General features: G+C 73.6%; 82 protein-coding genes (1 of these 82 cut by a window edge). 32 read left to right on the plus strand and 50 right to left on the minus strand.

All coding sequences use genetic code 11. From position 1 onward, the window contains the following. The 5 genes from QSK22_RS00285 to QSK22_RS00305 form a co-directional block, all read left to right on the plus strand. Nucleotides 1-570, plus strand: partial view of an ATP-grasp domain-containing protein gene (locus QSK22_RS00285; RefSeq protein ID WP_285491822.1) — the 3' portion only. 597 nt of this gene lie to the left of the window's left edge; 570 of the gene's 1,167 nt are visible here — the last part of the coding sequence; its start codon lies beyond the left edge, outside the window; its stop codon occupies nucleotides 568-570. Next, the gene (locus tag QSK22_RS00290) at nucleotides 567-2,144 is read left to right on the plus strand and encodes an IucA/IucC family protein (protein ID WP_285491823.1); all 1,578 of its coding nucleotides are present in this window, start codon (nucleotides 567-569) and stop codon (nucleotides 2,142-2,144) included. Before QSK22_RS00285 ends, QSK22_RS00290 begins: the two co-directional genes overlap by 4 nt. Next, nucleotides 2,135-3,796, plus strand: coding sequence for an IucA/IucC family protein (locus tag QSK22_RS00295; protein WP_285491824.1), 1,662 nt, complete (start codon nucleotides 2,135-2,137; stop codon nucleotides 3,794-3,796). The genes QSK22_RS00290 and QSK22_RS00295 overlap by 10 nt, the downstream gene beginning before the upstream one ends. Nucleotides 3,797-3,984: 188 nt before the next feature. Continuing rightward, nucleotides 3,985-5,130 carry a type III PLP-dependent enzyme gene (locus tag QSK22_RS00300; RefSeq protein WP_285491825.1) on the plus strand — a complete coding sequence of 382 codons (1,146 nt, stop codon included), beginning with the start codon at nucleotides 3,985-3,987 and terminating at the stop codon, nucleotides 5,128-5,130. 200 nt (nucleotides 5,131-5,330) lie between these two features. Next, nucleotides 5,331-6,980 (plus strand): AMP-binding protein, encoded by a 1,650-nt coding sequence (locus QSK22_RS00305; protein WP_285491826.1) that lies wholly within the window; start codon nucleotides 5,331-5,333, stop codon nucleotides 6,978-6,980. Between the two features lie 11 nt (nucleotides 6,981-6,991). Here QSK22_RS00305 and QSK22_RS00310 read toward each other — a convergent pair whose 3' ends face one another. The 9 genes from QSK22_RS00310 to QSK22_RS00350 form a co-directional block, all read right to left on the minus strand. Further along, a complete protein-coding gene (locus QSK22_RS00310; RefSeq protein ID WP_285491827.1) occupies nucleotides 6,992-7,360 on the minus strand; it encodes a hypothetical protein in 369 nt (122 codons plus the stop codon). A gap of 109 nt (nucleotides 7,361-7,469) precedes the next feature. Further along, nucleotides 7,470-8,249 (minus strand): class I SAM-dependent methyltransferase, encoded by a 780-nt coding sequence (locus tag QSK22_RS00315; RefSeq protein ID WP_285491828.1) that lies wholly within the window; start codon nucleotides 8,247-8,249, stop codon nucleotides 7,470-7,472. A 224-nt stretch (nucleotides 8,250-8,473) separates the two neighbouring features. Next, on the minus strand, nucleotides 8,474-11,890 hold the full coding sequence (locus QSK22_RS00320) for an ATP-dependent helicase (protein WP_285491829.1): 3,417 nt from the start codon (nucleotides 11,888-11,890) through the stop codon (nucleotides 8,474-8,476). Nucleotides 11,891-11,924: 34 nt separating this feature from the next. Further along, a complete protein-coding gene (locus QSK22_RS00325) occupies nucleotides 11,925-15,050 on the minus strand; it encodes an ATP-dependent helicase (RefSeq protein ID WP_285491830.1) in 3,126 nt (1,041 codons plus the stop codon). A 168-nt stretch (nucleotides 15,051-15,218) separates the two neighbouring features. Continuing rightward, on the minus strand, nucleotides 15,219-15,911 hold the full coding sequence (locus QSK22_RS00330) for a PucR family transcriptional regulator ligand-binding domain-containing protein (protein ID WP_352231393.1): 693 nt from the start codon (nucleotides 15,909-15,911) through the stop codon (nucleotides 15,219-15,221). Nucleotides 15,912-15,970: 59 nt separating this feature from the next. Beyond that, nucleotides 15,971-16,312 (minus strand): MGMT family protein, encoded by a 342-nt coding sequence (locus QSK22_RS00335; RefSeq protein WP_285491831.1) that lies wholly within the window; start codon nucleotides 16,310-16,312, stop codon nucleotides 15,971-15,973. A gap of 52 nt (nucleotides 16,313-16,364) precedes the next feature. Then, nucleotides 16,365-17,606: a S8 family serine peptidase gene (locus QSK22_RS00340; protein WP_285491832.1), complete on the minus strand. Its 1,242-nt coding sequence runs from the start codon at nucleotides 17,604-17,606 to the stop codon at nucleotides 16,365-16,367. A gap of 27 nt (nucleotides 17,607-17,633) precedes the next feature. Continuing rightward, nucleotides 17,634-18,464: a hypothetical protein gene (locus QSK22_RS00345; RefSeq protein WP_285491833.1), complete on the minus strand. Its 831-nt coding sequence runs from the start codon at nucleotides 18,462-18,464 to the stop codon at nucleotides 17,634-17,636. Nucleotides 18,465-18,721: 257 nt separating this feature from the next. Continuing rightward, nucleotides 18,722-18,916: a CsbD family protein gene (locus QSK22_RS00350; protein WP_285491834.1), complete on the minus strand. Its 195-nt coding sequence runs from the start codon at nucleotides 18,914-18,916 to the stop codon at nucleotides 18,722-18,724. Between the two features lie 372 nt (nucleotides 18,917-19,288). Here QSK22_RS00350 and moeZ point away from each other — a divergent pair, with 372 nt between their 5' ends. Next, the gene (gene moeZ / locus QSK22_RS00355; protein WP_285491835.1) at nucleotides 19,289-20,470 is read left to right on the plus strand and encodes an adenylyltransferase/sulfurtransferase MoeZ; all 1,182 of its coding nucleotides are present in this window, start codon (nucleotides 19,289-19,291) and stop codon (nucleotides 20,468-20,470) included. 105 nt (nucleotides 20,471-20,575) lie between these two features. On the opposite strand, the gene QSK22_RS00360 is transcribed toward moeZ, so the two are convergent. Continuing rightward, on the minus strand, nucleotides 20,576-21,295 hold the full coding sequence (locus QSK22_RS00360; RefSeq protein ID WP_285491836.1) for a TetR/AcrR family transcriptional regulator: 720 nt from the start codon (nucleotides 21,293-21,295) through the stop codon (nucleotides 20,576-20,578). Nucleotides 21,296-21,433: 138 nt separating this feature from the next. Between QSK22_RS00360 and QSK22_RS00365 the strand changes: the two genes are divergently transcribed. Both QSK22_RS00365 and QSK22_RS00370 read left to right on the plus strand, forming a co-directional pair. Beyond that, a complete protein-coding gene (locus QSK22_RS00365) occupies nucleotides 21,434-23,602 on the plus strand; it encodes an MMPL family transporter (protein ID WP_285491837.1) in 2,169 nt (722 codons plus the stop codon). Between the two features lie 196 nt (nucleotides 23,603-23,798). Next, nucleotides 23,799-24,320 (plus strand): superoxide dismutase family protein, encoded by a 522-nt coding sequence (locus QSK22_RS00370; protein ID WP_285491838.1) that lies wholly within the window; start codon nucleotides 23,799-23,801, stop codon nucleotides 24,318-24,320. Between the two features lie 49 nt (nucleotides 24,321-24,369). On the opposite strand, the gene ku is transcribed toward QSK22_RS00370, so the two are convergent. Continuing rightward, nucleotides 24,370-25,338, minus strand: a complete 969-nt coding sequence (gene ku / locus QSK22_RS00375) for a non-homologous end joining protein Ku (RefSeq protein ID WP_285491839.1) — start codon at nucleotides 25,336-25,338, stop codon at nucleotides 24,370-24,372. Between the two features lie 150 nt (nucleotides 25,339-25,488). Between ku and ligD (QSK22_RS00380) the strand changes: the two genes are divergently transcribed. The 7 genes from ligD (QSK22_RS00380) to QSK22_RS00410 all read left to right on the plus strand — a co-directional run bounded on the left by ligD (QSK22_RS00380) (nucleotide 25,489) and on the right by QSK22_RS00410 (nucleotide 32,246). Next, nucleotides 25,489-26,463, plus strand: coding sequence for a non-homologous end-joining DNA ligase (gene ligD / locus QSK22_RS00380; protein WP_285491840.1), 975 nt, complete (start codon nucleotides 25,489-25,491; stop codon nucleotides 26,461-26,463). Then, entirely contained in the window at nucleotides 26,453-27,352 is a 900-nt protein-coding gene (ligD, locus tag QSK22_RS00385; RefSeq protein ID WP_285491841.1) for a non-homologous end-joining DNA ligase, read from the plus strand. Before ligD (QSK22_RS00380) ends, ligD (QSK22_RS00385) begins: the two co-directional genes overlap by 11 nt. 135 nt (nucleotides 27,353-27,487) lie before the next feature. Beyond that, nucleotides 27,488-28,852 carry a dihydrolipoyl dehydrogenase family protein gene (locus QSK22_RS00390; protein ID WP_285491842.1) on the plus strand — a complete coding sequence of 455 codons (1,365 nt, stop codon included), beginning with the start codon at nucleotides 27,488-27,490 and terminating at the stop codon, nucleotides 28,850-28,852. A 75-nt stretch (nucleotides 28,853-28,927) separates the two neighbouring features. After that, a complete protein-coding gene (locus tag QSK22_RS00395) occupies nucleotides 28,928-29,122 on the plus strand; it encodes an Rv3202a family protein (RefSeq protein ID WP_285491843.1) in 195 nt (64 codons plus the stop codon). A 136-nt stretch (nucleotides 29,123-29,258) separates the two neighbouring features. After that, on the plus strand, nucleotides 29,259-29,879 hold the full coding sequence (locus QSK22_RS00400) for a TetR/AcrR family transcriptional regulator (RefSeq protein ID WP_285491844.1): 621 nt from the start codon (nucleotides 29,259-29,261) through the stop codon (nucleotides 29,877-29,879). A 32-nt stretch (nucleotides 29,880-29,911) separates the two neighbouring features. After that, nucleotides 29,912-30,157, plus strand: a complete 246-nt coding sequence (locus QSK22_RS00405; RefSeq protein ID WP_285491845.1) for a DUF3107 domain-containing protein — start codon at nucleotides 29,912-29,914, stop codon at nucleotides 30,155-30,157. A gap of 550 nt (nucleotides 30,158-30,707) precedes the next feature. Next, the gene (locus QSK22_RS00410; RefSeq protein WP_285492370.1) at nucleotides 30,708-32,246 is read left to right on the plus strand and encodes a DEAD/DEAH box helicase; all 1,539 of its coding nucleotides are present in this window, start codon (nucleotides 30,708-30,710) and stop codon (nucleotides 32,244-32,246) included. A gap of 44 nt (nucleotides 32,247-32,290) precedes the next feature. Here the strand turns inward: QSK22_RS00410 and QSK22_RS00415 are convergent, their stop codons facing one another. Beyond that, nucleotides 32,291-32,980, minus strand: a complete 690-nt coding sequence (locus QSK22_RS00415; RefSeq protein ID WP_285491846.1) for a glycerophosphodiester phosphodiesterase — start codon at nucleotides 32,978-32,980, stop codon at nucleotides 32,291-32,293. Nucleotides 32,981-33,049: 69 nt separating this feature from the next. Here QSK22_RS00415 and QSK22_RS00420 point away from each other — a divergent pair, with 69 nt between their 5' ends. Continuing rightward, the gene (locus QSK22_RS00420; protein ID WP_285491847.1) at nucleotides 33,050-33,949 is read left to right on the plus strand and encodes an alpha/beta fold hydrolase; all 900 of its coding nucleotides are present in this window, start codon (nucleotides 33,050-33,052) and stop codon (nucleotides 33,947-33,949) included. Nucleotides 33,950-34,156: 207 nt separating this feature from the next. Further along, the gene (locus QSK22_RS00425) at nucleotides 34,157-35,071 is read left to right on the plus strand and encodes an oxygenase MpaB family protein (RefSeq protein ID WP_285491848.1); all 915 of its coding nucleotides are present in this window, start codon (nucleotides 34,157-34,159) and stop codon (nucleotides 35,069-35,071) included. Between the two features lie 47 nt (nucleotides 35,072-35,118). Here the strand turns inward: QSK22_RS00425 and QSK22_RS00430 are convergent, their stop codons facing one another. From QSK22_RS00430 to QSK22_RS00445, 4 genes are all read right to left on the minus strand, one after another. Next, nucleotides 35,119-36,018: a RecB family exonuclease gene (locus QSK22_RS00430; protein WP_352231394.1), complete on the minus strand. Its 900-nt coding sequence runs from the start codon at nucleotides 36,016-36,018 to the stop codon at nucleotides 35,119-35,121. A gap of 14 nt (nucleotides 36,019-36,032) precedes the next feature. After that, the gene (locus QSK22_RS00435) at nucleotides 36,033-36,743 is read right to left on the minus strand and encodes an MBL fold metallo-hydrolase (RefSeq protein ID WP_285491849.1); all 711 of its coding nucleotides are present in this window, start codon (nucleotides 36,741-36,743) and stop codon (nucleotides 36,033-36,035) included. A gap of 64 nt (nucleotides 36,744-36,807) precedes the next feature. Beyond that, complete coding sequence (locus QSK22_RS00440) at nucleotides 36,808-37,650, minus strand: PHP domain-containing protein (RefSeq protein WP_285491850.1); 843 nt, start codon at nucleotides 37,648-37,650, stop codon at nucleotides 36,808-36,810. 15 nt (nucleotides 37,651-37,665) lie between these two features. Then, a complete protein-coding gene (locus tag QSK22_RS00445) occupies nucleotides 37,666-38,313 on the minus strand; it encodes a DUF6758 family protein (RefSeq protein WP_285491851.1) in 648 nt (215 codons plus the stop codon). Nucleotides 38,314-38,418: 105 nt separating this feature from the next. On the opposite strand from QSK22_RS00445, the gene QSK22_RS00450 reads away from it, so the two are divergent. After that, complete coding sequence (locus tag QSK22_RS00450; protein WP_285491852.1) at nucleotides 38,419-38,880, plus strand: NUDIX hydrolase; 462 nt, start codon at nucleotides 38,419-38,421, stop codon at nucleotides 38,878-38,880. Between the two features lie 23 nt (nucleotides 38,881-38,903). Here the strand turns inward: QSK22_RS00450 and QSK22_RS00455 are convergent, their stop codons facing one another. Both QSK22_RS00455 and QSK22_RS00460 read right to left on the minus strand, forming a co-directional pair. Next, complete coding sequence (locus tag QSK22_RS00455; protein ID WP_285491853.1) at nucleotides 38,904-40,370, minus strand: CPBP family intramembrane glutamic endopeptidase; 1,467 nt, start codon at nucleotides 40,368-40,370, stop codon at nucleotides 38,904-38,906. A gap of 107 nt (nucleotides 40,371-40,477) precedes the next feature. After that, nucleotides 40,478-41,416 (minus strand): HpcH/HpaI aldolase/citrate lyase family protein, encoded by a 939-nt coding sequence (locus QSK22_RS00460; RefSeq protein ID WP_285491854.1) that lies wholly within the window; start codon nucleotides 41,414-41,416, stop codon nucleotides 40,478-40,480. Nucleotides 41,417-41,454: 38 nt separating this feature from the next. On the opposite strand from QSK22_RS00460, the gene QSK22_RS00465 reads away from it, so the two are divergent. Continuing rightward, on the plus strand, nucleotides 41,455-41,967 hold the full coding sequence (locus tag QSK22_RS00465; RefSeq protein WP_285491855.1) for a hypothetical protein: 513 nt from the start codon (nucleotides 41,455-41,457) through the stop codon (nucleotides 41,965-41,967). 18 nt (nucleotides 41,968-41,985) lie between these two features. Here QSK22_RS00465 and QSK22_RS00470 read toward each other — a convergent pair whose 3' ends face one another. Together QSK22_RS00470 and QSK22_RS00475 are read right to left on the minus strand one after the other, a co-directional pair. Next, a complete protein-coding gene (locus QSK22_RS00470) occupies nucleotides 41,986-42,927 on the minus strand; it encodes an RNA polymerase sigma-70 factor (protein ID WP_285491856.1) in 942 nt (313 codons plus the stop codon). Continuing rightward, the gene (locus tag QSK22_RS00475; RefSeq protein ID WP_285491857.1) at nucleotides 42,924-43,499 is read right to left on the minus strand and encodes a carboxymuconolactone decarboxylase family protein; all 576 of its coding nucleotides are present in this window, start codon (nucleotides 43,497-43,499) and stop codon (nucleotides 42,924-42,926) included. Before QSK22_RS00475 ends, QSK22_RS00470 begins: the two co-directional genes overlap by 4 nt. Nucleotides 43,500-43,641: 142 nt before the next feature. On the opposite strand from QSK22_RS00475, the gene QSK22_RS00480 reads away from it, so the two are divergent. Together QSK22_RS00480 and QSK22_RS00485 are read left to right on the plus strand one after the other, a co-directional pair. Next, nucleotides 43,642-44,961, plus strand: a complete 1,320-nt coding sequence (locus QSK22_RS00480) for a magnesium transporter MgtE N-terminal domain-containing protein (protein ID WP_285491858.1) — start codon at nucleotides 43,642-43,644, stop codon at nucleotides 44,959-44,961. A gap of 156 nt (nucleotides 44,962-45,117) precedes the next feature. Next, nucleotides 45,118-45,687 (plus strand): DUF1003 domain-containing protein, encoded by a 570-nt coding sequence (locus QSK22_RS00485; RefSeq protein ID WP_285491859.1) that lies wholly within the window; start codon nucleotides 45,118-45,120, stop codon nucleotides 45,685-45,687. 70 nt (nucleotides 45,688-45,757) lie between these two features. Here QSK22_RS00485 and QSK22_RS00490 read toward each other — a convergent pair whose 3' ends face one another. Further along, complete coding sequence (locus tag QSK22_RS00490; protein WP_285491860.1) at nucleotides 45,758-46,264, minus strand: MarR family winged helix-turn-helix transcriptional regulator; 507 nt, start codon at nucleotides 46,262-46,264, stop codon at nucleotides 45,758-45,760. 71 nt (nucleotides 46,265-46,335) lie between these two features. Between QSK22_RS00490 and QSK22_RS00495 the strand changes: the two genes are divergently transcribed. Continuing rightward, entirely contained in the window at nucleotides 46,336-47,475 is a 1,140-nt protein-coding gene (locus QSK22_RS00495; protein WP_285491861.1) for an Mrp/NBP35 family ATP-binding protein, read from the plus strand. Between the two features lie 121 nt (nucleotides 47,476-47,596). Here QSK22_RS00495 and QSK22_RS00500 read toward each other — a convergent pair whose 3' ends face one another. The 5 genes from QSK22_RS00500 to sigE form a co-directional block, all read right to left on the minus strand. Beyond that, entirely contained in the window at nucleotides 47,597-47,959 is a 363-nt protein-coding gene (locus QSK22_RS00500; protein ID WP_285491862.1) for a sec-independent translocase, read from the minus strand. Between the two features lie 215 nt (nucleotides 47,960-48,174). Next, on the minus strand, nucleotides 48,175-49,824 hold the full coding sequence (locus tag QSK22_RS00505; protein WP_285491863.1) for a S1C family serine protease: 1,650 nt from the start codon (nucleotides 49,822-49,824) through the stop codon (nucleotides 48,175-48,177). Nucleotides 49,825-49,915: 91 nt separating this feature from the next. Continuing rightward, nucleotides 49,916-51,019, minus strand: a complete 1,104-nt coding sequence (locus QSK22_RS00510; RefSeq protein WP_285491864.1) for a sigma-E factor regulatory protein RseB domain-containing protein — start codon at nucleotides 51,017-51,019, stop codon at nucleotides 49,916-49,918. Next, on the minus strand, nucleotides 51,016-51,675 hold the full coding sequence (locus tag QSK22_RS00515; protein ID WP_285491865.1) for an anti-sigma factor family protein: 660 nt from the start codon (nucleotides 51,673-51,675) through the stop codon (nucleotides 51,016-51,018). Before QSK22_RS00515 ends, QSK22_RS00510 begins: the two co-directional genes overlap by 4 nt. Nucleotides 51,676-51,727: 52 nt before the next feature. After that, nucleotides 51,728-52,483 carry an RNA polymerase sigma factor SigE gene (gene sigE / locus QSK22_RS00520; protein ID WP_502872252.1) on the minus strand — a complete coding sequence of 252 codons (756 nt, stop codon included), beginning with the start codon at nucleotides 52,481-52,483 and terminating at the stop codon, nucleotides 51,728-51,730. A gap of 147 nt (nucleotides 52,484-52,630) precedes the next feature. Between sigE and QSK22_RS00525 the strand changes: the two genes are divergently transcribed. Continuing rightward, on the plus strand, nucleotides 52,631-53,296 hold the full coding sequence (locus QSK22_RS00525; RefSeq protein ID WP_285491867.1) for an O-methyltransferase: 666 nt from the start codon (nucleotides 52,631-52,633) through the stop codon (nucleotides 53,294-53,296). Continuing rightward, a complete protein-coding gene (locus QSK22_RS00530) occupies nucleotides 53,293-53,922 on the plus strand; it encodes a hypothetical protein (RefSeq protein WP_285491868.1) in 630 nt (209 codons plus the stop codon). The genes QSK22_RS00525 and QSK22_RS00530 overlap by 4 nt, the downstream gene beginning before the upstream one ends. 52 nt (nucleotides 53,923-53,974) lie before the next feature. On the opposite strand, the gene QSK22_RS00535 is transcribed toward QSK22_RS00530, so the two are convergent. Continuing rightward, complete coding sequence (locus QSK22_RS00535) at nucleotides 53,975-55,453, minus strand: leucyl aminopeptidase (protein WP_285491869.1); 1,479 nt, start codon at nucleotides 55,451-55,453, stop codon at nucleotides 53,975-53,977. 315 nt (nucleotides 55,454-55,768) lie between these two features. Then, on the minus strand, nucleotides 55,769-55,936 hold the full coding sequence (locus QSK22_RS00540; RefSeq protein WP_285491870.1) for a DUF3117 domain-containing protein: 168 nt from the start codon (nucleotides 55,934-55,936) through the stop codon (nucleotides 55,769-55,771). 248 nt (nucleotides 55,937-56,184) lie between these two features. Here QSK22_RS00540 and QSK22_RS00545 point away from each other — a divergent pair, with 248 nt between their 5' ends. Further along, entirely contained in the window at nucleotides 56,185-56,973 is a 789-nt protein-coding gene (locus tag QSK22_RS00545; RefSeq protein ID WP_285491871.1) for an enoyl-CoA hydratase-related protein, read from the plus strand. Here the strand turns inward: QSK22_RS00545 and QSK22_RS00550 are convergent. The 9 genes from QSK22_RS00550 to QSK22_RS00590 all read right to left on the minus strand — a co-directional run bounded on the left by QSK22_RS00550 (nucleotide 56,970) and on the right by QSK22_RS00590 (nucleotide 65,472). Beyond that, nucleotides 56,970-57,701 carry a response regulator transcription factor gene (locus tag QSK22_RS00550; protein WP_285491872.1) on the minus strand — a complete coding sequence of 244 codons (732 nt, stop codon included), beginning with the start codon at nucleotides 57,699-57,701 and terminating at the stop codon, nucleotides 56,970-56,972. The two genes, QSK22_RS00545 and QSK22_RS00550, sit on opposite strands and share 4 nt — an antisense overlap. Beyond that, on the minus strand, nucleotides 57,686-58,186 hold the full coding sequence (locus tag QSK22_RS00555) for a hypothetical protein (protein ID WP_285491874.1): 501 nt from the start codon (nucleotides 58,184-58,186) through the stop codon (nucleotides 57,686-57,688). Before QSK22_RS00555 ends, QSK22_RS00550 begins: the two co-directional genes overlap by 16 nt. 947 nt (nucleotides 58,187-59,133) lie before the next feature. Next, nucleotides 59,134-59,709, minus strand: a complete 576-nt coding sequence (locus tag QSK22_RS00560; protein ID WP_285491875.1) for a DNA-3-methyladenine glycosylase I — start codon at nucleotides 59,707-59,709, stop codon at nucleotides 59,134-59,136. Between the two features lie 106 nt (nucleotides 59,710-59,815). After that, nucleotides 59,816-60,313, minus strand: a complete 498-nt coding sequence (locus QSK22_RS00565; protein ID WP_285491876.1) for a hypothetical protein — start codon at nucleotides 60,311-60,313, stop codon at nucleotides 59,816-59,818. A 223-nt stretch (nucleotides 60,314-60,536) separates the two neighbouring features. Beyond that, nucleotides 60,537-61,850 (minus strand): alkaline phosphatase PhoX, encoded by a 1,314-nt coding sequence (locus QSK22_RS00570; protein WP_285491877.1) that lies wholly within the window; start codon nucleotides 61,848-61,850, stop codon nucleotides 60,537-60,539. A gap of 187 nt (nucleotides 61,851-62,037) precedes the next feature. Next, entirely contained in the window at nucleotides 62,038-62,652 is a 615-nt protein-coding gene (locus tag QSK22_RS00575; RefSeq protein ID WP_285491878.1) for an LOG family protein, read from the minus strand. Then, a complete protein-coding gene (locus tag QSK22_RS00580; protein ID WP_285491879.1) occupies nucleotides 62,652-63,458 on the minus strand; it encodes an LOG family protein in 807 nt (268 codons plus the stop codon). The genes QSK22_RS00575 and QSK22_RS00580 overlap by 1 nt, the downstream gene beginning before the upstream one ends. Before the next feature lie 108 nt (nucleotides 63,459-63,566). After that, entirely contained in the window at nucleotides 63,567-64,625 is a 1,059-nt protein-coding gene (gene dapE, locus QSK22_RS00585) for a succinyl-diaminopimelate desuccinylase (RefSeq protein ID WP_285491880.1), read from the minus strand. Nucleotides 64,626-64,635: 10 nt separating this feature from the next. Continuing rightward, complete coding sequence (locus QSK22_RS00590; protein WP_285491881.1) at nucleotides 64,636-65,472, minus strand: 2,3,4,5-tetrahydropyridine-2,6-dicarboxylate N-succinyltransferase; 837 nt, start codon at nucleotides 65,470-65,472, stop codon at nucleotides 64,636-64,638. A 44-nt stretch (nucleotides 65,473-65,516) separates the two neighbouring features. On the opposite strand from QSK22_RS00590, the gene QSK22_RS00595 reads away from it, so the two are divergent. Both QSK22_RS00595 and QSK22_RS00600 read left to right on the plus strand, forming a co-directional pair. Beyond that, nucleotides 65,517-66,416 (plus strand): hypothetical protein, encoded by a 900-nt coding sequence (locus tag QSK22_RS00595; RefSeq protein WP_285491882.1) that lies wholly within the window; start codon nucleotides 65,517-65,519, stop codon nucleotides 66,414-66,416. Nucleotides 66,417-66,490: 74 nt separating this feature from the next. Beyond that, on the plus strand, nucleotides 66,491-68,404 hold the full coding sequence (locus QSK22_RS00600; protein ID WP_285491883.1) for a serine/threonine-protein kinase: 1,914 nt from the start codon (nucleotides 66,491-66,493) through the stop codon (nucleotides 68,402-68,404). A gap of 609 nt (nucleotides 68,405-69,013) precedes the next feature. On the opposite strand, the gene QSK22_RS00605 is transcribed toward QSK22_RS00600, so the two are convergent. Beyond that, nucleotides 69,014-69,409, minus strand: a complete 396-nt coding sequence (locus QSK22_RS00605) for a hypothetical protein (RefSeq protein WP_285491884.1) — start codon at nucleotides 69,407-69,409, stop codon at nucleotides 69,014-69,016. Between the two features lie 1,305 nt (nucleotides 69,410-70,714). Between QSK22_RS00605 and QSK22_RS00610 the strand changes: the two genes are divergently transcribed. After that, the gene (locus QSK22_RS00610) at nucleotides 70,715-71,539 is read left to right on the plus strand and encodes an SAM-dependent methyltransferase (protein WP_285491885.1); all 825 of its coding nucleotides are present in this window, start codon (nucleotides 70,715-70,717) and stop codon (nucleotides 71,537-71,539) included. On the opposite strand, the gene QSK22_RS00615 is transcribed toward QSK22_RS00610, so the two are convergent. Beyond that, entirely contained in the window at nucleotides 71,540-72,679 is a 1,140-nt protein-coding gene (locus QSK22_RS00615; protein WP_285491886.1) for an acyl-CoA dehydrogenase family protein, read from the minus strand. A gap of 88 nt (nucleotides 72,680-72,767) precedes the next feature. Between QSK22_RS00615 and QSK22_RS00620 the strand changes: the two genes are divergently transcribed. After that, a complete protein-coding gene (locus tag QSK22_RS00620) occupies nucleotides 72,768-73,484 on the plus strand; it encodes a MerR family transcriptional regulator (RefSeq protein WP_285491887.1) in 717 nt (238 codons plus the stop codon). A gap of 40 nt (nucleotides 73,485-73,524) precedes the next feature. Here QSK22_RS00620 and QSK22_RS00625 read toward each other — a convergent pair whose 3' ends face one another. From QSK22_RS00625 to fdxA, 7 genes are all read right to left on the minus strand, one after another. Continuing rightward, nucleotides 73,525-75,069, minus strand: coding sequence for a polyamine aminopropyltransferase (locus QSK22_RS00625; RefSeq protein ID WP_502872259.1), 1,545 nt, complete (start codon nucleotides 75,067-75,069; stop codon nucleotides 73,525-73,527). A 47-nt stretch (nucleotides 75,070-75,116) separates the two neighbouring features. Then, nucleotides 75,117-75,542 (minus strand): DUF350 domain-containing protein, encoded by a 426-nt coding sequence (locus QSK22_RS00630; RefSeq protein ID WP_285491889.1) that lies wholly within the window; start codon nucleotides 75,540-75,542, stop codon nucleotides 75,117-75,119. 10 nt (nucleotides 75,543-75,552) lie between these two features. Then, nucleotides 75,553-75,996 carry a DUF4247 domain-containing protein gene (locus QSK22_RS00635; protein WP_285491890.1) on the minus strand — a complete coding sequence of 148 codons (444 nt, stop codon included), beginning with the start codon at nucleotides 75,994-75,996 and terminating at the stop codon, nucleotides 75,553-75,555. Further along, nucleotides 75,993-76,499: a DUF2617 family protein gene (locus tag QSK22_RS00640; protein WP_285491891.1), complete on the minus strand. Its 507-nt coding sequence runs from the start codon at nucleotides 76,497-76,499 to the stop codon at nucleotides 75,993-75,995. Before QSK22_RS00640 ends, QSK22_RS00635 begins: the two co-directional genes overlap by 4 nt. A 3-nt stretch (nucleotides 76,500-76,502) precedes the next feature. Beyond that, nucleotides 76,503-77,129 (minus strand): DUF4178 domain-containing protein, encoded by a 627-nt coding sequence (locus tag QSK22_RS00645; RefSeq protein ID WP_285491892.1) that lies wholly within the window; start codon nucleotides 77,127-77,129, stop codon nucleotides 76,503-76,505. A gap of 296 nt (nucleotides 77,130-77,425) precedes the next feature. After that, on the minus strand, nucleotides 77,426-78,517 hold the full coding sequence (gene dapC / locus QSK22_RS00650; RefSeq protein WP_285492372.1) for a succinyldiaminopimelate transaminase: 1,092 nt from the start codon (nucleotides 78,515-78,517) through the stop codon (nucleotides 77,426-77,428). Between the two features lie 343 nt (nucleotides 78,518-78,860). After that, on the minus strand, nucleotides 78,861-79,184 hold the full coding sequence (fdxA, locus tag QSK22_RS00655; protein ID WP_285491893.1) for a ferredoxin: 324 nt from the start codon (nucleotides 79,182-79,184) through the stop codon (nucleotides 78,861-78,863). Between the two features lie 113 nt (nucleotides 79,185-79,297). On the opposite strand from fdxA, the gene QSK22_RS00660 reads away from it, so the two are divergent. Beyond that, a complete protein-coding gene (locus QSK22_RS00660; protein ID WP_285491894.1) occupies nucleotides 79,298-79,546 on the plus strand; it encodes a putative acetyltransferase in 249 nt (82 codons plus the stop codon). A 79-nt stretch (nucleotides 79,547-79,625) separates the two neighbouring features. Here QSK22_RS00660 and QSK22_RS00665 read toward each other — a convergent pair whose 3' ends face one another. From QSK22_RS00665 to QSK22_RS00675, 3 genes are all read right to left on the minus strand, one after another. Then, entirely contained in the window at nucleotides 79,626-80,495 is an 870-nt protein-coding gene (locus QSK22_RS00665; RefSeq protein WP_285491895.1) for a polysaccharide deacetylase family protein, read from the minus strand. A 70-nt stretch (nucleotides 80,496-80,565) separates the two neighbouring features. Further along, complete coding sequence (locus QSK22_RS00670) at nucleotides 80,566-81,441, minus strand: crotonase/enoyl-CoA hydratase family protein (protein ID WP_285491896.1); 876 nt, start codon at nucleotides 81,439-81,441, stop codon at nucleotides 80,566-80,568. A gap of 121 nt (nucleotides 81,442-81,562) precedes the next feature. After that, a complete protein-coding gene (locus QSK22_RS00675; protein ID WP_285491897.1) occupies nucleotides 81,563-81,919 on the minus strand; it encodes a hypothetical protein in 357 nt (118 codons plus the stop codon). 150 nt (nucleotides 81,920-82,069) lie between these two features. Here QSK22_RS00675 and QSK22_RS00680 point away from each other — a divergent pair, with 150 nt between their 5' ends. Both QSK22_RS00680 and QSK22_RS00685 read left to right on the plus strand, forming a co-directional pair. Next, nucleotides 82,070-82,825 (plus strand): class I SAM-dependent methyltransferase, encoded by a 756-nt coding sequence (locus tag QSK22_RS00680; RefSeq protein WP_285491898.1) that lies wholly within the window; start codon nucleotides 82,070-82,072, stop codon nucleotides 82,823-82,825. A gap of 49 nt (nucleotides 82,826-82,874) precedes the next feature. Beyond that, nucleotides 82,875-83,528: a hypothetical protein gene (locus QSK22_RS00685; protein WP_285491899.1), complete on the plus strand. Its 654-nt coding sequence runs from the start codon at nucleotides 82,875-82,877 to the stop codon at nucleotides 83,526-83,528. Between the two features lie 8 nt (nucleotides 83,529-83,536). Here QSK22_RS00685 and QSK22_RS00690 read toward each other — a convergent pair whose 3' ends face one another. Then, a complete protein-coding gene (locus QSK22_RS00690; protein WP_285491900.1) occupies nucleotides 83,537-83,896 on the minus strand; it encodes a TNT domain-containing protein in 360 nt (119 codons plus the stop codon). Between the last annotated feature and the right edge of the window lie 482 nt (nucleotides 83,897-84,378).

Here is an 84,378-nt window from a genome sequence, read left to right on the forward strand (position 1 = left end):
CTGCGGGTGCTGGGCTCGTTCCGCACACGGCTGTCCCCTCCCCCGCACTTCATCGAGGAACGGCTGGAATGGGCGCCGCCGCCCCCTGAGACCGACCAGGTGCTCGCGCTGTTGGAGGCCCTGGGCGTCGGCTTCGGGGTCTGCCATACCGAGTTCGTCGTGCACGAGGGCCGGGCGCGCCTGATCGAGGTGAACTACCGGCTCATCGGCGACCACTGCGACTTCCTGCTGGCGGACCTGCTGGGCGTCCCCCTGCACGAGCTGATCCTGCGGGTGCATCTGGGCGAACCGCTGCCGGCCACCCCGGCGGCCGCGGACGGGCACGCCGTGGCGGACGTCGTCATCGCCGACCGCGGCGGCACGCTCACGGCCGCCCCCGACGCCGTCGAACTGACCGACGGCGCGGTGCGCCTGTCGTACCTGCCCCAGCGCGCCGTGGGCGAGACGTTCGAGCTGACCCGCACCAACCGCGACTACCTGGGCACCATCCGGGCCATCGGACCGGCCCGGGAGGATGTCGAAGCCGCCGTAGCCCGCTTCCGCGCCGCCCACAAGTGGACGATCACGTGACCGAGCACGCACTCGCCGCGCGCGTCCTGGACACCCTGCTGCGCGAGGACTACGGCAACCTGCGCCGTTTCATCGACACCGGGCGGCGGTTCCTGGCGGTCCCGGGCGCACCGGCCATCAGGCTGCACCGCGACCGCTTCCTCTACGACCTGGCGGTGGAACCGGGGCAGTCCCTGACGCTGGACGACGTCCTGCGCATCGCCCGCCACGTCGCGGACCCGCGCGACGACATCCCCGCTTTCGAGCGCGAGTGCCGCGAGGCACTCGCCACCCTGCGCCTGCACAAGCGCGCACGCCCCGAAGTGATGGCCCGGCTGACACGTGTACCCGACGGGCGGCGCCTGGGGCCCGGCACGTACTACGACACGCTCGCGGCCTACAACGACCACCCCGTCTACCCGACCGGCCTGGCCCGGACGGGCCTGACCGAGGCCGACCAGCGCCGGTATGCACCGGAGTTCGCCCCGTCCTTCTGCCTGCGCTGGGCCGCGGTCCCCCGGGAGCTCGCCACGACCACCGGCCCCCTGCCCCCGTGGTGGCCGACCCCCGAGGAGGTGGGTGTCCACGCGGACACCGCTCTGTTCCCGGTGCACCCCCTCTCGGTGGAACACCTGTCCGACCACAAGGACGTCACCATCGCGCCCCACCCGCGGATAGAGGCCGCCCCCACGCTGTCGATGCGCACGGTCGCCGTCGATCCGCTCACCCACGTGAAGGTGCCGCTGCCGACGAGCACGCTCGGCCTGCGCAACCGGCGCACCATCGTCCCCCGCACGCTGCCGGACGGGGCACTGGCCGAACGCCTGCTGCGCCGGGTGCTCGACCGCGAACCCGACCTGCCGGTGCTGCTGGCCGACGAGCAGACGTTCGGCCACGCCGGCTCCCCCATGCTCGCCTACCTGGTCCGCCGCTTCCCCGAGGCCACGGCGGACGCGCACGTGGTGCCCGTGGCGGCCCTGCCGGCCAGGACACCCGACGGCGGACACGTCATCGAACGCTGGGACGTGCCAACCCTGTTCGGCGCCTACCTGGACGTGCTGCTGCGCTGGAACGTCACCCTCTTCCGCTACGGCATCGCCCTTGAGGCGCACCAACAGAACGTGTCCTTGGTCATCGACGGCGACGGGCGACCGTCGCTGCTGATCAAGGACAACGACGGGGCCCTGTTCGACCCCGACCGGCTGGCGGACACCCTCGGCCCCGCCGCCGCCGACGCGGCCACCGGTTTCAAGGACCCGCGCATGACCACGCGCGACCCCGAAGCCCTCGCCCGCGTCTTCGTCACGATCACCCTGCACCTGTGCGCCGCCGCCCCCGCCTTCGCACTGGCCGAACGGGGGCTGCTGCCGCTGCGGACGGGCCTGGCGATGATCCGGGACCGGCTGGACGCCGCCCTGGGCCCGGACGACGCGTTCCTGCGCTCGCGCACGCTCGACGCCGAGCGGCTGCCCACCAAGGCGATGGTCACCGCAGGAACGCTCGTGGACAAGGCCCGTACAGGTGCCGCCGACATCAACAAGCACTACGGCCCGCCCGGGCCCAACTACCTCCGGGACGACGAACCGTGCTCCTGACACGAACCACGAAGCTCACCGCCGACGACGCCACAGCCACCGCACTGCTCAACTGCCTGGTGCGGGAGGTCTGCGCGCCCGAGCAACAGACATGGACGGACGGCGAGCACCTCATCGTCCGCCTGCCGCGGGTCGGGGTCGTGCTGCGCGCGGGGCTGGCACGCCCTCCGGTCGGCCCCTCATACCGGCTCGTCCCCCCGTACGAGGAGCGGCGCGGCGACGATTGGATCGCGGCGCCCTGGGACCGGCTCAGCAACCTCGTCGCCGGCGAACTGGAACTCGCCACCGGCCAGGCCAACCCCGAGTTCACCGACCAGGTCGCCAACAGCCACACCGCCCTGACCGCCATCCTCAAGGCCCGGGGCGGCTCCTCGCCCGCCGAACTGCCGTCCGAGGCGGTCCGCCGGTACGTGGAGTCGGAGCAGTCCCTCGTCGCCGGACACCGCTTCCACCCCTCCCCCAAGGCACGCCAGGGCGCCCCGGAGCAGTGGCTGCCCTACGCCCCCGAGACCCGCGCCCGCTTCCAGCCCCACTGGCTGGCGGTCCGGGAGGAATGCCTGGCGGAAGAAGGAGAACCGAACGCCTTCGGCGCCCTGGAGGCCCTGGGCCCCGCCGTTCCCCCCGGCTACCGGGCGCTCCCCGCCCACCCCTGGCAGCTGGCCCTGCTCGCCGACCGCCCAGCGCTCCCGCGGGCCCTGCGCGAGGACCTCGTCCGCGACCTCGGCCCCTCCGGCCCGCAGGTGCTGCCGACGTCCTCCGTCCGCACCGTGTACGTCCCGGCCGCCGACCTGTTCTGCAAGTTCAGCCTGGACGTGCGCATCACCAACTGCGTCCGCAAGAACGCCTGGTACGAGCTGACCGGCGCGACCGCCCTCGACCGAGTGCTGCGCCCCGTCTTCGCCGCGCTGGGCGCCCGCTTCGACTCCTGCGTCCTGCTCGCCGAACCCGCCTACCGCACCGTGACGCTCGCCGACCGCCGCCTTTACGAGGGCCTGGGCGTCATCCTCCGGCAGGGCATCGGCGACCTGCCCGGCACCCCGCTCCTGGCGGCCGCCCTGGCCGACCCCTACGGGACGCTTCTGGCCGGGCTCCCCGCGATGGCCTCCCCGGACGACGCCCTCACCTGGTGGCGGGCGTACGTGAAGCTGGTCGCGCTCCCCGTCCTGCACGCCTACCTGGACCACGGCGTCGTCCTGGAACCGCACCTGCAGAACGTCCTCATCACCGTCGACGGAGAGGGCATGCCCGTCCGCGCGGTGTTCCGCGACCTGGAGGGCACCAAGCTCGTCCCGGGCCACGGCCTGCTCGAAGAACTGGCGGACCTGCCCGACCGCATCCGCCGATCCGTCACCTACGACGGCGAACGCGGCTGGAACCGCGTCGTCTACTGCCTGTTCGTCAACCACCTCGCCGAGATCGCCGCGGCCGTCGCCGACCTGCACCCCGAACTCGACCCGCAACTGTGGACGGCCGCGCGCGGCCTGCTGGCCGCCGACGAAGGCGCGCGCCGCCCCGAGCTGAAGGCGCTGCTCGCCGGCGTACCGCTCCCGGCGAAGGCGAATCTGCGGGCACGCTGGGCCCGCACCGCCGACCGCGGCGCCGGATACGTGACGGCCCCCAACCCTCTTGCCGCTCAGGCACCCTGTACGTGAGCCGGACCCGCCCCATCCTGAGAGCACTTCGCTTGACTTCCTCCCCCGCCTGAAGGCGGGGCACGGTACCGCAAGATCAGTTGAGTTTCGATACGGCGGTTCACTTGGTGGTGGGTCGCCTACCCCTGTCCTGCTCCGCAGGGGTTCGCCTCCCCCGCTCGAAGGCGGGGGTCTCTCGGAGGTTTCCGATGAACATGCCATCGCACGTGCTGTCGTACATTCGCGGACTCGAACGGTTCCCCGCCTACGTGTACGACCTGCCCGGTCTGCGCTCGCACGCCGAAGCCCTCCGCGGCGCCCTGATATCGCCGCAGGCGGCCTGCGGCCCGGAGGTCTACTACGCGGCCAAGGCCAACCCCGATGCGCCTGTCCTGCGCGCCCTGGCGCCGTTCGTGGACGGCGTCGAGGTCTCCTCGGGGGGTGAGCTCGTCCACGTGCGGGAGGTCCTGCCGGACGCGCGGCTGGCCTTCGGCGGCCCCGGCAAGACCGACGAGGAACTGCGTCTGGCTCTCGACCTGGGCGTCCACCGCCTGCACGTCGAAAGCCCCCGCGAACTGCGCCGCCTGGCGTCCCTGGACCGCCCGACCGAGATTCTGCTGCGCGCCAACCTGCCGGTCTCGACGTCCGGCGCCGCCCTGTCGATGAGCGGCCCCTTCGGCATGGACGAGGACGCCCTGGAAACGTGCGCCAAGCTCCTCGCCGAACATCCCCAGCTGCACCTGCGCGGTATCCACGCGCACCTGGCCTCCGGCCTGGACGCCCCCGCCATGCTCGACCTGGCCTCCCGCATTCTGGGCTGGGCCGTCCCCTGGCTGCGCGACGTCTGCGGCATCACCGACGCCGAGGTGAACCTCGGCGGCGGCATGGGCGTGGACTACACCGCCCCCGACCGGCTCTTCGACTGGAAGGCCTACGCCGCGGGGCTCGCCCCCCTTGCTCCCCCCGGCGTCCGCCTGCGCATCGAACCGGGCCGCGCCGTCACCGCCTACCACGGCTGGTACGTCACCGACGTGCTGGACGTGAAGACGACACACGGCCATACCTACGTCGTGCTGCGCGGCGGCACGCACCATCTGCGCACGCCCGTCACCAAGGGCCACGACCAGCCGTTCGTCCCCCTGCCGTCCGCCGGCGCCCAGAAGCCGACGCAGCGGGCGACGCTCGTGGGCCAGCTGTGCACGCCCAAGGACGTGTTCGCACGTGACGTCCCCGTCCCCCCGCTGCGGCCGGGGGACGTGGTGGCGTTCGCCATGGCGGGCGCCTACGCCTGGAACATCTCGCACCACGACTTCCTCATGCACCCCAAACCGGAGTTCCACTACCTCGACCGTTGACGCGCTCCCCGGCTTGTCCACCGGGGTCCGCCCGGCGGCGTCGCCGCCCCGGTCCTGCGGGTACCGCACGCCGTGCCCGTCGGTGACCGGACGCGCTGGGCCGCCGAGCACACCGCAGGCAGAACACGTCCGCGAGGTGAGCTCGGACCGGGATGGGTATGTCATTGACCTGTTGGCGGGGCGGCCAGGAGGGAACGGCTGTGGTGCTCGACCGGGTGCGGACGGCGGCGGGTGTGGCGGCGCGGGCCGCGCGTGCGGTGCGGGACGCGGACGTGCTGCATCCGGTCCGGCCGGACCGGGCGGTGCGGCTGGTGTTCGCGGGTGCGCGGTTCGGTCCGACGCCCGCGACCGTGGGGGCGATGGCGGCGCTGCGGTTCCCCGCTCGGACGGCACTGCACGACGAACACGGCACCCTGACGTACGCGGAGCTGGAACGGCAGGCGGCCGCAGTGGCCACCGCCCTGCACCGGCGCCTGTTCAACGCCACCGCTGCTCCCGGCCGGCCGGGCGATGCGGCCGCAGAGAAGGCCCGCATAGGGGTGCTGTGCCGCAACCATCGCGGGTTCGTCATCTCGCTGCTGGCGGCGTCGCGGCTGGGCAACGACGTGGTCCTGCTCAACACCGACTTCTCCGCGGCGCAGCTCGGGGAGGTGGCCGAGCGCGAAGGCGTCCGGCTGCTGCTGCACGACCAGGAGTTCGACGACGTGGTCGAGCAGTCCTCCTTCGACGGCGAGCGCGTCCATGCGTGGACGGACCAGCCGGGCGGCCCTTCCCTCCCCGCGTTGGAGGAGCTGGCGGAGACGGAGGCCGTCGCGTTCAAGCCGTTCCGGCACAGCCGCGTGGTCATCCTGACGTCCGGCACCACCGGCACCCCCAAGGGAGCCCGCCACGACGTCTCGCTCGCGGCCGTGGTCCCGGCGGCGTTGAGCCACCTGATGCGGGTCCCGGTGCGTTCGGGGGCGCCGATCCTGGTCGCGCCTCCGCTGTTCCACGTCCTCGGCATGGCGTACATGCTGGTCGCCCTGGGCATGGGCATGCCGCTGGTGCTGCTGCGCCGCTTCGATGCGGGCAAGGTGCTGGACGCCGTCGACGCCTACCGGGTGGAGGCGCTCATCGCGGTCCCGGTCATGCTGCAGCGGATCCTGGACGCCTCACGCGGACGGCCGCTGCCGGACTCGCTGCGGGTGGTGGTGTCCGGCGGGTCGGCGCTGCACCCGCACCTGTCGGAGGCGTTCATGGACGTCTTCGGGGACGTCCTGCACAACGTGTACGGGGCCACCGAGACCGGGTGGGCGACCATCGCGACCCCGCGGGATCTGCGCGAGGCACCGGGCACGGTGGGCAGGCCGACCTTCCGCCTCACCGTCAAGATCCTGGACGAGGACGGGCGGGAGCTGCCTCCCGGGGAGATCGGGGAGATCTACACCGGGGGCGGGCTGCGGTTCGCCGGATACACCGGGGGCGGCGGCAAACGCGTCCATCGGAACCTGGCGGGCAGCGGCGACCTGGGCCACTTCGACCCGGCGGGACGGCTGTTCGTCGACGGACGCGCCGACGACATGATCGTCTCGGGGGGCGAGAACGTCTTCCCCGGGGAGGTGGAGGACCTGCTCGGCCGCCACCCCGACGTGGCCGAGGCCGCGGTCGTCGGGGTGGAGGACGCCGACTTCGGGCAGCGGCTGGCCGCGTACGTGGTCCGCGAGCCGGGCGCGTCGATCGACGAAGAGGACGTCAAGCGGTACGTCAAGGAGAACCTGGCGCGTTACAAGGTCCCGCGTGAGGTGTACTTCGTGGACGAGCTGCCGCGCACCAGCAGCGGAAAGGTGCGGGCCCGCGCCCTCCCGGACTGACCGGCGCCCGGTCAGGCGGTCGCTGCGCGGGACTTGGCCGCCATGCAGATGCGGGCCAGGTCGTTGAGGGCGTCGGCGCGGCGTTCGTCCAGGGTGCGGCCGTCGCCGGCGTGGGTCTCGGCCAGGGTGTCGATGACCAGGGAGAAGACCGGCCATTCGGCGGGGCCGATGGCGCCTTCGAAGTCGACGTCGCCGTCGGCGAGTTCGTCCAGGTCGATATGGCGCGCGAACGTCGCCAGGGCGGCCTCGGCGGCGGCCAGGCCGATGCGCATGGCCAGCGCGGCGGGCTCGCGCTCGGGCCGCCGCTGCGGGCGCCGCTGCTGTGAGTGCTGCTCCGGACGCCGCACGGGGGAAGAGGCCAGAGCACCGCTAGAACTCATGTTCGACAACATAGAGCACACGCGTCACACAAGTCGAACGTTTGCTCGAAGTCATCACAGCACCGCCCCGTAGCCGGGCACCCCGCCCGGCAACGGGCGGGGTGCCCGGTCACCGCGCGCAGGCGTGGACGAGCAGGTTGGTGTGGGTGAAGCACAGCTCCCCGTCGACCAGGGAGGGCCGCATGCCGGTGGCGGGGCCGCCGGACAGCTCGGCCTCCAGCTCCTTGCGGATGCGTGCGGCGTCGTCGTCCGGGGTGCGGGCCTGCTCCAGCCAGGGCGCGAGCGGCCGGACGTGGTCGAAGGTCTCGGTGCGCTTGACCTCGGCGCCCGCCGCCTCGATGAGCTCGGTGACGCGCGCCCGGGTGAGCAGGGTGCCATGGGAGGGGTCGCGCAGCCGTTCGATGCGGTCCGGGTCGGCGGCGACGCCCTCCGGGCGGATGATGTCCTGGATGAACAGCGCCCCGCCCGGGCGGCTGACCCGGGCCATCTCGCGCAGCACGGCCTCGGGGTCGGCGACCTGGTGCAGGGCGAAGCGGCAGACCACGAGGGTGAACGAGCGGGACAGATAGGGCAGGTCCGCGGCGTCGCCGCGGGTGAAGGTCACGTTGGTGACGCCGTCGCGGTCGGCCTCGCGCTTGCCCTGTTCGAGCATCGCGGGGGTGAGGTCCAGGGCCGTCGCATGGCGGACCCGGTGGGCGAGCGCACGCGACACCAGGCCGGTGCCTGCGGCGACCTCCAGCACCACGTCCTCCCGGTCCAGTTCGGGCTCCATGTACTCGACCAGCCGCGCCAGGTGGCGCGTGTACGCCGTGTTGAGCCGCGGGTCGCCGAAGGTCTCCGCCTGCTTGGAGAACTCCCGTACCACCGTCTCGTCGTGCCGCTCCGCCAAGCCCCTGCCTCCGCTCGTCGCCAATCCGTACTCAACCGTCACCGGGCCGCCGCGCAGCCGCCGCCCGGCGACCGCCCGGCCCCGCGGCATGCCGCGCCGGGGCCGCGGCCACGGTGAGTGCATACCTACATACCCGTCGGGCACGTCATACCCGTCCTGGACGTCGTTGCCCGGATCATCCCTGAAATGACGCACCGTGACCAGAGGCGGATCACAGGGGTTTCTCACAGGGGCCTGGCGGCGACGGGGATCTTCTCCAGCAGGGCGGCCAGTCCGGCGGCGTCGAGCAGGTCGGCCGGGCGGACGGTCAGGTTCTCGGTGACGTAGTGGAAGGCGGCGCTGACCTTCTCGACGGGGACGCCCGCCAGCTCGGCCCAGGCCAGGCGGTAGGCGGCCAGCTGCACGGCGGCGGCGTCGGCGTCCGCGCCCGTCGGCGGTCGGCCGGTCTTCCAGTCGACGATCTCGTAGCCGCCGTCGTCGGTGCGGAACACCGCGTCCATGCGGCCCCGCACCAGCCGGTCGGCGATCACGGTCTCGAACGGGACCTCGATGTCCACGGGCCGGCGGGCGGCCCACGGCGACTGCTCGAACCGCTCCCGCAGCCGGTCGAGGAAGGCGTCGTCGGCCGCGCCCTCGTCGGCGGCGCCGGGCAGCTCGTCGGGGTCGATGAGGCGCTGCTGGCCCCACCGGCTCTCCAGCCAGGCGTGGAAGGCGGTGCCGCGGCGCGCGTAGGGGGCGGGCGGGCGCGGCATGGGGCGGCGGATCTGCCGGGCCAGGGCCTCGGGGTCGCGGGCCAGGGACACCAGCGCCGACACCGACAGGTGCGCGGGCAGCTCGACCTGCAGGCCGTCGCCGCCGCGGCCGCGGTCGCGTTCGGCCAGCAGCAGCTCCACGTCGCGCGCCCAGGCGGTCATGCGGGCCCGGTCGGCCGGGGTGAGCCCCTCGTCGCCGGCCCAGTGCAGGTTGCGGCCGGTCATGGCGTCCTCGACCATGCGGGCGCCCGCGACGATCGCGTCGTAGCGTTCCCGCGCCGAGGCGTCGCCCCGGGCGGCCCGCTCGGCGGGCGACAGCGGCCAGGGCGCCTCCTCGCCGCGTTCCAGCAGCGGGTTGGCCGCGTCCTCGGGCGGCGGCGGGGCCCAGACGGCGACCGTGCCGGCGCCGGCCATGCACACCTCGCGGATCTCCTCCAGGAACGGGGACGGGCCGAGGGGCCGGCCGGACGCCCCCCACCAGTAGCCGGTGGCGATCAGCAGGTGGGACGCGCGGGTGACCGCGACGTAGGCGAGCCGCCGCTCCTCGCGCAGGTCGCGTTCGGCGCACGCGCGGTCGAAGTCGGCCAGGTCGTCCTTCTCCAGGCCGCGCAGGTCGGGCAGGTCGGCGCGGTCGCCGCGCAGCATGAACGGCAGGACGCGGGGGTTGGCGGTCCAGCGGGTGGAGTTCTGCGGCGGGGACGGGAAGACCGACCCCTTGGCGGGGCCGCCGTCCTTGCGCGGCGTGTAGGACAGGCCGGGCACGATCACCACCGGCCATTCCAGGCCCTTGGAGGCGTGCACGGTGAGCAGCTTGACGCTGTCGCTCTCGCCGACCCGGCCCGCCTCCAGGCCGAACTCCTCGGACTCGGCGGCCTGCAGGTAGGCCAGGAACGCGCCGAGCGTGGGGTCCTCGGCGTCGCCGGCGAAGTCGGCGGCGGCGTCGATGAACGCGTCCAGGTCGGCGCGGGCGGTGACCGGGTCGAGGCCGGCGCGGGCGGCGACCTCGATGTCGAGCCCGAGGACGCGTTCGACCTCGGTGACCAGGTCGGGCAGCGGCAGGCCGACCTGGCGGCGCAGGGCCCGCAGCTCGTCGCGCAGGCGCCGCAGCCGGGCGTACCCCTCCGGCGAGTACCGCTCGGGCGGCCCCAGGTCGTCCAGGGCGTCGACGAGGCCGCCGGTCTCCTGGTTCAGTTCGCTGACCAGCTGCCGCAGCGGGTCGTCCGGCGGCTCCGGCGCGGCGGCCTCGGCCCCGGCGCCGGCCTCGGCCCCGGCGCCGGCTTCGGCATCGGGGGCGGTTTGCGCGGCGGGCGGGGTGACGTCGCGGGCGGCTTCCTGCGCCAGCTCCCGGGCCCGGCGTCCGAGCGCGACCAGGTCGCGCGGGCCGAGCCGCCAGCGCGGCCCGGTCAGCAGCCGCGCCAGGGACGCCCCGGCGGTCGGGTCGTGCATGACCCGCAGCGTCGCCACCACGTCCTGCACCTCGGGGACGGTCAGCAGGCCCCCCAGCCCCACGACCTCGACCGGGATGCCCCGGTTCTCCAGCGCTTTGCGGATCAGCGGGAACTGGGAGCGTTTGCGGGCCAGCACCGCGATGTCGGAGTACGTCAGGGGCTCGGCGCCGTCCCAGGCCCCGCCGTCGGGCGCGACGGCCGGGTCGCCGGCCAGCAGCCGGGCCACGCGCGCGGCGATCCGCTCGGCCTCCTCCTCCACGGTCTCGAACAGCGCGCACTCGACGCGGCCGCGTTTCTCCCGCCCCGCCCCGGGCACCAGGCGCGGCACCGCCGAGGTGTCGGCGCGCAGCTCGTCCTGGACCCGCGCCGCCGCCTCGAGGATGCGTTCGCCGTTGCGGAAGCTGCGGCTGAGCTGCACGACCGGCGCGGGCACCGCCCGCTCGCCTTCCCGCTGCGCGGGCCGCAGCGGGAAGTCGTGGGCGAAGCGCAGCAGGTTGCCGGCGGACGCGCCCCGCCACCCGTAGATCGACTGGCAGGGGTCGCCCACGGACGTGACGGGGTGGCCGCCGCCGAACAGCGAACGCAGCAGCACCAGCTGGGCGTGGCTGGTGTCCTGGTACTCGTCCAGCAGCACGACCGAAAAGCGCGACCGTTCGATCATCCCGACCTCGGGATGCCGGTGGGCGATGCGGGCGGCCAGCGCCATCTGGTCGCCGTGGTCGATGACCTCGCGGTCGGCCTTGGCCCGCGCGTACGCCTCCACCAGCGGCATGAGCTGCTCGCGGACGGCCTGCTTGGCGAGGATGTCGCGCTGGGCCTTCAGCGGTTTGCGCACCGCGGCGAACCGCTCCTCGAGCCAGGCGCCGACCTTGCGGACGTCGCCTGGGCCGCGCAGGTGCTCGGCCAGGTCGCCGGACAGCTCCATGACGGCCCGGGTGACGGTGTCCGGCGACCATTCGATCTTGTCCATGGGGCCGTCGTAGGCGTCGACGACGCGCGAGCAGATCTGCCAGGCGACCGCGGGCGAGATCAGCCGCATGGTGGGCTCCAGCGCCTCGCGCAGCGCGTGGTCGCCGAACAGGCGGGCGGCGTAGGCGTGGTAGGTGGACACCATCGGCTCGCCGTCGAACACCGACTCGCCGCCGAGGCGGTCCAGCTCGTCGGCGGGCAGCGCCTCGCGCAGCCGGTCGAGCCGCTTGCGGACGCGGGCGCCCAGCTCGGCGGCGGCCTTGCGGGTGAACGTCAGCCCGAGCACCCGTTCGGGGCGGACGAACCCGTTGGCGACCAGCCACACCACCCGGGCCGCCATCGTCTCGCTCTTGCCCGACCCGGCCCCGGCGATCACCGCCATCGGCGCCAGCGGCGCCTCGATCACCCGGGCCTGCTCGTCGGTCGGCTCCGGGATCCCCAGCAGCCGGGCGAGCTCCCCCGGTGTGATCAAGAAGTCCTCCCCTCGCCGGGCGTGCGACCGGTGCTCATGGGCCCACCTGCCCGCCCTCCTCGTGCACCGGGCAGCAGGACCGTACCGGGCAGGTCCGACACTTGTCGTTGGCGCGGGCCCGGAACACGTCGCTGGCCATCCCGGCGGCGACCAGGTCGACGAGCTTCTTCGGCCAGTCGGGCTCGGGGTCCTCGGTGGGCGGCGGTTGCGTCTGCTCGCGGGCGCGGGCGGCGAAGGCGGCCTTGCCGACCTGGACGAGCTTGGCGCCGCCCGGTTCCACCAGGCCGTGCCGCTCGAACGCGCCGAGCATCACCGCGTACTGGTAGACGCCCAGCTGCGGGTGGCGGGCCAGCTCGTCCTTGGGGACGGCGGTGGAGGAGGTCTTGATGTCGATGATCACGGCGCGGCCCTCGGCGTCGCGTTCGGCCCGGTCGATCCGCCCCTTGATCACCACCCGGCCGAGGTCCACCTTGAACGACTCCTCCAGCGCGACGACCTCGTTGGGGTTGTCGCGGTGCCAGGCCAGGAACCGGTCCACCATCGCGGCGGCCTGCTCGCGCTGCTTGTCGGAGTACCACGCGCTGCGGAAGTCCAGCTCGTTCCAGATCTCGTCGAGCCGCTTGGCCACGTCGACCTCGGTGACGCCGTCGTCGGCCCCGGCCATCTCGGCGACCGCGTGGATGACCTTGCCCATGGTGCTGAACTCGCCGGGGCCGCCCTCCTGGGCGCCCACCGCCGAGGCCAGCAGCCAGCGCAGGCCGCAGGTGGTGAACGTCTCCACCTGCGACGGCGAGACGGTGATCTGCTCCTCGTCGCCGAACGCGGGCCCGGGGTCGGACAGCGCGGTGATGGCGTACCACTGGTCGGGGCGGGCGCCGCGCACCCCGGCGCGGGCCAGGCGGGCCAGATGCGCGGCCGCGGCGCGGCGCAGCGGCCCGGGGCGGGCCGGGTCGGCCACGACCGAGCGCAGGTCGGCGACCAGCGCGGGCAGCGACAGCCAGCGGGTCTTCTCGTCGAGCTGGGCCTGCTCGGCGGCGCCCGGCAGCAGCTCGCCCAGGAACCGGGACGGGCGCTCCTCGGTGTCGTCACCGCCGACCGCCGTGACGACCAGCCGCCGCCGCGCCCGGGTGACGGCGACGTAGAACAGGCGGCGCTCCTCGTCCAGCATCTTGGCGGCCATGGACGCGCCGGCGGCCAGTTCGCCGGGCAGGTCGCCGCCCGCCGCATGCTCGACCAGCTCCTCGACGCCCAGCAGGGAGCCGCGCAGCCGCACGTCCGGCCACAGGCCCTCCTGCACCCCGGCGACGACGACCACGTCCCACTCCAGGCCCTTGGAGCGGTGCGCGGTCAGCACCCGCACCGCCTCGCCGTGCGGGGCCTGCTCGGCGAGCGTGTCGCCGGCGATCTCCTGGGCGGCGACGGAGTCGACGAACAGCTCGGGTCCGCCCTGCGGCATGCGGTCGACGAACCGGGCGGCGTGGTCGAACAGCGCGACGACGGCGTCCAGGTCGCGGTCGGCGGACGCGCCCCGGGTGCCGCCCTTGGCGCTCTGCTCCAGCAGCTCGTCGGCCAGGCCGCTCTCCCGCCACACGGCCCACAGCACGTCCTCGGCGGTGCCTCCCTTGCGGGCGCTGTCGCGGGCCACCTCGATCAGGTGCGCGACGCGTTCGGCGGGGGCGCGCACCTTCTCGTGGACGGGGATCAGCTCGTGCGGGTCGTTCACGGCGGCGACCAGCAGCTCGCTCAGCGGACGCTGCCCGCCCGACAGGTCCTCAAGGTCGCGCAGCGCGCGCTTGAGGCGGCGCATGGCCAGGGCGTCGGCGCGCCCCAGAGGGCCGGTGAGCAGCTCCTCGACGACCAGTTCGTCCAGGAACCCGCGTTTGAGGGCGGCGCGCAGCAGCAGCAGGATCGGCCGGACGGCGGGTTCGGCGATCAGCGGCACCTCGTCGCCGGCGACGACGACCGGGACCCCGGACTGCGCGAGGGCGCGGCGCAGCACCGGCACCTGGCGGGTGGCGCTGCGCACCAGCACCGCCATCCGCGACCACGGCACCCCGTCCAGCAGGTGGGCGCGGCGCAGCTCGTCGGCGACCAGCGCGGACTCCTGGCTCTGGCTGTCGGCGATGACCACGCGCACCTCGTCGGCCGGGCCGTCGTCGCCGTCGGCGGCGCGCACGGGACGCAGGTCGCGGTGCTCGGCGGCCAGCGGGCCGGCGGGCAGCCGGTGCGCGATGCGGCGGGACGCGGCCAGCACCTGCGGGCCCATGCGGCGGCAGTCGCGCAGCGCCACGACCGGGGCCGGCTCGCCGGTGAGCGTGGGGAACCGGGTGGGGAAGTGCAGGATGTTGCGGACGTCGGCGCCGCGGAACCCGTAGATCGACTGGTCGGGGTCGCCGACGACGACCAGGTCGCGGCCGTCCCCCGCCAGCTGCCGGAGCAGGTGCTCCTGGGCGGGGTCGGTGTCCTGGTACTCGTCGACGAACACCACGTCGTAGCAGCCGCGTTCGCGCAGGCGCACGTCCTCGTCCGCCAGCAGCCCCGCCGCGGCCCAGATCAGCTCGGCGTAGTCGTAGGTGGGCACGGGGTCGACGGCGAACCGGTCGGCGTAGCGCTCCATGAACCGGCCGATGGCCGTCCAGTCGTCGCGGCCCCGCGTGCGGCCCAGCGCGACCAGCTCCTCGGGGCCGTAGCCGCGTTCGACGGCGCGCAGGCAGAAATCGCGCAGCTCCTCGGCGAATCCGCGGGTGGCCAGGGCCGGGCGCAGCCGCTCCGGCCAGTCGCGCGCGCCGTCCTGCAGCTCGCCCTGCAGCAGCCTGCGCACCTCCAGCAGCTGCTCGGGCCCCGACAGCAGGCGCGGCGGGGGCTCCTCGTTCAGCACGGCCTCGCGGCGCAGCAGCGCGTAGGCGTAGCTGTGGAAGGTCAGCGCCAGCGGTGTGCGCGTGGTGCGGTGCAGCCGTCCGGTGATGCGTTCGCGCAGCTCTTCGGCGGCCTTGCGGCTGAAGGTGAGCACCAGCACCCGCTCGGGGTCGGTGCCGCGGTTCTCGATGCGGTCGACGACCGCCTCCACGATGGTGGTCGTCTTGCCGGTGCCCGGACCGGCCAGCACCAGCAGCGGCCCGCCGGCGTGCTCGACGACCCGCCGCTGCCGTTCGTCGAGCACGGGTGGGACGGCGCGCGCGGGACCGGCGCGCCGTACGAGGCGGTAGGACGCTGACGGCACAACAGACGATTTCAGCAGATCATCGGGACAGTTCTGACCAGAACCGCCGGGTGGCGCGCGTGTGCCGGGTGGGAAACAAGTGTGAAGCGGAGGCCTGCCGCCCGCCGGCTACTCGGCGCGCAGGGCCAACAGCAGATCGACCCGGTCGTCCAGGGACGACAGGTCGCGGCCGGTGAGCTCCTCGATGCGGCCGATGCGGTAGCGCAGCGTGTTGACGTGCAGGTTGAGGCGGCGGGCGCACACCGTCCAGGAGCCCGAGCAGGCCAGGAACTCGGCGAGCGTGGCGAGCAGGTCGCCGCGGTGGCGGCGGTCGTAGCTGATCAGCTCGCCGAGGACGCGGCGGCGGAACTCGCGGCGGGCGTCGGCCGGCAGCCGCTCCAGCAGCGCCGCATGGGTGGCCGGGACGTCGCCGAGGGAGCCGGCCTCGGCGTCCAGGCGGCGCACCACGATCGCCATGAGGCGCGACAGCGGCGTCTCGCGCGGCACCGCGACCAGCGGCAGGCCGTAGCGGTCGCAGGCGGCCACCAGGTCGTCCGGCACGGGCAGCACGGCCTCGCCGGCGCCGAGGGCGGCGACCTGCTTGGCGGCCAGCGCGGCGACGAAGGGCGCCGAGTCGTAGGGGCCGCGCCGCCACATCAGCCCGGTCAGGACGAGTTCGCCGCCGTCCAGGTAGCCGCTGGGGTCGGGCAGGTCGGTGACGAACACCTGCCGCACGGGGCGGTTGAGCCGGTCCTGGCAGGCCAGCGGGCGCAGCCGCAGTTCCGGATCTTCGAGCAGCTCGGCGACCCTCACCCCGCTCATGCTACGAACGGGATGTTCAAGGAAAACGCCTCGACTGTTACGGCCGTGCTACAGCTCCGTCAGCTGCGGCCGTCCCAGCGGGCGCGGCGCATGTCGACGCGGCGGCCGTCCGGGCGCAGGGGCGTGCCCTCGGCGCGGTACTCCTCGAGCGCCCGCACCTCGTGGCCGGGCGGCGGGCTGCCGTCGGCGCGCAGCACCCGCCACCAGGGCACGGCGCCGCCGTACCGGGCCAGGACGCGGCCGACCTGGCGCGGCCCGCCCGCGCCGAGCAGTTCGGCGACGTCCCCGTAGGCCAGGACGCGGCCGGGCGGGATGCGCTCCACCACGCCCAGCACCGCGTCGGCGTAGTCGTCGAGCGTGCCGGGGTCGTCCGGCGTGTCGGGCGGCTGCTCAGAGGCCAAGGGTGACTCCGTCGGGTCGGGGGGCCGGGTGCACCCCAGAAGTCTGCCCAGGCTAGGCCTCGGAGGGCGCCGTCTGCGCTTCGGGAGACGGCCGGCTCCGGGGGTGGCGGCGGGCCAGGGTGACGGCGATCACGACCGCCGCCACCGCTCCCGCGATGCCCAGCACCGTGACGGACACGATGAGCGGGCGCACCCAGGCGGGCCGCTCGATCACCTCGACCGGGCCGGGGTCGCCGGCCCCGAACGGCTGCCACGGCGCCTGGCCCACCGTCTGCCGCGGCGCCACCAGCGCGTCCGCCGCCCGGACGGCGCGGGCCGCGCTGACCTCGCCGAACCCCACGTTGGGGTCGTAGGTGGCGGACGGGCCGTGCCGGGTGCTGTTCAGCAGCGCCTGGGTGACCAGCGCCGAGGGGAGCTTGGGGTGGCGGCTGCGGATCAGCGCGGCGATGCCCGCCACCAGCGCGCTGGAGTCGCTGGTGCCGTCGGTGATGTAGTAGTCGCCGCCCGGCGCCGCGACCGGGACCGCGGTGCCCGGCGCGGACAGCAGCACCGAGTAGTTGCGGTTGGAGTACGCGGCGTGCCCGTGGTCGGGGTCGGTCGCGGCGACCGCGATGACGCCCGGGTAGGCGGCGGGATAGGAGTAGGGGGCGAACCCGTCGCGGTCCAGGCGCTTCTTGGCCTCCCCGTCGTTGCCGACGGCCGACACCACCACCACGCCCTTGTCGATGGCGTAGGCGATGGCCTCCCGTTCGGCCGGGTTCTCCTCGTCCTTGCCGAGCGACAGGTTGATCACGTCGGCGCCGTGGTCGGCGGCGTAGCGGATGCCGCGCGCCACCGCGTCCTCGGCCTCGTCCGACTCGGTGTAGCGGGCGTAGCCGGGGTCCTCCTCCTCGCCGATGGCGCGGATGCCCAGGATGCGGGCCTCGGGCGCGACGCCGATCACGCCGTCCCGTCCGCCCGGGCCGTGCCCGCGCCCGGCGATCAGCGAGGCCATGCCGGTGCCGTGCATGCGGGCGGGCCGGGTGCCGCGGTCCACCTCGGCCAGCATGTTGGGGCCGGTGGTGACCGCCCCGGCGAGGTCCTGCTGGTCGGGGTCCACGCCGGAGTCGACGACCGCGACCGTCGCGCCGCGGCCGCGCGTCACCTTCCAGGCCTCCTCCAGCTCCAGCGTCTGGATCACCGGCCGCTGCCGGTCGCGGACGGTGTCGGCGTGCGCGGTCGGGGGGGCGAGGGCCGGGGCGGCCCCCAGGGCCAGGGCGAGCAGGGTCGCGGCGGTTCGCCGGGCAAGCGTCATCAGCACAGCACTCCGGGTGGGGTCGCCTCAGCAGCGCCACTCGCGGGACGAGCAGTCGGGCAGCGCCTGGGTGGACAGGGTCTTGGCGATGCGGCGGCCGAGTTGGGGGGCCAGGGCGAACGGGTTGCCGGGACGGTTCTTGGTGATCGCGGCGGCGGGCCGTCCGTCGGCCTGGCCGGAGGTGGTGAGCACGACGTAGGGGCCGCCCCGGTCGCTGCTGCGGTCCTGGCGGGCGGCGTCGGTGAAGCGGGCGGCGGCCGTGCCGGGGAAGGCGGCGGCGCGCAGCGCGGGCCGGACGCCGCGGGAACGGTCCGGCAGCGTGGCGGCGGGCAGCTCGCGCAGGGCCCGGTCTGCCTGGAACGGGTCGGCGAAGGCGACCACGCCGACCGTGACCACCACGCCCTGGAGCTGGTCGGCGTAGGTGGCGCGCAGCACGGCGCGGCAGCCGTGCCGGCGCAGCACCGCGGAGATCTCCGCGTCCGCCGCCGTCGTGTCGCAGGCGGTCGCCGAGGAGATGCCCTGCAGGGACGCGTACTCGCTGTGTCCGCCGCCGGTGGTGTAGGGCAGCCGCTCAGGGAAGATCCGCTGCGCGGGCCAGGTCTGCCAGCGGCGGGCGACCTCGGCGGCGGCCGCGCGCTTCATCTCGGCGGCGGTCGGCTCGCGGTGCAGGGTGGTCCAGGCGCCGGCGAGCGCGGCGAAGGTCATCGCCAGGTAGCAGCAGCCCACGACCACGGCGACGACCATCCACTGGCGGCCGTGCAGGCCCAGCACCGTCGGCCGCCGGGGTGATTCGCTGTGCGGGGCCGCCGGCGGGTCGGGCTGGGCGGGCGGCCGGTTGACTGAAGGCAGGAACGCCACAAACGGACAGATTAACTGCGGTTTGCCAAGTTCTGCCCTGTCTTGACGGGGACCACTACCGCACGCAAGTCGTGAGCAGGGAAAAGGGCCCCTCGGACGAGAGGCCCTTTCTCCCCACCCTGCAGGCTTTTCGGCGCAACCCGCTCCCCTTCCGCGCGGTCACTCGCCGCGCGGGGAACGGCGCGCATTTTTTACCTGGCCGAATCAATCCTCACCGAGGACGGATGCGGCCGGTGGTGACGGTGTTGCCGCTGTGGTCAGCGGTCCATGGTGCGGCGCACTTCTCCTGCGGCGTCCTTGACCTGCTCTCCGGCCTGCTTGACGCCACCGGAGACGCGGTCCTTCGTGCCCTCGGACTCAAGGTAGGGATCACGGGTCCGGTGGCCCGCCTCTTCCTTGGCGCGGCCCTTGGCCCGCTGCGTCTTGTTCTTCAGCTTGGCGAGGAAACCCACGGTTCCTCCTTCGATACGAGGCGATACGTGCCTCGTTTGCCCGCGTTATGGCGATCTATGCACGCTCCGGCGCGGCAGTGCGACGGCGGGTGCGGGCCCGCGACGATCATTTCGCGGACGCGGGGCCGCGCGAATACGCACGGCACCCCTCGGGAACGCGGGTCTTCTTCGCGACGGCGGCGCCCCCGTCCGCCGGACGCCCATGCGGGCGACGGCTGTGACATGCGGCGCAGTGCGGGAATTCGGACGGACATGGCAAGGTTGTGCGGTGGGAGGACGTTCCCGGCGCGGTGCGCGGCCGGGTCGCGGCAGGCTCCGCCGACGGGACGTCCGCCCCTGGTACAGCCGAGCGTCAGCACAGGAGCACCCACCGTGTCGTTGCCACCTCTGGTCGAGCCCGCAGCGGAGCTCACCCGCGACGAGGTCAACCGTTACTCGCGACACCTGATCATCCCCGACGTCGGGATGGCCGGGCAGAAGCGCCTGAAGAACGCCAAGGTCCTGTGCGTGGGCGCGGGCGGGCTCGGTTCCCCGGCCCTGATGTACCTGGCCGCCGCCGGCGTGGGCACCCTGGGCATCATCGACTTCGACGTCGTCGACGAGTCCAACCTGCAGCGGCAGGTGATCCACCGGCAGTCCAGCCTCGGGCAGCCCAAGGCCGAGTCGGCCGCCGCCACCGTGCGCGAGATCAACCCGCTGATCGACGTCGTGGTCCACAACACCGCGCTGGACCGCGACAACATCATGGAGATCTTCGCCCAGTACGACCTGATCCTCGACGGGACGGACAACTTCGCCACCCGCTACATGGTCAACGACGCGGCGGTGCTGCTCGGCAAGCCGTACGTGTGGGGGTCGATCTACCGGTTCGACGGCCAGGCCGCGGTGTTCTGGGCCGAGCACGGCCCCTGCTACCGCTGCCTGTACCCGGAGCCGCCGCCGCCCGGCATGGTGCCGTCCTGCGCCGAGGGCGGGGTGCTCGGCGTGCTGTGCGCCTCGATCGGCTCCATCCAGGTGAACGAGGCCATCAAACTGATCACCGGCATCGGCGAGCCGCTGGTCGGCCGGCTGATGATCTACGACGCGCTGGAGATGGCCTACCGGTCGGTCAAGGTCCGCAAGGACCCCGAGTGCCCGCTGTGCGGCAAGAACCCGACCCAGACCGCGCTGCTGGACGACTACGAGGCGTTCTGCGGCGCGGTGTCCGACGAGGCCGCCGAGGCCGCCAAGGACTCCACCATCTCGGTGCACGAGCTGAAGGCCATGCAGGACCGCGGGGACGACATCTTCCTGGTGGACGTCCGCGAGCCCAACGAGTACGAGATCGCCTCGATCCCCGGCGCAACGCTTATCCCCAAGGGCGAGTTCCTCAACGGCAACGCCCTGGAGAGGCTGCCGCAGGACAAGAAGATCGTCCTGCACTGCAAGTCGGGCGTGCGCAGCGCCGAGGCGCTGGCCGTGGTCAAGAAGGCCGGCTTCGCCGACGCGGTGCACGTCGGCGGCGGCATCGTGGCCTGGATCAACCAGATCGACCCGAGCCTGCCGTCGTACTGACGCCCGGCCCGTGAACCCCTGAGCCCGCCGGGACGTGCGAGGGCCCCGGACCCGCCCGGTCCGGGGCCCTCGCATGTTCGGGCGCGGACGCGGCCGAACGCCGCGTCACCCGCCGGACGGCGGGCTGTACTTCAGGCCGAGGGCGGGCGCCAGCTCCTCCAGCATCAGCTCGAACATCGGCTCGGGGTCGTCCAGGGCGAAGTCGAGGTGGCCGAAGACCTCCAGGCTGACGCTGCCCTGCAGGCGGACCCAGCACTGCAGGAACATCTGGATGACGCCGACCGGCAGATCGACCCCGCCCAGCGCCTCCCGCCGGTAGCGGTACAGCTGCTCGCGCAGGTCGGGGCGGACCTCCTCGTCGGCCGGGCAGGGGAACGGCCGCTTGCGCCACAGCTCCAGGAACAACTGGACGAACGTCCAGCCGAACGCGCGGGCGCACTCCTCGGCGAAGTCGACCTCCTCGCTGTGCCGCACGCCGGGCAGGGGGGCGCCGAACAGCAGCTCGTACTCGCGCCGGTGGTCCAGCGCCCAGCGGCGGAACCCGCGGGCCGCGGCCAGGAACTTGCCGTCCAGGTCGCCGGCGGCGCCGATGGAGTGGTGCAGCGCGTCGGTCAGGTCCGTGAACATGTCGCCCACGACGTGCCGGACGAGCTCGTCGCGGCTGCCGAAGTAGCGGTAGAGCGCCGGCGCGGTCATGCCCATCTCGCGGGCGATGGCGCGCAGCGACAGCGCCCGCGGCCCCTCCTCGACGAGGATGTGCCGCGCGATCTGCGTGATCTCCGCCACAGTCGCCGCGCGCAGCCGGTCGCGCCGGGTCTCACCCACTGTCCTGGCCTCCCTCCACTGCCCTTTGATGATGTCGCATGAACAGCCTTGACGATAGTTAACGCTGTATGCGAAATTAACGCCATTCACTAGTTAACGCCGTTCATTCCAGTGATTCGCTGTCACGGAGGAGGCACCATGTTGGAACGATGGGGCAGGGTGGCGTACCGGCGCCGACGGCCCGTGCTCGTGCTGGGCGCCCTCGCCCTGGTGGCCGCGGCGGTCTGGGGCATCGGCGTGTTCGGCTCCCTCACCAGCGCGGGGGGTTTCGAGACCCCCGACAGCGAGAGCGTCCGCGCCACGCAGATCGCCGAACGCGACCTCGGCCGCGCCGAGGCCGACGTCGTCGTCCTGTACAAGGCGCCGCAGGGCCGCACGGTCGACGATCCGGCCTTCCGGAGCGCGGTGACCGGCTCCCTGTCCGCCCTGCCCCGGGACAAGGTCGCGGGCGTCGTCACGCATTGGTCCACCGGCTCGCCCGACCTGGTCAGCCGCGACCGCACCGCCACCTACGCCGTGCTGCGGCTGGCCGGCGCCGACCCCGAGCAGCGCACCGAGAACCTCGCTGACATCGAGGACGCGCTGCGCCACCCGGCGGGCGCGGCGGGCACCGCGCAGCTCGGCGGCACGGTCGCCACCGAGGTCGCCATCAACGACCGGGTGCGCGAGGACATCGCCCGCGCCGAGATGCTGTCCATGCCGGTGCTGCTGGTCCTGCTCCTGGTGATCTTCGGCGGGGCGGTGGCGGCGAGCCTGCCGCTGGTCGTCGGCGGGATCGCGATCCTGGGCTCGTTCGCCGCACTGCGGCTGCTCACCCTGGGCACGGACGTGTCGATCTTCGCCATCAACATCACCACGTTCCTCGGCCTCGGCCTGGCGATCGACTACGGGCTGTTCGTCGTCGGCCGGTTCCGCGAGGAGCTCGCCGCGGGCCGCGGCACCGAGGACGCGCTGGCGCGGACGATGGCCACCGCCGGACGCACCGTCGCCGTCTCGGGTGTCACCGTCGCGGTGTCACTGGCCGGGCTGACACTGTTCCCGCAGGTCTTCCTGCGCTCGATGGGCTTCGGCGGCATCGCCACCGTCGTGGTCTGCATGGCCGCCGCGCTGACCGTGCTGCCCGCGCTGCTGGCCGTCCTCGGCCCCCGGGTCAACGCGCTGTCGATCCGGCGCCGCCGCCGGACCCCGGCACCGGCCTCCGGCGGAAGCGCCGGCTGGTACCGGCTCGCCCGGAGCGTGATGCGGCGCCCTGTGCTGTACCTGGCCGGGGCCATGGTCGTGCTGCTGTCGCTGGCCGCCCCGTTCCTCGGCATCAGCTGGGGCGGCATCGACGGCAAGGTCCTGCCGGCGGGCACGGAGGCGCGCGTCGTCGCCGAGACGCTCGAACGCGACTTCCCGCGCAACGCCACCGCCCCCATCGAGGTGGTCGTGACCGGACGCACCGACCCGGCCGCGTACGCGCAGCGGCTCGCCCGGGTGCCCGGCGTGACCCAGGCCGCCGTCACCGGCGCCGCCGGCACCACCGCGAAGATCTCGCTGCGCTACGACGCCGACCCGATGTCCACACAGGCCCGCGACCTGGTCGAGCGGGTGCGCGACGTGCCCGCCCCGCCCGGGACGCAGGTGTACGTGGGCGGGCAGACCGCCGACCTGATCGACCAGCTGTCCGGTCTGGGCGCACGGATGCCGCTGCTGGCGGCGACGGTCGGCGGCGCCACGTTCGTGCTGCTGTTCCTGGCGTTCGGCTCGGTGGTGCTGCCGCTCAAGGCGATGGCCACCAACGTGCTGTCGCTGTCGGCCACCTTCGGCGTCATCGTGTGGATCTTCCAGGAGGGGAACCTGTCAGGGGCGCTCGGCTTCACCGCCACCGGCGCGCTCTCCCCGGCGATGCCGATCCTCATGCTGGCCATGCTGTTCGGGCTGACCATGGACTACGAGGTGTTCCTGCTGTCGCGGATCCGCGAGCGCTACGACGCCACCGGGGACAACACCGCGGCCGTCGCCACCGGCCTGCAGCGCAGCGCCGGGGTGATCACCGGCGCGGCCCTGCTGTTCATCGTGGTCATGGGCGCGTTCTCCACCTCGGGCATCTCGTTCATCAAGATGACCGGCGTGGGCATGGTCACCGCGGTGCTCATCGACGCCACGATCGTGCGGGGGCTGCTCGTCCCGGCCGCCATGCGGCTGCTCGGCCGCGCCAACTGGTGGGCGCCCGGACCGCTCGCCCGCGTCTACCGCCGCTACGGCATCCGCGAGGAGGACGCCCCGGACTCCCCCGCCCGCCCACTGGAGCCCGCCGGCGCCTGACCGCCCCTCGGGCCCTGCCCGGGCACGCCGGACGCCGCACCGCAGACAGGACGTTTCGCCAGTTCAGCCCGGTGGACGACACGGTCCGCCACCCCTCGGAAGCATGCATTGATCTTGTCGAACGGGGGCATGATCAGGCCTGCCACGTGACGTCTTCGTGACGTCGCGACAACACAGGGTGAACAGGGAGACGACCATGACACTGGTGCGGCGCACGGCCGTCGCGCTCGGCGCGGCGGGGCTCGCGCTGGGCGCGCCGACGGCCCCGGCCCTCGCCGACGCGAAGGTGCGCGACATCCGGGTCCAGGGCCCGACGTACGTCTACAAGGATCCCCGCTACGCCAGGGTGAAGAACTGGGTGCAGGTGTCCTACGGCAGGCGCTCGACCACGGTGCGGTTCCTGGCGACCGGGCTGCCGAGGAAGGCCGTCGGCAAGACGCTCGGCGTCCACGTCCACAAGAACAAGTGCGGCCGCAAGCCCTCCGCGGCGGGTCCGCACTACCAGCGTGCGGGGGCCAGGCGCGGCACCCCGCTGCGCAACAAGGAGATCTGGCTGGACATCAAGGTGCGGCGCGATCGCACGGCGCGCTCCGTCGCCAAGGTGCCGTGGCGCGTCGGCAAGGGCCAGGCCGGATCGGTCGTGATCCACGCCAAGGCGACCGACCAGAAGACCGGCGACGCGGGCGACCGGCTCGCCTGCACCACCGTCCCGTTCTGACCGGATCTTTGATCGGATCCGCCGCGGACGGCGGCCGGGCCCGTCGCGGCTAGGCGCTCTTGCGGCTGCGCGACGACGGCTTGGCCGCCGTCTTCTTGTCCGCCGCCTTGCCCTGCGCGCCCTTGCCCGACGCGCCCTTGGCGGACGCGCTCTCGCCGGACGCGGCCTTGGCCGTCCGGCCGCCGGACGTGCCCTTGCCGGACGCCGCCTTCTTCTCCGCCCCGGCGGCCGCCTTCTTCTCCCCCCGGCTCTTCTTGGCCGCCTCGACGCTGGCGCGCAGCGCGCTGAGCAGGTCGGCGGCGGGCTCCTCCGCGGCGGCCTCCTCCGGCCGCGCCACCTCCCGGCCCTCCACCTTGGCCTCGATGACCGCCTCCAGCGCCTCACGGTAGGCGTCCTTGTACTCGGCCGGGTCGAAGGCGCCCTCCATGGTCTCGATGAGGGACGCGGCCATCGCCATCTCCTGCTTGCGGACCTCGATGTCCTCGTCCAGGAACGGGAAGTCGGGGGTGCGGATCTCGTCCGGCCACAGCATGGTCTCCATGACGAACACCCCGTCGCGCACGCGCAGCGTCGCCAGCGACTCGCGCTGGCGCAGCGCCACCTTCACCAGCGCCACCCGGCCCGACTGCTCCAGCGCGTCGCGCAGCAGCACGTACGGCTTGGTGCCCTGGGCGTCCGGCTCCAGGTAGTACGACTTGGCGAAGTAGATGGGGTCCACCTCCTCCTCCGCCACGAACTGGAGCACGTCGATGCGGCGGCTGGTGGACAGCGGCAGGTCGGCGAAGTCCTCGTCGGTCAGCACGACCATCTCGCCGCTGGGCAGCTCGTACCCCTTGGCGATGTCGGCGTAGGGGACCTCTTCGCCGTCGACGGTGCACACGCGGCGGTACCGGATGCGCCCGCCGTCGGTGCGGTGCACCTGGTGGAAGGAGACGTCCCGCTGCTCGGTCGCCGAGTACACCTTGACCGGGATCGTCACCAGACCGAACGAGATGGCGCCCTTCCAGATACTGCGCATGACCGGTCCTTACCCCGAGGTCTGCCCACTAGCGCCGCAAGGCCCCCGGATTGCGCCGCAGTCCCGCCGCGCCCGCACCCCGGCCGGCGCCCGCCCCGTCCCGGCGCGCTGATCCTTTTCCGGCCGGTCGGCCCCGGGTAAGACGCGGGTATGACGATGCCGTGGCCGGTCCAGCCGATGATGGCCGAGACCGGGAACCTGCCCGACGACACCGGGCGGTGGGCTCTGGAGATCAAATGGGACGGCGTCCGCGTCATCGCCTACGTGTCCGCCGGCGGCGTGCGGGCCACCGGACGGCGCGCCACCGAGCTCATCCGCCGCTACCCCGAGCTGACCGGGCTGGCCGACCTGCTGCCGCACCACGACGTGGTGCTGGACGGCGAGGTGGTCGCGTTCGACCGCGGCCGTCCCAGCTTCGCACGGCTGCAGCGGCGCATGCACGTCAGCCGCCCCGACCCCCGGCTGATCCGCGAGGTGCCGGTCCGGTATGTCATCTTCGACCTGCTGTACGTGGACGGGCAGGTGCTGTTCGACCGGCCCTACGCCGAGCGGCGCGCGCTGCTGGCCGAGCTGGACCTGACCACCGCCGGGCCCGTCGAGACGCCGCCCTACCTGCACGGCGGCGACACCGCGCAGGTCGCCGAGCTGCTGGAGTTCACCCGCGAGCAGCGGCTCGAGGGGCTGATGGCCAAGCGGCTCGACTCCACCTACCGGCCGGGCCGCCGGGTCGACTTCTGGCGCAAGGTCAAGCACTTCCAGACCCGCGAGGTCGTCGTCTGCGGGTGGAAGCCGGGCCGGGGGCGCCGCGAGGGCGGCCTGGGGTCGCTGCTGCTCGGCGAGTACGACGCCAAGGGCCGGCTGTGCTTCGTCGGGCACGTCGGCACCGGCTTCACCGACCGGGCCCTGGACGAGCTGTACGAGACGCTGTGGCCGCTGCGCCGCCCCACCAGCCCGCTCGACGAGCCGATCCCCCGCGAGATCGCACGCGACGCCCAGTGGGTTGAACCGCGGCTGGTCGGGGAGGTGGCCTACAGCCTGCGCACGCGCGACGGGAGGCTGCGCTTCCCGTCCTGGCGCGGGCTGCGCTACGACAAGGACCCGCAAGAGGTGATCCGTGCCACCTAACAAGCTCGGCGTGCACGTGGAGGGCCGCGACCTGCGGCTGTCCAACCTGGACAAGAACCTGTACCCCGATTTCACCAAGGGCGAGGTCCTCGACTACTACGCGCGCGTCGCGCCGGTGCTGCTGCCGCATCTGAAGGACCGCCCCCTCACGCGCATCCGGTACCCCGACGGCGTGGACGGCGAGTCGTTCTACGAGAAGAGCGCCCCGTCCTACACGCCCGACTGGATCCGCACCGCCACGATCTCCTCGCCGGGCAGCACCCGCGGCCGCGACACCATCGACTACGTGGTGGTCGACGACCTGCCCACGCTGGTGTGGTGCGCCAACCTGGCCGCACTCGAACTGCACGTGCCGCAGTGGAGGGTCGGGCCGCGCGGCAGGCGGCGCAGCCCCGACCTGATGGTCTTCGACCTGGACCCCGGCCCGCCCGCCACCGTCGTCGACGCCTGCCGGGTGGCGTGCCTGCTGCGCGACCTGCTGGCCGCCGACGAACTGGAGTCCTACCCCAAGACCAGCGGCAAGAAGGGACTGCACCTCTACGTGCCGATCAAGGAGGACGACCGCACGTCCGAGTACGCCAAGCGCGCCGCGCAGACCCTGGCCGCCGACCACCCCGACCTGGTGGTGAGCAAGATGGACAAGCGGCTGCGCAAGGGCAAGGTGTTCGTCGACTGGAGCCAGAACAACCCGGCCAAGACCACCGTCGCCCCGTACTCGCTGCGCGCCGCGCACACGCCGTCGGTGTCGGCCCCGGTCACCTGGGACGAGCTGGAAGACGCCCGCAGCCCCGGCGACCTGACGTTCACGCCCGAGGAGGTCCTCGAACGCGTCGACAAGCACGGCGACCTGCTCGAACCCCTCCTGGAGCGCCGCCAGCCCCTCCCCTGAGCGCCGCACGCCCCTCCCCGGGCGCCGGTAACCCCGCCGGTAAGCCGTATGTGTTCGAACCGGCACGCAGGGATACCGGCTTCCGCCACCATGGATGCGATGGGGGACACCGTGACCGGCGTGGAGGGATGACACGTGGAGCGCAACCATCACTACGACGTCGTGGTGCTGGGCGGGGGCACCGCGGGCGGGCTCGTGGCCACCGAACTCGCCCAGAGCGGACGCGACGTCGCGCTGGTGGAGAACCACCTGGTCGGCGGCGCGTCTCCGTACTTCGCCTGCGTGCCGTCCAAGTCGCTGCTGCTGTCGGCCCGCCGGGGCGAGACCTGGGAGCTGGCCGTCGCGCGGCGCGACGAGGTCACCGGCCGCCTCGACGACGACCGCGTCGTGGCGCGCATGGCCGAGGACGGCGTGACCGTCCTGCGCGGCTGGGGCCGAGTGACGCGTCCGGGCACGATCGAGGTGGACGGTGCCGAGCACGACTACACCGACCTGGTGGTCAGCACCGGCAGCGAACCGGTCGTCCCGCCCGTGCCGGGCCTGGCCGACGCGCCCGTCTGGACCAGCGACGAGGCGCTGACCGTGCCGGACCTGCCGCGCCGCCTGGTGGTGCTCGGCGGCGGACCCGTCGGCTGCGAGATGGCGCAGGTGTACGCGGCGTTCGGCTCCCAGGTCACGCTGATCGAACCGGCCGGGCGGCTGCTGACCGCCGAGGCGGCGTTCACCGGCGAGATCCTGGCCGACGCGCTGCGCCGGATCGGCGTGGACCTGCGGCTGGGGGCCGAGGTCGTCCGGGTCGCGCGCGGCGACGGCGGCGCCGGGGCGCGGCTGTGGCTGGCCGACGGCGCCGTGCTCGCGGCCGACCGCATCCTGCTGGCGTCCGGGCGGCGGCCCCGGGTCGAGGGGCTCGGCCTGGAGAATCTGGGCGTCGCCGTCGCGCCCGGCCGGCCCCTGGCGGTGGACGAGACCTGCGCGGTCGTCCGCGGCGACGGCGACCGGGAGGCGGACGCGCCCGACCTGCCCGGCGGGCTGTGGGCCGCGGGCGACGTGACGGGCGTGGCGCGCACCACCCACGCCGCCCGCTACCAGGCCCGCGTGGTGGTGTCCAACGTGCTCGGCAAGCGCCGCGAGGCCGACTACCGGGCGGTGCCCCGCGTCGTCCACACGACCCCGGCCGTCTACGCGGTCGGCCTGTCGCCCGCCCAGGCCGAGGAGCGCGGCATGGAACTGCTCACCGCCGGGTACGACCTCGCGGCCACCGCCCGCGCGGCGGTCGAGGCCGACGACCGCGGCCGGGTCGAGCTGTACGCCGACCGGTCGCGCGGTTCGCTGATCGGCGCGGCCGCCGTCGGGCTCTACGCTGAGGAGTGGATGAGCGAGATCGCCCTGGCCATCCGGGCGCAGACGCCCCTGGGACTGCTCACCGACGTCGTGCACGCCTTCCCGACGTTCGGCGAGGCGCTGGAGGCGCCGCTGCGCGAGCTGGCGGGGCTGCTGTGACGCCCATGGGGGCGCTCATGGGCGCGCCCTGGGGGGACGCCGAACGGGATGGGGATCGATGGGAAGGAGTCGGCCATGACCGAGACCAACGGCCCCGAGCCGGTGCTGCGCGACGAGGAGCCGGAGGCCGACGCCGCCGAGCAGCGCGCCGCGCTGAACGAGGACGAGGAGCGGCCGCAGTGGCCGCCGCAGGTGCCGCTGGACGCCGACGAGGCCGATGCCGCCGAGCAGAGCCTGGAGGTCCGGTACGACGAGGACGAGTACCGCTGAGCTTGCGCGTACGATCGTGCATCGCGTCGACCGTGACCCCGAGGTTACCGGCGCGTACGATGATGGGATCAGCCTTCAGCGACGACCGAGGGGCCGACCGCCCCGCCGTCGCATCGATCGGTGATCGGAGAGTGTGGTGACCGCGACCCCGGACGCCCGCCCACGCGGCACGCGGCTGCCGCGGCTGGCGCGCCGCAGACAGCTGCTCGGCGCGGCCCAGGAGGTGTTCGTCGCCCAGGGCTACCACGCCGCGGCGATGGACGAGATCGCCGAGCGCGCCGGCGTCAGCAAGCCCGTGCTCTACCAGCACTTCCCCGGCAAGCTGGAGCTGTATCTGGCGCTGCTGGACGAGCACGCCGAGGCCCTGGTGCGCACGGTGCGCGACGCGCTGGAGTCCACCACGGACAACAAGCAGCGGGTGCAGGCGGTCATCGCCGCCTTCTACGACTTCGTGGCCGGGGAGGGCGAGGCGTACCGGCTGGTGTTCGAGTCGGACCTGCGCAACGTGGCGCCGGTGCGGGCGCGCGTGGAGCGCACCAACCAGCAGTGCGCGGAGATGATCGCCCAGGTGATCGCCGAGGACACCGACGCGCCGCCGGACGAGGCGCATCTGCTCGGCATGAGCCTGGTCGGCATGGCCGAGGTCAGCGCGCGGTACTGGCTGTCGCAGCACCGGGCCATCCCCAAGGACACCGCCGAGAAGATCATCGCCCGCCTGGCCTGGCGGGGCATCTCCGGCTTCCCCCGCACCAGCTGACCCACACCCACCTCGTCGAGGGAGCGAAACGCGTGCAGGTACGCATCGGTGTCCAGTCCGTCCCGAAGGAGCTCGTGGTCGAGACCGCGCAGTCGGCCGACGAGGTGCAGCAGGCGCTGGCCGACGCGCTGGCCGCCGCCCGGGCCGACGGAGCCGGGGTGTTCGTGCTGACCGACCAGCGCGGCGGCCGGGTGGTCGTCCCCGCCGACCGGGTCGGCTACCTGGAGATCGGCGAGGAGGAGAACCGCACCGTCGGGTTCGGCTCGCAGTACACCTGAGAGCGCACCGGGCGCGCCGTCGACGCGACGGATGCAGGCCCCCGGTCGCGAGCGTCCGTCTCGCGGCCGGGGGCCTTCGGCGTCCCGGCGGAGCCTGCGCACCTGACCTGCAGGGGCTTCGTCCTTTCCGCCCGGCTCCCGAAAACTGTCCGCTCCCGGCCAATCCGCAGAGGTTTACCCCGGGGCCGCGGCACGTCCGATCTCGGACGATGCCGACGACCCGGGAATATCACCGAGCGTGCGCGGTGTTGTCTCTGCAGATCGGCTATTGGTGTAGGGAAACCATGGTCGGTACACTGCGTCGCGGAGTGTGACCGCACGCAGCCACAGCGAGTGACTGTGCTACCCCTGCAGCGGTCACCGGGGAAATTTTGACTGACGGCTGGTCCCTCCCGCGCGAGCGCGCGGCCACGCGACCCGACCGGCGGGGCGCCGCCCGGCCGGTGCGTTTGGTGGCTTCTGCAGCTGCGCCGCGCGAGCGAGCGTCGACCCCGCACTTTGGAGGCTGGAAGCCCTGACTACGTTCCACGAACTCGGGGTCGTACCCGAGATAGCCGATGCCCTCGCAGCCGAGGGCATCGTCGACGCGTTTCCCATCCAGGAGCTCGCCCTGCCGATCGCGCTGGGCGGGCACGACATCATCGGGCAGGCCCGCACCGGCACCGGCAAGACGCTGGCGTTCGGCGTGGCGCTGCTGCAGCGCATCGAGCACGGCGGCACCCGCCCGCGCGGGCTGGTGCTGACCCCGACCCGCGAGCTGGCCATGCAGGTCACCGACGACCTGCTGGTCGCCGGGGGCAAGCTGGGCTCGCGGGTGCTGCCGGTGTACGGCGGCCGGGCCTACGAGCCGCAGATCGCCGCGCTGCGCGAGGGCGTCGATGTCGTCGTCGGCACCCCGGGGCGGCTGCTCGACCTGGTCAAGCAGAGGCACCTGGACCTGTCGCGGATCGACGTGCTGGTGCTGGACGAGGCCGACCGCATGCTCGACCTGGGCTTTCTGCCCGACATCGAGCGCATCGTCGACCTGCTGCCCCGGGAGCGGCAGACCATGCTGTTCTCGGCCACCATGCCGGGCGAGATCGTCGCCCTGTCGCGCCGCTACCTGCGCCGCCCCACCAACGTGCGGGCCGAGGCGCACACCGAGCCGGACGCCGCGCCGCAGGTGGTGCAGCACGTGTGGCAGACCCACCAGCTCGACCGCCCCGAGGTGCTGGCCCGCGTGCTGCAGGCCGAGGGCCGCGGGCTGACCATGGTGTTCTGCCAGACCAAGCGGACCTGCGACCGGGTCGCCGGCGACCTGTCGCACCGCGGGTTCGCCGCGGCCGCCGTGCACGGCGACCTCGGCCAGGGCCAGCGGGAGCGGGCGCTGCGCGCGTTCCGCAACGGCAAGATCGACGTGCTGGTGGCCACTGACGTGGCGGCCCGCGGGCTCGACGTCGACGACGTCACCCACGTGGTCAACTACGAGTGCCCCGACAGCGCCGACACCTACGTGCACCGCATCGGCCGCACCGGCCGCGCGGGCCGCACCGGCACGGCCGTCACCCTGGTCGACTGGGCCGACCTGCCGCGCTGGAAGCTGATCAACAGCACGCTCGGCCTGCCGTTCGCCGCTCCGGAGGAGACCTACTCCACCTCCGACCACCTCTACGAGGCCCTCGGCATCCCCAAGACCGCCACCGGCACGCTGCCCAAGGAGCAGCGCGGCGAGCGCGCCGGGCTGGCCGCCGAGGAGCTGGAGGACATCGGCGAGACCGGCCGCGCCCGTTCGGCGGTGCGCGACCGGGAGCGGCCGCGCACGCGGCGCCGCAAGCGCAACCGCGTCCGCACCCGCGCCGGTAAGCCGGTCGGCACGTCGGGCGGGCATGACGGCGCCGCGGCGTCCGGCGAGCGGTCCGCGGCCGAGCAGGCCCAGTCACAGCAGGCCCGGTCCGAGCAGGCGTCCGAGACCGCCGCCGAGGACGCGGCGCCGGCCGTGACCGCCGAGCAGGGCGCTGAGCGGGGCACAGAGCGGGCCGGGGGGCGCCGCCGCACCCGCCGCCGTCGCCGCACCCGTGGCGGCAAGCCTGTCACCGCCGACGAGAGCTGACCGCCTGCCCGCTGCGCCATCTGGCACATTCAGCCGAGAGCCGGTCAGGTGGTGCGGCGCCGGTGGGCGTCGCGCAGCCGCAGCGCCGTGTGCGGTTGGTCGGTGACGAGCACGGCCACCCGGGGATCGGCGAGGAAGCGGCGCATCAGCGCGCGGGCGTTGACCGTCCAGACCATGGCGGGCACCCCGGCGCGGGCGCACTGGCGCAGCACGCCGACGCGAGCCAGCCGGTGGTTGAGGGCGACCATGTCGGCACCCGAGTCCAGCAGCGGACGCACCGGTGCGAAGTCGCCGACGGCGCCGCGCTCCCACAGGCCGCGGCCCACCGACAGGGCCGTGGTCACGGCGGGGAACGTGGTTTTGATCGCGGCGACGGAGGCGGGCTCGCGGGTGGTGACCACGAAGCGGCCCGGGCCCAGCACGTCCAGGGCCAGCGCGACCGCCTCGTGCTCGCAGCCGCGCTCTTTCAGGTCGAGGTGGCCGAGGGAGCGGCCCGCCATCATGCGCAGGGCGTCGGCGAACCGGGGTACGGGCCGCGGCGCCAGCGCGCGGACCCGCTCGTAGGTGCAGCGGCTCAGCGGCAGCCCGGCCACGGTGCGGTCGTGGTGGACGATCAGCTCGCCGTCGGCGGTGCGGCGCACATCGAGTTCGACGTACTCTGCACCCGAGGCGATCGCCGTCCGCAGACCGGTCAGGCCCGCCGCGTCGCGGCGATGGGCGGAGATGGCCGTCACGTCGGCGACGCTACCACCGAATGCCTTTCGCCGGTGTTCCAGAATGCCTATTTAGTATGGTGGCACCCTGTGAGTACGCCCCGGTTCCTGACCCTGCCCCCGAACGTGCGTCGGACGTACGTGGAGACCTCCCGTGGCAGGTTCGCCGCCCTTGAGGGCATGCCGGGCTCGGGGGTGGCCGAGCACTGCCCCGCCCTCCTCGTCCCGGGCTACACCGGCAGCAAGGAGGACTTCCTCGCCGTCCTGCAGACCCTGGCCAACGCCGGGCGGCGCCGGGTGGTGGCCGTCGACATGCGCGGCCAGTACGAGTCCCCCGGCTGCGACGACCCGTCCCTCTACAGCCGCGCCGCGCTCGGCGAGGACATCGCGGCGCTGGCCGAGGCCCTCGGCCCCGACCCGGTGCACCTGGTGGGCCACTCGTTCGGCGGCCTGGTCACCCGGGAGACGGTGCTGGCCGGCCGGGTGCCGCTGACCTCCTACACGCTGATGAGCTCCGGCCCCGCGGGCCTGCACGACGGGCCGTCGGCGGCCAAGGCGCGGGCGCTGATGGAGGCGATCCCGCAGCTGGGCATGGAGCGCATCTGGTCGCTCACCCTGGAGCCGGACGCCCGGTCCCGCGGCCTGGCCTCCGAGATCGTCGACTTCCTGAAGGCGCGCACGCTGGGCAACTGCGAGCTGGGCCTGCGCACCATGGCCGCCGAGCTGCTGAGCGCGCCCGACCGGGTGGACGAGCTGGCCAAGCAGGCCGAGGAGGACGGGTTGCCGATCCTGGTGCTGTACGGCGAGGACGACGACGTGTGGGACCCGCGCGAGCAGGCCGCCATGGCCGAGCGGCTCGACGCGGCCAGGGTCGTCATCCCCGGCGCCGCGCACTCGCCCGCCGTGGAGGCGCCGGAGACCACCGCGGGCGCCCTCACCGACTTCTGGAACGCCGCCGAGCGGCGCCGGCGCTGCGGTTCGTCCTTCTGACACCGTCTCGCCGACACCGTCCTCGCCGACACCGTCTCGGCCCACCCCTGCCCCGGCCTGCCCCGGCCTGCCCCCGCCTCGGCGGCGCACCGGCGCCGGGGCCGCTGGCCCATCGTGAGGCTCGTCACAGGGGATGCCGCCCCGCGGACGTAATGACACACTTACTGATGTTTGTCTCATTCGCGGCGACTCTTGGCGAGGTGTCGAATGCCGGCGACCGTCCAACCCCCCGAAAGCGTGACCTGGCGGGTGCACATCGACCGGTCCATGTGGGTCGGCGGGGTGCGCAGCCTCATGCTCCAGGCCCTGCACCCGGTGGCGATGTGGGGGGTGTGGCAGAACTCCAACTTCCAGGAGGACCCGTTCGGGCGGCTGCGGCGCACCGCCGACTTCGTGGGCACCGCCACCTTCGGCAGCCCCGAGGAGATCGACGAGCTGGCGGCCCGGGTCCGCGCCATCCACCGCAGCCTGCGCATCCTCAACCACGACACCGGTAAGAGGGAACCGCTCGACCAGCCCGAGCTGCTGCTGTGGGTGCACTGCGCCGAGGTGTACTCCTACCTGGAGGTGGCACGCCGCGCCGGGCTGCCGCTGACGGACGCCATGGCCGACCGGTACCTGGACGAGCAGCGGCAGAGCGCGGTCTACGTGGGCCTGCACGCCGACGAGGTGCCCGGCAGCGTGGCCGAGATGGAGGCGTACCTGGCCGAGATGCGGCCCGTGCTGCGCGTCACCGAGGAGGCGCGGGCCACGGTGCGGTTCCTGATGTGGCCGAACCTGCCGGAGAACCTGCGGTTCCTGAACGCCGGCAAGCCCGGCTACTTCCCGTTCGGCGCGCTGTGCTACTACTGCCTGCCGGACTGGGCCCGCGCCATGTACGGGCTCCTGCCGGAGGTGCCGCAGGCCGCCGTGACCGCGGCGCTGCGCTCGTTCCGCCTGGCGATGAACTCGGTGCCCGAGCGGGTGCACGACTTCGCCTTCGCCAAGCCCACCCGGGACATGCTGCAGCGCGCCCGGCGGCGGCTGGCCGCCGAGGGCTACGACGTCAGCCGCGGCCTGTACGGGCTGCGCGACCCGCGCCGCTGGCCCGCGCGCCGCAAGGCCCCCGCCGCCGCGGCCTGACCCCGGACGACCCCGGCCCGGTTGACCCCGGCCCGCGCCCTGCCGGTTCAGGCGTCCGGGAGGGCCGCCCAGGGCTCCTTGGGGGACGCGGCCTGCTGCCCTTCCGGGCAGTGCTTCAAAAAGTCGCACCACGAGCACAGGCTCCCGGGACGCGGCGGGAAGTGCTCGTCGAAGGGCTCGTGGCGGACGGCGGCGGCACCGCCCTCACCGGGACGCGGCCGGGGCACCGCGTCCTTCACCCGGGTGCGGTACGCCTCGTCCGCGGCGGCCGCCTCGGCGGCGATCTGCTCGGCGCGGCGCAGGTGGCGCCCCAGCGACTCGTCGGTGTGCTCCCACACCGCGACCTCGCCGCTGGGCAGGTGGTGCAGCTCGACGCGGCGGCAGGGGCGGCGCAGCACGCGGGACGCGGCCAGCGCGTACAGCGCCAGCGCCAGGGAGCCGCGCGCGTCGTCGGCGGTGAGGACGTGGCGGCCCGTCTTGTAGTCGACGACCACCAGCTCGCAGCCGCGGTCGTCCAGCCGGTCGATGCGGCCCGACACCGCGATGCGGTCGGTGCGGGTCGCCACGGTGCGCTCCACCCCCACCGGCTCGTCATCGGGGTCGAGCCGGGCGGTGTAGCGCTCCACCATCTCGCGGGCGCGCTCGCGGTAGCGGGCGGACTGCTCGGCGTCCCGGAACCCCTCGGTGAGCCAGCCGCGCACCAGCAGCGTGCCCGCCATCTCGGGGGTGCGCTCGGCACGCGGCAGCCGCCACCACGCGGCCAGCGCGTTGTGCACGCTGGCGCCCAGGCTGTTGTGCGCCCACGGCGGCCCCTTGGGCGGGGACGGACGGTCCAGGTAGGTCATCCGGTAGCGGCGGGGGCAGTCCAGCCAGGAGTTCAGCCGCGACGGCGTACACGCGTAGAGCCGCTGCGGCATGCCCGCCAGCGGCAGCTGCTCGGCGCCCACGACGCGACCCGCGGTCAGACGCCTTCGCCGTCGCGGGCCAGCTCGCCCCAGGTCTCCCAGCGGGCGTCCTCGTCACCGACCGTGGTCTCGTCGCCCTGGCCGGGCAGCACCCGCAGGTCCTTGGGCAGCGGTGTCAGCAGCGCCCCGATGGAGTTGAGCTGCTTGCGCAGGTCCTCGTAGACCCCGCCGATCGAGCCGGGGCGGCCGCGGTGCAGGGTGTCGCCGGAGAACAGCACGCCGAGCTGCTCGCTGATCACGCACACGCTGCCGGGGGTGTGCCCGGGGGTGTGCACGACCTCCAGCTGGGTCCCGGCGATCTCGAAGACGCCGCCGTCCTCCAGCCAGATGTCGGGCTCCAGGGAGCGCAGCGCCTTGGCGTCCTCCTCGTCCTCCTCGTCGCGGGCCAGCCGCCCGAAGTAGTCGCGCCACAGCAGCCGGTCGGCGCGGTGCAGCGCGATCGGCGCCCAGTTCTCCTCGTCCTCCTCGCCGGCCGCGGCGACCTCCAGCACCGTCGACAGCTTGTGCTCGTTGCCGTCGGTGCAGATCACCGCCATGACCTCGCGCTCGCCGACCGCCTTCAGCACGGCGTCGGCGTCGTTGGCGGGGTCGATCACGATCACCTCGTCGTCGTCTCCGACGATGTAGGTGTTGCTCTCGACTTCGTACTCTTCGTCGTCCAGGGTGACCTTCCCCGTGGTCACCACCTGATCGATGCGCGCGTCCACGCTCCGCACCCTACCGCGCGCGTCCGCGCGGCAGGCACGACCGCGCGGGGAGCAGCGCGCCTTTTCATCCCGTGCGGACTTGGCCGGAGGCGGCGCCCAGCAGCGCCTCGTAGGCGGCCGCCGAGGTGGTCTCGCAGCCGATCCGGTCGCCGGTCGAGGCGCCGTGGTCGTCGCTGGAGCCGGTGACGAACAGGCCCAGCGCGGACGCCAGGTCCCGCAGCCGGGCCCGCTCGGACGCGTCGTGGTCGGGGTGGTCGGCCTCGATCCCGGCGAGCCCGGCCTCGGCCAGCCGCTCCACCACGGCGTCGCCGAACACGTGCCCGCGGCGGCCCGCCCGCGGATGCGCCAGCACCGCCGCGCCGCCCGCCGCGCGGATCAGCCGGACCGCCCGCGCCGGGTCGAGCGCGTACCGGTCGGCGTACGCGCGGCCGCCCGCCCCGATCCAGTCGGGGGTGAACGCCTCGTCCAGGGTGCGCACCGCCCCGGCCTCGACCATCGCGCGGGCCACATGCGGCCGCCCCACGGCCTCGCCGCGGGCCAGTTCCCGCACCCGCTCCCAGGTGACGTCCACGCCGAGACCGCGCAGCCGCTCGACCATCGTCCGCGCCCTGATCACCCGGTCGGCGCGGATGCGGGCCAGCTCGGCGGCCAGGGCGGGCTGGGACGGGTCGAACAGGTAGCCGAGCAGGTGCATGCTCGCGCCGTCCTGCCGGCAGGACAGCTCGACGCCGGGCACCAGGGTCATCCCCGGCGGCAGGGCGGCCGCCGCCTCGTCCCAGCCCGCCACCGTGTCGTGGTCGGTGAGGGCGAGGACGTCCACCCCGGCCGCGCGGGCGCGCCGGACCACCTCGGCGGGCGGGCGGGTGCCGTCGGAGGCGTCGCTGTGGCAGTGCAGGTCGATGCGCATACGGCAGGAGGCTACTCAAGCGTCCAAGCGGGGGCAGAAGGCGCCGTAGGGGAGGTCGAGTTCCATGCCGGGGTCGCGCAGGTCGACCAGGTGCGTGCGGTCGACCATGAGGACTCCGGCGTCGGCGGGCCACAGGATCGCCCAGAGCCAGTTGCCCATCGCCTCGCCGACGTAGACGGCGCGGTCGGGGCCGCCCGGGATCGACCACATCGGCACCGAGTGGTCGCAGACCGCGAAGGGGCCGCTGACCTCGACCTTGACGTGCGGGGGCCCGTCGTCGAAGCCCGCGCCGGGGTCGGGGCCGGACAGCCCGGCGTAGTACGCGCCGAGCCCGATGCCGGGCTCCTCGGCGACCAGCAGCATGTCGGCCAGGCCGCTCACCAGCCCGGGCCCGGACACCGCCACGGCCGACGCGCGGGTGCCGGTGCGCTCGTCCCCCACGGTGACGAAGCCGGTGACCAGCCAGCTCAGCGGCAGCGGCCACGGCGCCCACACCGGGACGCGGGAGCCGTGGACGGCGGCGGCCAGCCCCTCGGGGCCGGGGCGGCGGGACGGCTGGCGCGGAAGCACCGCCCCGTGCACGGGGCAGCTCCAGTCGCTCGACCAGAGGTTCGGCGCACCGACACGCTTGCCGCAGCGCGGGCACGTGGGCTCCGCCCTCATGGTTACCCACAGTGCGTGCCGGAGCCCGCCGCCGTCAAGGTCCGCCCGGTGGCCGGGAACACAAAACCAGGACAAAATAGACAGAAGCTCTGCAAGGGGGTGGCCATGCGGGTGCGCTGCGTAGGCGGGATCGTCCGCGACCACGAGGGGCGGCTGCTGCTGGTGCGGCGGGCCCGGCCGCCCGCGGCCGGACGGTGGTCGGTGCCCGGCGGACACGTCGAACCGGGCGAGACGGACGTGAGCGCGGTGGTGCGCGAGCTGCGCGAGGAGACCGGGCTGCGGGTGGCGGTCGGCCCCCTGGTCGGCACGGTGGAGCGCCCCGGGCCCGGCGACGTCGTCTACGAGATCTTCGACTATCTGGCCACGCCGATCGGCGGCGACCTGGCCGCCGGGGACGACGCCGACGACGTCCGCTGGGTCACGCCCGAAGAACTGCTGCGGCTGCCCACGTCGCCCGGTCTGGTGGAGGCCCTGACCGACTGGGGCGTAGTGGCCGCCCCCGGGACGCCGCCGCACCCGGTGGATCCGTTCGCCGGTTCCGGCGCCGCCGTACGCGACGCACCGTAGAACGCACCGTAGGGTGGGCGCGGCTAGAAGCCGGGGGCGTCGGGCCGCCCCTGCCCTCCCGAAGGCCCGCCGGGAACACCGGGCCCGCCAGGTGCCCCCTGCCCGTCCGGCACGCCTAGCCCTCCGGTCGCACCGGGTGCGCCGTAGCCGCCGGGTACCGCGTAACCGGACACACCAATGTGATCACCTGGGACGCCCGGCACGCCGAAGACTCCCACCGGGTAGGGAGCGGCGTCCGGGGCGGCCTGCTGGTCCGAGCCCTCGGTGACGGTCTGGATGCGCATCCTGCGCGCCAGCCACACCACGACCGCCGCGTACAGCAGCATCGGCACGACGTCCGCCACGACGTACTGCCACGGGACCGAGCCCTGCTCGATGTCCAGATCGCCGACGGCGGCGGGCAGCAGGAACGCCATGAGGTTGTTGCACACATGCAAGGCGATGGACGCTTCAAGGCCGCCGGTGCGCACCGTCACCCATCCGGCGACCGCGCCGAAGACGAAGATGTCCAGGATCCCCCAGCCGGTGTAGCCGTGCCCGGAGGTGAACAGCGCCGAGCCGACCACGATGCCCGGCCACGGGGTGCGGAACACCGCGCTCAGCGCCCGGGAGGCGCGCCGGGTGCCGTTCTCCAGCGTGCACGCGCCGACCGCCTGCAGCAGCCAGCCGCGGAAGATGTACTCCTCGGCCGACGACTGGAACGGCACCAGCACGATGATGATCAGGGCGGGCGGCAGGAAGTCGCCCCAGCCGACCCAGTGCTCCTCGCCGCCGCCGCTGGGCGCCTCCGCGAAGTGGCCCGCCACCCACGAGGTGCCGTAGGACACCAGGCAGAACCCGACGGCCGCGCCCACGCACACCAGCAGCCAGCGCCACCGCAGCCGCCCGGCCACCGACGACAGCGTGCCGGGGCGGCGCCGCTGCACCCACCACGGCACCAGCAGCACCACCGGCAGCAGCACCGCGAGGGCGGCCAGGCTGAAGGCCAGGTCCGCGGTCGGGTCGCCGAAGAACGAAGTCCCCGACGGCAACGGCTCCGGCGCCTCCCCCGTGGCGAGCACGTAGCCGACCGTCCAGGCGATCGTCAGCCCGAACATGGCGCACACGGTGCCGACCAGGAGCGCCAGCGTTCCGGCCAGGGGCCGCCACCAGCGGTGCACGGCGTTGCGGGCCACGCGGTGGTAGGGCACTCCGCCCGGGACGGGCACCATCCACGGCTGTTTGACCGACGGCGGCCCGTAACCGGGGTGGCCGTACCCCGGGTAACCGTACGGCTGCTGATAGGGCCAGCCGTAGGGCTGGGGCTGGGTGTGCGTGCCGTAAGGCTGGGGCGGCGCCCCGTACGGCTGGGGGCCGGTGTACGGGCCGGTGTACGGGGGCGGCGCGGGCCACTGGTAGGGCTGCTGGTAAGGCTGCGCCTGCGGTTGCTCCTGTGACGATCCGGGGTTGTCAGGTCGCGCCCAGCCGTTGGCGTCCGCGGGATCCGGCACCGAACAACCCCCTCGTGACGACCAGCACCTGGGACGAATCGTACGTGCCGGTCAGCGCCCTTCGCGCCGACGGAGCGCGATGTCGCGGAATGTCCCGCGCGCCGGGATCAGGACGGCGGCTCGAAGCGCCGGGTGCGGGTCAGCCCCGCGGCCCGTCCCTTCGCCGCGATCACCTGCGCCATCTTGCGGGACGCCTCGTCGATCATCTCGTCGCCGAGCACCGCCGCGCCGCGCCCCTCCACCGTGGTGTGGTACTCGTACGCCTCCAGGATCAGCTCGGCGTGGTCGTAGTCCTCCTGGGTGGGCGAGAACACCTCGTTGCACGCGTCGATCTGCGCCGGGTGCAGCACCCACTTGCCGTCGAAGCCCAGCGCCGCCGACCGCCGCGCCACCCGGGTGAACGCCTCGACGTCGCGGACGTTGAAGTACGGCCCGTCGATGGCCTGCAGGTCGTGGGCGCGGGCGGCGGTGAGGATGCGCATGAGGATGTAGTGGTAGGCGTCGCCCTCGGTGTATCCGGGCGGCTGCTCGCCCACCACCAGCGTCTTCATGTTGAGGGACGCCATCAGGTCGCCGGGGCCGAACACCAGGGTCTCCAGGCGGGGCGAGGACGCGGCGATCTCGTCCACCCCGGCCAGGCCCCGGGCGTCCTCGATCTGCGCCTCGATGCCGATGCGCCCCGGCTCGTACCCCATGGCCAGTTCGATCTGGGTGAGCAGCCGGTCCAGCCACTGCACGTGGGAGGCGTCGCGCACCTTGGGCAGCATGACGCAGTCCAGCTCGGCGCCGGCGCCCTCCACCACCTCGATCACGTCGCGGTACGCCCAGGGGGTCTCCACGTCGTTGACGCGGACGACGCGCACCTTTCCCGACCAGTCGCCCTCGTTCAGGGCCGCCACGACGTTCTTGCGGGCGTCCTCCTTGGCCGAGGGCGCGACCGCGTCCTCCAGGTCCAGGAACACCTCGTCGGCCGGGAGCCCCTGCGCCTTCTCGATGAACCGGGGGTTGCTGCCGGGGACCGCCAGAGTGGTACGTCGTGACCGCATGGCCGGATGCTATCGGGGGCGTGTGAGACGCTGAGGGCATGGGCGAGCTGAAGGCGCTGGTGGAGGAGGCGGCCAAGAAGTCCGGGCTGATGTGGCTGCATCTGCCGGGGCTGGCGCAGCCGCGCGCGGCCTGGCACATATGGCACGACGGCGCGGCCTACGTCCTGACGGGCGGCGAGGGCGAGCAGCCCCTGCCCGGGCTGCCCGAGGCCGACCGGGTGCGGGTGACGCTGCGCAGCAAGGACAAGGGCGGGCGGCTGGTGTCGTTCGTCGCCGCCTGCGAGCAGGTGCGGCCGGGCACGGACCTGTGGGACGAGGTCACCCCCCTGCTGGCCAAGGAGCGCCTCAACGCGCCGACCCACGAGGGGCAGGTGGAGCGCTGGGCGGCGGAGTCGTACGTCATACGGCTCTCCCCCACCGACGAGGTGGTGGAGGCACCGGGGGGATACGACGACGAGTACGCCGGCGTCCGCCCGGTGCCCACCCCGGCGGCCACGGCCGGCCCGCCCCCGCGTCTGATGGGCGGCAGGCGCCGCAGGGCCGACCGCTGACCCCGGCGGGAGCCGGCGTCACACCGGCAGGTGGCGGCCCTCGGCCACCGCGCGCAGCTTGTCGGGGTTGGCGACCATCAGCACCTGGGTCACGGTGCCGTCCGGGCCGACCTCGGCGACCACGACGGTGAACGGACCGGCCGGGCCCTCGACGAGCAGCCCCGGCTCGCCGTTGACGGTGACGCGCCGGAAGGTCCAGTCCTGCGGATCCACCCCGCCGTAGGGGGAGCTCGCCACCGCAAGCAGCAAGCGGCCGACCTTGTCGGCGCCGTGGATGACGCGGCGGGCGGCGCGGACCTTGCCGCCGCCGTCGGTCCACAGCGTCACGTCCGGCGCCAGCGTCTCCATCAGCCGGTTGATGTCGCCGCCGAGCGCCGCGTCGAAGAACCGCTCGGTGGCGGCGCGCCGCTCCCGGCCGTCCGCCGTGAACCGGGGCCGCCGCGCCTCCACGTGCTTGCGGGCGCGGGTGCCGAGCTGCCGGACGGACGCCTCGCTGCGCTCCAGCGCCTTGGCGATCTCGGCGTAGGGGAAGCCGAACACCTCGCGCAGTACGAACACCGCGCGCTCCAGCGGGCTGAGCGTCTCCAGCACCACCAGCATCGCCAGGGACACCGACTCGGCCAGCTCGGCGTCCTCGGCCACGTCCGGCGCGGTGAGCAGCGGCTCGGGCAGCCACGGGCCGACGTAGGCCTCCCGGTGCGCCCGCGCCGACCGCAGCCGGTCCAGCGCGAGGTTGCTGACGACCCGCACCAGGTACGCCTTGACGTCCGCGATGCCGGAGCGGTCGGCCGCAGCCCACCGCAGCCAGGCGTCCTGCACCGCGTCCTCGGCGTCGGCGACGGTGCCCAGCATCCGGTACGCCACCGAGAACAGCAGTCCCCGATGCTCCTCGAACAGCCGCGCGGTCTCCCCGTCCGCCGGGTCCGCCGGGTCCGCCGGGTCCGCCGGGTCCGCGTTCATGCCGCGGCCTCTTTCGCGGCCCGCCGGGCCGGGATCTCGCAGCGCTCCTTGAAGCCCTGGCCGACGAGCCCGGCGGCCAGGTTGAAGCGGGAGCGCATGTTCTCCACGGCCACGCACATGGTGAGCTCCACCAGCTGCCGCTCGTCCAGATGGCGGCGCAGCGCCTCGACCAGGTCGTCGGTGACCTGCGGCGGGTCGGCGGTCATCGCCTCGGCGTACTCCATGACCAGGCGCTCCTCCTCGGTGAACAGATCGCTGTCGCGCCAGCGCGGCACCGCCTCCAGCTTGGCCAGCGGAATTCCGTGCGTGTTGGCCTCCCAGGTGCCGAAGTCCACGCACCACTCGCAGCCCACGTGCACCGCCGCGGCCATGACCGCCAGGTCCCGGAGCCGGCTCGGGAGCGCCTTCCAGCGCATCACCCCCATCTCCATGATTCCGTACGTGGTGAACACGCCCATGTGGTGGCCCATCGCCCGCATCGGGGCGAGCTCCTTGCCGTACTTGCGGCGCAGCACCCATGCGAGCGCCCGGTAGCGCAGGGTCCTGGGCGGGTCCAGTGAGATGCGAGCCATGGCGGCCTCCCTCGCGGTCGTTCCCAACGCGTCACCCCTGAAGACGGGACGGCCCCCGCGGATGTGACATGCCGGTGAACACCGCTGCGCATGTCGGATCACCGCCCGGATCAACGTCAAGATCGCGGGTAGCCTGCGTGTCATGAGCGCGACTCCGACGCGGGTGTTCATCGCGCGGCTGGCCGGGATCGCCGTGTTCGATCCGGTGGGCGACCAGGTCGGGCGCGTCCGCGACGTGGTGGTGGCGCTGCGCCTGGGCGACCGGCCGCCGCGCGTGCTGGGGCTGGTGGTGGAGGTCGCCTCGCGCCGTCCGGTGTTCCTGCCCATCACCCGGGTGATGATGATCGAGCCCGACGCGGTCATCTTCGACGGCCGGCTCAACATGCGGCGCTTCCAGCAGCGCGAGTCGGAGACGCGGGTGATCGCCGAGATGCTGGACCGCACCGTCACGCTGACCGAGACCGGCGAGCAGGTGCAGGTCGTGGACGTCGGCATGGAGCCGACCCGCACCCGGGACTGGCTGGTCGGCAAGGTCGCCGTCAGCCGCGGCCGCGGCCGGGGGCTGCGCCGCCGCCGCGGCGAGGTGTTCGTGGTGGACTGGAACGCGGTCACCGGGTTCTCGGCCGTCGAGCACGGCCAGGGCGCCGCCGGGCTGATCGCCGCGTTCGAGCGGATGAAGCCCGCCGACCTGGCCAACGTGGTGCACGAGCTGTCGGTGAAGCGGCGCGCCGAGGTCGCCGTCGCCCTCGACGACGAGCGGCTGGCCGACGTGCTGGAGGAGCTGCCCGAGGACGACCAGATCGAGATCCTCGGCGCCCTGGACGCCGACCGCGCCGCCGACGTGCTGGAGGCGATGGGCCCCGACGACGCCGCCGACCTGCTGGGCGGGCTGCCCACCGAGCAGCGCGAGCGGCTGCTGACGCTGATGGAGCCGCGCGACGCCGCACCGGTGCGGCGGCTGCTGACCTACGCCGAGGACAGCGCGGGCGGCCTGATGACCACCGATCCGGTGATCGTGTCGCCGGACGTCACCGTGGCCGAGGCGCTGGCGCACATCCGCAACCCGGACCTGAACCCGGCGATGGCCGCGCAGGTGTACGTGTGCCGTCCGCCCACCGCCACGCCCACCGGCCGCTACCTGGGCACGGTGCACTTCCAGCGGCTGCTGCGCGAGCCGCCGTCCACGCTGGTCAGCGGGATCGCCGACACCGATCTGGCCCCGCTGCGCCCGACCATGTCGCTGCAGGCGGTGGCCATGTTCCTGGCCGCCTACAACCTGGTGGCCGCGCCCGTGGCCGACGAGGACGGGCACCTGCTCGGCGCGGTCACCATCGACGATGTGCTCGACCACCTGCTGCCGCAGGACTGGCGGGAGAGCGCGATGGACGTGGCGGCGGCCGAGCGCCCCGACCCCGAGGAGGAGGCGCTGCGCGGCGCCGGACGGCCCGGCGCCGGCGCGTAGGGCGCTGCTTGGCAGGTAGAGACAGGAAGGTACCGACAGGCAGGCGTCGGCAGTTACCGGCAGGCAGGCGTCGGCAGTTACCGGCAGACAGGCACGACGACCGGCGGACAGGTACGACGACTCGCACCGACCGCGGGATGGCTGAGGGAGAACGTGATGATCGAGCTTCGCGGGGAGCCGCCGCTGGGACGCCGGGCGGGGCGTGTGGGCGCCCGCCTGGACGAGCCGCGCGTACCGCCCCGGGCGCTGCTGCCGCGGCCGCACTACGACCCCGAGTCGTTCGGGCGGCTGTCGGAGCGGATCGCGCGGTTCCTGGGCACCGCGCGCTTCCTGGTCTACATGACGGTGTTCATCGCGGTGTGGCTGGCCTGGAACAGCCTGGGGCCGGCCGAGCTGCGGTTCGACCCGTACCCGTTCATCTTCCTGACGCTGATGCTGTCGGTGCAGGCGTCGTTCGCCGCCCCGCTGATCCTGCTGGCGCAGAACCGGCAGGACTACCGCGACCGCGTGCAGTACGAGCAGGACCGGGCCCGCAACGAGCGCTCCATCGCCGACACCGAGTACCTCACCCGGGAGATCGCCGGGCTGCGGCTGGCGGTCAGCGAGGTCGCCACCCGCGACTTCCTGCGCTCGGAGCTGGAGCGCATGCTCAGGGAGCTGAACGGGGAACGCGGCGGCGCCCCGGCCCCGCGGCGCCCGAACGGCGAGGGGGCGCCCAGGCGCTGACGGCCGCTTCCGGCAGGTCGCCGTTCCCGGGGCGGGCCCGCGGGTCCAGGCCCGGCGACGAGGGCGGCGGTCAGGCGGTGACGGTGGCCTCGTGGTGCCGTGCCAGCGGTGCGCGGGCGGGCGCGGCCGGCGGCTCGTCCAGCAGCCTGCGCAGGATCGCGGCGAAACGGCCCAGGTCGTCCTCGTCCAGGCGGCTCAGCAGGTACTCGCGGACGCCCCGCCGGTATGTCGGGGTGGCCTCCTCCAGGCGGCGCCGCCCGGCCGGGGTGAGCACCGCGTACAGCCCCCGCGCGTCGCTGGTGCACGACTGGCGGGCCACCAGGCCCTCGCGCTGCAGCCGGTCGACCAGCCGGGTCAGGCCGCTGCGCGACAGCAGCACCCGGTCGGCCAGGTCGTTCATCCGCAGCCGCCCGCCGGGCGCCTCACCGAGGTGCGTGAGCACGTCGTAGGAGCCGAGCGGCAGGTCGTGGTCGGCCAGCAGGTCCGCCTGCAGGCGGCGGGAGATCTGCACCTGGGCGCGCAGCAGCATGCGCCACACGGTCAGCTCCGCGGAGATCGAGGTGGACGGCGGTGTCACGTCCCGATGCTACTCCCGGCTCCGGGGGAGCTGATTCGCAACGCCCGGGACCGAGTCCATACCATGGAGTCATGGCCTCCCAGCTGACGACCGAGCAGGTGACCGCGGCGCTCGCCACGGTGCAGGATCCGGAGATCCGCAAGCCGATCACCGAGCTCGACATGGTCAAGAACGTCGACATCGCGCCGGACGGCGCGGTGCGCGTCGGCATCTACCTGACCGTGGCCGGGTGTCCGCTGAAGGACACCCTGTCGCGCAACGTCACCGAGGCCGTGTCCCGCCTGGACGGGGTCACCTCGGTCCAGGTCGAGCTGGACGTGATGAGCGAGGAGCAGCGCAAGGCGCTGCAGACCCGGCTGCGCGGCGGCGAGCCGGTCAAGGAGATCCCGTTCGCCAAGCCCGGATCGCTGACCAAGGTGTACGCGGTGGCCAGCGGCAAGGGCGGGGTCGGCAAGTCCTCGGTCACGGTGAACCTGGCGGCGGCGCTGGCCGCGCAGGGCCGCAAGGTCGGCGTGGTCGACGCCGACATCTACGGCCACTCGGTGCCGCGGATGCTCGGCGTGCAGCACCCGCCCACCAAGGTCCAGGACATGATCATGCCGCCCAGCGCGCACGACGTGAAGGTGATCTCGGTGGGCATGTTCACCGCCGGGAACCAGCCGGTGGTGTGGCGCGGGCCGATGCTGCACCGGGCGCTGCAGCAGTTCCTCGCCGACGTCTACTGGGGCGACCTGGACGTGCTGCTGATGGACCTGCCGCCGGGCACCGGCGACATCGCCATCTCGGTGGCCCAGCTGCTGCCGTCGGCGGAGATCCTGGTCGTCACCACCCCGCAGCAGGCGGCCGCCGAGGTCGCCGAGCGGGCCGGGGCGATCGCCGCGCAGACCCACCAGCAGGTGGTCGGCGTGATCGAGAACATGTCGTATCTGACCTGCGCGCACTGCGGCGAGCGCCAGGACGTCTTCGGCTCGGGCGGCGGGCAGCGGGTCGCCGACGCGCTGACCCGCACGCTGGGCACCCGGGTGCCGCTGCTGGGCCAGGTGCCGATCGACGCCCGGCTGCGCGAGGGCGGCGACGCCGGACGCCCGCTGGTGCTGGACGACCCCGACGCCGAGGCCGCCAAGGTGCTGCGCACCATCGCCGACACCATCGGCGCCCGGGGCCGCGGCCTGGCCGGCATGTCGCTGGGGATCACCCCCAAGCGCAAGTGACCGGGCGGGCGGGCGGACGCCGGCGGCTGAACCGCGGGCACCGCAGGCCGGCCGCTCGGAGCGAATACGTCGAAGGCCCCGGGGACGACGCGTCCCGGGGCCTTCGGCGTGCGCGACGGGCTCAGGTGGCCTCGTTGTCGAAGGGCGGCCGTTCGCCGTACTCCAGGCCGCCGCCGCCCGCGGTGGCGTAGCCGAGCTCGTCGTCGAAGACGCCGCCGCGCGAGGAGTACGCGGGCTCGTACCTGTCGTCGTCTTCCAGCAGGTGCTTGCGGACGAACGTCTTGGGATGCAGATCGGCCAGGTCGAAGTCCTTGAACTCCGGGCCCAGGCCCTCCTGCAGATCGGCCTTGGCGCTGTTGGCCATCTGCCGCAGCTGTCGCAGCGCGCGTCCCGCCTGCCCGGCGACCTGGGGCAGCCTGTCCCCGAAGATGACCAGGGCCAGCACGACGAGCACGACCATCTCGCCGAGTCCGACGTCGAACAACCCGTCCTCCACACCTTGCCGGGTACGCGGGCATCGCCCAGCCCGATGCACCACAGGGTATCCCGCCGGTCAGCGTATCCCCTGCGCACACAACGCCGATCCCGGCAAATCACCTAGAACGGGTGTTCTTACCGCGATTTCCCGTTTCCGCAACCCCGCGGCCGTCCACCCGCCGCACGGCAGGCGGGCGGACGGCCCCGGGGTCGCCGGCCGGCTCAGTTGGCCTCGGCCAGGGTGATCTCGACGGTGGTCTCCTTGCCGTCGCGCTGGTAGGTGACCTTGACCTTGTCGCCCGGCGCCTTGCTGCGGATCTGCGCCGCCAGCTCGGACGGGTTCTCGATCGGCTGGCCGTCCAGCTTGGTGATCACATCGCCGGGGCGGAGCCCGGCGCGCTCGGCCGGCCCGCCCTTCACCAGCGGCTCCACCCCGCCCTGCGCCTGCTCGGGGATGCGCACCCCCGGGCCGGGGAAGGTCTGGTCCATGCCGATGCCGAGCTGGGCGCGGCGCGCCCGACCGGTGTTGATGATCTCTTCGGCGACCCGGCGGCCCTGGTTGATGGGGATGGCGAAGCCCAGGCCGATGTTGCCGCCCTGCGTCTCCCCGGTGATGCCGCCGCTGCCCAGCGTGACGATGGCGGTGTTGATGCCGATCACGCGGCCGCTGCTGTCGACCAGCGGGCCGCCGGAGTTGCCGGGGTTGATGGCCGCGTCGGTCTGGATGGCGTTGAGCACCGAGCTGTCGCCGCTGCCGCCCTCGCCGCGGGTGGGCACCGCGCGGTTGAGCGCGCTGACGATGCCGGTGGTGACCGAGCCCTGCAGGCCCAGCGGCGAGCCGATGGCGATCACGGGGTCGCCGACCGCCAGCTTGCTGGAGTCGCCCAGCGACAGCGCGGGCATCGAGTGGCTGCCCTCGGGGCGCAGCACGGCGATGTCGGAGCTGGGGTCGCGGCCCTTGATCGAGGCGGGCAGCGTCTTCTTGTCGTTGAAGATCACCTGGATCTGGCCGCCGGACGACACCACGTGGTTGTTGGTGATGATGTAGCCGTTGTTGACGATGAAGCCGGTGCCCCCGGACTCCTCGCCGGTCGCCGACGACACCTTGATCATGACGACGCCGGGCAGCACCCGCTGCGCCACACCCGCGACCGAGTCCGGCGGCCGGTTCTGCTGCCCGGAGCTGCTGTCGGAGCTGGTGCCGAGGCTGACGTTGCCGCCGTCGTCGTCGGTGGCCAGCACCCCGATGCCGGCGCCGATACCGCCCGCCACCAGCGCCACGATCAGCGCGATCACGGCCATGACGCCCAGGCCGGGGCCGCCGCGGCCGGACGACGGCGGCGCGGGGACCGGGGCCCAGTTGGGGGCCGTGCCGTACGGCTGCCCGTAGGGGCCGGGCCGACCGGGGCCGGCGGGGGCTCCGAGGGTGCCGGGGCCGACGCCCGGGGCGGCGCCGGAGCCCGGCGGCGGGCCCATCGGCGTCGCGCCCGGCGGCGGGGTCGTGGACACCGGCGGGCCGGTCGGCGGCGGAGGCTGCCGGTGGCCCTGGGCCGGCCAGGCGTACGGGTCGGGCTGGGGGTCGCGCTGGTCGTACGGGACGAACCCGGGCCGCTGCGGCGCCATTTCGTCGTCGACGGGCTTGTCCAGCAGGGTCGGCCGGGGTCCCGGAGAGGCGGCGTCGCCGCCGGGCGGATCGGGGGGCGCGAAACCCTGCTCGTGTCCCACGGCGTCCGCGTCGTCCCGGGCGTCCTGCCGGGCCTCCTCCGCGGCCTGCCCCGCCTCGCCGGGCTCCCGCCGCTCAACCCCGGCGCCGGCGACCAGTTCGTCGTCCTGCGCCGACGCCCTGGCGGGTCCGCGGCTGTCTTCCGTCATCCCCATCTCTCCTACCGAGCATGGTTCTCGCCGTGCATGTTCACGTATCCAGGCTCATCGTGCCCATCGGGGCATGTGGTGAGCATAAGACTTATCCGAAGGGGTCGCCCCACGATGCGAGCCTGTGCAGGCCGCGCCTCAGACGGGTGCTGAAACCCCCTCCGCCGTGGGGCAGCGCGTCCACCGCACGCTCGGCGGTGCCCTCGGGTCCGTCGGCCACCACCGTGTAGACGTACCCGTCGTCGGCCCACACGGCCCAGTGCCGCAGCGACTGCCGCCGGAAGACGGTGTCGCCCTTGGTGACGGTGCGATTCCATCCGGTGAGGCGTTCTTCGTCCAGGCTGCCGCGCTGCACGAACACCGACACCGACTCCAGCCCGTCGGAGAAGGTCAGGTGGACGGTGCCGTCGGTGGGGCGGGTGGTGGAGCGGCGGGCGTCGGACAGCATGAGGTCGGGCAGGGCGCTCGGCAGCGGCCAGCCGCGGTCGCGCAGCTCGCCGAGTTCGGCGGGGTCGAGGCGGTCCGCCCAGGGGGAGACGTTCGAGGTGGGCGAGGCCGCCGCCGTGCCGAGCGCGGTGCCGCGTGCGGGCGTGTTCTCGGCGGGGCGTCCGCCGGACGTGAAGCGCACCTGGTCGAACCCGGTCGCGGTGATCGTGCGTCCGGCGCCGTCGAGCAGTTCGCGCTGCAGCATCAGCCCGGTCTCGGCGTCGATCCAGAAGCGCCCCGCCGGGGTGCCGTCGCGGCGGAGGGCCTCCACGACCCGGGCGGCGCGGCCGCAGACCGATGAGTCGTCCGCGCGCACGACGGCGTAGTTGCGGGTGAGCAGTTCCAGCATCGCGGCGGTGAACCCGGTGAGCGGACCGTGCCCGGCGGCCGCGTCGGACTGGTAGGCGGCGCGGGCGCCCGCGCCGGCGCCGACGTACGTGCCTTCCCCGGGGGTGTGCGCGATGTCCACACGGGAAGTGACGGGGCGGCCGCCGCGGCGGTTCCAGGTGGTGACGACCTGGACTCCTTCGTACGGGACGCGGCGGGCCGCTTCGGCGGCGTCGCGCAGCAGCCGCACCGCCTCGGGGTCGCTGGCCGCGCGGCGCGCCACGGCGGCGTCCCCGGTCAGCGCGCAGGCCAACACCAGGACGCCTGCGAGCCCGCAGGCGAGCACGGCTTTGTCGAGCGCGGCCCAGGTCCGCGCGGTCACGGCCCCGGCGAGGTCTGGACGGCCTGCTGCAGCAGCGGATCGGTGATCGGGACGTCACCGGAGGTCAGCGCGTGCTCCACGGCGAACCGGTCGAAGGCCGGGTTGACGGCGGGGGCGTCCTGCTCGCCGCCCGCGAAGTAGGAGGCGGTGCCGATGCCGAGGAACAGGACCGCTCCGACGGCCAGGTAGCGGCGGCGGTGCGAGCGCGCCTGGCCGGACCGGTCCGGCCAGCCGACCGGTTCGGCGGCGAAGGCGGCGGCGGTGACGGCGGCGTGCCGGCGGGTGCGGGCGGGACCGTCGAGCGGCCGGTGCGAGCGGCCGGAGACCCGGTCGCCGCCGCGGCGGCGCGCCGGTGCGTGCGTCATGCCGCCGGACGGACGCGCCGGCGGCGGGAGGTCGTCGGGTCCGGGCGCGGTCGGCGTCTGCCGGCCCAGCTCCTTCAGCCGGGCCACGAAGTCGCCCGTCGGGAGGTCGTCGGCGCCCTCGCGGGCGGGCGGATCCGCCAGCCCCCGCAGCCGGCTCTTGAGCCCCCGCAGGGCCTCGGCCTCGGCCCTGCACCGCGCGCACACCGCGAGATGGGCCAGTGCGCGGTCGCGCTCGTCGTGCCCCAGCTCGCCGTCGACCAACGCGGTCAGACGCTCCCCCAGACAGCTCACGCTGCTCCCTCGTCGATCAAGTCGGTCACGCGCGGCGGCGCGTGGCGAAACCCTATGCGCCTTCCAGTCGCGGGGGCCCGCCGGTGTAGGTCGACGCGTCCCCCGTGGCCGGTCGTCCCGCGGCGGCCGCTGCGGCCGGCAGCGCCGCGGCAAGGTCACCCGCCTGATCACCTGCGTCCGCGGCACCGCGGCGTTGCGGCGCGCGGTGCTCCAGTGCGGCGCGCAGCTGCGCCCTCCCCCGGTGGATGCGGCTGCGCACGGTTCCCAGTTTGACACCCAATGTCGCAGAGATCTCCTCATACGACAGGCCCTCGATGTCGCACAGCACCACGGCGGCCCGGTACTCGGGCGCCAGGGCGTCGAGCGCGGCCTGGACGTCGGCGTCGAAGTTGCGGTCGTCGTAGGCCTGCGCGGGCGTGGGCTCGCGGCCCTGCAGGCGTTCGGCGGCGTCGTCGGCCAGCCCCTCGAATCTGATGCGCTGGCGGCGCCGCGCCATGTCCAGGAACAGGTTCGTGGTGATGCGGTGCAACCAGCCCTCGAACGTGCCGGGCGTGTAGTTTGCCAGCGAACGGAACACCCGGACGAAGACCTCCTGGGTGAGGTCCTCGGCGTCGTGCTGGTTGCCGGTCAGCCGGTAGGCCAGCCGGTACACGCGTGCCGAGTGTTCGCGCACGACCTCGTCCCACGACGGCGGAGCCCACTCCGCCTCGGGCGCGTTCTCGCGGGTGCGCGCGGCCGCCGTGGTCCCGAACCCCTTGCGGGGGCCGACCCCCACAGCGCCCTTAAATGTAAGTGCTGCCACTCCCATGGTGCTGGGCTGTTCCTCTCTGGTGGCCAACGCTCTCGCTTTGGAACGACACGGTCGCGCCTGGGCTGGGGCGGTTAGTGGACCGACGACTGTTACAACGTGCTGAAACGCCGGGTGGTTCCCGGTCGGCGATAATGTCTTTTCAACATGAGCCAGGCGGGGTCCCGCGAGGAGGCAGCCATCGACGCCATTCAGGCCACCCTGGCCTACGTGGAGGAGTTCCTCCCCGAAGACGAGGCGCTGGTGAACGCGCGACGCCGGGGCGAGGAGGTCGGCGCCACGCCCATCGGCCCGGCCGGCGGGGCGGCCCTGCGGTTCCTGGCCGCGCTGATCGGCGCCCGGACGGTCGTGGAGATCGGCACCGGCTGCGGCGTGTCGGGCATCTGCCTGCTGCGCGGCATGCGCCCGGACGCGGTGCTGACCAGCGTGGACGTCGAGCCGGAGCACCAGCGGCTGGCCAAGCTCGCCTATGCCGAGGCCGGGTTGGGCGCCTCCCGCACCCGGATGATCGTCGGGCGGGCGCTGGAGGTGCTGCCGCGGCTCACCGACGGCGCCTACGACATGGTGTTCTGCGACGCGCTCAAGCACGAGTACCCCGAGTACCTGACGGCGGCGCTGCGGCTGCTACGCCCGGGGGGCGTGCTGGCCTTCGACAACGCGCTGTGGCACCACCGGGTGGCCGACCCCGCCCGCCGCGACCCCGACACGCTGGCGGTCCGCGAGGTGAACCGGATGGTCCGCGAGGACGAGCGGCTGGTGCCGCTGCTGCTTCCGGTCGGCGACGGCCTGCTGTGCGCCGTCAAGCGCGAATGAGCGCCGCGGCCGGCGGGCGCACGGCGGCGGTGTTCCAGGTCCGGACGCGGCCGACGGTGCGGTCGGCCGGGCAGGTGGCGGCGCTGGCGCTGCTGGTGCTGGCCTCGGCGGCGTTCGTCGCCAGCGGGGCGACGGGCCGCGCCGGGGCCGGGGCAGTGATGTTCATCACAGTGGGCGTGCTGGGGCTGGGGCTGTTCGGCGTCGGCCTGCTGCGGGCGGTGGGCGTGCTGCTGGGGCGGCGGCCGGTGCTGGAACTGGACGACACGGGTGTGCGGCGTCCGGCTCGCTGGCCGCTGCCCCGCCGCGCCGACCGGGTGCTGCCGTGGCCGCGGGTGGCGGCGATGTGCGCGCTGCGCCGCGGGATGGCGGGCACCCGCCGCGGCGAGCAGGACTACCTGGTGTTCCTGCCGTCGGCGGAGCTGGCCGAGGCGGTCCGCACCGCCCGGCGGTCGCTGCTGGTCGCGCTGACGCTGCCGGACGTGTCCGCGGCGGCGCTGCCGGGGGCCCGGGACGCGGCGGCGTGGTGCTTCGCCGTGGACCCGGCGTGGGACGCGTCCCTGAAGGAGGTCGTGGCGGCGGTGCGCGGCCGCCACCGGGTCCCGGTGATCGACCGCCGCAAGGTGTGAACCGACGGCCGGGCGGGCGCCCGAGGCCGCGCGCGGCTCGGGCGGCCGCGGCTCAGGCGGACGGTGCGGCGAGCCAGGTGAGCAGCAGGCGGGCGCCAAAGCCGGTGGCGCCCTTGGTGATCTCGGCGTCGTCGCCGGTGGATCGCGCGGGCCCGGCCACGTCGAGGTGGGCCCAGCGCCGCCCGCCGGCGAACTCGCGCAGGAACAGCGCCGCCATGATCGAGCCGCCGCCGAAGCCGCGGCGTTCGATGTTGGCCACGTCGGCCACATCGGAGTCGATGCCGGGCCGGTAGTCGTCGACCAACGGCATCCGCCACAGCGGCTCGCCCGCGGCCTGCCCGGCGGCGGTGAGGGCCGCGGCGAGGTCGTCGTCGGTGGCGTACAGGGCACCGTGCCGCAGCCCCAGCGCGACCTTGGCGGCGCCGGTGAGGGTGGCGACGTCCACGATCACGTCGGGGTCGAGTTCGGCGGCGGCGTAGGCCAGCGCGTCGGCGAGGACGAGGCGCCCCTCGGCGTCGGTGTTGAGCACCTCGCAGGTCCGCCCGCCGTAGTGGGCGACGACGTCGCCGGGGCGCATGGCCGACCCGGACGGCATGTTCTCGGCCGCGGCGACCAGCCCGGTGACCCGGGTCCGCACACCGAGGTCGCGCAGCGCGCCCATGACCGCCATGACGGCGGCGCCGCCCGCCATGTCGGTCTTCATGGTCTTCATGTTGTCGTTGGGCTTGAGCGACAGCCCGCCGCTGTCGAAGGTGATGCCCTTGCCGACCAGCACCGCGTGGCGTCCGTCGGCGTCCTCGGGCGTGTAGCTGAGCTCGATCAGCCGGGGCGGGCGCGGCGAGCCCGAGCCGACGGTGAGCAGCCCGCCGAAGCCGCCCTCGGCCAGCTCTTTCTCGCCGAGCACGCGCAGCCGAAGGCCGGCTTCGGCGGCGAGGTCGGCGGCCCGGTCGGCAAGCCAGGACGGGCCCTTGTCGGTGGACGGCTGGTTGGCCAGGTCGCGGGCGCGGGCGGTGGCCCGCGCCAGGGCGGCGCCGCGGTCGGCCGCGCGCGCGTCGGCGGACCCGGTGGCCAGTGCCAGCGTGCCGAGGGGGGCCTTGCCCTTGCCGGCGCCGTCGTCGGAGCGGATCGTGAACTGGTAGCCGGCGAGCAGGGCGCCCTCGACGAAGGCGGACAGCCCGTCGGCGGAGGTGTCGGGCAGGCCCGCGACCAGCGTGTCGCGGCCCCGGCCGCGGCGGGCCACTGCGGCGCCCGCCTTGCGCAGGTCGGCGGGGGCGGCCTCGCCCACCCCGTACAGCAGCAGTTCGCCGAGCCCGTCGCCCAGGCGCGCGGGCGCGGCGACGACCTCGCCGGGCTCGCCCTTGGCGCCGTGCAGGGCGAGCAGCTCGTCGAGGGAGCACGGCAGGCCGGGCGGGGCATCGGAGGGAGCGGTCGGGCCGGGGCGGACCGGCAGGGCCACCGCCTGCGCGCCGAGCGACGCCGCCGCCTCGACCGGCGGTCCGCCCGCGTCGCGCACCCGGGTCTGTATGGGCATGCCGGTGTTCCCCCTGTCCGTGCCGTTCGGCCTGCTCGTGAGCGCGCCGCTCGTGGAGCCGCCTGCGTGTTGTGAAGTGTGGGCGCCGCGCGAACCGTCACGCGGTCGCGGCCGACGCGGTGTGGGTCCCCGGCGCGGCGCCGGGGACCGTCACCGCACGTGCCGGACGTGCCGGGACCGGCACACCCAGGCCTCCGGCCGGCACGACGACTCGCCTACGGGGGCCCGGGCGGTCTTCCCCCCGGGCGGAGCAGCGAGGACCGGACGGTCCGCGCTCTCCGCGGGCGCACCTCCCCCAAGGCTTGGAGTCGCCTGTCAGCCGACGACCTGCTTGATGGCCTCGCCGAGCTCCTTGGCCTCGTCGGCGGAGAGCTCGACGACGAGGCGACCCCCGCCTTCCAGCGGGACCCGCATGACGATGCCGCGTCCCTCCTTGGTCACTTCGAGCGGACCGTCTCCCGTCCGCGGCTTCATCGCCGCCATGCGTGCATCCCCTTCCTGCCTAGGGCCGCGTGGGGCCTCCGGGCACCGTTGGCCGCGTGGCCGCCTGTCGCATCCGCGTCATCAGTAGTGGTCCATTATCCCGTGTTCGGGGCGCGAAGTGGTAACGATCAGCGACCGGGGAGGCGACGGCCGGGCGGGCGGACCGCCGCGCGGCGGCCCGGCTCTTGCCCGCGGCCTCCGGTTTCGCCGATCGTTGGCTGAGGCTCCCGGGGAGGATTGTGAGGACGATGGTGTCTGAGAGCGTGCTGTACGACGTCACCGACGGGGTGGCCACGATCACACTGCACCGGCCGGAGGCGATGAACTCGCTGACCGCCGAGATGAAGGAGGCGCTGCGCGCGGCGCTGGAGCGGGCCGCCGCGGACGACGGCGTGCGGGCGGTGCTGCTGACCGGTGCGGGCCGCGCGTTCTGCGCCGGTCAGGACCTGCGCGAGCACGCCGACAACCTCGCGGCGGGCAAGGGCCTGGACGACACCGTCCGCCGCCACTACAACCCGGTGGTGCACGCGCTGGCCGCGCTGCCCAAGCCGGCGGTGGCGGCGGTGAACGGGGTGGCGGCCGGGGCCGGGGCCGCGCTGGCGTGGGCGTGCGACCTGGTCGTCGCGTCGGAGAAGGCGACGTTCGTGACGGCGTTCGCGGGCATCGGGCTGGGCCCCGACACCGGCATGTCGTGGACGCTGCAGCGGATGGTGGGCCGCGCCAAGGCCGCCGAGCTGCTGCTGCTCGGCGAGCCGGTGAAGGCGCCGCAGGCCCTGGAGCTGGGGCTGGCCGCCCGGGTCGTCCCGGCCGACGAGCTGGCGTCCGCGTCGGTGGAGCTGGCGCGCCGGCTGGCCGCCGGGCCGACCGTCGCGTACGCGGCCATCCGCGCCGCCCTCGACCACGCGGCGTCCCACGACCTGGCGTCCAGCCTGGAGAAGGAGGCCGAGCTGCAGGACCGGCTGGCGGCCACGGCCGACCACCGCAACGCCACCGAGGCGTTCCTGAAGAAGGACAGGCCCGTCTTCGAGGGACGCTAGGGGCCGGGGCGCACGCCGCGCAGGTAGGTGAGGACGGCCAGCACGCGGCGGTGGTCGTCGGGCGTCTGGTGCAGGTCGAGCTTGGTGAAGATCGAGCCGACGTGCTTGACGACGGCGGCCTCGCTGACCACCAGCGCGCGGGCGATCGCGCCGTTGGAGCGGCCCTCGGCCATCAGCGCCAGCACCTGGCGTTCGCGTTCGGTCAGCCGGTCCAGCGGGGAGGGCTCGCGGCGGCGCGCCAGCAGCCGCCGCACCACCTCCGGGTCGATCACGGTGCCGCCCGCCGCGACCCGCTCCAGCGCGTCGACGAACTCGGCGACCTCGCCGACCCGGTCCTTGAGCAGGTAGCCGACGCCGCCGCCGGTGTGCAGCAGGTCGGCGGCGTAGGACTGCTCGACGTACTGCGACAGGACCAGGGACGGCAGCCCGAGCCGTCCCGCCAGCAACCCGAGGGGGGCGGCGGCACCGAACCACACGCGGTCGCAGCCGTACGCCCTGGCCACGGCGCGTGCGTTGCGCGCGACGCGAGGCGTCGGCAGCAGCGTGCGGACGCGGTCGCGCACCACCGGGAACGGCAGCCCGGAGTCGAAGGCGCGGGCCTGCGCCTCGTCGGAGGTGTAGACGACGACCTCGCCAGGCGGGAAGCGGCGCGCCAGCTCGTACACGAACGTCTCGATGCCGCCCCGGCGCGGCGGAAAGTCGTTGGTGATGATCAGGCAACGCGGCACAGGTCCTTCTCCTCCCGTGGGGCGGCGGCCGGGTGGGGAGCGGTGCGGCGGGGCGTCGCGGCCAACCGCGCCCACAGCGCCAGGACGGCGGGGTAGACCAGGTAGCCCCACCGGGAGGCGGGCATGAGGGCGGTCGCCGGCGTCAAACCGAGGGCGAGCCGGTCGGCGGCGGCCCGCGGACCGCGCGGCGGCCGGACGATCAGCGATACGGCCATCGCGACGGCTGCGGCGGCGAGCGCGGTGAGGGCGAGGGTGTGCCCGAACGGGCCGAGGCCGGCGAGCAAGTGCCCGGGCAGCGGGCTGTCGGCGGGGGACGCCACGTCCGCCAGTCCCAGCGGGAACCACAGGACGTGGGCCGCCATCCCGGACGGGTCGGCCAGCGCGGGCGGCAGCACGCCCACCGCGATGACGGTGGCGGCCGCCGCGGCGTACCAGCGGGCGGCGCCCCGTGCCGCCGCAGGCGCGAGACACAGCGCCAGGCACACCGGCAGCCGGCCAGGCCGTCGCCTTGAGCGTCGCGGCCGCGCCCACGGCCAGGCCCGCCATGCCGGGACGGTCCCGTGCCGCCAGCGCCAGGCCCGCGCACACCAGCCCGATCACCGGCAGGTCGTCGCCGCCGACGGTCATCGGCAGCGCCAGCAGCGGCGAGGCGGCCGGCACCAGCAGCGGCCGTGCCCCGATGTCGCCCAGCAGGCGGGCGGACACGGCCAGCAGCACGACGAACACGCCCGCGAACAGCAGCCGCGCGTCCAGCCCGGCGAGCACGTGCGGAACGCCGAACAGCGCCATCCCCGGCAGGTACGGGTTGTAGGCCTCGTAGCCGGCTGCGGCCGGTTCGGGCGACGGGTACGGCGTGCCGTGCTCCAGCAGGTGCGCGCCCGACCGGTGCACGACGCCCACCTCCGGCTGGGCGTGACCGGTGGCCACCAGAACGGCCAGCGGCACCAGCACCGCACCGCCCGCCACCACCATCGGGACCGCCGGGCCGCCGCCACCGCGTCTGGCCGCGAGCACCGCGCCGAGCGCGTACGCGGCGGCCGCGACCGCTCCCCAGACCCGGTGCGGTCCGAGGTGGGTCACCGCCGCCGTCACCGCCGCGAACACGGCGGACGCCCCGTACACCAGGGCCTGCGCCGGCGGCCGGAGACCGGCCGCGCGCATCACCTTCACCGCATCCCTCCACATGCCGCCTGAGCTGCGTTTTCGTCGCAGACCAGGCAACCGGGAAAGAGAGCGGAGATCACTACGTCTGGTTGCCGTCCCGAGGTAGACCCAGCCCTACCCCGGTCCTCCACCGCACCAGAGGCCACGCCTGCCGGTCCCCTCGAACCGAAACCAGGCAAAGACCAGGCAAGTGCAGGCGCGAGCAGGGCGGGGCCGAACCTAGCCGGAAAGCGTCAGCCCAGGTCAGCTAGCGTCGGGAATCGATCCGCTAGCGGTAGGCGCCGCGGCGGTGGCAGCCGGTGAGATGGTCGTCGACCAGCCCGCAGGCCTGCATGAGGGCGTACACGGTGGTCGGGCCGACGAATCGGAACCCATGCTTCTTCAGCTCCTTGGCCAGGGCCTTGGAGGCGGGGGTGGACGCGGGGACGTCGGCGGTGGACTCCGGGGCGGGCGCCTCGGGGTCGGCGTACCGCCAGACCGTCGCGGCCAGGCCGCCGGGCAAATCCAGCGCGGCCCGGGCGTTGGCGATCGCCGCCTCGATCTTCGCCCGGTTGCGGACGATGCCCGGGTCGCCCATCAGGCGTTCGACGTCGGAGGCGTCGAACGCGGCGACCTTCTCGGGGTCGAACCCGGCGAACGCGGCCCGGAAGCCCTCGCGTTTGCGCAGGATCGTCAGCCAGGACAGGCCCGACTGGAACGCCTCCAGGCACAGCCGCTCGTACAGCCCCGCGTCGTCGCGGACCGGGCGGCCCCATTCCTCATCGTGGTAGGCGACGTAGTCGGGCGCCGACACGCCCCAGGGGCAGCGCGCCAGACCGTCTTCGCCGAGAATCGCCGTGCTCATCGGCCCGTTCTACCGCACGCCCCCGACAGTTCCGGCCGCCCGCCGCCGCCCGGCCGCCGTGGCGGATTCGGTCGGGGCGGGTGAGGGGTGGGCGCGGTGGGGCGGTTTACGGGCGGTCGTCTTCGTCTCGCCGTTTGGCCAGGTCGACGGGGTCGTCGACAGTGGGGTCGGCGGGGTCGCCGCCGGGCCGGTCGGCCTGCTCGGAGTCGTCCCACGGGGCCCGCTCGCCCGAACCGTAAAGTTTCGGTTCGATTTCGCGGTCATACGGGGCATACAGGTCGTCCGCGACGTCCACCCCCGCGTCGCCGAGGCGCCGCCGCAGCACGTCCACCTGATGTTCCAGTTCGGCCACGCGCACGTCCCGCTCCGACAGCGCGTACGCCAGCCGGTGCAGCGTCTCGTCGGCGACCTCCACCTGGTAGCCCCACAGGCCGCGCGGCAGCCGCAGCATCGCCACGTCCGGCGCGGTGAGGGCGCGCCCCGGCGGCAGCCGGAACGGCGGATGGTCGGGACGGGCCGGGGCCAGCTCGCCTCCGCGCCCCATGGCGAGGACCACGACGGCGCCCAGCACGGCCAGGCCGGCCAGGACGAGCACCACAACCACGATCTCGCTCCGATCTGTCGACGCCTCCGCAAGACGATCGTGCCACGATCCGGCCACGGACATGCGGCAGCAGCGTGTCGCGCCGCCCGACCGCGCCACCCCACCGCGCCGCCCCACCGCGCCGCCCCACCGCGCCGCCCTACCGCGGCGGCCCCCGCTCAAACGCGACGGGCCGCGCCCCGCCGGGGAGGACGGCGGGACGCGGCCCGGGGAGGCTCAGGTCTCAGGCCCGCAGGCGGTGCCAGGGACCGGTGATGGCGAAGGTGACGCCGGGCTCCTGCCGGTTGGCGAACAGCGTCCGGCCGTCCGGGGAGAACGTCACGCCCGTCATCTCGCTGCCGTTGAAGGCGTTGCGGGCGAAGGCGAACGGCTCGCCCTTGCGGGTGGTGCCGACGAGGTACTGCTCGCCGTCGCCGTCCTCGGCCAGGATCACGCCGCCGCCGTACGGGGAGACGGTGATGTTGTCGGGGCCGTCGAACCGGCCGCCCGGCTTGAACACCAGCTCCAGCTCGATCGTCCGGCGGTGCGGGTCGTACTTCCACACCTGCCCGGCGTGGTCGGCGGCGGCGCCGTCACCGGTGCGCGAGTAGCTGGCGACGAAGTAGGCCTTGCCGTGGCCCCACCAGGCGCCCTCCAGCTTCTGGCTGCGGGTGATCTTGTCGAACTGCTTGCGGGTGGAGGTGGCGGCCGCCGACGGGTCGGGCACCTTCACCCACGTGACGCGGAACGTGGCGCCCGGCTCCTGCACGACCGACAGGTCCGGCAGGTCGGGGACGTACATCGCCTCCAGCAGCCCGCCCGCCATGTAGCTGTGGTAGCCGCCGCGGTGCACCTTCGGGGTGAACCGGTAGAACAGGCCGAACGGGTTGGCGGCGTCCTCGGTGAGGTAGGCGACGTTGGTGCGCGGGTCGATCGCGACCGCCTCGTGCGAGAACCGGCCCATGCCCTTGATCGGCTCGGGCTTGGTGAGCCGCCCGGACGGGTCGACCTCGAACACCCACCCGTGGGACTTGGTCTGCCCGCTGAAGCCCTCGGTCTCCTCGCAGCTCAGCCAGGTGCCCCAGGGGGTGCGGCCGCCGGCGCAGTTGGTGGACGTCCCGGCGAGGCTGATGTACTGCGAGACCAGCCTGCCGTCGCGGTCGACGTCCAGGGTGGTGGTGCCGCCGTAGGCGGCGGGGTCGTACACCAGGCGGGAGGGGGCGACGGGCTTGACGCCGCTCGAGGTCTGCTCGTGGTTGCGCACCAGGCGGGTGACCCCCGGACGGGGGCCCTTGAACGTGGCGGTGCCGTCGTGCTTGCCCGGCACCAGGACGCCGTCCTTGATCGTGTCACCCTGGGCGGAGATCGCCGTGTACGAGAAGCCCTTGGGCAGGTCGAGCTGCCCCTTGGGGTCGGGCACCAGCGGGCCGTAGCCGTACGCCTCGCCGGTGTCGGCTCCCGCGGCGGTCTGGAAGATCGTGTCGAGGCTGCCGGCAAGGGCGATGGACAGCGCGCCGGCGGCGCCGCCCTTCACCACCCCGCGTCGGGACACGGACATGGGCTCTCCTTCGTGTCGTGCTCGGGCCACGCGGGAGCCTGGTCGGCGCCGGTGAACCGGTGGTGAACCGGCGCGGGCGGGCCTGGAAAAACCGCTGGACACCGTCCGCCCGGCGGGTCGCGGCGGGCCCGCCGGGCGGATTTGGCTCACGGCCGGCGGGGGCTGCGGGGGCCGCCCGCCGGACCGGTCACGGTTCGGCCTCGGCGTAGTCCTCCGGGGTCGCCTGGATGCGCGGCCAGGACCGCTCCAACAGGTCGAACGCCTCGGTGACCGACCCCGTCCAGCCGATCGCGTCGAAGATCTTCGGTCGGGCGAACCCCTGGTCGGCCAGGCCGCGCATGAGGTCGCGCAGCGGCTCGTACACGCCGTAGGGGTCGAGCAGCACCAGCGGCTTGTCGTGCATGCCGAGCACCCGGGAGGTCCAGATCTCGAACAGCTCCTCCAGCGTGCCGATGCCGCCGGGCAGCACCAGGAACGCGTCGCTGCGCCGGTCCATCTCGCCCTTGCGGCTGCGCATGTCCGGCGTGACGATCAGCTCGTCGCTGTCGTGGTCGGCCAACTCCAGGCCGGCCAGCCCCTCGGGGATCACCCCGACGGTGCGGGCGCCGCCCGCCCGTGCGGCGCGGGCCACCGCGCCCATGCACGACACCTGGCCGCCGCCGCTGACCAGGCTGTGGCCGCGGCGGGCCAGTTCGGCGCCGACCTCGGCGGCCAGGTCGACGAACTTGCGGTCGATCCGGCTGCTGGAGGCGCAGAACACGCACACCGCCTTGCCGGAGTCCGCGGGCTGGGGCCGACTCATCAGGTTCCGTCCGCCCCCGCCTGGGCCGCCGCGCGGGCCGCCGCCTCCTCCCGGGCCTGCCGCTGCTGCTCGCGGTGCGCCTCGACGATGACGCGCACGACCTCGTCGGGGTCGTCGGTGAGGTGCACCAGGTCGAGGTCCTCGGGGGAGATCTTGCCGGACGGCAGCATGGTCGTCTTGATCCACTCCAGCAGGCCGCCCCAGAACTCGGTGCCGACCAGCACGATCGGGAACCGGGTGATCTTGCCGGTCTGCACCAGGGTGACCGCCTCGAACAGCTCGTCCAGCGTGCCGAACCCGCCGGGGAGCACGACGAACGCCTGGGCGTACTTGACGAACATCGTCTTGCGGACGAAGAAGTAGCGGAACTCCAGGCCGATGTCGAGGTGGTCGTTGAGCTTCTGCTCGAACGGCAGCTCGATGCCCAGCCCCACCGACAGGCCGCCGGCGTCGTCGCAGCCCTTGTTGGCCGCCTCCATGATCCCCGGACCGCCGCCGGTGATGACCGCGTAGCCCGCCTCGTGCAGCCGGGCGCCGATCTCGACGGCCAGCTCGTACTCCTCCGAGCCGGGCTTGGTGCGGGCGCTGCCGAACACGCTGACCGCCTGCGGCAGCTCGGCCAGCAGCCCGAAGCCCTCCACGAACTCCGCCTGGATCCGCAACACCCGCCACGGGTCGGCGTGGACCCAGTCGGCCGACCCGCGGCCGTCCAGCAGCCGCTGGTCGGTGGTCGTCTGCGGCACGGCGCGGCCCCGCAGCACCGCGGGCCCCTGCCGCCGCTTCGGGGTAGTCACATCTGATGTCATGCCCCTCACCGTAGCCAAGGGCCCCGCGTGAAGCCTTCCGGTTAAAAGCGAGGTGTCACGGCAGGGCAGCAGACACGCCCCGGGCGGACCGGCTCGGGAAGGGCGCGCTCAGGACGTGAGCCAGGTGCGCATGCGGCGCTCGCACTCGCGGATCAGCGGGATTTCGACGTACTCGTCCTTGGTGTGGGCCAGGGTGGGCTCGCCGGGGCCGTAGTTGACGGCCGGGACGCCGAGCTCGGCGAACTGGGCGACGTCGGTCCAGCCCAGCTTGGCGCGCACCGGGGCGCCGGTGGCCGCGACGAAGGCGGCGGCCGCCGGGTGGGTGAGGCCGGGACGGGCGGCGGGGGCCCCGTCCGTGACCGCCACGTCGAACCCGGCGAACAGGTCCCGCAGGTACGCCACGGCATTGTCGAGCGACTTGTCGGGGGCGAAGCGGTAGTTGACGGTCACGACGCACTCGTCGGGGATCACGTTGCCCGCGACGCCGCCCCGGATGAACACCGCGTTGAGGCCCTCGTGGTATTCCAGGCCGTCCACGACCGGGCGCGCGGGCTCGTAGGCGCGCAGCACGTCCAGAATCGTGCCGGCGGAGTGGATGGCGTTGGAGCCCATCCAGGCGCGCGCGCTGTGCGCCCGCGCGCCCGTCGCGGTGACGTCGACCCGCACCGTGCCCTGGCAGCCGCCCTCGATCTGCCCGGCGGTGGGCTCCATCAGCACCGCGAAGTCGCCCTCCAGCAGCTCCGGGCGCACCGAGGCCAGGCGGCGCAGGCCGTTGCGTTCGGCCTCCACCTCCTCGCACTCGTAGAACACGTAGGTGACGTCGCGGCTCGGCTCCGGCACGGTGGCGGCCAGCCGCAGCGCCACGGCCAGCCCGGACTTCATGTCCGTGGTGCCGCACCCGTACAGCCGGTCGCCCTCCACCCGGGACGGCAGGTTGCCGTTCAGCGGGACGGTGTCCAGATGGCCCGCTATCACGACGCGCTCGGCGCGCCCCAGGCCGGTGCGGGCGACGACGGTGTCGCCGTCGCGCTCCACCGTCAGGTGCGGCAGGGGCCGCAGGGCCGCCTCGACCGCGTCGGCGAGGGCGCGCTCGGCGCCGCTCACCGACTCGATGTCGACGACCGCCGCGGTCAGTTCCGCCGCGTCCACGTGCAGATCGAGCCGCATGCCGCCGTCCTCAGGTGTTGATGCCGTGGTCGCGGAGGATGTCGTTGAGTTCGGCCTTGTCGTGCCGCTGCCCCTCTTCCAGCCGCTTGAGCACCAGCACCGCGGGCATGCCGAACGTGCCGCCCTTGAACTCCTTGATCCGGGTGCCGCCGACCGCCACGCACCAGTCGGGGATGCGGCCCCGGCTGATCTCCTCGCCCGTCTCCACGTCGATGACCGGCATGGACGCCGACAGGTTCGTCCCGGAGCCGACCACCGCGCCGCGGCCGACCCGGGCCCCCTCCACGATCATCGACCGGCTGCCGATCATGGCGTCGTCCTCGATGACCACCGGCACCGCGTTCGGCGGCTCCAGCACGCCGCCGATGCCCACCCCGCCCGACAGGTGGACGTTCTTGCCGATCTGCGCGCACGACCCCACGGTCGCCCAGGTGTCGACCATGGTGCCGGAGTCGACGTAGGCGCCGATGTTGGTGAACGACGGCATCAGCACCACGCCGGGCGCCAGGTAGGAGCCCCACCGGGCGATCGCGCCGGGCACCACGCGCACGCCGTCCAGGCGGCTCTTGAGCGGAATGCGGTCGTGGTACTGGAAGTCGCCCACCTGCGACCGCACCATGCCGAGGACCTTGAAGCTGAGCAGGATCGCCCGCTTGGCGCGCTCGTCGACGACGACCTCGTCGGTCTCGGGGTCCACCTGGGCGACCCGGGCCTGGCCGGTGTCGATCTGGTCGACGGCCGCCACGATGGCCGCGCGGGCCTCGGAGTCGTCCGGAGAAAGATCGGCTCGCCGCTCCCACAGCTCGTCGATGACGCCGGAGATCGGGCTGGTGAACGTTTGGGTCATGGCTCCTGAGCTTACTGGGGGCCATTCCCCGGTACGGTCGTCGCGTGACCGCATGGGCGAGGAGGCTGACGACCACCCGGTGGCGCTGGGCCGCCGTCACGCTGGTCGTGGTGGTGGGGCTGGCCGCGGGCGGGTACGCGCTGTACCTGCGGGCCCGCCCCTACCTGCACGGCTCCAACTGCGAGGTGCGCACGACGCTGGGCAAGATGCCGCTCGACCTGGAGCAGGCCGCCAACGCCGCCACCATCGCCGCGGTGGCGTACCGCAAGGAGCTGCCCGAGCGGGCGGCGGTGATCGCCTACGCCACCGCGATCCAGGAGTCGCGCATCCGCAACCTGCCGAGCGGCGACCGCGACTCGGTGGGCATGTTCCAGCAGCGCCCGTCGCAGGGCTGGGGAACCCCCGACAAGCTGCGCGACCCGGTGCAGTCCACCAGCAAGTTCTTCGACGCGCTGGTCAAGGTGAAGGACTACCTGGACCGCGACCTGCACGACGCGGCCCAGCGGGTGCAGCGCAGCGCCGACGGCACCGCCTACGCCCAGCACGAACCGGACGGCAAGCTGCTGGCGCGGGCGTTCACCGGCCGTGAGGCGGCGGCGGTGCGGTGCTGGTTCTCCCCCGACAAGCGCACCTCGCCGCGGCGCGCGGAGGCGATCCGGGAGATGCGGCGCGCGTTCGGCAGCCGCCTGCAGGTGGAGACGGCGGCGCAGCGCACGGCGGGCGGCGGGAACGGCAAGGCCCAGGCGGCCGGGCGCGACTTCGAGGCGGTCCGCGTCTCCAGCCGGCGCACCGGCTGGTCGGTGGCCTCGTGGGCGGTCACCCACGCCCAGGTGTACGGGCTGACGGAGGTGCGGTACGCGGGCCGGCACTGGACCGTCGAGGAGGGCCACGACGGCTGGACCAAGGACGCCGACGCCCCCACCACGAAGGTGATCATCCGCTGATATCCAGCCGGAATCACTTTGTGCGAACCTTTGCGATCTCCGTGTGATCTCATGTCGTGGGTTCGGAGGTGGCAATGGTGGACGACTGGCGGATCGACGGCTTCGACGAGGTACGGGAGCTGGGGCGCGGCGCCCAGGGGCGCGTGGTCCTGGCCAGGCACTCGGGCAGCGGCACTCCCGTGGCGATCAAGTACCTCTCCCGCAGCGCGGACGTGGAGCGGCTGCGCGAGGAGGCCGTCCTGCTGGGGCGGGTGTCCGACCCGCACGTGGCGCGCCTGTACCGCCTGGTGGAGAGCGTGCACGGCGCGGCGCTCGTCATGGAGGCCGTCAACGGGGTCTCCCTGAAGAAGGTGCTGGCCGAGCACGGCGCCCTCGGGCCGGAGGCGTCCTTGACCGTCCTCAAGGGGTCGCTGCTGGGCCTGGCCGCCGCCCACGCCGTGGGAGTAGTGCACCGCGACTACAAGCCCGCCAACGTGGTCGTGCAGGCCGACGGGCTGAGCAAGCTGATCGACTTCGGCATCGCCACGCCGGTGGGCGGGGGCGACCGCTCGGGGACCCCCGCCTACATGCCGCCCGAGCAGTGGCTCGGCGAACCCGCGACCCCTGCCGCGGACGTGTACGCCGCCACGTGCGTCTTCTTCGAGTGCGTGACGGGCCGCCGCCCCTTCGAGGCCGGCGACCAGGCCGCGTTGCAGGCGATGCACCTGAACGCGGACGTCCCCGTGGAGGCCGTGCCCGAGCCGTTGCGGAACCTGGTCGCCCGCGGGATGGCCAAGGACCCCACGCAGCGTCCGTGGGGCGCGGCGGCCTTCGTCACCGAGCTCGAGGAAGCGGCGGTCGCCGCGTACGGCCCCGCTTGGGAGACGCGCGGTATCCGCGTCCTGGCCGGTACCGCCGTGGCGTTGGCCGCCCTCTTCCCCTTGGTGGCCGCCGGGCTCACGCCCGCCGCGTCAGTCACAGCGGGGGCCGCCGCCTCCGGGGCGGGCGCAGCGGGGGCCGCCGGCGCGTCGGGCGCAGGCGCGGTGGGAGCTTCAGGCGCGGCCGGAGCCTCGGGGGCCGCGGGAGCGTCGGGCGCCGGCGCGGCAGGAGCCTCGGGGGCCGCGGGTTTGTCGGGCGTTTCGGGAGCCGGAAGCACCGGCCTTCTGGCGAGCACGGGCGCGAAGGTGGCGGCGGCCGTGGCGGGCACCGCCATCGCGGCGAGCGCGGGCGGCGTCGCCGTCTACGCGGGCATGGGCGACGATCCCGCGCCGCGTCCCACGCCGACCCGTCCCGTCGCGGCGACCGTCGCGGTCCAGAACCAGACGTTCAGCGAATCCGCGGTGACGGTGCGCAACGCCCAGTACGTCCGGATCTCCGGGCACGGCGACGCGGCCCTCCAGCAGAAGATCAACCAGGAGCTCCGCAAGCCGCTCGACCTGCTCATCAGCTACCTGCGCGCCAACTACAACCCGTCCATGTGCGGCTCGCGGAAGACGTCGCTGAGCACCACCGTGGAGACGGGCATGCGCGGCCCCGCACTGGTCTCCGTCGTCTACACGCCCAAGATCGAGTACTGCGTGCCGGCCGACGGAACCCTGCCCGCCGGAGCCGTGACGGTGGACCTCAGGACGGGACGCGTCCTCACCGCCAAGGACGTCTTCATGCCCAGCACGCTGACGTCGACCGGCCTGAAGACCCTGTGGTCCCGGCTGACCAGCAGCAACCCCACCAACTGGAAGCCCGGGGGCTGCCGGGGCTACGAACCGCCCAAGCCCGAGGAGTTCTACGCCAAGAAGCTCCCCGGAGAGGCCCCGGGAACCCTGCTCGCCGAGTACATCCCCTTCACCGCCTTCCCCACCCCGCAGCGTTTCGAGCTCAACTACTCCGTCGGCGGCAGCGAATGCCCCCGCGACCGCCTCACCGCCCCCTACGCCAAGGTCCGCGACCTGCTGAAGCCCGAGTTCCTCGCCCTGGTGGAAGGCGCGACCCCCACCCCGAGCCGGACCTGATCGAGCCGTCTCGGCGACGTCGGCGTGATCGTCCAAGCCCACGCGAGGGAGGAAAACGGCATGCCCAAGCCCACCCGGAAACACTCGATCACTCTGCCCCGCGACGTCGCCGAGGCGGCCCGCTGGGTCGCGGCCACGGCGCCGCGGAGGCCGAGCACGGACGAAAAGACCAGGCCAAGGGGGCCTTGCTGAAGCAGGCCCGCGAATAGCAGCACGCCATGCCCTGGGCACGACCGGACGGCCGAGGACACGACACCCCACCCCTCAGCGGAACATGACACCGGAGGCGGCCCACCCCGCAATCTCACAGAGTCCAGGGACGCCTGCGCACGTCGTCGTCCCACCACACCCGCAACCACGACCGGTGGTCCATCCTGACGACCTCATCAAACTCCGGATGCGGAGGATGGGGGCTCCAGCGCCATTCGTCGGGAGTGAACCACGCGTACCCCCCCTTCATCCTTCGGCGTTGCGGGAATGTCTCGACCGCATGGCTCAGCCGCATGCAGAAGTTCCGGAACGGCACAAGCGGCCGGGGGACATTGGACACGACCGACGCATAGCAGTACCACTGGCCGACTTCTCCGATGACGTTGCCGCGCCGCCTCCTCAATCGCATTCGATCTTCGCCCTCGCCTCGTAGTACTCCCCCTTCGGAGAGGAACGGTACTCGTTGCCGTCTGCCGCGACCCCGGTAACGACCGCGAGAGCACGCCACGTCCCGCTCTCGCACCTGTCATGGGCGACCACGAACTTACGCCCCGTCCTGCCAGGAACGATCATGGAACGAGACCTCTGCTTCTGCTCCCAGTCTCCCCACGGGCTCTGGCGAGGCGGGCGGCGTCCCTCATAGGGCCAACGCTGGAGATCCATGAGCAGGTGGTGACTTCTGGGCTTCGCGTTCAGGCATCTCACTTCGAGGATTCCATGTACCCACTTGGCGTCCTGCGATCGGAAGACGCCCAGTTCCTTCCACTTCATCTGGCAGGAGTACGCGCCGCTCATGGGACCTCGACCGTTGGCATTACCGCATTCCTTGGCGCCCGTGATGGGCAGGATCGCGACGACAAGGGCGACGGACGTCCATCTTGTCCGCCTGAGTTGCAATGGGGGACCTCCCGAAGGAAGACAGCGGAGACGAGGGGAACCGGCGTTGCGAACGCGGCGGCACCCCGACAACCAGGATGATGTCACAATCCGCAAGTAAATGAATGCGATCCGTACTGAATCTCGGAGTTCGGGTGCACCCGAGCCATCCCGCTGGCCCGTTTGGTGTGCCTTCGCGGAGAGTGGGGCACGGCATCAATGCCCCGGCCGCCTCACTGCTCGCGCGACGCGACAGCCACCCTGGCGCGCCCGGACGATCTGGTGCGAGCGTCAACCACTCGCTCGCAGCCCCCGGATTCTCGCCGCCTGGACGTCCTGCTCGTTTACAACCGCATCACGCCGACCCTCTGAAGCAACATCGGCGGCACCCTTTCTTTCGCGAAGCGGCAACCGGCCCGGTGCGCCCGGACGGTCGGCTGACAGCCCCCACCCCTTCGCGGACGCAGGCCACCCCTTGGACTCCCCGGGACTAGATGCCGTGGCGGTCAGACCTCGACCGCGGCGTCCTGAACGGCAGAAGCCTCCAGCCGCCTCCTGGTCTCGCGATGCGACGGCTGACTGGGACGCCCGCACGGTCGATGTGGAGGCGGGGCGTCGACGGCGGAGGGCTTGTCAGTGGGGGCGGTCCCGCTGAGGTGTTCTGTGCTCGCGTTTCAGCCCTTCCACCTGGAAGGTTGCGCCGTTCTCGACAACGGCCGGACGCACTCTCTGCGGGGCAGCAGGTGCGCACTCTGGCGCGTGGTGTGACCGGACGGCTACATCGTCTTCACCTGAATGTGCGTACGCACGGAATTTGCACGTTCACCGAAGAGAGCAGGGCACGGATCGTTGACGTGAGATAGGTGGATGCTATCTCTTCATAAGCAACGATCTAGATCATGTGATATTCGTGTGTGAGGCGTGGCCCGGTCGCGCTTTTCGCAAGGCTCGGCGCTCGCCGCGTCCCCGCAGATGCGTCGGTCGGCGACCGTCGGTCGGGGTCCTCGGGTGCCGCTGCGCGTCTGGTTCTGCGGAGCGCGTGTCCGGCAACGGGACGTGGGCCCGTGACCAGGCGAAATCGCGCCGAAGTCGGATGGCCGGATCCGGTCAAACACCGGCGTTTCCGCGGTGATCCTAATCTGTCGGGCGTAGAAGCTATGTCGGATATGGCGAGAGAAGTAACATCGCGCTGTTGCCCACCGAACAGCGGAAGTCAGGAGCGTCATGACGGAACGCGCGCAAGGGTCTGAGCTGCCGCCCACGTCGAAGATCGACACAAGCGTGCCGCATTCGGCGCGGATCTGGAACTACTGGCTCGGCGGCAAGGACAACTATCCCGTGGACCGGGAGGCCGGCGACCGGTACCGGGAGAAGGCACCCGGCATCGTCGACATGGCCCGCGCGTCCAGGGTGTTCTTGACCCGCGCCGTCCGGTACGTGGCCGCCGAGGAGGGGGTGCGGCAGTTCCTCGACATCGGCACCGGGCTGCCGACCATGGACAACACCCACGAGGTGGCCCAGCGCGTCGCCCCCGACGCCAAGATCGTCTATGTGGACAACGACCCCCTGGTGCTGGTGCACGCCGAGGCGCTGCTCACCAACACCACCCCCGAGGGCGTCACCACCTACATCGAGGCCGACCTGCGCGAGCCGGACACGATCATCGCCAAGGCCGGCAGGACGCTCGACTTCGGCAAGCCGGTCGCGCTCATGCTGATGGGCATCCTCGGGCACATCGAGGACTGGGACGAGGCGAAGGCGATCACGCGGCGGCTGCTGGACGCCCTTCCGTCCGGCAGCTTCTTCATCCACTACGACAGCACCTACGTGGTCCAGGGGGAGGCGCTCCAGCAGGCCCAGCAGGAGTACGACGACACCGGCGCGGTGCCGTACGTGCTGCGCCACCCCGCCCAGCTCGCCGAGCTGTACGAGGGGCTCGAACTCGTCGAGCCGGGCCAGGTGTCGTGCCTGAAGTGGCGTCCGGAGTCCACCGCGCTGGGCGAGCCGGAGGACGTCGACGTCTACGGGGCCGTCGGGCGCAAGCCCTGATCACAGCAGGCTGCGGCCGATGATCTCCTTCATGATCTCCGTGGTCCCGCCGAAGATCGTCTGGATGCGGACGTCCTGGTAGGCCTTGGCGATCGGGTACTCGGTCATGTAGCCGTAGCCGCCGTGCAGCTGGACGCACCGGTCGACGACGCGCTTGAGCAGTTCGGTGTTCCAGTACTTGAGCATCGCGGCCTCTTCGGCGCTCAGCTCGCCGCGCGATTCCTTGGCGATGCACTCGTCGGTGAACGCGCGGGTCACGGTCAGCTCGGTCTTCATCTCGGCGAGCGTGAAGCGGTTGTGCTGGAACTTGCCGATGGGCCGGCCGAACGCCTCGCGGGTGCGGCAGTAGTCGAGGGTCTGCTCGAACGCGGTCTCCGCCCCGGCCTGGGCGCTGACGCCGATGGACAGCCGTTCGCGGGCCAGGTTCTGCATGAGGTAGATGAACCCCATGCCCTCCTCGCCGAGGAGGTTCTCCTTGGGCACGCGCACGTCGTTGAAGAACAGCTCGGCGGTGTCCTGGGCGTGCATGCCGACCTTCTCCAGGTTGCGGCCGCGTTCGAAGCCCTCCATGCCGCGCTCGACGACGAGCAGGCTGACGCCCTTGTGCCCGGCCTGCGGGTCGGTCTTGGCGACGACGATCACCAGGTCGGCCAGGATGCCGTTGGAGATGAAGGTCTTGGAGCCGTTGAGGACGTAGTGGTCGCCGTTGCGGACCGCGGTGGTGCGGATGCCCTGCAGGTCCGACCCGGCGGCGGGCTCGGTCATCGCGATCGCGGTGATGATCTCACCGGAGCAGTAGCCGGGCAGCCAGCGCCGCTTCTGCTCCTCGTTGGCCAGGCGCAGCAGGTAGGCGCCGTTGATGTCGTTGTGCACGGCGAACCCGGGGCCGGACGCGCCGGCGCGGGCCAGCTCCTCGTTCAGCACGACGTAGTAGCGGTAGTCGGCGATGCCGCCGCCCCCGTACTCCTCGGGGACCTCGATGCCGAGCAGGCCCTGCCGGCCCGCGGCCAGCCAGACGTCGCGGGAGACGATGCCGTCCCGCTCCCACTGCTCGTGGTGCGGGGTGATCTCCTTGGCGATGAAGGACCGCACCATGTCGCGGAACGCCTCGTGCTCCTCGGTGAAGATGTCACGCGCCATCCGTGTCCCCGGCTCCCTCGATAAGTGCTTGCTGATACGACGTCAATGTAACACTAGGACTGTCACATAGGGGGAGGGGGCCCGGGCGGTGCACGACGAGGAGCTGACCGTCGACGAGCTGGCCGCGCGGGCCGGGCTCACGGTCCGGACCGTGCGGTTCTACGCCGGACGCGGGATGCTGCCGCCGCCGCGGCTGCGCGGGCGCACCGGCCTGTACGGGCCCGACCACCTGGCCCGGCTGGAGCTGATCCGGGAGCTGCAGTCGCTGGGGCTGACGCTGGCGGCGATCGAACGGCACCTGGCGCGCCTGCCCGACAACGCCTCCCCCGAGGACCTGGCGCTGCACCGGGCCCTGCTGTCGCCGTGGGCCCCGGAGGCGCCCGAGGAGATCGACCGGCACGAGCTCGACCGCCGCACCGGGCAGCGCCTGGACGACGCGGCGCTCGAACGGCTGCAGGCCCTCGGCATCGTCGAGCCTTCGGGGGACGGCCGGGTGCGCGTCGTCAGCCCGGCGCTGCTGGGCGTGGGCGCGGAGCTGGCTGGCCTGTCCATGCCCCTGGAGACGCTGCGGGCCACCCACGAGGCCGTCGAGCGGCACACCCGGGCGCTGGCCGCGGAACTGCAGCAGGTCTTCCAGGACACGGTCGTGCGCCCCTACCGCGAACGCGGCCGCCCGCCCGAAGAACGCCGGCGCCTGATCGAGCTGTCGGGCAGGCTCAAGCCCCTGGTGATCCAGTCGCTGGTCACCGCCTTCCGCCGCGCCGTCGACGACGCCATCCGGGGGCAGGTGACCGCGGCGGAGTGAGGATCACCCGCCCGGCCGGCCGGGGCCGTCCCCCACGGGATCACGCGTCGCGCCACTCCTGGTCCTCGTAGTCGACGAGGCGGGGGTGGGCGAGGGTGTTGACGTCCACGTCGCGGTGGCGCAGGTCCTTGCCGAAGACGGTGGCGGCACGCAGCACGTCGGAGTCGAGGAAGCGCAGCGGCGGGGCGGCGGAGGCGAGGGTCAGCGGCGGGCGGGCCGTGCCGGGGGCGGCCAGGACGAAGCCCCAGTCGCCGAAGCTGGGCACGTCCACGTGGTAGGGGACGGTGGCCAGCCCGGCGGCGCGGATGGACTTCTCGATGCACCAGAACGAGCGGGGCGCGAAGTACGGCGAGCCGGACTGCACCACCATCCGCCCGCCCGGCGCCAGCACCCGTTCGACGAGCCCGTAGAACTCCACCGAGTACAGCTTGGCCGTGGACACGTCGTCGGGGTCCGGCATGTCCACGATCACCGCGTCGTACCGCCGGGACGCGCCGCGCAGCCAGGAGAAGGCGTCGGCCTCGACGGTGCGCACGCGCGGGTCGGCGAAGGCGTGCCCGTTGAGGTCGGCCAGGTCGCGGTAGGTGCGGGCCAGGCGGAGCATCTCCGGGTCCAGCTCGACGAGCGTCACCTCGCGCACGTCCCGGTAGCGCAGCACCTCGCGCAGCGCCAGCCCGTCGCCGCCGCCGAGCACCAGCACCCGGCCCCGGGCGCCCGCCAGCGCCGGATGCACCAGCGACTCGTGGTAGCGATACTCGTCGACGGACGAGAACTGCAGGTCGCCGTTCAGGAACAGCCGCACGTCGGCACGGCCCGACAGCGTCACCTTCCTGGTGATCACGATCTCCTGGTAGGGGGTGCGCTCGGCCAGCGCGATCGGGTCGCGGTACAGGGCCTGCCGCGCGGTCACCTCGAAGCCGTCCGCCAGGGCGTAGGTGGCGCCGAGGACGGCCAGCACGCACGCCATGCCCGCCCACAGCCCGGCGCGCACGCCGCGTTCCAGCTGCCGCCGGAACAGCCACAGCACCACGGCGATACCCGCGACCGCGTTGACCACGCCGACGACCAGGGCACCCTTGATGTGCCCGAACACCGGCAGCAGCAGGAACGGGAAGGCCAGCCCGCCCACCAGCGCGCCCACGTAGTCGGCGGCGAACAGGTCGGCGACCGCGCTGCCCGCGTCCTGCCGGCGGATCCGCTGCAGCAGCGTCATCAGCAGCGGGATCTCCGCGCCGATCAGCGCGCCCACGATGAAGGCGACCACCACCAGCGCCGGGACGTACAGGTCCAGCCAGGCGAACGCGGCGTACAGCGCGGGCACCGACAGTCCGCCCGTCACCGCCAGCGCCGCCTCGACCAGCGCGAACGCGGTGACCGGGCGGCGCTGCAGGGGCTTGGCGGCCAGCGAGCCGACGCCCATCGCGAACACCATGACCGACAGCACGATCGACGCCTGGGTGACCGAGTTGCCCACCAGGTAGCTGCCGAGGGCGACCAGCGCCAGCTCGTACACCAGCCCGCACGCGGCGCAGGCGAACACGGCCGCCAGCACCAGGGCGCGCGCGGCCCGGGCGGGCAGCCGCAGCCCCCCGCCCGCGCCGGCGCCGGCGGCCCGGTCCGCGTGGCCGGCGGTCAGGAGACCGCCCCGGCCACGATCGCCGCGACGGCGAGGTCGGCGGCGGCCACCACCCAGCCCGCCGGGTGCACGCCGGCGCCGTCCACGAGCTTCGCGCCGAGCTTGCCGGGGGTGAGCAGGTCCAGCAGGTAGAACGCGATGACCATCAGCACGATGCCGAGCAGGCCGTAGACGGCGGTGTCGAGCAGCCCCTGGCCGAGGTCGTCGTCGCTGGTGACGATGGCGGTGGTGACGATCATGCCGACGCCGAGCAGCTTGACCGACAGCAGCAGCGCGGCGCCGCGGTTGCCCTCGGTCCAGATCTGGTGGCCGAGCCGCCCGGGGGTGGTGACCTCGACCACCAGGTAGCCCAGCGCCATCAGCGCGATGCCCAGCGCCCCGTAGGCGAGCGTGGCGCCGCCCTCGTGCAGGATGTCGTTCAACGGTTGCTCCTCACTTGCCCGACCCGGGGCCGCCGCCGCGGAAGGACGCGCCGCCGCTGCTGGTCCAGCCGTTGCTGCTGGGGCTGGACCAGTGGCCGCTGACGTGGCTGTGGTACCGGCTGTAGCCGGTGCCGGGAGAGTCGACGGTGATCCGGCTGCCCGTCCCGTCCGGCAGGACGCCGACGACGAGCTTGGGGTAGCGCAGGAAGATCCCGCCGTTGCGGCCCAGCGTGGCCAGGTCGTCCACCCGGTCGATGGCCTTGTGCTTGGCGGTGATCTCGTTGGCGACGGTCTGCGGTGGCTTCGGCGAACGGTAGGTGTCGGCGGCCACCAGGGTGTACCGGTCGGCGATGAAGCCGCGCGGCCCGCCGTCCCGCGCCAGCACCGCGATCAGGACGATGAGCGCGACGACGGCCGCCGCCACGCCGGCGATCACCCAGTGCCTGCGTCTCACGATGTCCTCACCAGCCGACTGCGCGTCATGACGATCTCCCGGGTCTGCGGGTAGGCGTGCCAGGTGCGCCAGCCGATTGCGGCCCCGGGCGCACCGGTGTCGTCGAGGGCCAGCGCGGTGACCGCGTGGTCGGATCCCGGATAGGTTCCGGTCAGCGCGTCGGGGCGGCCGGCGAGCCGGTCGCGCAGCGCGTCCACGGCGCGGGCGAACGCGGCGTCGTCGTGGACGGCGGTGCGCGCGGCGAAGTCGTAGTCCCATCCGGGCAGGGCGTCGCGCATCCGCGCGGGCAGCGGGCGTGCGCCGTCCGGCAGGTCGCAGGCCACGGTCTCGCTGAGCGGGCCCGCGATCACCTGGTGGGACGCGCCGAGCAGCCGCAGCTGCACGCGCAGGCCGGAGCGTTCCAGATGCAGGACGGCCAGGGCGTCGCGCGGCGGCAGGCCGACCGCGAACGCCAGCGCGTCGGCGCGGGTGTCGGCGTAGGGGGTGTCGAGTGCGGCGAGCAAGGTTCAGCTTCCCGGGTAGATGGTCAGCGCGCCGTTCGGCACCCGCTCGCCGGTGCCCATCTCCCACTCGGCGCCGCCGAACCGCTCGAACGACAGGTAGCGGCCGCCGGGGGCGGTGTAGTCGACGTACTCCACCCGGCCCCGGTCGCCGAGGCCCGTGGTGCCCTCGCTGCCGTACTCGGCGGTGCCGTGCTCCTCGCGGTGGTACTCCACGCCGTCCACGGTGAGCGTCCGGCGGTCGGGGCGCAGGCCGCCGGGGTCGCGGGCGGTCCACCAGACGACCTCCAGGTCCGGGTCCTCCTCGACGGAGATCCAGATCTTGGCGCCCTCGGCGGTGTCGGCGTCCAGCAGGTGCTCGCTCCAGGTGAACCCGCCCTCGCGCATGCGCAGCGAGCCCCGCACGAAGTACCGGACGCCCAGGTACTCGACCATGTCACCGGCCTTGAGGGCGCGCGGGTCGCCGCCCGCGGCGTCGGCGGCGGCGAACGGGTCGCGCGGCGCGGCGGGGGCGGTTCCCGGCGCGGCGGGCCCCGGGCTTCGGCGGCGCAGCAGCATGACCAGCAGCACGGCGATGACGACCAGGGCGGCGAGAATCAGGACGAGCAGGACCGCGACCGCTGCTCCGCCCATGCGGACCTCCACGGATTCGACGACAGCGCCGGGATGGACCTGCGGATCCTACCGATACCGGTCACGCAGGAACATCGGCAGCATAGACGTCACCGCGGTCACATCGGTTTCAAGCCGCATGTAACAGCTGCGTCGCGGCATGCGGCGCCGCGCATGCCCACGCGCCGGCGGCGGAAGACCGCGGCGCAAGAGCACGCCGGGAGGCCGCGGCGGGAGGCAAGGCCGAACACCAAGGCCGAACACCAAGGCAACACCAAGGCCGAAGACCGCGGCGGGAGGCCGCGGCGGGCCGGGGGTCAGAGGCGGGAGACGGCGGCGGCGACGCGTTCGTCGGTCGCGGTGAAGGCGATGCGGACGTGCCGCGCCCCGCCCCGGCCGTAGAAGTCGCCGGGGCCGACGAGGATGCCCAGGTCGGCCAGGTAGCCGACGGTGTCCCAGCAGGGCTCGTCGCGGGTCGCCCACAGGTACAGCGACGCCTCGGAGTGGTCGATGCGGAAGCCGTGCCGCTCGAACGCCTCGCGCAGGGCGGCCCGGCGGCGGGCGTAGCGCTCGCGCTGGGCGTCCACGTGCGCGTCGTCATCGAACGCAACGGCCATCGCGGCCTGCACCGGCGCGGGGACCATCATCCCGGCGTGCTTGCGGACCTCCAGCAGCCGCTTGACCAGCACCGGGTCGCCGGTGACGATCCCGGCCCGGTAGCCGGCCATGTTGGAGCGCTTGGACAGCGAGTTGACCGCCAAAAGCCCCTCGTGCGAGCCCTCGCACACGTCCGGGTGCAGGATCGAGATCGGCCGCCGGTCCGGGTCGTCGTCCCAGCCGAACTCCAGGTAGCACTCGTCGCTGACCACGATCGTGCCGCGGCCGCGCGCCCAGGCCACCACCTTGCGCAGGTGCTCGGCGGGCAGCACCCGGCCGGTCGGGTTGGACGGGGAGTTCACCCAGACGATCTTGGGGTTGACCGGGCCGAGGGACAGCAGCCCGTCGGCGGGCACCGGTTCGGCCCGGGCCAGGCGGGCGCCCACGTCATAGGTGGGGTAGGCCAGCTCGGGGAACACGATCCGGTCGCCGGGGCCCGCGCCGAGCAGGGTCGGCAGCCACGCCACCAGCTCCTTGGTGCCGATGACCGGCAGCACCGCGTCGGGGTCGGCGCCGGTCACGCCGAGCCGCCGCCGCAGCCAGCCCGCGACGGCCTCGCGCAGCCGGGGCGTGCCGTAGGTCTGCGGGTAGCCGGGGGCGTCGGCGGCCTCGGCCAGCGCCGCGCGCACGGGTTCGGGCGTGGGGTCCACGGGGGTGCCGACCGACAGGTCGACGAGCCCGCCGGGGTGCGCGGCGGCGCGCTCCCGGTAGGGCCGCAGCCGATCCCACGGGAAGTCCGGCAGCGTGAACACCACAGATGGCTCCGTTTCTGCGACAGGCGTATGGCCGGCGTATGGCAGGTGTACGGGTCGGCCGGGTGTCGGCGCGGCGCGCTCCGGCGTCCGGGGCGGCGGCGCAGGGGCGGGCGATGGGCCCGCTCGACACGAAGGCCGTGGCCCCGATGTCGGGGCCACGGCCTTAGAGCGTACGCGACCGGTGCCGGTCCTGCGCGCACGGGTCCCACGCCCCCGGCCCCTGTCATCCAGGTTTCCGGGGGTTCGTCCCCGTGCGGGTGCTCCGGGCCCCGGCGGCGGACGGATGGCCGCCGTGCAGGGCGCCGTGCCCCGGTCGGCCGCACGGCGTCGGCAGGGGTCGTTACTCCCCGCCCTGCGGAGGCAGGGCGGCCACGATCGGGTGGTCCCTGTCGATCTTGCCCACCTTGGAGGCGCCGCCGGGCGAGCCGAGCTCGTCGAAGAACTCCACGTTGGCCTTGTAGAAGTCCTTCCACTGCTCGGGGGTGTCGTCCTCGTAGTAGATGGCCTCCACCGGGCAGACCGGCTCGCACGCACCGCAGTCGACGCACTCGTCGGGGTGAATGTAGAGCATTCGCTTCCCCTCGTAGATGCAGTCGACAGGGCACTCCTCGATGCACGCCTTGTCGAGCACGTCCACGCAGGGCTGCGCGATGACGTAGGTCACGTCAGTGACTCCTCTCGGATCCTTCGGCCCCGCCGTACGCCACGGCTCACCGCAAGCTCGCTGTGAATAGTATTGCCACCACGGCGTAGTCGATTCGACATGGGGGTCCTCACATGTCAGACCGTCGCGCCGCTCGGCCGCTGGTGTCGATCACACCGGCCGACGCGGGGCAGCGGATCTCGCTGCGCCGCCGGCTGCCCACCGGAGAGTACAGCGACGTGGTCGGCGTCCTGGAATCGTGGTCCGGCCGCCTTCTGCGAGTCCGCCGGCGGCACGGCGAGGTGGTCGAGGTGCCCGAGGACATCGTGGTGGCCGCCAAGGTCGTCCCGCCCGCGCCCCCGCCGCGCCGTCCCCGCGGCTGATCGTTTCCCCGCCGCGCGGGCCGCGACACGCCGGGACGGGCCCGGGCACGGCAAAACCTCGGTGAAGCGCTTTTCGGACTCAGCGTTCGGCGTACCGGCGGCCGGGCACAAGGCGGCGGCCGCCGAACAGCTCGGAGACGGTGACGAAGGTGAAGCCGCGTTCTCTGAGCCCCTCCAGGACGCTCGGCACGGCGGCGACCGTGGGCCGGTGGATGTCGTGGAACAGCACGATGCCGCCCCGGCGGGGCTCGCGGACCCCGGCGGTGATGTTGCGCCGGACGTCGCGGTGCAGCCAGTCCAGGGTGTCGACGCTCCACAGGATCAGGGGCATGTCCACGGCGTCGGCCACCCGCTCGTCGACGGCCCCGTAGGGCGGGCGGAACAGCACGGGGGCGACCCCGGTGACGTCGTGGACGGCCTGCTGGGTGCGCCGCACCTGCGCCCGCACCTCCCAGGACGGCAGCGTCGTCAGGTCGGGGTGGGACCAGCTGTGGTTGCCCACCTCGTGCCCCTCCTGCACCATCCGCCGCACCAGGTCGCGGTGCCCGGCCACGTTCTGCCCGAGCAGGAAGAACGTGGCGTGCACGCGGGCGGCGCGCAGCTGGTCGAGCAGCCGACCGGTGTAGGCGCCGGGCCCGTCGTCGAAGGTCAGCGCGACGCACTTGCGCACGGAGCAGTCGACGCGGGCGGGCGGCGGCGCGGGCGGCTCCTCCTCCGGGGGCGGCTCGGGCTCGTCCGGCTGCGGCACGATGTGGTTCTCGTGCGCGGCGGGCGTCGTGGCCGGGTCGGGCTCGGCGGAAGCGGAGGCGGAGGGCGTCGGGTCGCCGGTGCGGCCGCCGGCGCCCCTCGCCCTGGACGGTTCGGCGCGCTTGGCCGCGGACTGGGCGCATCCCGCCGCGAGCACGAGCCCGAGCAGCACAACGACGACACCGGCCCTGCCTCGCACCACGCCCCCCGGATCATCCCGCCCTGTCGCTGGGCGCTGCATACCCCCCGAGGGGCTCGGCACACCCCGACTTTCAGGCCCGAACCGGCCAGTCCGGGACCTCGGGCGGCAGATCGGTCGTGACCTTCATGGGGAACGCGGCGGCGCGCTTCTCCAGGAACGCCGTGACGCCCTCGCGGGCGTCGGGGGCGCCGCCCAGCGCGGCCATCAGCCGGGAGTCGTTGGCGTGCGCGTCCCAGGGGGACGGGGCCGACAGTCCCGACCACATCAGGCGGCGGATCGCGGCGACCGAGACGGCGGAGGTGTTGTCGCGGATCTCGGCGGCCAGCTCGTAGGCGGCGGGCAGCAGGTCCTCGGGGGCGACCACCCGCGACACCAGGCCGCCGCGCAGGGCCTCGTCGGCGCCGAACACCCGCCCCGTCACCGCCCACTCCATGGCCTGGGAGATGCCGACCAGGCGCGGCAGGAACCAGCTCGACGCGGCCTCGGTGACGATGCCGCGCCGGGCGAACACGAACCCGAACCGGGCGTTGTCGGCGGCCAGCCGCACGTCCATGGGCAGCGTCATGGTGACGCCGACGCCGACGGCCGCGCCGTTGTACGCGGCGATGACCGGTTTGAGGCAGCGCGCGATGCGCAGCGCGACCGTGCCGCCGCCGTCGCGGGGCGTGCCGTCCTCCAGCACGTCGTCCTCGCCCGCGAACATCTCCTGGGTCTTGCCGCGGTCGAAGGTGTCGCCGCCCGCCCCCAGGTCGGCCCCGGCGCAGAAGGCCCGGCCCGCCCCGGTCACCACGACCGCCCGCACCTCGTCGTCGGCGTCGACGCGGTCGAAGGCGTCGAGCATCTCGTTGCGCATGGTGTGGGTGTAGGCGTTCAGGCGTTCCGGCCGGTTGAGCGTGAGCGTGGCGATCCCGTCCCGCACCCGGTAGTCGATCTCGCTGTACGACACCTTGCGTCCCCTCTCCGGAGAAGTTTCCGAACAGGATTCTAGAAAGCCGCCGGTGCGGCGCGGGCGGCGGGCGTCGGGAGCGGGCCGGGTCAGGAGCGGGCCGGGTCAGGAGCGGGCCGGGTCAGGAGCGGGCCGAGGGGAACAACCGATAGACGACCTCGCGCCGCCACTGGTCCACCGCGCCGGTGAAGCCGCCGGGCGGACCGGGCACCAGGTGGTCGCCGTCGGACGTCAGGCGGAACGCCACGTTCGGTGCAAGTTGCACGTCGCCGGGAGGCGGGCCGCCGGCCGCGGCGACGCGTGCGGCCAGCGCCGCCAGGATGCGCGCCCACCCCTGCCCGAGATAGGGCGGCAGGCCGGCGGCGCGCAGCTCGGGCAGCCTGCGCAAGGCCAGGCCGCAGGTGCGAAGCTCCAGGCCGTCGGGGTGCTCGGCGCCCACGACGCGCACCTCGCCCGATGTCACCGCGCGTTCGTCCATGCCCACGACCGTACGCCGCCCGCGACACTGCCCGGCGGACGGCACGCGCCGTGGCCGGATGCGTCGCGGTCCGTGAAGCAGGTCACTGTACGCCGTCCACGTGGTGGAACGCCACCCCGCAACTGGCGGTTTGTCGGATAAATTACGACGGTGCAATGGGCCGTCACGACGTACGACTCCGTCTTCGGGTACGTCTCCGCGCACGGCGCGCCCCTGGTCGATCTGCTCGACCCGCAGCCCGGTGAGCGGATCATCGACCTGGGCTGCGGCACGGGCGCGTTCACCGCGGAGATCGCCGAACGCGGAGCGGAGGTGCTGGGCATCGACGGCAACCCCGAGATGGTCGCCCAGGCCGCGGCGCTGAACCCGGGGCTGTCCTTCGTGGTCGGCGACGCCCACACCTTCACCGTCAGCGAGCAGTACGACGCCGTCGCGTCCAACGCCGCCCTGCACTGGATGAACCGCGACCCGGACGCGGTGATCGCGCGGGTGCATGCGGCGCTGCGACCCGGCGGCCGGTTCGTCGGCGAACTGGGCGGTGCGGGCAACTGCGCCGAGCTGATCGCCGCGATGCAGACCGCCTGGCGGGTGTTCGGGCTCGGCGAACCCGAGCTGCCCTGGTACTTCCCCAGCCCGGCCGAGTACGCCACCCGCCTGGAGGCGGGCGGCTTCACGCTGCGGCTGCTGGAGCACGCCGACCGTCCCACCCGCATGACCGAGGGGCCGGACGGCGCGGCCGACTGGGTCCGCACCTACGCCGCGGCAGCCCTGGCCGACGTGCCGCCCGACCTGGTCGAACCGCTGCTGGCGCGGATCAACGAACTGGCCGCGCCGGCGCTGCGCCGCGAGTCCGGCTGGGTCGCCGACTACGTGCGGCTGCGCTTCGCCGCCGTCCGCAAGGCCTGACGCGGCGGCCGCCGCGCCCGACCCGCCGCCCGGCTTCTAGCCTGGGGGCATGCTGCGGCTGTACGACCATCGCACCGGGCGGCCCGGGGAACTGGCGCGCGGCCCGCTGCGGGTACACGTCGCCGCCGGGGCCGACCGGGCGCTGATCATCGCCGATCTGCTGCGGCGGGTCGCCGAGCGCACCGGCCGCCGTCCGGCGGTGGTGACCCGCGCCGAGGGCGTCGAGCCGTCCGCGCACGCCTTCGCCGACCTGCACCTGCCGGACTTCCCGGTGGCCGACGCCCCGGCCGCGGACGGGGCGGTGTTCATCGGGCCTTCGCCCGGGCCGAGGCTCTCCCTGCTCGTTCCGGACGCCGCGCCCGCGGGCAGCGACGCCCTGAGCCTCCGGCTGGCGGTGCTGCGCGTCCACTACCGCGAGCCGGCCGAATTGGAGGCCCTGAGCGAGCGCGCGGCGGCGGACCTGTCGCGCTGGCGGGCGCTGATGGCCGAATGGGCCCGCTCCCCGGGCCGTCCCTTGGACCGCGCGTACGCCACGCGGGCGCAGGAGGCCCTCGCCGACGATCTCGACAGCCCGACCGCCCTGGCGACGCTCGACCGGCTGGCCGAGGATCCGGACGTGGCCCCCGGCGCCAAGCTGGAGACCTTCATCCATCTGGACCTGCTGCTCGGCCTGGACCTGGTCTCCCAGATCGGCTGGGGGTGAACTGCGGCTCAGCCGGGCGGCGGCGGGGCGTCCCGCACTTCCGCCAGAACGCCCTCCGCGACCAGTTCACCCAGCGGCCGCCGGAACACGTACGCCCTTCCGCCGCCGGGCTGGTCGAACCAGGGAATGGCGACCCCCGCGAGCGCCCGCACCGGCCGCTCCACCCGGTACAGGTGGTACGGGCGGTTGGCCCAGTCCGGCGGCAGCGACCGCTGCCCGAACGGAATCCTCGCCGTGTAGGCGACGTTGCCGTCGGCGTCCCCGAACCGGTCCACGGTGTCGCCCACCTGCAGCTCGATCTCCAGCATGTCGCGGAACAGGCTCAGCGGCGGCTCCCCCTCCAACGGTTCGTATGGCTGCTCCACCATGGTGGGCGGCGCCTCGGCAACCGTCGGCGGCGCGCCCTGCGGCCCAGGCACATCGACGGGTGAGGCAGGCGCGTCGACCTGCGTGGCAGGGACGTCCACAGCAGGGACACCCCCTTGCGGGGCAGACGCGCCGGCAGGCGGGGCGGGAACGTCGGCCTGCGGGCCGGACACGTCGGCAGGTGGAGTCGGAACACCAGCCTGTGAGGTCTGGACACCCGCAGGCGAGGCCGGGACATCGCCCTCCGGGGCCGGGACGCCGGCTTGCACAGCGGGCATGTCGGCAAGCGGGGCAGAGACGCCGCCCTGCGGGGCCGAAGCGCCGGTGGGCGGGGCCGAGACGTCGCCCTGCGGGGCAGGCATATCGACGGGTGAGGCAGGGGCATCGGCCTGGGGGCCCGACACGTCGGCAAGCGGGGCCGGAACACCGGCCTGCGGGACAGACACACCGGCAGGCGGGGCCAGGGCATCGGCAGGCGCAGAAG

The sequence above is a fragment of the Actinomadura sp. NBRC 104425 genome (assembly GCF_030269545.1).
Classification (GTDB): Bacteria; Actinomycetota; Actinomycetes; order Streptosporangiales; family Streptosporangiaceae; genus Spirillospora; species Spirillospora keratinilytica.

Coding starts and splice junctions, on each gene's coding strand:
- QSK22_RS00590 (WP_285491881.1), bottom strand. CDS start 65,472: ATGACCCAAACGTTCACCAGCCCGATCTCCGGCGTCATCGACGAGCTG.
- QSK22_RS00690 (WP_285491900.1), bottom strand. CDS start 83,896: ATGGTGGAGCAGCCATACGAACCGTTGGAGGGGGAGCCGCCGCTGAGC.
- QSK22_RS00660 (WP_285491894.1), top strand. CDS start 79,298: ATGTCAGACCGTCGCGCCGCTCGGCCGCTGGTGTCGATCACACCGGCC.
- QSK22_RS00675 (WP_285491897.1), bottom strand. CDS start 81,919: ATGGACGAACGCGCGGTGACATCGGGCGAGGTGCGCGTCGTGGGCGCC.
- QSK22_RS00530 (WP_285491868.1), top strand. CDS start 53,293: ATGAGCGCCGCGGCCGGCGGGCGCACGGCGGCGGTGTTCCAGGTCCGG.
- QSK22_RS00645 (WP_285491892.1), bottom strand. CDS start 77,129: ATGGGCGGAGCAGCGGTCGCGGTCCTGCTCGTCCTGATTCTCGCCGCC.
- ku (WP_285491839.1), bottom strand. CDS start 25,338: ATGCGCAGTATCTGGAAGGGCGCCATCTCGTTCGGTCTGGTGACGATC.
- QSK22_RS00480 (WP_285491858.1), top strand. CDS start 43,642: ATGAGCGCGACTCCGACGCGGGTGTTCATCGCGCGGCTGGCCGGGATC.
- QSK22_RS00580 (WP_285491879.1), bottom strand. CDS start 63,458: ATGACATCAGATGTGACTACCCCGAAGCGGCGGCAGGGGCCCGCGGTG.
- QSK22_RS00545 (WP_285491871.1), top strand. CDS start 56,185: ATGGTGTCTGAGAGCGTGCTGTACGACGTCACCGACGGGGTGGCCACG.
- QSK22_RS00465 (WP_285491855.1), top strand. CDS start 41,455: ATGGGCGAGCTGAAGGCGCTGGTGGAGGAGGCGGCCAAGAAGTCCGGG.
- QSK22_RS00340 (WP_285491832.1), bottom strand. CDS start 17,606: ATGACGCTTGCCCGGCGAACCGCCGCGACCCTGCTCGCCCTGGCCCTG.
- QSK22_RS00560 (WP_285491875.1), bottom strand. CDS start 59,709: ATGAGCACGGCGATTCTCGGCGAAGACGGTCTGGCGCGCTGCCCCTGG.
- QSK22_RS00540 (WP_285491870.1), bottom strand. CDS start 55,936: ATGGCGGCGATGAAGCCGCGGACGGGAGACGGTCCGCTCGAAGTGACC.
- QSK22_RS00615 (WP_285491886.1), bottom strand. CDS start 72,679: ATGGCGCGTGACATCTTCACCGAGGAGCACGAGGCGTTCCGCGACATG.
- QSK22_RS00450 (WP_285491852.1), top strand. CDS start 38,419: ATGCGGGTGCGCTGCGTAGGCGGGATCGTCCGCGACCACGAGGGGCGG.
- sigE (WP_502872252.1), bottom strand. CDS start 52,483: ATGGGAGTGGCAGCACTTACATTTAAGGGCGCTGTGGGGGTCGGCCCC.
- QSK22_RS00425 (WP_285491848.1), top strand. CDS start 34,157: ATGCCGGCGACCGTCCAACCCCCCGAAAGCGTGACCTGGCGGGTGCAC.
- QSK22_RS00570 (WP_285491877.1), bottom strand. CDS start 61,850: ATGTCCGTGTCCCGACGCGGGGTGGTGAAGGGCGGCGCCGCCGGCGCG.
- QSK22_RS00610 (WP_285491885.1), top strand. CDS start 70,715: ATGACGGAACGCGCGCAAGGGTCTGAGCTGCCGCCCACGTCGAAGATC.
- QSK22_RS00605 (WP_285491884.1), bottom strand. CDS start 69,409: ATGAGCGGCGCGTACTCCTGCCAGATGAAGTGGAAGGAACTGGGCGTC.
- QSK22_RS00440 (WP_285491850.1), bottom strand. CDS start 37,650: ATGCGCATCGACCTGCACTGCCACAGCGACGCCTCCGACGGCACCCGC.
- QSK22_RS00330 (WP_352231393.1), bottom strand. CDS start 15,911: ATGAGCGGGGTGAGGGTCGCCGAGCTGCTCGAAGATCCGGAACTGCGG.
- QSK22_RS00685 (WP_285491899.1), top strand. CDS start 82,875: ATGCTGCGGCTGTACGACCATCGCACCGGGCGGCCCGGGGAACTGGCG.
- QSK22_RS00505 (WP_285491863.1), bottom strand. CDS start 49,824: ATGACGGAAGACAGCCGCGGACCCGCCAGGGCGTCGGCGCAGGACGAC.
- QSK22_RS00370 (WP_285491838.1), top strand. CDS start 23,799: ATGACACTGGTGCGGCGCACGGCCGTCGCGCTCGGCGCGGCGGGGCTC.
- QSK22_RS00300 (WP_285491825.1), top strand. CDS start 3,985: ATGAACATGCCATCGCACGTGCTGTCGTACATTCGCGGACTCGAACGG.
- QSK22_RS00445 (WP_285491851.1), bottom strand. CDS start 38,313: ATGAGGGCGGAGCCCACGTGCCCGCGCTGCGGCAAGCGTGTCGGTGCG.
- QSK22_RS00365 (WP_285491837.1), top strand. CDS start 21,434: ATGTTGGAACGATGGGGCAGGGTGGCGTACCGGCGCCGACGGCCCGTG.
- QSK22_RS00495 (WP_285491861.1), top strand. CDS start 46,336: ATGGCCTCCCAGCTGACGACCGAGCAGGTGACCGCGGCGCTCGCCACG.
- QSK22_RS00475 (WP_285491857.1), bottom strand. CDS start 43,499: ATGGCTCGCATCTCACTGGACCCGCCCAGGACCCTGCGCTACCGGGCG.
- QSK22_RS00395 (WP_285491843.1), top strand. CDS start 28,928: ATGACCGAGACCAACGGCCCCGAGCCGGTGCTGCGCGACGAGGAGCCG.
- dapE (WP_285491880.1), bottom strand. CDS start 64,625: ATGCGGCTCGATCTGCACGTGGACGCGGCGGAACTGACCGCGGCGGTC.
- QSK22_RS00460 (WP_285491854.1), bottom strand. CDS start 41,416: ATGCGGTCACGACGTACCACTCTGGCGGTCCCCGGCAGCAACCCCCGG.
- ligD (WP_285491840.1), top strand. CDS start 25,489: ATGACGATGCCGTGGCCGGTCCAGCCGATGATGGCCGAGACCGGGAAC.
- QSK22_RS00535 (WP_285491869.1), bottom strand. CDS start 55,453: ATGCCCATACAGACCCGGGTGCGCGACGCGGGCGGACCGCCGGTCGAG.
- QSK22_RS00525 (WP_285491867.1), top strand. CDS start 52,631: ATGAGCCAGGCGGGGTCCCGCGAGGAGGCAGCCATCGACGCCATTCAG.
- QSK22_RS00575 (WP_285491878.1), bottom strand. CDS start 62,652: ATGAGTCGGCCCCAGCCCGCGGACTCCGGCAAGGCGGTGTGCGTGTTC.
- QSK22_RS00470 (WP_285491856.1), bottom strand. CDS start 42,927: ATGAACGCGGACCCGGCGGACCCGGCGGACCCGGCGGACCCGGCGGAC.
- QSK22_RS00310 (WP_285491827.1), bottom strand. CDS start 7,360: ATGAGTTCTAGCGGTGCTCTGGCCTCTTCCCCCGTGCGGCGTCCGGAG.
- QSK22_RS00485 (WP_285491859.1), top strand. CDS start 45,118: ATGATCGAGCTTCGCGGGGAGCCGCCGCTGGGACGCCGGGCGGGGCGT.
- QSK22_RS00600 (WP_285491883.1), top strand. CDS start 66,491: ATGGTGGACGACTGGCGGATCGACGGCTTCGACGAGGTACGGGAGCTG.